Below are 112902 nucleotides of genomic sequence, written 5' to 3' on the forward strand. Positions count from 1 at the left end.
TTGAGTTCTCAAGGATCGGATGCTCCCACGACCCAGCCATCACAGCCAGGCCCGCAGGGCAACTTCTCTATCTTACCGATCTCGTTTCCGTTGTCAAGTCCGAGTTTCTTCGGCCTGACCGTGGGAACGGACCAGCACCTTCATCCTCTTCACTCAGTGAGTGTTTCAGATTCGGGAGGTGTTCGATGCTTGACGGGAGCCGGTCCGAGGACCTCCGCTCAACCGTTTGGGGCGAACAAGTAATAAGTTACGCGGATCCCGGGGATCGGGCAAATCAGGGCTGACCGCCGGGCGTGTCGCCCGAGAACCCGCGTCACGGAGCCGTCCTCGATGGACGGCGAGAGCACACCCTCGATCGCCCGTACGGGCGCGACGTCACGGCGCGGGTGCATTCGGCAGAGAGAGGGACCGGCGTTGCCGCGCACTCTCCCCCGTCGCGGTCCGACCGTCGACTCGAGCAAGCACATGAAGTGAAGAGGCCGGGGAAAGGCAAAGAGCGCCGGAGGAAAGAAGAAAGCCCCCGGTTCTCACCGAGGGCTTTCGTGTTCTGTGGACCTAAGGGGATTCGAACCCCTGACCTCCTCGATGCGAACGAGGCGCGCTACCAACTGCGCCATAGGCCCGTGAACGAGGTCTACGCTATCACGACGAAAGCGTTGCTCGCGTCTGCCACGATCACCCCGCGGCGCGACGCGAGAGCAACTCCCGCACGTGCGCCTCGATCTCCGCATCGTCGACGAAGCCCATCTTCGCGTAGGGCGACGACGCGGCAGGAAGCTGCACCGGTGCTGCCGGCGCCATCTGCTCGGCGCGCTCACGCAGCGCGGCGACTCTGGCTGCCTTGCGGCGTTGCTCCTGCGCCTCGATCTGGGCCTGCGCAGCCTGCGCACGCGATCCCGACACGGACGCCAGCGGCTCTGGGAGCGGACGCGGTGTCCACGTCGCCGGGCCCTGGTCGTGCAGCACGGGTGCGACACGTTCCTTGACGGGTGGCGCCACCTCATGCGTGGCGCGCGCCGCGCGGTTCGCGACCGCCGCCATCCTCTGGAGCGCGATGCCGGCGGGCAGGATCATCGACCCGCCGAGCCACAGCAGCACCGAGGTCCCGACGGCCACGAGCTGCCAGATGCCGAATGCGACCACGGCGAGACCGAGCAGGAGGGAGATCGTCGCGACCATGCGCACCCGGCGGCGGGCGCGAGCTCGACGGATCACCGGGTCGGCCCTGGTCGCTGCGAGTTCCTCGCGAAGAGACTCGAGCTCGGCGGCCTCGCGTTCCGACTGCACCCGCTTGGCGAGCTTCTGCTGTGCCAGCGCCGTACGGGCGTTCAGCTCGACGTGCACCTCGGCCGGAGTCTCACTCGTCTCGGCGAGGATGCGGAGCGCCTGGTTCAGTCGAACGGCGTTGCGTTCCGCGGCGTTGTATTGGAAGCGGCCTCTCCACGAAGGGAGCAGGTAGAGCATCCAGAGGAGCACGGCGACGAGCACGATCACTCCCCCGCTCAGCACCGGCCCGTCCATATCGACAACGGTACGGGTTCAGCGGTGACAGAGCCGTACAGAAGGGCGCGTGTCGCGGCGAGTCCGTCAGGATCGCCCGGCGAGCACCGGCTCAGAGGGCGATTCGGTCGGACGGCGGTACCGTCGCGGCGTCAGGCGGCACCTGACCGCTGAGCCAGCGTGCGAGCACACCCTGAGGGACGTCTTCGCGGGTCAGCGCGAACGCGTAGTGATCACGCCAGTCGCCGTCGATATGGATGTAGCGGCGGCGCAGACCCTCGTAGCGGAATCCGAGCTTCTGAACGATTCGAAGGCTCGCAGCGTTCTCCGGTCGGATGCAGATCTCCATCCGGTGCAGCCCGTACTCCGTGAAGCAGGCATCGGTGGCCAGCGCCACTGCGGTGGGGGTGATGCCCCGGCCCGCGAAACGCTCGCTCACCCAGTACCCGATGGTCGCCGAGCAGAGGGAGCCGCGCGAGACGCCCCACACATTGAGCTGCCCGGCGACCTCGCCGTCGTACTCCATGACGAACGGATAGCCCGATCCGTCACGGTACTGCTGAAGCAGACGACGGATGCTGAGCCTCATGTCGAACGAGACGGAGCCGTACGGGACGGTCGCTTCCCAGGGCTGGAGCCACGATCGGTTCGCGAGCAGCTCATGCTGCAGCGGGCGGGCATCCTTCGCCCGCACGAGTCGCAGCTCGATCGGTCCGTGTCGCATTCCCGTCGCCAGTTCCATGCCGCACCGACCTCCGCAGGATCGCCTAGAGGCGTTCCGCGAACTCCTTGAGCCAGGGCCGCAGCTCGGGGCCGAGGTCCTCCCGATCCGAGGCGAGCTGAACGATGGCCTTGATGTAGTCGACGCGGTCGCCCGTATCGTAACGGCGTCCTCCGAAGATGACACCGACGACGCCGGGTCCGTCGGGATCGGTCGCGAGTTCCTGCAGCGCATCCGTGAGCTGGATCTCGCCGCCCTTGCCCGGCTCGGTGCGCTCGAGGATCTCGAAAACCGACGCGGGAAGAACGTATCGACCGATGATGGCGAGGTTGGACGGAGCGTCTTCCTGCGCAGGCTTCTCGACGAGACCGGTGACCCGGACGGCAGCTTGGCCCTCGATCGGCTCGACCGCCGCGGCGCCATACATGTGGATGTTGGCCGGGTCGACCTCCATCAGCGCGATCACCGCGGCGCCGGAGCGCTCGTGCTCGGCGATCATGTCGGTGAGGAGCGGATCGCGCTCGTCGATGAGATCGTCGCCGAGCAGCACCGCGAACGAACTGTCGCCGACGTGGGTACGTGCACGCAGGACCGCGTGTCCGAGACCCTTCGGCTCGCCCTGCCGGACGAAGTGGATGTCGGCGAGGTCGCTCGACTTCATCACTCGCTCGAGTCGCCCCGTGTCGCCCTTCTCCATGAGCCTCACCTCGAGCTCGGGCACCGAGTCGAAGTGGTTGGAGATCGCGTTCTTGTTGCGGCCGATGATGACGAGGATGTCGTCGATCCCGGCGTCCGCAGCCTCTTCGACGACGTACTGGATCGCCGGCTTGTCGACGACGGGCAGCATCTCTTTCGGCATCGCCTTCGTCGCGGGAAGGAATCGAGTCCCCAGTCCTGCCGCGGGAATGACGGCTTTGATCTTGTGGTCAGCCATCCTCCCAGCCTAGCGGTGAGCGTCGCCGTAGACTCGGAGCCATGTCGAATGACGTCGAACACGCCAAGCGCGCTCTCCGCGCCGAACTGCGCGAAAGACGCCAGCTCCTCTCCGATCCGCAACGCGAGGCCGCGGCCACGGCGATCGGCGAGCGCCTCGACGCCCTGGTCGACGAGCTCGGCGCACAGTCGATCTCGTGCTTCCTGTCGACCACCACCGAGCCGGGCACCCGTGACTTCGTGACGAGGGCGGTGCGCCGCGGCATCCGCGTCCTGTTGCCGGTCACCCGCGCCGACGGTCTCCTGGACTGGGCCGTGGCCACCGACGACGACGAGGTTTCCGAAGGACTCCACGGCCTGCCGGAGCCCACCGGTGAGGTCCTCGGTCCGATCGCCGTCAACGACGTGGACCTGATGATCGTCCCTGCCGCCGCCGTCGATCGCACCGGGATGCGGATGGGCTGGGGACGCGGCTACTTCGACAAGACGATCGGCTCCATGGAGCAGTGCCCGCCCGTCTACGCGGTCATCTATGATTCCGAGGTACTCGACGAACTTCCGCGAGAGGTGCACGATCAGCCAGTGAACGGGATCGTGACGCCGTCGCAGACTCTCACCCTGTCGCCTCGGCGACGCTGACCTGCAAGGACCCTCATGCCCACCTACGCCTATGCCTGCACATCGTGCGGACACAAGTTCGACGCCGTGCAGAGCTTCGCGGATGACGCCCTGACGGTGTGCCCCGAGTGCGGCGGCCAGCTGCGGAAGCAGTACGGCTCGATCGGCGTCACCTTCAACGGGTCCGGTTTCTATCGCACGGACTCGCGTGCCAAATCCGGCGGTTCCGGGGATGCTTCGGCATCATCGAAGACGGAATCGACGACGAGCGCCAAACCGGCGGCTGCGTCGACTCCGGCCTCTTCGTGAGGCCCTGATCTACTGGGGGTTCCCATGCTCAAAGGTTTCAAGGACTTCCTGCTGCGCGGGAACGTGATCGATCTGGCCGTGGCCGTCGTGATCGGCACGGCGTTCACCGCGATCGTGACCGCGGTGGTCAACAGCATCATCAACCCCTTCATCTCACTCTTCCTCAAGGCGGATGCCGCAGGGGAGTTCGGGATCCCCGTTCCGAACATCTACGGCGAGACGGTGACGTTCCCGATCGGTGACCTGATCTCGGCGATCATCAGCTTCCTCGCCGTCGCGGCCGTCGTCTACTTCGTCTTCGTACTCCCGATGAACACCTTCAAGGCGCACGTCGAGGCACGCAAAGGCACGCCGGCCGAAGAGCCCGAGGAGGAGCCGGCCGCAGCGAGCGAGGCCGAGCTGCTGGTGGAGATCCGCGACCTGCTCAAGGCGCAGCGCGGCGCCTGACGCCCTCCACTCAGACACGAGACGCGCGATTCCTCTTCGGAGGGACTGCGCGTCTCTCTTTCCGGCTCGGGCTCGTGAAGAACGATCAGTAGTGCGGCGGCACGTCCTGGATGAGCTGATCGTCGTTCGGGCCTTTCGCGCCGTTCGGCCGGGCACGTGGCGGCGTCGGCTGATCGGTCCCCGTCTCCGGCGCCGGGTCACTTCCGGGCACCGGAGTCAGTCGGGCACGACGCGATCCAGCGACCCGCACCACACGTTGACGCGGAGCATCGGGGTCGACCTGGTCAGTCATTCGGGGTGTCGCGGATATCGAGGGGCTGGGTGTCGTTCTCGGCGCGCGGCACGGTGTCGGAGATGCCCAACACGGCGGCGATGCGCGTCGCGACGGTCGCCGGATCGCTGTAGAGATCGAACGCGTGCACGCGCACGTAGTGCCAGCCGAGGCGACGGAGGACGTGCGGCCGCAGCCGCAGCGTCTCGCGCAGGGACTCACCGCGCGATTCCGGGTCGGGTTCGATCACGACCGCCTTGCCGCCGTGCTGCGCGACCAGCGGAAGCAGTCCGCGGTAGTCGACATCGACGGAGGCGCCGAGCCGCCGCAGTTCCCTGGCCAGGGCGAGAGTGAGCGGGTCAGCCAGATCCTCGAGCCGCGCATCCCTGCCGCGGGCGGCGAGACCACCGAGGATCGACATGAGCGTGGCTGCGCCGTGCTCGAGGCGCCCATCGTCGAAGGAGGACGGGCGGATCGACGAGACGAGGACCATCGATCGGCGGGCTCGGGTCATCCCGACCGTGAGCAGACGCTCGCCGTCTGGTGTGGAGAGATCGCCGAAGTCGCTCAGGACACGGCCGTGCTTGGTGAGTCCGAACCCGAGCGAGAAGATCACGCGGTCGCGACTCTCCGCCACGGATTCCTCGAGGGTGAGGACGGCGAACGGCTCTGCGGTATCACGGCCGACGAAGTCCGCCACGTCGGAACGCCCGGCGAAGGCGGAGGTGACAGCGGCACGCACGCGCTCGGCGTGACGCGCACTGGCGGTGACCACCATGAGGGATTCGGAGGGCCGGTGAACGGCGTGCTCGACCACGAGCGTCACCACACGCGCGACTTCGGCATCGGGGCTCTCGACCGCACCGGACACCGGATCAGGAGTACCCGTCCCGCCCTCGACGTAGTCGACCGTGAGGCTGCCGCGACCGAGATAGGAACCCGCCCACGGCAGGGAGACGATCTCGCCGCCGTAGAACGCATCGTTGATGAGCTCAGCGAGATCCTCGCCACCGGCACGGTAGCTGCGCGTCAGAGTCATCACGGGCAGAAGCTCGGAGAGGCGCTCGAACACCGAGACGTCGTCGAACGACACCTCCGCCTCCCAGGTGTCCTCCGGATCCACGGCGATGTGGAACGGTGTGGGACGCTGCGTGACCGGATCGCCGAACGCGACGACCTGGCGTGCCCGGCAGATCGCCGGTGCAGCCTCAGCCAGATTGATCGCGGCCGCATCGACGAGAAGGACGGTGTCGAACTCGACCGATTCCGGGATCTCCGGCACGAGGTACGGGGAAGAGATCCAGACGGGCGCGAGCACGTCGACGAGGGTCGGCGCGGCGCTGACGACCTGCGCAGTGGTCGCGGCGGGCTGAGTCAGCGCGCGCCGGAGATGCTGCGACTGCTGCGGTTCGTCGACGATCGCGATCCGCCACTGGTTGGCGAGCTGCCAGGCCAGGAGCGGGCCCGCCATCGCGGCGTGTGCCTCGTCCACCAGCCGGAAGTCGCGCTCGAGCCGGTCGACGACGGCGGTGTTCGCACCGAGGAGAGCACGGTTATCCTGCAGCGCGCGCTCGAGGAGCGACTGCCACCAGGCGAACTCGAGCTCCTCCCCCACCTGCGATTCGGCCACGTGCCGCACCGAAAGTTCCGCGAGCAGCGGCTCGAGCCCGAGGAGCGCGAGGCGATCGCGCAGCTGCGCGCGTTCCACGAGGTTCTCGAACACGTCGGACTTGGCGGCGAGCCCGGCAAGAGTGCGGACGAGTCGTGCGACCGGGAGCGACGCCAACGGCTCGCGGCGGCCCAGCGCGGCATCCAGTTCGGCGAGCTCCGCCTCGGCCCGCTGCCAGGCCACGTACACGTCGGCGAGACCGAGCGGGATCTCCGGTGCGACCCCCGCCTCGACGTACCGCTGCCACTGCGTGCGCTGAGTCTGGATCCGCAGCAGCGCTTCATGCATCTCGGTCACGTGGACGCCCGGACGGACATACTCTTTCGCCAGACGCCGCAGCCGCCGCCGGTTCGCTCCGGAGAGACCGGGGGCGTCGCGACGCGAGCCGTGCGCCTGGATGAGCTCGCCCAACGGCCGCTCGAAGACCGTGGGGCTGAAGCGATCGAGTGAATCGCGGATGCCCTGCAGCAGACGCAGATACTCGCCGAGCTCGTCGATCGTCGCAAACGGTCGCATGTGCGTCTGGGCGATCAGTTCGTAGCCGCGCTCGAGAAGAGCGGGGACGCTGTCCGAGTGCAGTCGACCGGCGAGCTCGTGCGCGGCTCTGGCCGCTTCGGTGCTCGTGAAGGTCACGCCGTACCACGGCGAATCATTCGGGCCGAAGCGGAACTCCCCGAGACGCGCGGCCTGAGCGAGGGCTTCTGCAGCCTCGCTGCGATCTGCCGCGAGGCGACGGAGAGCGTCAGTGCCGAGCCGAGCGGTGGTGGACGGCGGCACCGGCAGCGACGCGAGCCTGGTGAGCTGGCGGGTCGCGTCGAGCACCGAGGCATCCACTCCCGCGATGGGAGCCGTGAGAGCCTGGCGGTAGTCGCGCAGGACGGTCCGGAGGCGCACCAGCGCGTCGTCGACCTCACTGACCTTGGGTGGTGTCGCCTTCTCGTTGCGGCCGATCGCCCTGACCAGGTCGCGACGCACGCTGGCCGGCGAGATCGCGAGGCTGTCGAGCCCGATACCCGCGAGCCGATGACGAACGCCGTCGAGTGTCGAACGACGCGCCGAGACCACGAGCACGCGCTTGCCGGCGCGGACGAGTTCGCCGAGCGCGTTGATCACCGTCTGCGTTCCGCCCGTGCCGGGGAGCGTCGCCACCGTGAGCGAGTGTCCGGCGGCGATGCGCGCGAGAACCGCTTCCTGCTCGGCGTCTGCGTCGAGAAGAAGATTGTCCGATGCGGGAGCCCGATCGTCGGGTCCGGTGTGGTGCGGCGTGGCGCGAGGCGCCGTCACACGCTCGCGGTCGCCCACATGGCCGCCCAGCGCATTGAGGAGCACGTGATCGAGGCTTCCGGCGTCGCGGGACATCGCTCCGGAGACGTCGGCGAACGTCGACACCACGAGCCGCGGCTCTACGGAGAAGGTGTCGATCGAGCGGGTCATCACGCGCAGGTTGTCGATGACCGGCTGCGGCTTGAAGATCCCACCGTCGTACGCGAGCGCTGCGAGGGACGCGGCATCGATCGACAGCCCGAAATGATCACGGGCGATGCGGACGAGTTCGGGATTGACTTCGAACGCGCCCTGGAGCTTGAGTTCGAAGTCGGAGTGATGCCGCCGGATCGCCAGCGGCCGCAGCAGCACGGGCGCGGCGAAGCCTGCTCCGCCGATGCGCCACCGGGCGACTCCGACGGCCAGGTGCACGGCCTCGATGCCACGGACGGTGCGCAGTTCGGTGTTCTTCGCGGTGATCCGCTCGGCGGCCAGCCGCGCGGTGCGCAGACCCACCTCGTCGCGGAAGAGGTTCGACAGTAGGGTCGATTTTCCGGTGATGAACTGCGGCAGGCTGCCGGGGTGGGCCTTGGAGATGTCGATGCCCGATTCCGGGCTGTCGCGGAAGCTCACCAGCGGAGAGGGGCCGCCGAGGTCGGCCGCTTCCGCCCTCAGCCGGGTGCGCTCAGCCTCAGCGGCATGGGCGATGTCAACGCCGGTCGTGGGCTCGTGCAGATCGCCGATGGCCACAGCAGCGTCTGCCGCTGTGTTCTCCGCAGTCTTGTCTTCACGTCGCCACACAATGACACCCTAGGCGCGAGACCGGGCGAGCTGGGGTATCCCGGGCGGGTTTCCGCCGAATATCCGCCTCCGAGAGCTGATCCGCACTCCTCCTGCCCTGTGGCGATGACCGTCACGTTCTCCACCCCGCCCGGGAGGCCGGTGCTCCCCGGACGGCGATGCCGGTCAGGATGGTCGCATGACCTTCCGCTATGACTTCGCTCCGACTCCGTTCGGTGATGCCCTCGCGGTGTTCTCGGACGAGGGCATCGTGCGATTCGACCTCTCCGAATCCGAAGACCCGCTCGTTCCCTGGCTCCTCGAGGGCGTCACACGACAGCTGGGCGCCGTTCCGGAGCCCGACCCCGGGGCCGCCGACGAGCTCGCGCATCTTCTGGCCGACTACTTCGACGGTGACCCGGTGCGTTTCGACCAGCACCTCCGGCTCGACTGGCGGCTGGTGGACGGATTCCACCTGAGCGCCCTGCAGACGATCTGCACGATCGAATGGGGCGAGACGATGAGCTACGGAGAGGTGGCCGTCCGTGCCGGACACCCCGGCGCGGCCCGCGCGGTCGGCACTGCGTGTCGGCTCACGCCGTTCTCGATCATCGTGCCGGTGCATCGCGTCGTCCGGTCGGACGGAAGTGTGGGCCAGTACGGCGCGCACCCTGAGCGCAAGAGATACCTGCTCGACCTCGAGGCGGGTTGAGCGAGCGGACGCAGACGTGGACCCGGCGAGTAGGCCGCCGGGTCCACGTCTTGCCCGGGTTCGATCCTCAGGAGGCCGCGGTCAGTGCTCGACCGCCTTCTCCGCGCCGAACCCCGTGAGCGAGCGCACCTCCATCTCGGCGGCGAGCTGCGGAGACTCCTTGCGGGAGCTCGTCACCGTTCCGAGCCAGCCGAGGAGGAAACCCAGCGGGATCGAGACGATCCCCGGATTGTTCAGTGGCCACACGGCGATGTCGATCCCAGGGATCATCGATGTCGGGGTTCCCGAGAACACCGGCGACAGCACGATGAGCAGGATCGCCGACCCGAGCCCGCCGTACATGCTCCACACCGCGCCCCGGGTCGTGAACCGCCGCCAGAAGAGCGAATAGAGAATGGTCGGCAGATTGGCGGAAGCGGCGACGGCGAAAGCGAGAGCGACGAGGAAGGCGATGTTCTGCCCCTGCGCTCCGATGCCGCCGAGGATCGCCAGGATGCCGATCACGACCACAGTGCGACGAGCGACGCGCACGTCGCCGTTCGGATCTGCGGCGACCGGCTCGCCGGCAGCATCCTTGCGCCCCTTCTGGATGACATTGGCGTAGATGTCGTGCGCGAACGATGCCGCGGCCGTGATCGTCAGACCAGCGACCACCGCGAGGATCGTCGCGAAAGCCACGGCGGAGATGAAGCCCAGCAGCACCGGGCCGCCGAGCCGGAGCGCGAGCAGCGGCGCCGCCGAGTTCACGCCGCCCGGAGCGGCCGCGATCACATCCGCACCGACCAGTGCGCCGGCACCGTAGCCGAGCACGAGGGTCAGCAGGTAGAAGCCGCCGATGAGCCAGATCGCCCAGACGACCGAGCGGCGTGCTTCCTTGGCCGTCGGCACGGTGTAGAAGCGCATGAGCACGTGCGGCAGGCCGGCGGTCCCGAGTACGAGCGCCATGCCGAGGGACAGGAAGTCCCACGGGTTCGCGCCGTACTGCAGTCCCGGAGCCAGGATCGCATCGCCCTTGTCGGAATTCGCGACCGCGGCTTCGAGAAGGGTGTTCAGGCTGAAGCCGTTGATCGCGAGCACCCAGATCGTCATGCCGACGGCGCCGCCGATCAGGAGGACGGCCTTGACGATCTGCACCCAGGTGGTGCCCTTCATGCCGCCGATCAGGACGTAGACGATCATCAGCAAGCCGACCACGGCGATCACGATCGACTGCCCGAGCCGTCCGTCGATGCCGAGCAGCAGCGATACCAACCCACCGGCACCGGCCATCTGCGCCAGCAGATAGAAGAAGCACACAGCGAGCGTCGTGATCGCGGCCGCCATTCGCACCGGGCGCTGCTTCAAGCGGAACGACAGCACGTCCGCCATCGTGAACCTCCCGGTGTTGCGCATCAGCTCCGCCACCAGCAGCAGTGCGACGAGCCAGGCGACCAGGAATCCGATCGAATAGAGGAATCCGTCGTAGCCGTTGATCGCGATGGCGCCGCAGATGCCGAGGAAGGACGCCGCGGACAGATAGTCGCCTGCGATGGCGAATCCGTTCTGCGGTCCCGTGAAAGAACGGCCGGCGGCGTAGTAGTCGGCAGCGGTCTTGTTGTTGCGGCTCGCGCGGATGACGATGAAGAGTGTCACCGCGACGAAAGCCAGGAAGATCGAGATGTTGAAGACGGGGTTGATATCGAGAGCGACCGGCTCGACCGCCGCGCGGATTGCGTTCATGCGTGCCCCTGCGCCTTCTCGAGTTCTTCACGGATCTCCGTCGCCAACGGGTCGAGTTTCCGATTCGCGAACGACACGTACGCCATGGTTATGCCGAACGTCGTGACGAACTGTCCGAGACCGAGGAGGAGCCCGATGGTGATATCGCCCCACACACGTTGTCCCATGAAATCGGGCGCGAATGCCGCAAGAAGCACATAGGCGAAATACCACAACAGGAAGAACACGGCGAGCGGAAAGATGAACGATCTCTGCGTCCGTTTCAACCTCTGGAATCGTGGAGACTGCTCGACGGCGATGTAGTCGATCTCACCGTTCGAATCGACGTGCGTCTGATCACTCATGGGGCCTCCTTGCCACATGTCCGGTCCCCGCGCAGCGGAACTGTGCGGATGATAAAGTCGACGCTACGAAACGGGGAACACAGTCGTCACCCCCGGAAGTAGGTAATTGTGAGCGCCCCAGTCCCTCTCGGTTCCGAGTCGGAGCTCGTCGCCCATGCGGTGCGCGAGCTCGCGCGGCGAACGCGATTCCCTGTCGCATTCGGCGGTCTCATCGAAGAGGGCGTCGTGAGCGTGACCAGTATCGTCGGCGCGCGAACCCGATCCCTGGACGGGTTGCGAGTGCGCCCGGAGCGCGGACTCGGCGGGCGGGCGATGATGGAACTGCGCCCACGGATGACGAGCGACTACGGCTCCTCGCAGCAGATCACCCACGACTACGACGTCTTCGTCCTCGGCGAGGGGCTGCGTACGCTCCTTGCCCTCCCGATCGTCGTCCACGGCAGGTCCCGCGGCGTGCTCTACGCCGGCGCATGGGACGAGGAACAGGTCGGGGGTGTCACCACGGCTCCCGCCATGCAGGTGGCCCAGTCCGTCGCCGATGAATTGCGGATCCGCGACGAGGTGCAACGACGGCTGGACACGAGCCAGCTCGGAAGCGAGACCGTGGCTCCCCCGCAGCGCGAGGCGCTCCGGGAGAGCTTCGCCGAGCTGCGCAGCATCGCGGCCTCGGTCGACGACGCGGCGATACGCGCACGGATCGCCGAGGTCGAGCGGCGCCTCGTGGCGCTGGCCGGGGATGCGGCTCCCGCTACGACGGGGCCCGTGCCGACCATCCATCTCTCGCGCCGGGAAACCGACGTGCTCGCCTGCGCCGCGCTGGGATCGACCAACGCGGAGATCGCCGCACAACTCGGGTTGCGCGAAGGCACGGTCAAGGCATACCTCGGCACCGCGATGTCGAAACTCGACGCTTCCACGCGTCATGCGGCCGTCACCCGAGCGCGCCGTGCGGGCCTTCTTCCCTGAGACCTGCGCCGAAGCGGATTATGACTGTGCAATATTCAATTGTTGTCGCATTTCGCTTCTGCAGGTAAAGTCGCACGCATGGCTAGACGAATTGTGCACCAGTTGGTCGACGATATCGACGGCAGCGTCCTGGAAGTCGGAGAAGGCGAGACCGTGCACTTCTCGGTCAACGGCGCCTCCTACGAGATCGACTTGAATGCTGCGCATGCGGAGGAATTGCGAAAGGCTCTCGAGCCGTATATCGCTGCGGGCCGACGCGCCGGCTCCTCCAGCACCGCACGTTCCTCTTCGTCTTCTCGCAAGCGACCGGCACGCAATCCCGAGGTCGCCGCCATCCGGGCATGGGCCAACGAGAACGGCTACACGCTCTCCGAGCGAGGACGCATCCCCGCCCCGATCCTGGATGCGTACAAAGCAGCCCACTGAGTTCGGCCCCTCGTGGGCCGAACTCTCAATCGGACGGCTGCTGTAACCAGGCTTCGTCTCGCAACGTGATCTCTTCCGTCATGTCCTGGAGGAATCGGATCACGACGTCCCGTTCGGCGGGCGAAAGCCGTGCAGCAGCATAGAAACGCTTCGCCTGCTGTCGTCCGACCGTCTCCATCGCCGCGAGCCGCGTCTCCGGCGTGATGCTGATGCGGAGCGCCCTCCGGTCGGTCGGGTGGGGTGAGCGTGTGATGTGCCCGCCCTTCTCCAGCCGATCGAGGAGCTTGGTCGTCGCGGCCGTCGAGACGTCGAGGTGGTGAGCTATACCCCCGGGTGTCGCCACCAGGCTCCGATTCGCACACACGATCAGATAGTGCAGCGCACGCATGTCGGTCTCATTGAGGCGCATGTACCGGCGTGAAGCCTGAGAGAGGGTCTGCTCGGCTTCCCGCAGACCCGCGAGCGACTCCATGAGCCGGGCGATCTGCCGCAACTCCTCAGGCGGAACGCCCGTCCGATCGACCAGCGTGCTCCGCGGATCACTGGCATCGACGTCGTAGATCGCCGCGTGGCTCAGCCCATCCGGCGCGCGGTCGGCAGTGCTCGTATCACCATCGATGGGCGGATTCGTCGCCCTCGCCCCGGTGTGCGGGGTGGTGCCGGGCTCCGTGTCCATGCGATCATGTTACACACACACAGTTTCATGCTAAGTTGACTACTCACCAAGTTAGCTATTTCCAACGCTCGGAAGAGGGAGATGCCATGGACCACGTGACCCTCCTGGCCGAAGATGGGACCGCCATCGGCACACTGCCGAAGAGTGAGGTCCACACGAGCGACACCCCGCTGCATCTCGCCTTCTCGTGCTACGTCTTCGACGCACGAGGACGACTGCTCCTCACCCGCCGTTCGCTCGCGAAGCGGACCTGGCCCGGTGTCTGGACGAACAGCTTCTGCGGCCATCCACGACCCGACGAGAAGATGGGGGATGCGGTTCGGCGACGTGGTCTGGACGAGCTCGGCATCCGACTCTCGGGTGTTCGCCTCGTGCTGCCTGACTACCGTTATCGGGCCATCGACGCGAGTGGAATCGTCGAGAACGAGATCTGCCCGGTGCACGTGGCGATGATCGACGGTGAACCCGCGGCCGATCCCGACGAGGTATCGGAATGGACGTGGGTCGCAGTGCCCGCCCTGATCGAAGCCGTCACACACGCTCCGTTCGTGTTCAGCCCGTGGCTCGTCGAGCAGCTTCCCCTTCTGCGACAGGTCGGCGAGGTCTGAGCAATGAGCGCGACAGCCACGGAGGAAGCACTCGGGACACGGATCGAAGCCGCGCTGCGGCGACGCTTCTCCGCGCACACGGCAGCGGCGGAGAAATACGGCCCCGGGTTCACGGAGCTGTGGACGGTGGCGGCCGAGCACGCACTCGGCGGCAAACTCATCCGGCCGCGACTGCTCGTCGACCTGGCGCAGGCCCTCTCACCGCACCCGCTCTCGGCGGAGGCGAGCGAGTCCGCGATCGATGTCGCGGCCGAGGTCGAGCTGCTGCACTTCGCCTTCCTCCTGCATGACGATGTCATCGACGGAGATCTCATCCGCCGGCGCGGACCGAACCTGATCGGCACTCTCGTCGCGGGTCGGCCGGACGCCCCTGCCGCACCGAAACTGCACTGGGCGCGATCGAGCGCGATCCTCCTCGGCGATCTCCTGTTGGCTTCGGCGGTGCTGGGGTTCGCCCGGGTGGACGTCTCCGTGCACGCACGCGATCGCCTGCTCTCGCTTCTGGAGCAGACCATCCTCGAGACCGTCGCCGGTGAGCATGCCGATGTCGCTCTCAGCGACGGCATGATCACTCCGGATCTACGAACGATCCTCTCGACGAGCGCCTACAAGACGGCGACGTACTCGTTCGTGCTTCCGCTGCGCGCCGCAGCCGTGCTGGCAGGGTCGTCGGCGGCGACCGAGCAGCGACTCACCACGATCGGCCGACACCTCGGCCTCGCGTATCAGCTGCAGGATGATCTGCTCTCCGTGTTCGGCGACCCCGACGAACACGGCAAGGATCCCTTCTCGGACCTGCGGGAAGGCAAGGAGACCGCGATCATCTCATATGCCCGCATGACGAGCCACTGGGAGGGGATCGAACAGCACTTCGGCAGAGCCGATCTCAGCGGCGCGGACGGCTCCCGAGCTCGCGATCGACTGCGCGAGTGCGGCGCCGAGGCATTCGTGCGTGGGCTCGTCCGCGAGCACCTCGAGGCCGCATCGACCGTTCTCCGCGACGCGGAGTCCGAGGGCACACTCCCACCGGCCGCCGGACGGACGATCCGCGCACTGGCCTCCCGCGTCGATGGTCGCGAGCGATGACCACCATCCCCCACGATCCCTCCGACGACGCCGCCCTCCGCCGATTCAGCCGCACGGCGGAGATCGCGACGAGCGACGTGATCCGCACCTACTCGACGTCGTTCGGACTCGCGACCCGACTTCTCGGACGGCGACATCGTCAACATGTGCGCAACATCTACGCGATGGTGCGCATCGCCGACGAGATCGTCGACGGTGTCGCCGCCGAGGCCGGGCTCGACAGCGCGGCGCAGTCGGCAGCTCTCGCCTCCTATGTGGAAGCGACTCACCGCTCGATGCGCAGCGGATACAGCAGCGACCTGATCCTGCACGCCTTCGCGCGGACGGCCCGGGAGTGCGACATCGACGAAGACCTGACCACGCCCTTCTTCGATTCGATGAGTGCCGACATCGACCGTGAGACGGGTTTCGCCGCCTACGACGCCGACGCCCACGCGGCATATGTCTACGGGTCCGCCGAGGTCGTCGGGTTGATGTGCCTTCAGGTATTCCTGCGGGACTCGCCCCGCACACCCGAGGAGCTCGAGACCCTCCGACGCGGTGCGCGACAGCTCGGCGCAGCCTTCCAGAACGTCAACTTCCTGCGCGACCTCGCCGACGACACGGATCGTCTGCACCGCGGTTACCTCGGCGGCACCACGCGTCTGACCGACGCAGACCGGGACGACTGGGTCGACACGATCCTGCGCCAGCTGGCCGACGCCCGTGCGGCGATCCCCCTGCTCCCGAAGGATGCTCGCGCGGCCGTGCGCAGCGCGCTGGCGCTGTTCGCCGCACTGACCCGCCGCGTTGCGAAGACACCGGCCGAGGTCCTGTACCGACGACGGGTGCGGGTGCCCGACCCGATCAAGGCCGTGCTCGCCGCTCGCGCGGTAGCCGTGACCGCGATGGAGCGCGACCGATGAGCCGTGTGGTGGTGATCGGTGCGGGCGTCGCCGGCCTCGCGACCGCGGGACTGCTCGCACGGGACGGGCACGAGGTCGTCGTCCTCGAGAAGAACGACCGCGTCGGCGGGCGGGCCGGAACGATGGAGCGTGACGGCTTCCGATTCGACTCCGGACCGTCGTGGTACCTGATGCCCGAGGTCTTCGACCACTTCTTCGCGATGATGGGCACCACGACCGAGGAGCAGCTCGACCTCACCCGACTGGATCCCGGCTATCGCGTGTTCCGCGAACCGACCGCAGAGGATCCGACGCGCGGCGCGGTGACGGTGCCCGCCGGCAGGCAGGCCGTCACGCGCCTCTTCGAGGATCTGGAACCGGGTTCTGCCCCGGCGCTGGACTCCTACCTGCAGTCGGCACGTCATGCCGGCGAGATGGCGCAGAAGTACTTCCTCTACAACCCTTTCACCCGGACACGGTCGCTCCTGGCGCCGGAGGTCCTTCGAGCGCTACCCCGTCTGTTCACGCTGCTCGGCACCCGGCTGCAGTCCTTCGCGGCTCGTCGTTTCCGGCATCCGGTCGTGCGTCAGATCCTCGGCTACCCGGCGGTGTTCCTCGGCACAGACCCTCGCAGCGCTCCCGCGATGTACCACCTGATGAGCTCCCTCGACCTGGACCAGGGCGTCAGCTACCCACAGGGCGGGTTCTGGCGGGTCATCGAACGGATCGAGGCCCTGGCCGGCGATGCGGGAGCCCGGGTCGTCACGGGTGCCGACGTCACCGGCATCCGCACCGAGGATGGGGACGGCGGAACACGCGTGACCGGCGTCGATTGGGTGGACGGATCGGGTACCTCCCACGTCGAGCTCGCCGATATCGTCGTCTCCGCCGCAGACCTGCACCACACCGAGACCAGGCTGTTGCCGCGATCACTGCAGAGCTATCCCGAGTCGTGGTGGACTCGCCGCACGAGCGGTCCCGGCGGGGTGCTCGTCATGCTCGGGGTAGAAGGCTCCCTGCCCGAACTCCCTCACCACTCGCTGTTCTTCACCGACGACTGGGATGCGAACTTCGACGCGATCTTCGGCCCCACCCCGTCCGTCCCCGCCCCGGCCTCGACCTACGTCTGCCGACCGAGCGCATCCGACCCCGATGTCGCGCCGCCCGGCCACGAGAACCTGTTCATCCTGGTTCCCGTTCCGGCGGATGTCGAGCTCGGGCATGGCGGATCCGATGGGTCGGGGTCCGCGGAGATCGAGCGAGCAGCCGATGCCGCCATCGACCAGGTCGCGACGTGGGCACGCATCCCCGATCTCCGTGAGCGGATCGTCGTGCGCGAGACCAAAGGGCCGGCCGACTTCCGCGACGACTACCGCTCGTGGCGGGGCGGGATGCTCGGGCCGGCGCACATCCTCTCCCAGAGTGCGATGTTCCGTGCTCAGAACGCGTCCAGGCGGGTGCAGGGACTCTTCTACGCCGGTGCCACGACCGCGCCCGGCGTCGGCGTGCCGATGTGCTTGATCAGTGCCGAGATCGTCCTGAAGCGTCTCCGCGGTGATCACTCCCCTGGCCCACTCCCGGAACCGGATGCCCCCACGATCGGGACGGCGGGCTCCTGATGGGCGCGCTGTACCTGACCGCGCTGTTGGTCTCGCTGGGCTGCATGCTGCTTCTGGACTGGCGGTTCCGGCTGTTCTTCTGGCGGGATGCGCTCTCGGCCGCCGTCGTCACGGTGGTCGGCCTCGTCTTCTTCCTCCTGTGGGACGCGGCGGGCATCGTGAACGGCATCTTCCTCCGCGGCGACGCGGCGATCGCGACGGGTCTGGTGCTCGCACCGGAACTGCCCGTGGAGGAACCGGTGTTCCTGCTCTTCCTCATCGTGTGCACGATGGTCATCTACACCGGCTCCGCCCGCCTGCTCGCTCGGAGGCGCGACCGGCTCCGTACGAAGGCCGGTGACGCATGAGTTACATCCACATCGCAGCCTGCTTCCTCCTCGTCGCCGCCGGCGGTGGCATCGTCCTGGCCCTCGCCTCCCGCCGACGCGGACCCGTGCCCGCGGCCGTCCTGCTGACGGTGCTCGTCCTGTTCCTCCTCACGGCCGTTTTCGACACGCTGATGATCGCGAGTGGGCTGTTCCACTACGCACAGGATCCCCTGCTCGGTCTGCACATCGGCCTCGCCCCCATCGAGGACTTCGCGTATCCGCTCGCAGGCGCGCTGCTCCTTCCCGCCCTGTGGACGGCTCTGCGCGCACGGCGGCGAGCGCGCGAAGTCTCGACCGAGAATGACGAGGCCCGCGGATGAACGCCCGATCCGCACGCGAGCGCACCTTCGGACGGGATCTCGCGCAGATCGTGCTCTCCTCGCGGCCGATCAGCTGGATCAACACCGCGTTCCCCTTCGCGGCGGCCTATCTCCTCGCCACACGAGAACTCGACATCACCCTGGTGATCGGGACCCTCTACTTCCTCGTCCCGTACAACCTCGCGATGTACGGGATCAACGACGTCTTCGACTACGCCTCCGATCTGGCGAACCCCCGTAAGGGCGGCATCGAGGGTGCGCTCCTTGCGCCTCGCATCCATCGCGCTACGCTCTGGGCGGCGGCCGCCACGAACATCCCGTTCCTCGTTTACCTCGTGATCGTCGGGAACCCGGCATCCTGGTTCTGGCTCGCCGTCAGCGTGTTCGCCGTAATCGCCTACTCGGCACCGGGGCTGCGTTTCAAGGAGCGGCCGTTCCTCGATTCGATCACCTCGAGCACGCACTTCGTGAGTCCGGCGATCGTTGCTCTCGCCCTGGTCGGCGCACCGGTGACGATCGGCACGATCATCACACTCGGCGCCTTCTTCCTGTGGGGCATGGCAGCCCATGCCTTCGGTGCCGTGCAGGACATCGGCCCCGATCGCGAAGGCGGAATCTCCTCGACAGCCACCGTCATCGGGGCGCGTGCGACGGTTCGGCTCTCCCTCGGGCTCTGGGCGATCGCCGGTGCGGCGATGCTGTTCACCCCCTGGCCCGGCCCGCTCGCCGCCGTCCTCGCTCTGCCTTACGTGGTCAACGCAGCACCGTGGTGGAACGTCGACGATGGCAGCTCCGCGTCGACGAATCGCGCCTGGCGCCGGTTCATCGCCCTCAACTACTTCGCCGGCTTCCTCGCGACGATGATCCTGATCCTCGCGTGGATCTCCTGACTCCTGCCTCCTGCTCCTGACTCCTGCTTCTGAACGACCGTCCTCCCCGAAAGGCACCTGATGTCCCGCCCTGATTCCCCACCGACTCCACCCCTCAGGGAGCGCTCGCGGCAGCACTCCTGGGCGCGGGTCTTCATCCCCGTGGCTCTGATCCTCGTGTGGCTGGTGGGCGCTTCTCTGGGCGGTCCACTGTTCGGCAAGATCGATGAGGTCTCCTCCAACGAGCAGACGACGTACCTCCCCGAATCCGCGCAGGCCACCGAGGTGCAGCAGCTGCTCGGTGAATTCAACGACAGCGACTCGATCCCGGCGATCGCCGTCTTCACGTCCGAGGACGAGCTCACGCAGAGCGAACTCGATGCGATCTCGGATGCGGTGGCCGAGGCCTCGACCGTGGAGGGCGTCGGCGAGGACGTGTCTCCCGCCCTCCCCTCCGATGACGGGCAGGCCGTACAGGCGTTCATCCCGATCGACAGCGACGCCGAGCTGGCCGACACGACGACGGCACTGGGCGACGAGCTGCGCGCCGCCGTCCCGGACGGCATCAGCGTGTACATCACGGGACCCGCGGGGTTCAGCGCCGACCTGGTCGCCGGCTTCGCCGGGATCGATGGGCTGCTCCTCGGCGTCGCACTCCTGGCGGTGCTGGTCATCCTGGTACTCGTCTACCGCTCGTTCCTGCTGCCGCTGGTCGTGCTCTCGACGAGCCTGTTCGCGCTCTGCGTGGCGCTCCTCGTGGTGTGGTGGCTGGCGAAGTTCGAGGTGCTGCTTCTCAGCGGCCAGACGCAGGGAATCCTCTTCATCCTCGTGATCGGCGCCGCCACCGACTACGCCCTGCTCCTCGTCGCACGCTTCCGCGAGGAGCTCCGGGTGGCGCAGGACAAGGGCGTCGCACTCCTGGCGGCGTGGAAGGGCTCGGTCGAACCGATCGCGGCCTCGGGCGGCACCGTGATCGCCGGACTCCTCTGTCTGCTGCTCAGCGACCTGAAGTCGAACAGCACGCTCGGCCCCGTCGCGGCGATCGGCATCGTCTTCGCCATGCTGTCCGCCCTCACCCTGCTTCCCTCCCTGCTTCTGCTGTTCGGTCGCGCCGTGTTCTGGCCGCGACGCCCGCGCTTCGAACCGGAAGTGGTCGCCGCAGAGCACGGCATGCGCACGACGGGACTGTGGGCGCGGCTGGCGGGACTCATCAAGCGGCGCCCACGGGTCATCTGGATCGTGACGACCTTGGTCCTCGTCGCCGGCGCGGCAGGTGTCACACAGCTCGACGCGAACGGGGTGCCGCAATCGGACCTGGTGCTCGGTGCCTCGGAAGCCCGCGACGGTCAGGTGGCTCTGGGCGAGCACTTCCCCGGCGGATCCGGCAGCCCCGTGTACGTGGTCGTCGACGAGGACCGACTGCAGGATGCCGCGGACGTCCTGCTCGCGAACGACGGGATCGATGCGGTCTCCGTCGCCGCCGCGGACTCCCCCAGCGGCACCGCCCCCGTCACCGAGGACGGCATCACGGCCGTCGGCCCGCCGGGCACCCCCGCCCCCGACCCCACGACGGTCGACGGGCAGGTGCTGCTTCAGGGCACGCTGACCGACGCGGCCGACTCGGCCGCCGCTGCCGCCACCGTGAGAGAGGTGCGTTCCGACCTCGGCGACACGAAGGCACTCGTGGGTGGCGTCACCGCGACCTCGATCGACACGAACGATGCCTCCATCCATGACCGCAACCTGATCATCCCCGTGATCCTCCTCGTGATCATGCTGATCCTCATGCTGCTGCTGCGGTCGATCCTCGCGCCGGTGCTGTTGATCCTGACGACGGTCCTGTCGTTCGGAACCGCGATGGGTGTCTCCGCGCTCGTGTTCAACGGAATCTTCGACTTCCCCGGTGCGGACCCCGCCGTTCCGCTCTTCGGGTTCGTGTTCCTCGTGGCACTCGGCATCGACTACAACATCTTCCTGATGACGCGGGTCCGCGAGGAGTCGAAGCAGCACGGCACCCGAGAGGGGATCCTGCGGGGCCTGTCGATCACGGGCGGGGTGATCACGTCAGCGGGTCTCGTGCTCGCGGCGACCTTCGCCGCGCTGTCGGTGATCCCCATCCTGTTCCTGGTGCAGCTGGCCTTCATCGTGGCGTTCGGGGTGCTGCTGGACACGTTCGTCGTCCGTTCGCTGCTCGTCCCCGCGCTGACGTACGACATCGGCAAGGCGATCTGGTGGCCTTCCAAGCTGTGGCGCCGCGGCGAGGACTGATGCGCGAGGGGGCGTGCGGACGGTCGCCTAGACTGGACGCACGCCCTCGTAGCTCAGGGGATAGAGCAGCCCTCTCCTAAAGGGCAGGTCGCAGGTTCGAATCCTGTCGAGGGCACGACGTCGAAGAGGGGCCGCCCGGAGGGTGGCCCCTCTTCGACGTCTCAGGCCCTTCGTCAGCGGGCCCCGCCGGCCAGGATGCTCCACGCGCCGCCCCTGCTCCCACCGTTCCGCGCCTCACCATCCCGCGGCGCGTGGAGGGGCCGGTGGAGGACTCGAAGGCACGCGACGTCACGCCGCCAGTGCCAGGTACCGTTCCCACCGCGGGTCACTGCGCTCGGTTCCGCGCACCGTCCAGGCGGTGCCGTGCGGAGGACGAGGGGTGAATCGCAGCTGCCAGCGCATCTCCTGCGGTGTGCGATCGCTCTTGACGTTGTTGCAGCGTAGACAGCAGGCCACCAGGTTCTCCCAGGAGTCCGCTCCCCCGCGCGAACGCGGCAGTACGTGGTCGATGGTCGAAGCCGCTTTCCCGCAGTAGCCGCATCGATGATTGTCACGACGCAGCACACCGCGGCGGGTGACCGGCACGCGTCTGCTCGTCGGCACCCGGACGTACCGAGCGAGGATGATGACCGCCGGACGTTCATACACGCCGTGGGTGCCCCAGACGGGGTCGTCTTCCACGCGTTCGATCACGGTCGCCTTGTCATTCATCACGAGCACCAGGGCTCGCTTGAACGACACGATCGCGAGCGGCTCGTATCCGGCATTCAGGACCAGTGTGCGCATTCGTCATCCTCTCGATCCGCCGGGACGGCTTCCCGGCACTCTCGACTCACACGAGGTCGCCCAGGTGGCAGAGCGATCGTGGGGACGAAAAAAGGCGCCGTCTAAAGACAGCGCCTTTCGCGCACGGCGACGCCGTGGCTTCCCCGCGGGCTATGCAGAAGGACGTGACGACCGAGGGCATCCATGGTTCGGATGGTCGGTATTCGCTCCATCAGCCTCTCCCACCTGTACGACAACGGGATCAGGCTAACCCATCCGGCTGTATGCGGGGCGAAACGGAGGGTGAATGGAGCGAGGCGTGTCCGGGAATCAGCCGGCGTTGACCGAGAGCCACGACATGGGCTCGACGAGTCCGCCGTTGATCCAGACCTCGAAGTGCAGATGGTTGGCGGTCGAGCGTCCGGTGCTGCCGACATAGCCGATCAGCTGTCCTGCCGCTACCGACTGTCCGACCTGCACTTGGCGCGAACCGTAGATCATGTGACCGTAGGTCGTCTGCACTCGCTGACCGCCCACGACGCTGTCGAGCATGACGGCGACGCCGTAGCCGCCGATGCTCTCGGCGGAAGCGCGGACGACTCCGGCAGCGGCGGCATAGATCGGGGTGCCCGCGGGAGCGAGCATGTCGGCACCGTTGTGCCCGCCGCCGATCGTGCGGCTGACGTTCCAGGAGCCCATCGGGAGCGGGTAGCGGACTTCACCCGAGCCCGGGGAGGTCAGCGCGTAGCCGGCCGTGTTGTATTGGGCAGACGAGGACGCCGTCGATGCCTTTGCGGCAGCGGCCGCGCGAGCCGCAGCGGCCTCTTCTGCCTTCTTCTTCGCGATCTCCTCGGGAGTCGTCGCACTGAAGGAGCCTCGGCTCAAGGGAGCAGCTGTGGCCTGCGAGGCCACCACCAGGGACTGCGCGTCGACCGCGGCCAGCTGCTGCAACGTCGTCGGAGCGGCTTCGCTCGGCTTCGACTGCGCGAACGCAGGAAGAGCGATGCCGGCGACGAGCGCACCGACGGCCCCGAAGATGGCGATGGATCGGAGTGGCTTGACGGCCTTGCGAGCGGTCACCCGCGCACCTGCGCGTCGTGCGCTCACTCGGTCTCCAGATGTCTTCTTCGCGGGCTGTTCGATGTCTGCGGCCAAAACGTGGTCCTCCTGGGCCCTAGCGCTTTCGGGTAGCGCTGGCTCGTCGGCACTCTGCTCTCGTGGCACGAACGTATCTCGGGTACTTTGTGCGTTCCTGCCGTGAAGACGACGAGCCTGAAAGGCGTATCTTCGCGGTCCATCTCCAGCGGGCTTCTTCGCTGGCGACTCGACCGAGGTTACCGGAAGATAACGATCGTGTCACCCCGGGAACCTGACAATCGTCGCAGAGGCCGCATCAGGAGCACTCCACATGCCGCTGCGAGGCACGGAATCCGTGCCGGATCAGGCGGGTTCGCCCACGAGGAAGATGTGCGATGCAAGCTCCACGGGGAGTTCGAGACCGTCTTCCTTGCCGTCCATCTGGATGAGGACATACCCCTCACTGAAGCGGAAGTCGCCGTGCGCACCCGGAACCACACCGGCATCGCGCAGCTGCTCCAGCAGCTCCGGGTCGACCTGCGCGGGCTCGGCGAGGCGACGAACGGTCCCCTCGACGGGCTCACCCGCTGCGTTGAGTCGTTGGACGAGGCCGATGACACCCTCGTCGAAGGTGCGAGCCGGCAGGTCGCCGAGCTGGTCGAGGCCGGGGATCGGGTTGCCGTAGGGCGATTCGGTCGGGTGCCCGAGCAGCTCCACCAGGCGGCGCTCGACCTGCTCGCTCATCACGTGCTCCCACCGGCAGGCCTCTTCGTGCACGTATGCCCAGTCGAGTCCGATGACATCCGACAGCAGACGCTCGGCGAGACGGTGCTTGCGCATCACGTCGACGGCTTTGCGGCGGCCGGCGTCGGTGAGCTCGAGCGTGCGGTCCTCCGAGACGATGACGAGGCCATCGCGCTCCATGCGCCCCACGGTCTGCGAGACCGTCGGGCCGGAGTGACCGAGGCGCTCGGAGATGCGCGCGCGCAGCGGCACGATGTTCTCCTCCTCGAGTTCGAGGATGGTGCGGAGATACATCTCCGTGGTGTCGATCAGATCGGTCATGTGCAGGCCCTCCGGGGTTCTTAGGCAAGCCTACATTCCCGGACCGACATCGGATCCGTCGCCGGTCCGGCGACCCGCCGGGTGCCCTCTAGAATCGACCCATGGCGATCGAGATTCCCGGTGACCTCCTGCCCGCTGACGGCCGCTTCGGCTGCGGCCCCTCGAAGGTGCGCCCCGCGCAGCTCGAGGCGCTGGTCGCATCGGGAGCGTCGATCCTCGGCACCTCGCACCGCCAGGCGCCCGTGAAGAACCTCGTCGGCAGCGTGCGCGAGCAGCTCGCCGCCCTGTTCCGCATCCCCGAGGGATACGAGATCCTGGTGGGCAACGGCGGCTCGACCGCCTTCTGGGACGCCGCGGCCTTCGGCCTCATCGAACGTCGCAGCCAGAACCTCGTCTTCGGCGAGTTCGGCGGCAAGTTCGCCGCCGCAGCCGGTGCCCCCTGGCTCGCGGCACCCGACGTGCGCAAGGCCGAGCCCGGGTCCCTGACCGTCGCCGAGCCCGTGCCGGGTGTCGACGTCTATGCCTGGCCCCACAACGAGACCTCGACCGGCGTCGCCGCTCCCGTCCGCCGCATCGACGCCGACGGCGCGCTGACCGTCATCGATGCGACGAGCGCCGCCGGCGGCATCGACTTCGACGCGGCTCAGGCCGACGTCTACTACTTCGCCCCGCAGAAGAACCTGGGTTCGGACGGCGGCCTGTGGTTCGCGGCGGTTTCACCGGCTGCGATCGAGCGCATCGAGCGCATCGCGGCATCCGGTCGGTACATCCCCGAGTTCCTGAGCCTGAAGAACGCCGTGGACAACTCCCGGCTCAACCAGACGCTCAACACCCCGGCACTGACCACGCTGCACCTGCTCGACAGCCAGCTGCGCTGGATCCTCGACAACGGTGGGCTCGCCTGGGCGGCGGCCCGCACGTCCGAGTCGTCCTCGGTGCTGTACGACTGGGCCGAGGCGTCGTCGATCGCCACGCCCTTCGTGACGGACGCCGCACATCGCTCTCCGGTGGTCGCCACGATCGACTTCGACGACAGCATCGACGCGGCGGCGATCGCGAAGACCCTCCGGGCGAACGGCATCGTCGACACCGAGCCGTATCGCAAGCTCGGACGCAACCAGCTACGCGTCGCGACCTTCGTGTCGATCGACCCGGACGACGTGCGTCAGCTCACCCGTTCGATCGACTTCGTGCTGGAGAACCTGGGCGCCTGAGCGCCCGGACTCACTCCTCTTCGTCGACCTCAGCGGCGTCCGCATCCAGGGCGTCGGCGTCGTCGTCGGATTCGTCGAGCTCATCGATGTCGACCCCGTCGAGATCGCCCGCGTGGAGGATGTCCGCAGCACGGTCATCGTCATCGTCGAGCTCATCGTCGTCATCGTCGTCATCGTCGAGGATGTCGTCGTCGAGAGCATCCTCGTCATCGAGATCGTCGGCATCCTCGGCGCTCTCGTCACCCGCGGCGGCCGCGGCCTCCGCGAGTTCCACCTGATGCGCGCGGTACTCGGCCAGACGTTCGGCCCAGGGCACCCATTCCGGCGCCAGAAGGGCTCCGTCGCCGGGCAGAAGCTCGAGCTCGAGGACCGTCGGATCCTCATCATCGACCTGCGCGACGGTCACCGTCCAGTACCAGCCGGGGTAGCCGGCCAGACGGTTCTCGAACCGCAACGACACAGAGCCGTCCTCTTCGATGAGGTACCCGGCTGCGGGACCGACCGTGGACGCGGGAGTGATCTCGCCCAGGGCTGCCAGGGCGAGATCGTGGGCGCCGACGAGACGCGCGTCGGCGTCAGGCTTCGAGGTCATCAGCGACCTTGCGCAGGACGGCAGCGATCTTGCGGCCGTGTCCGGAGGCGGGGTAGCGCCCGCGGCGCAGGTCTCCGCCGATGCCGTCGAGCAGCTTGACGAGGTCTTCGACGATGATCGCCATGTCATCGGCCGGCTTCCGCTTGGCCTTCGACAGGCTGGGCGGCGCTTCGAGCACACGCACCGACAGAGCCTGGAGACCGCGCTTGCCATCGGCGACGCCGAACTCCACGCGCGCACCGGCCTTCACAGCGGTGCCGGTAGGCATCGCGGAGGCGTGCAGGAAGACGTCCTGGCCGTCATCGCTGGCGATGAAGCCGAAACCCTTGTCTTCGTCGTAGAACCTGACCTTGCCGGTGGGCATGGGAGAACCTCGCTGAGATCGATATGCAGAACAGTGGGCGCGCTCGTGCGCGTCCCCCCAGCCTACCGGTCGCACGGCCCGCGGAACCGATGGGCGCAGTACGAGTAGGCTGGGACGGATGAGCACGCAGAATTCCGAGCCGGAGGTCCCCATCCGTCGGGTGGACCGCTTCCTGACCTTCGGCGCGCTCGGAATCGCCGCTGCCGCTGTGGTGTGTTTCTTCGCCATCATCATCGGCACCTGGGTCGGCATGGATCAAGAGGCTTTCGGCCATGGCGTGTGGCCTCTCATCGCCGCGATCCCCTATTGGGGCCTTCCTCTCGCCTTCGTGATGATCATCACCCTCCTCACGATGAGCTTCATCCGGAAGGGCCGCGCGTCTTCGCGTTCGTGAGGCACCGGCCATGAGCACTCACGCGCGACCGCTGGCGGATTGGCTGTCGGAGGCGAGCGACGATGACCTCCGACGACTGTTCACGGCGCGCCGGGTGCGACCGGACGTCGGCTGGCAGGATTTCTTCGACGCCGCCGAGTCCCTCCTCGACCCCACCTCCCTGTCGAAAGTTCTTCCCTCGCTGACCGCCGCGGAGGCGAAGGCGCTGATCGACGCGGCCTCGGGCGTGGGCGCCGGAGTGCAGCAGGAGAGCTTGACGGCACTGGCCCTGCTCCGGGCGGACGGCGCCCCGTATCCCCCCGTGACCGCAGCGCTCGCGGGGCGCTCGGTTCCGGACCTCCCGGCCGATCAGCCGACCGCCGTCCCCTCCTCCGAGACGGCATCGGCCCACGCCGCAGAACGTGCGTTCACCACGGTCGCCGTGCTCGCGGACCTGCTTCTCGTCGCGAGGGAGAATCCGTTCTCGCTGCTCACCGGCGGAGGCGTGAACGCGGGCGAGAAGCGTCAGCTCGGCGAAGCCGGCGTGCCCGTGGAGATCGTGGACACGCTGGTGTCGATCGCGCTCGAGTCCGGGCTCGCGGTCGCGGCGGACCGCCGACTGCGATCGAGCCAATCCGCAGAAGCCTGGCTGCGCTCCTCGGCGGTCGAACGCTGGAGCGTGCTGGCGACGTCGTTCCGCGACGCCCTGCCGCGCGGCGTCCGTTCTCCCGACGGCGGGTGGACGCCTCCACAGTCGTGGAGCGACGCGCATCCGTGGGATCCGACGTGGCCCGACCGCGCCCGTGTCCTGCACGAGGCAGCGCGGCTGCTCGGGCTGATCGCCGAAGACGGCAGCGAACCGGAATGGGCCGTCGGGCTGCGCACCGGGGGCGATGCCGACGCTCGGGCCCTCGTGCGGCTGCTGCCGGCGGAAGTGGACCGGATCTTCCTGCAGAACGACCTCACGGCGATCGCCCCCGGCCCGCTGGAACCCGCACTCGATGTGCGTCTTCGCACGATCGCCGCCCGCGAGTCAGCGGCCCAGGCATCGTCGTACCGGTTCACCACGGAATCGGTGGCGCACGCGTTCGTCGCCGGCGAGACCGAGCAGTCGATCCTCGAGTTCCTCGGCTCCCTCTCCCTCACAGGCATACCGCAGCCGCTCGGCTACCTGATCGCACAGACCGCTCAACGACACGGCCTCGTCCGCGTGTTCACGGATGAGGAGACCGGTCGCACGCGGATCGAGAGCACGGATTCGCACCTCATCCAGGCGATGGCCGTCGACCAGTCGCTGCGTCCGCTCGCGCTCGCGGTGCACGTCGGGTCGCTCACCACCCGCGTCAGCCGCGAGACGGTGTACTGGGCGCTCACCGACGCGAGGTATCCGGCGACTCTGGTCGGCGCGGACGGTGCTCTCCTGGTGCGCGAACGGCACCCCGCCGCCCCGGCGACGCTGCCCGACCTGGACACCCTGGATCTCACCCCCCTCATCACACGCCTGCGTTCGCACCAGGGCCCGGATGCCGACGCCGCGTGGCTCGACCGGGAGCTCGAGGCGGCGGTGCGCGCGAAATCCGTCCTCCAGGTCACGGTCGGGATGCCGGACGGCTCCACCCGAGAACTCCTCCTCGAAGCCACGGGGATGGGTGGTGGTCGTCTTCGCGGCCGGGACCGTGCGGCCGACGTCGAGCGCACGCTCCCGGTGTCGAGCATCCTCGCAGCGACGATCGTCGCGCCGTAGGCCCAGGGCCTCTCGCGACCGGTAAACTGGACAGCTATGTCTGATGGCCCCCTGATCGTCCAGAGCGATCGCACCGTGCTGCTCGAAGTCGCCCACGCCGACGCCGAGAGCGCCCGCCACGAACTCGCGATCTTCGCCGAGTTGGAACGAGCCCCCGAGCACATCCACACCTACCGGATCACCCGCCTCGGACTGTGGAACGCACGCGCCGCCGGGCACACCGCGGAAGACATGCTGGAGACGCTCGATCGCTGGTCGCGCTTCCCCGTTCCGCCGTCGGTCTCCGTCGATCTGCGCGAGACCGTGAACCGCTACGGCCGGCTGGTCATCGAGCGCGACGACGAGGGAACCCTCATCCTGCGCTCCTCCGACCCCGCCGTGCTCGCCCAGGTCGCGAACAACAAGCGCATTCAGCCCCTCCTGATCGGGCATCCGACTCCCGAGGTCTTCGTGGTGGACGCCTGGGCGCGCGGGCAGATCAAGCAGGAACTGCTGAAGATCGGCTGGCCTGCCGAGGATCTCGCCGGTTACACACCGGGCACTCCGCACGAGATCGACCTCGCCGAGGACGGCTGGCACATCCGCCCCTATCAGCAGGACGCCGTCGACGCCTTCTCGAAGGACGGATCGGGCGTCGTGGTCCTGCCCTGCGGCGCGGGCAAGACGATCGTCGGCGCCGGCGCGATGGCGGCGACCAAGACCACCACGCTGATCCTGGTCACCAACACCGTCTCCGCGCGACAGTGGCGCGACGAACTGTTGAAGCGCACGAGCCTCACTCCCGAAGAGATCGGCGAGTACTCGGGCCAGGCCAAAGAGGTCAAGCCCGTCACGATCGCGACCTATCAGATCCTCACCGCCAAGCGGAAGGGCGAGTACGCTCATCTCGCGCTGCTGGACGCCCTCGACTGGGGCCTCATCGTGTACGACGAGGTCCACCTGCTGCCGGCGCCGGTGTTCAAGCTCACCGCCGATCTCCAGGCCCGCCGCCGTATCGGACTCACCGCGACCCTCGTGCGCGAGGACGGCCGCGAGGGCGACGTGTTCAGCCTCATCGGCCCCAAGCGCTTCGACGCCCCGTGGAAGCAGATCGAGGCGCAGGGCTTCATCTCCCCCGCCGCCTGCTACGAGGTGCGCGTAGACCTCCCGCCGAGCGACCGCCTCGAGTACGCCGCTGCCACCGACGACGAACGGTACCGACTCGCGGCATCCGCTCCGGCCAAGGTCAAGGCGGTGCGCGAGCTGATCGCGAAGCATCAGGGCGAGCGCATCCTCGTGATCGGACAGTACCTCGATCAGCTCGAGTCGCTGTCGGCCGCCCTGGATGCTCCCCAGATCACGGGTGCGACCCCGATCGACGAGCGCGAGGAGCTCTATCGCGCCTTCCGCGAGGGCGAGATCTCGCTCCTCGTCGTGTCGAAGGTCGCGAACTTCTCCATCGACCTGCCGGAGGCCTCGGTCGCCATCCAGGTGTCCGGCTCGTTCGGATCCCGCCAGGAGGAGGCGCAGCGACTCGGTCGACTGCTGCGCCCCAAGCAGTCCGGACACACCGCAAGCTTCTACACCCTCGTCGCGCGCGACACGATCGACCAGGACTATGCGCAGAACCGCCAGCGCTTCCTGGCCGAGCAGGGGTACAGCTACACGATCATGGATTCGGACGCGATCGCAGCCTGAGCCTCCCTCCGGCGGCTGTACCGCTCAGCCGTGCAGCATCGGGTCCAGGCGATGGGTTCCGCTTCCGACGCCGGCGCCCGTCACCCTGCTCGCTGTGCGGACGATGCCGAGCCTGCCCGCCCACCGGTCGGCGAGCAGCGCATAGACGACCATCGCGACCGTCGACGCGAGCAGATCGACGGGCGTTCCCGTGGTGGCGTTGGCATCGACGAGGCTGACGGTGCCGAGCAGGAAGATGAGCGCGTTGTTCACGATGTGCAGGGAGATCGCCGCTTCCAGACCGCCCGTGCGCCAGGTCAGCCACGCGGCGACGATCGCGAACATGCCCACGCTCGCCGCCCCCCAGATGTCGTAGCCGTGCCCGAGCACGAACAGCGGCACCGGGAGCAGGATGGCGAAGGCCGGATGCCGCAACCAGCCACCGACGAGCTGCATCAGATAGCCGCGGAACACATACTCCTCGGCGGCGGCCTGCAGCGGGATGAGCAGCAGCACGAGCAGCACCATGACCCATAGCGCCGGGTGGGAGAAGTCGACGACGATCGCCTCGCCCGTGGCGGCCGCCACGCCGAGCACGACCGCGAAGTAGACGACGAACACGGCGAGTGCCAGCAGCAGGCTCCGGCCGAGCCAACCCATCCGCAGCCGCCCGGTGACAGAGGAAAGCAGGCCGACGCCGCGCCCCTCGACGATGCGCGACGCGAGCAGGAGCGCGGGGATCATCAGAATCAAGGGCAACACCAGTGCGAGGAAGAGCCAGGGGCGATCGAGGTCGAAGTACTGCACCGTCGTGAGGAGAACCTGAATCTCGGCTCCCCAACCCGGCACGAGCAGCGAGGCGACGACGAGCGGCACGATCAGGAGGAGCAGGATCGCCACGTAGAGCGCCACTCCGACGACTCCGGTCACGAGCATCCGCCACCAGCGGTACCTCGGTCGCAGGCGTGCAAGACGGTGGTAGGGGATCTGCTCGGCGGGCGAGGGCACGGCCGGAGCGATGGCGGATGCGGGGGCGGCGGAGGCGTCCTCGTTCGAGCTCATGCTTCCATCCTCTCAACGATGCAGAGGTGCGCGACTCCGCGCCGTTCCGGACAATAGTCAGCAACTGCATGGCCGAAGTCACCATAATGGGGACATGACTGCTCCGCGCATCCTGGTCGTCGACGACGAACCCAACATCCGTGACCTGCTCTCGACGGGTCTCAGCTTCGCCGGATTCCAGGTGAAGACGGTGGCCAACGGCGCCGCCACGATCTCGGCCGTCCTCGAAGAGGAGCCGGACCTGATCATCCTCGACGTCATGCTCCCGGACATGAACGGGTTCAGCGTCACCAAGCGTCTCCGCGGCGCCGGGTTCACCGCGCCGATCCTGTTCCTCACGGCGAAGGACGGCACCGAGGACAAGATCGAGGGCCTCAACGCCGGCGGCGACGACTACGTCACCAAACCCTTCAGCCTCGACGAGATCGTCGCGAGGGCGCAGGCGATCCTGCGGCGCACGATGCAGGCCGACGAGGAGTCGATCATCCGAGCGGGCGAGCTGTCGATGGATCAGGACACGCACGATGTCCACGTCGGCAAGGAGCCGATCGAACTCAGCCCGACCGAGTTCAAGCTGCTGCGCTACCTGATGCTCAACCCGAATCGCGTTCTGTCGAAGGCACAGATCCTCGATCACGTGTGGGAGTACGACTTCAACGGCGATGCCGGGATCGTCGAGAGCTACATCTCGTACCTGCGTCGCAAGATCGACCCGCACACCGAAGAGTCGCTCATCCAGACCAAGCGCGGGTTCGGATACATGCTCAAGGTCGGCAAGTCGGTCTGACGACCGACCCCGACCACCAGCGCCGTCCCACGGCGTACAGAACGCCCGAGGAGGACCGCATGGCGAACAAGCCCGATGCGGTCACCGCCTGGTGGCGCCGCATCAGCCTGCGCGCGAAGGTCACCGGGGTCACGGTGGCGGTGCTCGCTCTCGGTCTTCTCGTCGCGGGTCTCGGAACCGTACCGATCCTCCGCAACGCACTCGTCGCCAACATCGATGCGCAGTTGCCCGCACTGGTGTCCAGCGATCTGGTCGAACGGTACTTCGATGCCACGACGGTCGACGGCGTCACGACCTATACCCCGCGTGAAGAGAAGCCGCGGGACTTCTCCTTCGCGATCTACGACGCGACAGGGGTTCTCCGTGCCACTGCGCGAGGCACATCGGGTCAGGCCCCGCTCTTCCCCTCCGAATACTCACTCGCCAAGGCGACCGCCGATACCGATCAGATTCCGATCGAGATCCCCGGCGCCGACGGCAGCGTCTTCCATGGGGCAGTCGCGGTGGTGGGGTCGGAGGGCGGTGCTCTGCGCATCCAACTGGTCGCCTTGCCGCTCGCACCCGCCGACCGCATCATCAGCCAGTACTTCGGCATCTACATCACGATCGCGCTGATCACGATCCTCATCGCGGCACTCCTCACCCGGGGGCTCGTCACACTCACTTTCCGCAGGCTCGGTCAGGTCGAGGCGACGGCCATGTCCATCGCGGCAGGCGACTTCCGGCAGCGGTTGACCGACCTCGAACCGACCACCGAGGTCGGGCGACTGAACACAGCTATCAACACGATGCTGGATCGCGTCGACGGCTCACTCGCTCAGCGCGACCGCAGCGTTCAGCACATGCGACGATTCATCGGGGACGCGAGCCACGAGCTGCGCACGCCGCTGGTGAGCGTGCGCGGCTATGCGGAGCTGTATCGCATGGGGGCGATCAAGGGCGAGGAGGACACCGCCAGAGCCATGGAGCGCATCGAGAAGGAGGCCATCCGCATGGGTGTCCTGGTGGAGGACCTCCTCGCGCTCGCACGTCTGGACGAAGAGCGCGAGCCCGAGATCGTCGCGCTCGACCTGCGACCGATCGCCCGGGACGCCGCTCTCGATCTGCGCGCCGCAGCACCGGGGCGGACAGTGACGGTGATCGATCGCACGGTCGAGGCGATGTCGCCCATCCAGCTACAGGACACGGCTGCTCCTCAACCGGATCAGCCGGCGACACCGCCCGCACGAGGGCTCTCCCGCACCGCGCTTTCGCGCCTGCGGCGTCGTCCGCGGCAGCCGGATCCGGCACCGGCGATCGACTTCACCGAGATCCCCGACATCCCCGTGCGCACCCCGCCGATCGTTCTGGGCGAAGAGAACAAGGTGCGGCAGGTCGTGACGAACCTGTTGGGGAACGCCCGCCGCTTCTCCCCCGAGGACGGCCCGATCGAGATCGTCGTCGATTCTGACCGGGTGCTCGGCACCGGCAGCATCTCGATCGTGGACCACGGCGAGGGTATCCCCCCGCAGATCCGGGAGCAGATCTTCGAGCGCTTCTGGCGCGCCGACACGTCCCGCGCACGCGAGACCGGCGGTTCCGGCCTCGGGCTCGCGATCGTCGCGTCGATCATGAAGGCGCTGCACGGCGGCGTCGACGTCTCGGAGACTCCGGGAGGTGGAGCGACGTTCACGGTCACGCTCCCTCTCGCGCCTGCCCGCGCCACACCCGAGCACCTTCTCGAGGACACGCAGCCCCTGGAACGGCTCGACCTGTCCTGACGGCTCTGCACGACCCGCCGTGGCTCGTGGTTCTGCACACCCGCTGTGCGCGAGCGGCCTGGGGACGGAGCGGGCAGGGCCAGCCCGCCTAGCGTCGGAACTCCAACAGAAGGAGTTCTCATGTCCGTCTTCACCGTCGACACCGAAGCCGTCCACGCCGCGCACGGAGCGACCAGAGCCACCATCGAACGACTGCAGACCGAGTCGGCCACGCTCATGGCGCAGTTGCGGCAGCTGCAGTCCTCCTGGGTCGGCAGTGCATCCACCGCCTTCCAGGGCTGCGCGGAGCAGTGGCAGGGCGCGCAGCTCCATGTCGAACAGGTGCTCGACTCGATCGGCACCTCGCTCGGGTCGGCAGCCTCTCAGTACGCGGACGCCGACCAGTACTCGGCCAGCCTGTTCCGCTGAACCTCGCCCGACACGAACGCAGAACGCCCCCGGCCGGAGCCGGGGGCGTTCTGTCATGAGGGCTGGATCAGAAGTCCATGCCGCCCGACGGGTCACCCATCGGAGCAGCGGCCTTCTCGGGCTTGTCAGCCACGACGACCTCGGTGGTGAGGAAGAGAGCCGCGATCGAGGCTGCGTTCTGCAGCGCCGAGCGGGTCACCTTCGCCGGGTCGATGATTCCCGCAGCGAACATGTCGACGTACTCACCGGTGGCCGCGTTGAGGCCCTGACCCGAGGGGAGCTCGGAGACCTTGTTCGCGACGACCCCCGGCTCGAGACCGGCGTTCAGCGCGATCTGCTTGAGCGGAGCCTCGATCGCGACGCGAACGATGTTCGCACCGGTCGCCTCGTCGCCCGAGAGCGTCAGGCCGTCGAGAGCCTTCGTGCCCGACTGGATCAGCGCGACGCCACCGCCGGGGACGATGCCCTCTTCGACGGCTGCCTTCGCGTTGCGGACGGCGTCCTCGATGCGGTGCTTGCGCTCCTTGAGCTCGACCTCGGTGGCCGCGCCCGCCTTGATGACGGCGACGCCACCGGCGAGCTTCGCCAGACGCTCCTGCAGCTTCTCACGGTCGTAGTCGCTGTCGGTGTTCTCGATCTCGCGACGGATCTGCGTGACGCGACCCTCGATCTGGTCTGCCTCACCGGCGCCCTCGACGATCGTGGTCTCGTCCTTGGTGACGATGACCTTGCGCGCACGGCCCAGCAGGTCGAGCGTGGCGTTCTCCAGCTTGAGGCCGACCTCCTCGGTGATGACCTGACCACCGGTGAGGATCGCGATGTCCTGCAGCTGCGCCTTGCGGCGGTCGCCGAAGCCGGGAGCCTTGACGGCGACCGACTTGAAGATGCCCTTGAGCTTGTTCAGCACGAGCGTCGCGAGAGCCTCGCCCTCGACGTCCTCGGCGATGATGACGAGCTCCTTGCCGTCCTGGATCACCTTGTCGACGATGGGCAGCAGGTCCTTGATGTTGGAGACCTTCTGGTTCGCGATGAGGATGTACGGGTCTTCGAAGACCGCTTCCTGGCGCTCCGGGTCCGTGACGAAGTACGGGTTCAGGTAGCCCTTGTCGAAGCGCATGCCCTCGGTGAGCTCGAGCTCGGTGCCGAACGTCTGCGACTCCTCGACGGTGACGACGCCTTCCTTGCCGACCTTGTCGATCGCCTCGGCGATGAGCTCGCCGATCGCCGGGTCTGCAGCGGAGATGGATGCCGTGGCGGCGATCTGCTCCTTGGAGTCGATCTCCTTGGCGCTCGAGAGGAGCTCCTCGGTGATCGCGGCGACGGCCTTCTCGATGCCGCGCTTGAGCGAGATGGGGTCGGCGCCGGCTGCGACGTTGCGCAGGCCCTCGCGGACCAGAGCCTGTGCGAGGACCGTGGCGGTGGTGGTGCCGTCACCCGCGACGTCGTCGGTCTTCTTCGCGACCTCCTTGACGAGCTCCGCGCCGATCTTCTCGTACGGGTCGTCCAGCTCGATCTCCTTGGCGATGGAGACACCGTCGTTCGTGATCGTGGGAGCGCCCCACTTCTTCTCGAGGACGACGTTGCGACCGCGCGGGCCGAGGGTCACCTTGACCGCGTCGGCGAGGATGTTGAGGCCGCGCTCGAGGCCGCGGCGGGCCTCCTCATCGAAAGCAATGATCTTTGCCATGAGTTTTTTCGTCCCTCCTGGACGTAGACGTTGGGTTTAGCACTCAGAGTGTGAGAGTGCTAACGCCATTCTGGCACTCGACACCTTCGAGTGCAAGCCGCCGGAGGCGGGGCGCATCCCGACGTCAGGAGGCAGGCGCCTCTTCCGGCGTCTCAGGTGCCGAGGTCGACCGATCGAGGCCGATCACGACGGTGAACTGCGTCTGTCCGTCCTCCGTCTGACCGGAGTAGTAGTCGCTCTGCTGCACGGCTGCACCGCCGAGGAGGTCAGCCAGACCGACGGCTGCCAGTTCGTCCGCGTCTTCGACGTAGAACACGGTCGTGTTGGCGAAATCCTGACTGGAGCTGTCGCCCGCGAAGACGTTGTCAGCAGCCCAGCCGTTGTTGATGAGCGTGTCGCGCATGCGCGTGTCGGCGCCCTCGTCGGGCGTGCCGTTCAGGATCATCACCGAGATGCTGGGGTCGACGATCCCCGTCTCCTCCGGCGTCGGCACAGCGCTCGGCGCCGCGTCGGGGAACAGCGAGACACGGCCCATGACCACCAGCGAGCCGAAGATGCCGGCGATGATGAGCACGAGTGCAGCCACGAACGACCAGAGCAGCACGACCCAGCCGTTCATCCCCGGCGCTTCGGCACGGTGCGCTCCCACCCGTCCGGACGTACGGGGAGCATCATCGAAGCGATCGCGGGTGGGCTTTGACACCCCTCGATGCTAGCGGCACCTTCCTGTCAATCCGTTTCGCCGCCGGGCCGGAGGTGCGCGCGTCGCCGGCGAGCAGTCACCGGAGAGCCTCAGCCGACGAAACCGGGCAGCCGCGCGCTGCGCCGGGTCGCACGCGAATCGCGGAGTCGGCGGAGGCGGCGCACCAGCATCGGATCGTATTCGAGCGCGGATTCGGAATCGATCAGTCGTCCGAGCAGCTGGTAGTAGCGTGCGGCGCTCATCCCGAGCTGGGCGCGGATGATCTCTTCCTTCGCCCCGCTGTGACGCGGCCATGCCGCTTCCAGGGCGAGGATCGCGCGATCGCGCTCCGTGAGATCTCCGAGCATGGCTCCAGGTTAGGACGCATCCGCCGGCAGGCCGGGTCGCCACTCCCACCATCGACCGAGCGGATCCGCGGCCGCGCGGACCCGTCCGTCGAGCGCCACCACGAACCCCCGCCACCGATCCGCATCGACGGGCGGCTCCCAGGCGTCGGTCACCGCGGGCGGATCGATCGTGATCCAGCGGGCGTCCATGCGCGAGATCCTCGCGATCAGCGCCGTCCGCTCCACCCGAGGGATGTGCACCAGCACGCCAGGAGTGGTGATGACGAGGGTCGCCTGCGGGGGTGCCGCCGACGCCAGCGCGGCGAGGTGCGTGCCGGCGTCCCCTTCCATCAGAAGAGGAGGATCACCGGCTGCGATGTCGAGGGCGGCCTCGATGCGCTCCTCGCGCCCCGGCTCCCCCGGCCACACGAGACCGCGCAGCCAACGCCGATCGCGTTCGTCGGCGGCATCGAGCGGCGCCAGGTCGATCCCGGCACGCCACACCACCTCCGGCATTCGGAGCGCGGGAAACGGACCGGTCACCCGGCTCTCGAGCACGACCGTCGAGACGCCGTCCGCCGGGTCGAGGCCTGCGCGGAGCACCCCGTCCTCGTCCACGAAGCGATACGAGTACCGATCGGGGTAGAGACAGAGTCCCGCCGACGCCCCGATCTCGAGAAGCGCGATCGGCCCCTCGATCTCGGAGAGCACCGGCAGAAGTACCGCGAGACGGAGCGGCTCGTTCGTCTGCAAAGACCTGCGCGCGCACTCGACGACGATCTCGTCCGCATTCCGGAGCACGAAAGCACGCCACCGCGCATACGGCTCGAGCGGGACGCCGAGCAGACGGGTCACGGCGAACACGAGCGGCGGCTGGCGCCTCGTCTCCGGGATCCGGAACAGGATGCGCTGCACCTCCTCATCCCCGGCGACCCCCGCCGCCCACTCGGCATACAGCGCGCTCCGCCCCGGAGCCTCGTCACGGGCGAATCGCGCGTAGCGCTCCTGCACGGCATCCGTCATCCGTCCATTCTGACGCGCAGCGCCCGAGGCCTCGTCCGACGAGAGAGAATGGAATCGACTGAGGAGGACACATGTCGTACAGCGTGGACAAGACCGAAGACGAATGGCGCCGCGAGCTCGGCGATGAGCAGTACGCCGTGCTGCGTCAGGCCGCGACCGAGCGCGCCTGGACGGGTGAGCTGCTCGATGAGGAGCGCGCAGGCCTCTACACCTGCGGGGCGTGCAACGCGGAGCTCTTCAAGAGTGGAACCAAATTCGACTCCGGATGCGGCTGGCCGAGCTTCTACGAGTCGATCCGCCCCGACGCGGTCGAACTCATCGAGGACGACAGCCTGGGCATGGTGCGAACGGAGGTGCGTTGCGCCAACTGCGGCTCGCACCTCGGTCATGTTTTTCCCGACGGGTTCGGCACGCCGACCGGAGATCGTTACTGCATGAACTCGATCGCGATGAACTTCACCCCCGACGCCTCGTGAGTGCTCTCGACGCGGTCCGCGCGCGTCAGTCCTGGTCGAAGGTCGACGAGACGGCGCCGAGCCGTGAAGAGCTGCTGACGTTCGTCGCCGCAGCGGGTCGCGTCGCGGATCACTCCTCGCTCCGTCCGTGGCGGCTCATCGAACTGCGCGGAGCGGATCGCGAGATGCTCGGCGCTGCCATCGCCAAAGCTCAGGGAGACGCGACCCCGTCGTCGAAGCCGCTGCGCGCACCGCTGCTGATCGCGGTCGTCGCCAGCTATCGCAAGAGCGAGAAGGTCCCGCGGTGGGAGCAGGAGGCCGTCGCCTCCGGAGTCGCCCACACCCTGAGCCTGCTCCTCGATGAAGCCGGCTGGGGCGTCATCTGGCGCACGGGGCACTACACGCGCGCGAAGGCCGTCGCCAAGGCACACGGCCTCGACAAGAACGAGGAACTCCTCGGCTGGCTGTACGTGGGAGGCAAGCCCGCGGGCAAGAAGCCCGGCCGCCGCAAGGCCGTGGATGCACGCAAGCTGATCACGCGGATGCCGAAGGCCGGGGCGAAGAAGGCGAAGAAGAAGTAACGCGTCAGCGGCGGCGTCTTCGCGGAACGGCGACGATCACGGACGCCACCGCGACGACGACCATGGCGATGACCTGCCAGAGGGCCGGTCCTGCTGCCGGAGGCCAGATCAGGTCGATCACGACCGACGTCACAAGCTGCCCGAGCACGGAGCCCAGCCCCATCAGGAGCACACCGGTGTGCGCGACGATGAACGCGCCGAGCAGGATGTAGGCCGCGCCGAGGAACCCGCCCAGGTACAGCCACGGCTCGACGGGGAGCGCATCGGGCATCCCGCGGAAGGCGATGCTCGTCCCGGCCGCGAGCAGCAGGATGACGGTGCCGGTGATGAAGCTCATCAGAGTCGCGGCGAGCGGCGACTGCACACGCTGCGAAAGGCGACCGTTCGTGGCCGCCTGCCACGCGATTCCGACTCCGGCGGCGAACGGCAGCAGCAGCATCCACAGCGGCGCGGTGGCGAGCACGTCGCCCGACAACGAGATGCCGACCGCGGCGAGCGCGAGAACGCCGCCGGCGACCCGGCCGGGGGTGACCGCGACCACGCCCGCAGGGCCGAACCCGATCCGATCGAGCACGAGTCCGTGCAGGGTCTGGCCCGCGACGACGCCGACGCTGAACAGCGAGACGCCGAGGACCCCGGCGGTCAGCCCCTGGGTGGAGACGGTGAGGGCTCCGCACGCCCCGCCCAGCAGCATCCAGAACGGGATCGTGTGATGTCGCATGCCGCTCCAGAGGCGTCCTACTCCGCGCCGGGCTGAGGGGATGCAGCAGATCACGGCGACCAGTGCGAGCAGGCCTACCGAGAACGAGAGGAGGCCCGCCACGATGCCGTCATCGACGCGCACCCCGAGAACGCCGTTGAGCCGGGCCTGGATCGCCGTCATGACTCCGATCGCGACGGCCCCGCCGAGTGCCAGGGGCGCGGGGAGTCGACGGGTTTCTGGCACCCGTCGACCTTATCGGAGCCCCAGCCCGCCGTGACGTGACGGATGTCGGCGGCCGGGGCTACGCTGACGGCATGTGCGCGAGCTACGGTCTCGATCCCCGGTTCACCGATGCGGAAGTCCTCGCCGCCGCCGACGATGCGGTGCTCGAGGGCCTGCGTGTCTGGGCGGAGGGGAACGCGGGTGAGACCATCCGTCCGACGGGGAAGAACCTCCGCAACCTCAACCCGGTGATCGTGCAGCCCGATGCCGCTCCCACATTGGAACCCGCGTGGTGGGGCTTTCTCGTGAACGGTGAGCCGGCGAAGTTCCCCTCGATCAACACGCGATCCGAGCGCCTGCAGGAGCGCCCGGGCGGAGCGAAGTCGCGGGCCATCGTCCCGGCGACCAGCTGGTACGAGATGCAGAAGCCGTCGCGGCAGTGGAACGAGTTCCTCATCGACGAGGGCACGCTCTTCGGCATGGCCGCGGTCACGCAGCGCGGTCGCACCGCCGACGGCGAGTGGTACACGTGCTATTCGATCGTGATGCGCCCCGCTCCCGACCACCTCGTCGATCTGCACGATCGCATGCCGCTGCTCGTCCCGGCCTCGCTGAGTCACGATTGGCTGACGGCGCCACCGTCGAGGGAGATCATCGACGAGGCGATCCTCGCCTCCGACGAGGTGGCCGCACGGGTCCACGCCCGTCCCCGTTCCTGAGCCGATCCATCCGCCGCGGGGAGGACATCCTGCTCCGGAGGACGGTACCTGGGGAGGACGCGCGGCGGCCCGACGCTCCGTAGCGTTGTCCTCATGATCACAGCAGAAGGCCTCACGAAGAGGTTCGGAGACAAGACGGCCGTCGATGACGTGTCGTTCACCGTCAAGCCGGGCAGCGTCACCGGCTTCCTCGGTCCGAACGGTGCCGGCAAGTCAACCACGATGCGCATGATCGTGGGCCTCGACCGGCCGACGTCCGGACGCGCCGAGATCGCCGGTCGCGAGTACCGCAAGCTTCGCGCGCCGCTCACCGAGGTCGGCGTCCTCCTCGACGCGAAGGCCGTGCACACCGGGCGGACGGCACGCAATCACCTTCGGGCGATGGCAGCGACCCACGGGATCCCCTCCTCCCGCGTCGACGAGGTCATCGACCTCGCGGGCATCGGGTCGGTGGCCCGCAAGCGAGCCGGGAAGTTCTCGCTCGGAATGGGACAGCGCCTCGGCATCGCCTCCGCACTGCTCGGCGACCCCCACACGCTCATCCTCGACGAGCCCGTCAACGGCCTCGACCCCGAGGGCGTCCGCTGGGTGCGTCAGTTCGTCCGGCACGCGGCGTCCGAGGGACGCACGGTGCTCCTGTCGAGCCACCTGATGAGCGAGATGGCGCAGACCGCCGACCATGTCATCGTGATGGGTCGCGGCCGGGTGCTGGCGGATGCTCCGCTGGCCGAACTCGTGCGCTCCTGGACGCAGAACACCGTGCGTGTGCGCACCCCGCGACCCACCGATCTCGCCGCGGTCGTCGGCGGCCCGGGTGTGGAGATCGTGAGCTCGGCTCCCGACCTCCTCGACATCGTGGGTCTCCCCGCCGCCCGCATCGGCGATCTCGCCGCGGACCGCGGCATCCCGCTGCACGAACTCACCCCCACCACCGGATCACTCGAAGACGCCTACCTCGCCCTCACCGGCGACTCCGTCGAGTACCGCACCAAGGAGATCTCATGACCACGACACAGGCACCCGCGCCCGCGCGGCCGCGCGTCGACACCGGTCGCCGGCTGACCTTCGTCCGCGCCCTGCGTGGCGAGTGGATCAAGCTCGCCACCCTCCGCTCGACGTGGTGGTCCATCGGGATCGCCGCGGCCCTCACCATCGGGATCTCCGTGCTGATCGCACAGGCGGTCGACATGCCGGGGTTCGAGCCGATCCAGGCCGTCGTCATGCCGATCCAGTTCACGATGCTGCTCGCCGGCATCATCGGTGCGATCTCCGTGACGGGCGAGTACTCGACCGGGATGATCCGTTCGACGCTCACCGCGAACCCGATCCGCGGATCGGTGCTGGCGGCCAAGTCGACCGTGCTCGCGGTCTTCATGTTCCTGTCTTCCCTGGTGATCTTCGGTCTCGCGGCCGTCGCGGTCTCGCTCATCGTGGCGCCGCGGGATCAGAGCATCGATTGGTCGGACCCGGCCGCGTCGCTCCTGCCCATCGTCGTCTCCTCCCTCGCCATGGCGGTGTTCGCCCTGATCGGAGTCGCCTTCGGGTTCATCCTGCGTTCGGGGGCCGGAGCCATCGCGGCAACCGTCGGCGTCCTGTTCGTCCTGCCGATCGTGGCGAACTTCTTCTCATTCGCCGGCGAGGCGTGGGCATGGGTCATCGACGCATCTGCCTACCTGCCCGTAGCAGCTGCGCAGAGCGCGATCCTGCCGAGCGACGGCGCGACACTCGATGCCCCGGTCGCGTTCCTGACTCTGGCTTGCTGGGTCGCCGGCGGTGCCCTCGTCGCGTGGGGCGTGCTGCGCACCCGCGACGCGTAAAGTCGCCCCTGTGAGCAGAACGCGAAGCCGCAGCGACTCGATCCGAGAGGACGAGGAGCTGCGGCTTCCGCGTGCGCCGGGCCTCTTCCGCCGATACTGGGCCCGTCATCCGGTGTTCGCCGACGTCCTGCTGACGTTGTTCTGCCTGTTCCTCTCGCTCGCCCCGGCGGGTCGGTTCGTCGATGAGTCCGTCCCTGAATCCGCCTACATCGCGCTCAACATCGCCACCGTGGCCATGGTCGTCGTGGCGTGCAGCACACTGCTGTGGCGACGGCGGGCGCCGCTCGTTCCCTTCTTCGCGGCCATGATCCTGGGGACGGCCAGTCTGTTCACCGGGCCGTCCAGTGGCACCATCCTGCTACTCGTGGCCTGTTACGGTCTCGCCGTCTACCGGTCGTCACGCACCGCCTGGACCTCTTACGGAATCGGCGCGGTGTGGTTCCTCCTGCTCAGCGGGCTCCTGATGCTCACCGGCGTGATCGTGATGCAGAACGGACTCGACACCGCGCTCAGCTACATCGTGCTCGGTCTGATCGGCACACTCATCGGCGTCAACGTCGGCGGCCGCAAGCGCTATCTGTCGGCCGTCATCGATCGCTCGCGGCAGCTGCTCGTCGAGCGTGACCAGCAGGCGCAGCTCGCCGCCGCATCCGAACGGGCCCGCATCGCTCGGGAGATGCACGACATCGTCTCCCACTCGCTGACGGTGATCGTGGCGCTTTCCGAGGGTGCCGCCGCGACGCCCGACCGCGAGCAGGCACGCAGAGCGGCGATCCACACGGCCGACACCGCTCGTGCGGCCCTGACCGAGATGCGAGCCATGCTCGGTGTGCTGCGGGACGACGACTCTCCGCTGCCCCTGGCACCCATGAAGCCCGCGCCGCCGCGCGACACGGTCGAGGCGGCGCAGCGCGCCGGATACCCCGCGACGCTCACGGTCGCGGGGCAGGCCGAGGTCTCCCCCGCCGTCGCCCACGCGATCGGGCGGATCGTGCAGGAGGGCGTGACGAACGCGATGCGACATGCCCCGACCGCGTCGGCCATCACTGTGCGGCTGGAGTACACACCGGACTCCGTGACGATCGACATCGTCAACGACGGCGCGACCGGTGGCATCGGGACCGAAGGTTTCGGGTTGCGCGGCCTCGCCGAGCGCGCCGCTCACGTGCAGGGAAGCGTGGAGTCCGCGCCGACCGACGGGGGACGATGGGTTCTGCGCGCTGTGCTGCCGACGAAGGCGGCTGCCCCCGCCCCACAAGACGAATCGACGGAGGACGACGGATGACGGATGCGATCAGGGTGATTCTGGTGGACGACCAGGAGTTGATTCGCGTCGGGTTCCGGATGGTCCTCGAAGCGGAGAGCGACATCGTCGTGGTCGGTGAGGCCGGCGACGGGCGGGCGGCGATCGCGCAGAGCGCCGCACTCGCACCCGACCTGGTGCTCATGGACATCCGCATGCCGGAGCTGGACGGCATCGCTGCCACCGAGACCATCGTGCGGGATCGCCCTCAGACGAAAGTGCTCGTGCTGACCACGTTCGACCTCGACGAATACGCCTTCGGCGCCATCCGTGCCGGTGCCAGCGGCTTCCTCCTCAAGGACGCTCAGCGTCACGAGATGATCTCCGCCGTCCGCGCCGTACACCGTGGCGATGCCGCGCTCTCTCCCCGGATCACGCGGATGCTCCTCGAGCACGTGACCCCGCAGCTCAGCGCCTCGTCCTCCCCGACACCGGATGCCGCGGAGAGCGCGGCGCTGGACTCGCTCACCGAACGCGAGAGAGACGTATTCCTCGCGATCGGACGCGGGCTGACCAACGCCGAGATCGCCCACACCCTCTACGTCGGCGAATCCACCGTGAAGACGCACGTCGGCCGGGTGCTGGCGAAGCTCCACGCGCGCGATCGCATCCACGCCGTGATCCTGGCGCACAGACTCGGCCTCGTCGGAAACGAGACCTGAGGCCTCAGGCGCCGGCGGGGGTCCATTCAGAGACCCGATCGAGCAGCCCCACCTCGTCGGTGGAGAGTTCGAGGCGAGCACCCGCCAGAAGGTCGGGCACCTGCGCGACCGTGCGAGCACTCGCGATCGGCGCGACCACGGTCGGCTGCGCCCGCAACCAGGCGAGTGACGTCGCGGCGATCGACACGCCGTGGGCGTCGGCGATCTGCTCGAGCGCATCGATGACGCGCAGGCCCGCCTCGGTCGCGTACTTCGCGGCGCCCTGCGCACGCGGGGAGTCCTGCCCCGCGACATCGGTCGAGCGGTACTTGCCGGTCAGGAATCCGCTCGCCAACGCGTAGTAGGGCACGAGCCCGAGCTCGAACTCTTCGGCGACCGGGATGATGGTGTCCTCGACCTCATTGCGATGAACGAGGTTGTAGTGGGGCTGAACGGCGACCGGCGCAGCGACGCCCGTGCGACGCGCGATCTCGATCCACTCTCTGATGCGTTCGGCGGAGTAGTTCGACACCGCCACGTGACGCACCAGGCCATCCTCGACGAGCTGTCCGAACGCGGCGACGGTCTCTTCCAGTGGAACGGTGTCATCGTCGAAGTGCGCGTAGTACAGGTCGATCTCATCGGCGCCGAGACGCCGGAGCGAGGCCTCGGCCGCCTTTCGCACATTCGCCCCGGAGAGGCCGCGGAACTGCGGGTGCTGGCTCACCTTCGTCGCGACGACGACACCGGATGGCTTGCGGGATGCGAGCCACTCACCGATTATCGTCTCGCTCTCGCCACCGTCGTTGCCCGGCACCCAGGAGCTGTACGAATCGGCCGTGTCGATGAAGTCCCCGCCCCCGTCGACGAATGCATCGAGCACTGCGAACGACGCATCGCGATCGGCTGTCCAGCCGAACACGTTGCCGCCGAGCGCGAGCGAGAGGACGTCAAGATCACTGGTGCCGATACGAGTCATGACGAAGACAACCGCGGATCGGTCTTCGCGCATTCCCGGATGACGTCACTTTTCGTGGTCGGCAGGGGAGGAATCGATTCTGGGCGTCTCGCCCTCGTCGTAGATCTGGGAGGGCCGCCCGACGAGCCGCGTGTCCGGGGCGTGAGCGACCAGTGGATCTTTGCCGGGGTAGTCGAATCGGGCGAGGACGCACCTCATCGCCTCGAGCCGAGCTCGTTTCTTGTCGTTCGACTTGATGACGATCCAGGGCTCGGTCGGCGTGTCCGTGTGAAAGAACATCGCTTCCTTCGCCGCCGTGTAGTCCGCCCAGCGGTCGATGCTGGCAAGGTCCGTGGGGCTCAGCTTCCACTGCTTGACGGGATCCTCGCTACGGCGCCTGAACCGGCGTCGCTGTTCGGCCTCTCCCACCGAGAACCACAGCTTGATGAGGCGGATGCCCGACCCTACGATCATCCGCTCGAACTGCGGCGCGGTCTGCATGAATTCTTCGTACTCGGCCGATGAGCAGTACCCCATGACCCGTTCGACGCCGGCGCGGTTGTACCAGGAGCGGTCCATCATCACGATCTCGCCGCCCGAAGGCAAGTGCGCGATGTAGCGCTGGAAATACCACTGCGTACGCTCGGCATCCGTCGGCTTGTCGAGCGCGACGACCCGGGCTCCTCGAGGGTTCAAATGCTCCATGAAGCGCTTGATCGCCCCGCCCTTCCCCGCCGCGTCGCGTCCTTCGAACAGGATGAGCAAGCGCTCGGAGGAGTGCTTGATGTGCGACTGGAGCTTCAGGAGCTCGATCTGCAGCAACCGCTTCTCTCGTTCGTACTCCGCCGTGGAGAGCTTCTTCGCGTACGGGTAGTCGTGTTGCCACTCCGGAGTGACCCTCGCCGTATCGGGTGCACTGCTCAAGATCTCGCCCTCTCCCTTGCTGTCTGGGTCCCCGAAACCAAGCAGGCAAGCGCAGGTGGCCGGAGCGGGGAGGCGGCCACCTGCGCGTCTTCTACCTGGCACGATCTATAGGCCCACCAGGAAACCTGCCTGATGTGTAACATATCATCGACTGAGGCGATACATCGGAATGCGTTTTCAGGTTCGCACCTCGGCATCGGCGCGGGCACAGGGATTCGGCCCATCCGCATGGGGCGACTATCGTTCTGGCATGGGCACGATCCAGTACGGCAGCGGTGACGAGATCCACATCGAGGACCGCGCACTCGCGCATCTGAAGGTCGTCATCGCGACGAAGCTCCGACGCAACGAGAGTTTCACTCTGTCGTGGCGGCACCCTGAAGGGCAGCCCATGGGACGGTCGACGATCTGGCTGCACCCGTCGATACCGCTCCGCTTCACCTTCGACGAGCCGGAGGCGCCGCAGCTGAATCCGAAATGGATCCAGGACCTGATGCAGTCCGCGAGTTCCACGGGCGGCATCAGCCTCATCGACGAGGTGCTGGACGCACCCGAGATCGCCGCTGAGAACTGAATCCGCGGATCCCCACTCTCGTGAGGGATTGAAGAGCCGACTACGGGACTCGAACCCGTAACCCCCGTATTACAAGTACGGTGCGCTACCAATTGCGCCAAGTCGGCGGATGCCACCAGCTTAGCGATGGCATCGACCCGGCTTCGACCTACGGGGTCGTGGTGGGCGAAGGCGTCGACGTCGCACGCGAGGCATCGCTCGCGACGCTGAGCACGAACTGCGAGAACTCGGCCGGGTCGTCCAGCGCGCCCACGTAGGCCTCGCCGTTCGCGACGATCATCGGCGCTGCCGTCAGCACCAGATCGTCAGAGCCGGCGAGCGGTCCGTCCAGAGCGCGGGTCGTCGCCTCCTTCGCCCAGCCGACGAAGTCGCCGTCCTCGATGCACGACCGCACGGCCTTGGCGTTGTCGACGCCGACAGCACCGGCGAGGTTCGCGAGGTCCTCGTCGGAGAGGCCGTCGCTGCCGACCTCGGGCTGGTCGTCGAGCAGGTCATGGTTGAACGCGTAGAACTGGGCAGGCGAGTGCGTGGCGACGCAGGCCGCAGCGGCAGCCGAGCGGAGCGAGTACTTGGTTCCGTTGGAGCTGGCGGTGAGCAGGGCGACCGGGTGATAGCTGACCGTGACCGCGTCCTCGCCGATCCAACCGGCGAGCTGTCGGGCGTTTGCACGCTCGAACTCCCCGGCGTCGGGCGACAGGTAGTCGACGTACACGTGGATGTCGACCTTTCCGGACGCCGTCGGCTCCGGCGTCGGGCTGGCCGATTCGCCGGCGTCGGTCGCCTCAGGAGACGGGGTCTCCGGCACCGCGCCGGTTCCCGCGAACGACTCGAGGTCGGTGACGACCACGCCATCCGATTCCATGCCGGTAGGCGTGAGCCGCGGCTTGGTGACCTGGGAGGACACCGCGAGGGTCACCGCCGTGCCGATCGCACCCACCGCGACGAGCGCCACCGCGCCGATGATGATCCGTCGCATGAGACGCGCCCTGGACTGCTGGGCGTGCACTCTCTGAGCCTTCTCCCGTACGGCCTCGCGGGAATTGCGAGGCGTCGGGACGTTCGGCGTTTCGTCGCTCGACATCGTTCCTCTGTGAGTCTCAACGGGGGTCCGGGTTGGCCCCGACCGCCGCCGAGCGACGATCGCCGCTGCGCGCGGCCGAGTTCGATGGTAGTCATTGAGGCTGAGAAATACCCAGGTACCGCCGTTCATGTCATACTGATCCCGACCCAATGAGGGGTCACGGCGGGGTCACCCGCCGCTTCATCACTACGGATCGTCCGGCACGTACCTGCCGGTGAAGGAGAAAAGACAATGGCATCTGTGACTTTCGACGAGGCCACCCGCCTGTACCCCGGCGGAACCCGTCCGGCCGTCGACAAGCTGAACCTCGAGGTCGGTGACGGCGAGTTCCTCGTCCTCGTCGGTCCCTCCGGTTGCGGTAAGTCCACGTCCCTCCGCATGCTGGCCGGCCTCGAAGAGGTCAACGCCGGCCGCATCCTCATCGGCGACCGCGACGTGACCGATGTCCCGCCGAAGGACCGCGACATCGCGATGGTCTTCCAGAACTACGCGCTGTACCCGCACATGACCGTCGCCGAGAACATGGGCTTCGCGCTCAAGATCGCCGGCGTCGGCAAGGAAGAGCGCGCATCCCGAGTTCTCGAAGCCGCCAAGCTCCTCGACCTCGAGCCCTACCTGACTCGCAAGCCGAAGGCCCTCTCGGGTGGTCAGCGTCAGCGCGTCGCCATGGGTCGCGCCATCGTGCGTCAGCCTCAGGTGTTCCTCATGGATGAGCCGCTGTCGAACCTCGACGCCAAGCTCCGCGTGCAGACCCGTACGCAGATCGCTTCGCTGCAGCGTCGCCTCGGCGTCACCACGGTCTACGTCACGCACGACCAGACCGAGGCTCTGACCATGGGCGACCGCATCGCGGTCCTCAAGGACGGTCTGCTCCAGCAGGTCGGTTCCCCGCGCGACCTGTACGAGAAGCCGAACAACGTCTTCGTCGCCGGCTTCATCGGCTCGCCCGCGATGAACCTCTTCGCGGCCGACCTCGCCGACGGCGGCATCCGCTTCGGGTCCGAGGTCGTCCCGCTCGACCGCGACACCGTCGGCCGCGCGAACGGCAGCCAGGTCACGGTCGGCGTGCGCCCTGAGGACATCACGGTCGGACCGGCCGACGGCAAGGGCCTTCCCGTCGTCGTCGACCTCGTCGAGGAGCTCGGCGCCGACGGCTACCTCTACGGCCACACCGAGATCAACGGCAAGCGCAGCGACATCGTCGCCCGCGTCGACGGTCGCAGCCACCCGAACGCCGGCGAGACGGTCACGCTCGCTGCGAACCCGGGCCACGTGCACGCGTTCGACATCGAGTCCGGCGAGCGCCTGAACGACAAGCCGGTCGTCTCCGCCTGATCGGATCCACAGACGCGGCGCAGGCTGACTTCGGTCACCTGCGCCGCGTCTCTTTCTGTCCCACCTCGACCAGGGAGCATCATGCAGGATTCGCTGCGGATCACCGCCAGCAAGATCGATCCGGGGCTGTTGTCCCTCCCCTGGTCCACGACGCTGGCGAAGTGGCCGTCGGAGCACATCGTGTCGCTCCCGAAGGGGCTCTCCCGCCACCTCGTGCGCTTCGCCGACCTCTCCGGCCGGGTCATCGCCGTGAAGGAGACCACGGCGGAGATGGCCCAGCGCGAATACGACATGCTCGGCAATCTCGCCCGCCTCGACGTGCCCTGCGTCGACCGGGTCGCGGTGATCGCCGGGCGTTCGGATGCCGACGGCGAGGCTCTTCCGGCCGCGCTGGTCACCTCTCACCTGCGTTTCTCGATGCCCTATCGCGCGCTCTTCACGCGGGTACTGCGCCCCGACACCGCGACCCGCCTCGTCGATGCCCTGGCCTTGCTGTTGGTGCGGCTGCACAACGTCGGCTTCTATTGGGGCGACGTCTCCCTGTCGAACACGCTGTTCCGCCGCGACGCGGGCGCGTTCGCCGCGTATCTGGTCGATGCGGAGACGGGTGAGCTGCACGAGGAGGGGCTGACCGACGGTCAGCGCGCCTACGATCTCGACCTGGCCCGCACGAACATCGCCGGCGAGATCATGGACCTCGCCGCGGGCGGTCGCCTCGAACACGGTGTGGACGCGGTGGCGATCGCCGACGGCATCGTCTCGTCGTATCGATCGCTGTGGGCCGAGCTCACCGCCCAGGAGTCCTTCTCGGCGGCGGAGACCTGGCGCATCACGGAGCGGGTCGAGCGCCTCAACGCCCTGGGGTTCGACATCGACGAGATGTCCATGTCGACGACCGCGGACGGCACCGTCGTCGAGATCCAGCCGAAGGTGGTGGATGCCGGTCACCACCAGCGCCGCCTGATCCGCCTGACGGGGCTGGACGTCGAGGAGAACCAGGCGCGGCGCCTGCTGAACGACCTCGACGAATTCCGCGCCCGCTCGACGAAGCAGTGGGCGGACGAGGAGATGTACGCGCACGAGTGGCTCACCCGTGTCTTCGAGCCGGTGGTGCGCGCGATCCCATACGAGCTACGAGCCAAGCTGGAGCCCGCCGAGGTCTTCCACCAGGTGCTCGAGCACCGCTGGTACCTCTCGCAGGCGCAGGGGCGCTCGGTGCCGCTCGCCGAAGTGCTGACCAGCTACATCAACGAAGTGCTGCGACACCGGCGTGACGAGGCGACCATCATGGGCCCGCCGACCGAGACGATGAGCCTGCCGGTCGTCACCGGTGCGACTCCGGTGGCCGATGACGATGAGGACATCGACTGGCGCGACCTGGTCTGACACCTCCGCGGGCGCCGAGTGCACGGGTTACTGCCGAGCACACCGCATGCGTGCGTCAGCGAGCCGTGCATTCAGCGATAGCCCGTGCGGTCGCCGAAAGTCGTGGCGTCAGTAGCCGACGGTGAACCGCTCTCGGTGGTGGTTGCCCTGCTCGATCTCGTCCACCACGGCGACCGCGAAATCCGCGCCGGAGATGAACGACTTGCCGTCGGCATCGCGGACGATCACGTCGCCGCCGTCGCGATAGTGCCCGGTGCGCTCGCCTTCGGCCCAGGGACCGAACACCTCAGCGGGGTGGATGAAGAACCAGTCGAGGCCGGCCTCCGTCTCCTCGAGGAGCGCGAGGGAGTCGATGCCGACCTGCGCCTCGTGCTTGTACTCCTCAGGGAAATCCTGGTCGAACAGACGCGGCCCGCCGGGGGCCACCAGGCTGCCACCTGCACCACCGACGACACCGAGACGCGTCTCGGTGCCCGCGACCCGGTCGACGACGTTCGACAGCGCCTCGAGCGCACGATCTTCCATGTCGCCGCGAGGAGAGAGCGCCGACACGACGGCATCCGCCCCGACGAACGCTTCCGCGATCGGATCGAGGTCGAGGGCGGAACCCTGCAGATATGCGGCTCCCGCCACCGGTTCGGTGGGCTCCGATCGGGAGATCGCGATCACTGCATGGCCGCGACTCACCGCCTCCCGGACGATGTGACGACCGGCGTAGCCGGTCCCTCCGAGCACGATGATACGGGCCATGATCTGCCTTTCCTCGGACGGTCTAGTTCTTCGCGGCGCGGAGAGCCGCGACCTGGTAGAGCGCGACCGAGGTCGCGATGCCGGCGTTCAGGGATTCAGCGGCCGCAGAGATCGGGATCGAGACGATCTGATCGCACGTCTCGGAGACCAGACGGGACAGCCCCTTGCCCTCCGAGCCGACCACGATCACGACAGGACGATCAGCCAGCTGGAGCTCGGGGAGCGACACGTCGCCGTCGCCGTCGAGGCCGAGCACGAACACCCCCTGTTTCTTGAACTCCTTGAGCTGCGCGGTGAGGTTGGTGGCCAGCGCGACGGGGGTCCGTGCGACGGCTCCGGCACTCGTCTTCCAGGCGGCGGAGTTGACACCGGCCGAGCGGCGCTGCGGAAGGATGATGCCGTGCCCACCGAACGCCGCGGTGGAGCGGATGATCGCGCCCAGGTTGCGGGGGTCCGTGATGCCGTCGAGCGCCACGAACAGCGGGACCTCGCCCTTGTCGATGACCTGCTCGAGCAGATCCTGTGGGTGGGCGTACTCGTACGGCGGCACCTTGATCGCGACGCCCTGGTGCACGCCGTCGAAGCCGGCCATGCGGTCGAGCTCCGGACGGGTGACCTCCATCACGGGGATCCCGCGATTCGTGGCGATCGCCAGCATCTCCTTCACACGGTCGTCCATCTCGACGCGCTGCGCGATGTAGAACGCCGTCGCCGGGATCTTCGCCCGCAAAGCCTCGAGGACGGAGTTGCGCCCGGTGACATTCTCGGTGTCGTCCCCCGCCTTGGCCTTCGGCGCACGGTTCGCACCGCCGCCGGACCCCGGACGACTGCCGCCGGGGCGTCCCTTGCCGCCCGACGCGGCGTATCGCTCGGCCGCGGCCTTGCGCTTGCCAGCGGGGTGCCACGCGCGGTCCTCCGCCTTCGGGGTCGGCCCGCGGCCCTCGAGCGCCTTGCGCCCGAGTCCGCCGGTGCCCTTGGTGGGGCCCTTCTTCTTGCCGTTGCTCGCGCCGGGGCGCTGTGGCTTAACCATCGATACTCCAATGAGTTCCGGCCGGAGTGTCCTCCAGCGTGATTCCTGCGGCGGCGATCGCGTCTCGAATGCGATCCGCCGCCGCCCAGTCCTTGTCAGCGCGTGCCTGCGCGCGCTGGGTGATCATCGTCTGGACGAGAGCGTCCAGAGTCCGGTGTTCCGCGAGGTCTCCCCCGGCCGACATGAGTTCATCGAATCCGAGGACGCGGACCATCGCATCCACTCCGACGAATGCCGCCCAGGCGTCGTCGTGCGCCCCCTCGTCGATCGCGGTGTTCCCGCGTCGTACGGTCTCGTGCAGCACGGCGATCGCCTGAGGCACGCCGAGGTCGTCGTCCATCGCGAGGGCGAAAGCTTCGGGGACCTCGCCGATCCCCGCCTCGTCCGGCTCCCCGGGGAGGGTGCGGCGGACCCGCGAGATGAAGGTGCCGATACGGCCCAGCGCCGCCTCGGCCTCGGTCCACGACGACTCGCCGAGGTCGAGGCTCGAACGGTAGTGCGCTGCAGCGAGTGCGTAGCGCACCACCAGTGAGTCATGCGCGGCGAGAACATCGGCCGCCAGCGTGAAGTTGCCGAGTGACTTGGACATCTTCTGTCCGTCGACGGTCACGAGCCCGTTGTGCACCCAGTACCGGGCGAAGCCGTCGCCGGCGGCCGTCGACTGCGCGAGCTCGTTCTCATGATGCGGGAAGCGGAGGTCCAGCCCGCCGCCGTGGATGTCGAACTCGGCACCGAGGTACCGCTTCGACATCGCCGAGCACTCGATGTGCCATCCCGGCCGCCCCGCGCCCCACGGCGACACCCATGTCGCATCCGCCGGTTCCTCCGGCTTCGTGCCCTTCCAGAGGGCGAAGTCCTGCGGGTTCCGCTTGCCGCGGGGGTCAGCATCCTCGGCCGCCTCCATGGCGTCGAGGGACTGATGCGTCAGCGAGCCGTACTCGGACCACGAGCGCACGTCGAAGTACACATCTCCGGAGCCGTCGGGAGCCGGATAGGCATGTCCGCGCTCGATCAGCAGCGCGATCAGCTCCTGCATCTGAGGAACGGATGCCGTGGCTCGCGGCTCGTACGTCGGAGGCAGGATTCCGACACCGGCATATGCGGCGGTGAACTCTCTCTCCATTCGGTACGCAAGCGCCCACCACGGCTCGCCGTCCGTCGCGTTGGCGAGCACCTTGTCGTCGATGTCGGTGACGTTGCGCACGAAGGTGACCCGCCCGTACCGGTGCTCGAGCCAGCGACGCAGGAGATCGAAGCTCAGCGCCGCTCTGACGTGCCCGATGTGGGGCCCGGACTGCACGGTGGGTCCGCACACGTACATCGTGATGTTCTCGGGGTCGAGAGGCACGAAGTCGCGCAGCAGCTGTGCGCGGGTGTCGTAGAGGCGGAGGGTCACCGGTCAAGCCTACTCGGGGACTGCTGAGCGCCCGCCCCGCGTGGACGATTCACGGAGGTTGTGACGTTCTGCCGATGGATCGGGGGGTTTCTCAGGCGATCGTCACGTGCTGCGCGCAACGTCGGGCACGACCAGGGCGATCGCGGTCACCGCGATGCCCTCGCCGCGTCCGGAGAAGCCGAGACCGTCGGTCGTCGTGGCCGTGACCGACACCGGAGCATCCAGGACCGCGGACAGGAACGCCTCCGCCTCGTGACGTCGGGGGCTGAAGCGCGGCCGATTCCCCTGCAACTGCACGGACACGTTGCCGATCACGAATCCGGATTCGGCGAGCAGCTCGCGCGTGCGAGCGAGGAAGACGTCGGCATGGGCGCCGGCGTACTCGGGGTGGGACGTGCCGAAGTGCTCGCCGATGTCGCCGAGGCCCGCCGCCCCCAGGAGCGCGTCGACCACCGCGTGAGCGACCGCATCGCCGTCGGAGTGCCCGGAGAGCGGCTGCTCCCCCGGCCACTCGAGGCCGGCGAGCCAGAGGTTCCCGTCGCCACCGAAGGCGTGGACGTCGGTGCCGATGCCGACGCGAGGGATACCCGGGATGTCCACCGACGAGGTCGGGCGTGCCATCGGCGCCGATGCCTCCAGCAGGTGCCGCGCACGTTCCAGGTCACCGGGAGTAGTGATCTTGAACGCGCGGCTGGAACCCTCGATATGCCGGACCCGGTGTCCTGCGGCGGCGAACAGAGCCGCATCGTCGGTGTACTCGATGCCGGCGGTCAGCGCTGCGTCATAGGCTGCTTCGAGCTCTGCACGGGGGAACCCCTGCGGTGTCTGCGCGGCAGCCAGCTCGGAACGGTCCACGGCCGAGACCACCGCGCCCCCCGCCACCTTCTTGAGCGTGTCGACAACGGCCAGCACGGGGATGACGCCCTCCCCCGGGACGACGGCCCGAGCGACCGCATCGATCTGCGCCGGAGGAGTCAGGGCGCGAGCCGCATCGTGCACGAGAACCGTCTTCACATCGCCCCACAGCGCGGCGAGACCTGCAGCGACGGACTGCTGCCTGGTCGCGCCACCGACCACGACACGGCCGAGGTCGCGTCTATCGCCTGCCGCCGCATCCAGCTCCGCCAGTGCGTCACCTTCGTATCCGGCCGGTGCGACGACGATGACCTGGGCGGGTTCCGCGGCGAAGACGCCGTCGAGCGCGTGGCGGAGGATCGAGTGCGCGTCGATTCCGACGAGGGCCTTCGGCGCCCCCGCATCCAGCCGGGTGCCGGAACCGGCGGCGACGACGATGATCGCGGTGTCGGGTACGGGAAGCAGAGTCACCGTCTCACGCTACCGTGTGGCGGGAACGACGAAGGGGCGGATGCCGAAGCATCCGCCCCTTCGCAGAGAACTCAGGAGGCGAGGACCTCATCGAGCAGTGCGCCCGCCTTGTCCTCGTCGGTCTTCTCCGCGAGCGCGAGCTCGGAGATGAGGATCTGACGAGCTTTCGCCAGCATCCGCTTCTCCCCCGCGGACAGGCCGCGGTCCTGGTCGCGGCGCCACAGGTCGCGGACGACCTCGCTCACCTTGATGACGTCTCCGGAGGCGAGCTTCTCGAGGTTCGCCTTGTACCGACGAGACCAGTTGGTGGGCTCTTCGGTGAAGGGTGCACGCAGCACCTCGAAGACATGATCGAGACCTTCTTTTCCGATCACGTCGCGAACGCCGACCAGGTCGACATTCTCAGCAGGAACCTCGATGATGAGATCGCCCTGGGTGACGTTGAGCTTCAGATATTTCTTCGCCTCACCCTTGATGATGCGCTCCTTGACCTCGATGATGGTCGCAGCGCCATGGTGGGGATAGACGACGGTTTCGCCAACCTCAAAAAGCATAAAAACGTGTCCTTTCGGCAACCTCAAGGATACCACAGGGGAGATGCGCTAAGGTTCGCGCCCCCTGGGCCCCGGGGCCGTCACGACTTACCCATAGAATGGATGCGGACATCCCGCCGGACCTCAGGAGGACCCGTGAAATCGCGCCTTGTTGCGTCTGCTGCGCTCAGCGCTCTCGTTCTGCTCGGCGCCACCGGGTGCACATTCATCACTCCTCAGTCCACGAAGACCGAGTACGCGGCCTCCGACGGAGTGAACATCTCCGACGCCGACGGCCCGATCGATGTGCGCAACGCCCTCGTCATCGCCACCGACGACGGCTCGGTCGGCAACTTCATCGCCGGCATCGTCAACCCGACCGATGAGAGCGCCACGCTCACCATCGCCCTCGCGGACAGCGAGCCGTTCACCGTCACCGTTCCGGCGGGTGGGACGGTGAGCCTCGGCGCCGACGAGGAGCCGCTGCGCATCGTCGGCCTCGACACCATGCCCGGCGCGACCGTCGAAATGCACTTCCAGTCGGGCGACTCCACGGGCGTCAAGGCCGAGGTGCCCGTGCTCGACGGCTCGCTCCCCTACTACGCAGACCTGGTCCCCTCGGAGTCGGTACCCACTCCGACCCCGATGCCGACCGACACGGCAGCTCCGGCGCCTGCGGACTGACCCTCCGCACGGAACACGCAAGAGGCCGGCACCCCACGGGGCGCCGGCCTCTTCGGTGTTCAGCCCTCGAAGCGGTATCCGAGACCCCGCACGGTGACGAGCATCACGGGTTCGCTCGGGTTCTCTTCAATGCGGGAGCGGATGCGCTTGATGTGCACGTCGAGCGTCTTCGTGTCACCGAAGTAGTCGCTCCCCCAGACCCGATCGATCAACTGACCGCGCGTGAGCACTCGTCCCGAGTTGCGCATCAGGACCTCGAGCAACTCGAACTCCTTCAGCGGCATGTTGATCTGCTCGCCGGCGACCGAGACGGTGTGCCGGTCGATGTCGAGCGAGACCCTGCCGCCGTCGAGCACACGCTCGTCGAGTTCACTGTCGGCCTGCACCACCCGCCGCAACACGGCGCGCATGCGGGCGAGCAGTTCGCGGGACGAGTAGGGCTTCGTGATGTAGTCGTCCGCCCCGAGCTCGAGTCCCACCACGATGTCGACCTCGGAGTCCTTCGCCGTCAGCATGATGATCGGCACCGCCGAGGTCGAGCGGATCTGCCGGCACACCTCGGTGCCGGGCATCCCGGGCAGCATCAGGTCGAGCAGCACGATGTCGGCGCCCCGCTCCCGGAAAGCCGCGAGCGCGCCGGGGCCGTCCTCCGCGATCTCCACCTCGTACCCCTCACGTCGCAGCAGGTACGCGAGCGGGTCGGCGAGGTCGGGCTCGTCTTCGACGAGAAGGATTCGGGTCATGCTCTCTCTCCGTTTCGAACGCGCGCGGATGCCGCAGCCTTGGCCGCTTTGCGCGCACGCTTCTTCTTGCTCTTCTTGCCCGTGTCGGCGTGCTCGGGGGCATCGATCCGAGGAAGTCGGATCGTGAAGGTGGATCCTCGGCCCGGGCGCGACCACAGCCGCACCTCCCCGCCGTGGCGCTGCGTGGCGTGCTTGACGATGGAGAGCCCGAGTCCGGTGCCTCCCGTACGCCGGGAACGGGCCTCATCGGCCCGGTAGAAACGCTCGAAGATGCGCTCCCGATCGGCCTCGGCGATACCGATGCCCTGGTCGGAGACGGCGATCTCGACCACGCCGTCCTCCGCCCGGACGCCGACTCCCACGCGCGAACCGCGGGGCGAGTAGACGATGGCGTTCGCGATCAGATTACCGACGGCCTCGATCAGGATCTGTGCGTCACCGCGCACCCAGACGCCGCGGTCGCCTCCCCTGGCGAGCTCCACGCCCGCGGAGTCGGCCTGCACGACATGGGCTTCGATGGAGGCGGCGATGACCTCGTCGATCGCGACCGGTCCCACCTTGGTCAGACCGTCTTCGGCCTGGAGCCGGGAGAGGCTCATGATGCGTCCGGTGAGCTGTCCGAGCCGACCCGCCTCCGCCGAGATCCGGGCGGCGAAGATGCGCACCTGCGCCGGGTCATCGGCCGCGGACTCGATCGCTTCGGCGAGGAGGCTCACCGCACCCACCGGTGTCTTCAGTTCGTGGCTCGTGTTCGCGACGAAGTCCCGACGCATCTGATCGAGCCGCTCCTGCTCCGTGACGTCGCGGATGATCAACAGGACCAGGCGGGTGCCGATCGCGCTCGCACGAGCCGAGACGAGTCGCGGATCGAGGCTCAGTCCGCCTCGCGTGATGCGCATCGATTCGGTGGCCGTACCGCCGGCCGTCCTGACCCCGCGCACCAGCTGACGCAGCTCCGGATTGTCGAGCGTCGAGCCGACCTCGATCCCGAACCTGCTCGCAGCGTCCGACGCCGCGAGCACCAGCCCCGACGTGTCGACCACTCCGGCCGCGTCGTCCATGCTGTGCAGCACATCGGTGATGCCGGGAGGGATCGCCAGCGACGTCTCTTCCTGAACCCGGGCCCGCGCCCGATAGGCCCACACCACGAGCAGGGAGAGGCCGACGCCGATCACCAGCCCGATGGCGAGCGAAGACAGCGCGAGCTGCGGCAAGGTCATGTCATAAGCGTAGAGTGCGTTCACCGTCCGTCCGGCGGGTTTCCGCGCCCTGGGGGGAACAGGAGAAGTACTATTCACGTGCTGGGCACCGTTCGTTAACCTTCGAAGCAGACAATCGCTTCGGGCTTGTGCGGGAGCACAGACCTGCTCCTGTGCGGACGACCCGCCTTCTCGCGCTGACTCAGCCGAGATCCGAATGAAAGGTTGCGCCCCAACATGCGCGAAGTCTTCCACCAGTCCCTCGAGGACCTCCAGAATCGCCTCGTCGAGATCGCCGACCTCGTCACGGTCTCCATCGACAAGGCCACCAGGGCTTTCGCCACCAGCGACGTGGCCCTCGCCGAAGAGGTCATCGCGGACGACGCGAAGATCGACGAGCTGGCCGTGGCCCTCGACGAGCAGGCCATCGAGATCCTCGCCCGCCAGCAGCCGGTCGCCCGCGACCTGCGCATCGTCGTCACCGCACTCCGCGTGAGCGCCTCACTCGAGCGCATGGGCGACATGTCCGAGCACATCGCCCAGCTCGCCCGACTCCGCTTCCCCGAGCGGGCCATCCCGAAGGGGCTCAAGGGCACCTTCGTGAAGATGGGCGAGCTCGATGTCGAGGTCGCGCGTACGCTCTCGGAGCTGCTGCGCACCCAGGACCTGCGTTTCGCCGACGCGATCCGCAACGCGGACGACGACGTCGACGAGCTGCACGCCACGGTCTTCGAGAAGGTGCTCAGCGACAACTGGAAGGGTGAGGCCACGGCCACCGTCGACGCGACGCTCGCCAGCCGCTACCACGAGCGCTTCGCCGACCACGCGGTGGCCGTCGCGAAGAAGGTCGTCTACCTCGCCACCGGCGACTGGGCGGTCGAGGAGGAGGACATCCCCCTCGCCGTCGAACAGCAGGAACTCGAGCAGCAGGAGTTCGGGCACGCCTGACCCGCGCCCCGGAAGGACGAAGCCCCCGATACGACCGCATCGGGGGCTTCGTCCTTCCGGAGGCTCTTACTTCTTGCCCTGGGCCGCGACGGCGGCGGCACCGGCAGCAGCAGCCTCCGGGTCGAGGTAGCGACCGGGGCCGGTGGGCACGTTGTTCTCGTCCAGCTCGTAGACCAGCGGGATGCCGGTCGGGATGTTCAGCTCGGCGATGTCGTCGTCGCTGATGCCCTCGAGGTGCTTCACGAGACCCCGGAGCGAGTTGCCGTGCGCCGTGACGAGCACGGTCTTGCCGGCCTCGAGGTCGGGCACGATGGCGCTCTCCCAGTACGGAAGCAGACGGTCGATGACGAGTTTGAGCGACTCGGTGCGCGGCACCTCGCCGTCGATGCCCGCGTAGCGGACGTCGTTCACCTGGCTGAACTCGCTCTCGTCGTCGAGCACGGGCGGCGGCACGTCGAACGAGCGGCGCCAGAGCTGGAACTGCTCGGGACCGAACTCCTCGAGCGTCTGCGCCTTGTCCTTGCCCTGCAGAGCACCGTAGTGGCGCTCGTTGAGCCGCCAGGACCGGGTCACCGGGATCCACAGACGATCGGCGGCGTCGAGCGCGATGTTCGCCGTCTGGATCGCACGGCTCAGCAGCGAGGTGTGCAGCACATCGGGGAGGATGCCGGACTCGGCGAGCAGCTCGCCGCCGCGGCGTGCCTCCTTCTCGCCCTGCGCGTTGAGGCGGACGTCCACCCAACCGGTGAACAGGTTCAGTTCGTTCCATTCGCTCCGGCCGTGGCGGAGCAGGATGAGGGTGCGCGTCGCAGTCATGTCGCCAGTTTATCCGTGGCCGGCGCCGACGCTCGATTCGGATGCTGGGAGGATGGAGACATGGCGTCATCTCCCCTCGGCCGGCCGACCCGCGGCACCACGGGGACGAACCGTCTGCGGCGGAACGACCGCTGGATCGCCGCGAGCGATGCCCTGCGCCGAGCATCCGATCCACTGGTCGTCGATCTGGGCTACGGCGCCAGCGGCGTCACGGCATTCGAACTCGCGACGCGTCTGGTCCGGGTGCGCGACGACGTCGAGGTGCGCGGCCTCGAGATCGATCCGGCGCGCGTGGCCACGGCCGATGCCCAGCTCGCCGAGGTCCGAGCGGGGCGCACACCCTTCGCGGCCGACCTGCCGGTCTCGTTCGCGCGAGGCGGCTTCGAGGTCCCCCTCCCCGGCGGACGACGAGCCGCGGTGATCCGCGCCATGAACGTGCTGCGCCAGTACGACGAAGGGGATGTCCCCGACGCGTGGGGCCGGATGGCGTCACGGTTATCCCCCGGCGGCCTGCTGTTCGAGGGAACCTGCGATGAGATCGGCCGCGTCTCGAGCTGGATCGACGTCGATGCGCACGCCGTGCCGCTGCGCTTCACGATCTCGCTGCGGCTCGCCGACCTCGAGAGGCCGAGCATCGTCGCGGAACGGCTGCCGAAGGCGCTCATCCACCGCAACATCCCGGGGGAACGCATCCACGCACTGCTGGTCGAGCTCGACCGCGAGTGGGAGCGGGCCGCACCCCTGTCGACGTTCGGTGCCACACAGCGTTTCCTCGCCGCGGTGGGAGCTCTTCGCGCGCAGGGGTGGCCGGTGCTCGGCGGACGGACACGCTGGCGGCTGGGTGAGCTCACGCTGCCGTGGGCGGCCGTCGCCCCCTGAGCAAACCGCTGCCGGATGTAGTCATGCGGCATTCCGGTGAGCACACTGTGGCCCCACAGCAACATGTAACGTGTTAGCTGGCGTTCGCATGCGCCGAGGTCGGCAGCACAGTGGCTGCAGAACTCCGAGGACAGGAGATTGAATGGCGATCACCGATCCCCCACGGGAGCACGATCCCGCGGCGGCACAGGAGAACAGGCGTGAGCGCCTCGGAGACGTCGCAACCGCAGTTCAGGACTTCTCGCACGAGCAGAGGGGATATCGCACCGCCCTGAAACCGCGACACCTGCAGATGATCGCGCTCGGGGGCGCGATCGGCACCGGGCTCTTCATGGGTGCTGGGGGACGATTGCACTCCGCAGGGCCCCTGCTCGCAGTGTCGTACCTGGTGTGCGGTGTCTTCGCATTCTTCATCCTCCGCGCTCTGGGTGAGCTCGTGATCCATCGGCCGTCGTCGGGGTCCTTCATCTCGTATGCGCGGGAGTTCTACGGGGAGAAACTGGCGTTCGCGGCAGGCTGGCTCTACCTGCTCAACTGGGGCATGGTGGCGATCGTCGACTCCACGGCCGTCGCGTTGTACGTGCACTACTGGTCGGTCTTCGACGTGCTTCCGCAATGGCTTCTCGCTCTGATCGCGCTCATCGTCGTGGTCGGACTCAACCTCGTCTCCGTGCGACTGTTCGGCGAGATGGAGTTCTGGTTCTCGATCGTGAAGGTCGCAGCGCTCACGCTGTTCCTCGTCCTGGGGATCGTGTTCCTCGCTGCCGGCTGGAAGACGGATCAAGGCGCGACGGGGCTGGCGATGCTCGCCGAACACAACGGCTTCATGCCGGAAGGAGTGCTCCCCGCGGTCATCGTGATGCAGGGAGTCGTGTTCGCGTATGCGTCGATCGAACTTGTGGGCACCGCTGCCGGCGAGACAGAGAACCCCGAGAAGCTCATGCCCCGCGCCGTGAACTCGGTCATCCTCCGCATCGGAGTCTTCTACGTGGGCTCCGTGCTGCTGCTCGCGCTCCTGCTGCCGTACACCGTCTACCAGGCCGGCGAGAGCCCCTTCGTGACGTTCTTCTCACACGTCGGCGGGCCCGAGGTCGGCGCCGTGGCCGGCAGCATCATGAACTTCGTCGTCATCACCGCCGCCGTCTCGGGCCTCAACGCCGGCCTGTACTCCACGGGCCGGGTCTTCCATTCGCTCGCCGCCTCCGGAGCCGCCCCGGCGGTGGCCGGTCGGATGAGCAAGCGTGGCGTTCCCGTCGCCGGCATCGTCTTCACCGGGCTGTTCGCTCTCGGTGGTGTGCTTCTGAACGCGGTCGTACCCGACGATGCCTTCGAGATCGTACTGAACATGTCGGCGCTCGGGATCATCGCCGCGTGGGCGACGATCATCCTCTGCCAGCTCCAGCTGCATCGACTCGCGAAGCAGGGTCGGCTCGAGCGCCCGGCGTTCCGACTGTTCGGCGCGCCCTTCACGTCCTACCTCACGCTCGCCTTCCTCGCGGCGGTCATCGTCCTCATGGCGTTCGACTACCCGACCGGGACCTGGACCGTCGCCAGTCTGGTCGTCATCATCCCCGCACTCATCGCCGGGTGGCTCGTGGCCCGACCGAGGATTCAGCAGCTCGCGGCGCTCCGCGCCACGGAGGCACAGCACGCCGAGTAGAACGCGACGCCCATCGCCTCAGGACGCAGCGGGGGCGTCGCGCGGATCGGGCGCAGACGGACGACGAGACAGCCGGGTAAGGCGCGGGATGTCTGCCGTGGCACCGGCATCCGCCGGCACGATCACCTGTTGGGACGCCGCGATGTCGATGCCGTCAGCACGCACCACGAGATCGCCGACCGGTGCGCGACGGGACAGGATGGCGAGCGCGATCGGCCCGTCTTCGTGGTGCCGCGCCACCGACGTGATGTGGCCGACCTCGTCATCCCCCGCGAACACCGTTGCTCCGGGCTCAGGAAGCACGGCGTCGCTGCCGTCGAGATGGAGCGCGGCCAATCGGCGCGGAGGATGTCCGAGGTTGTGCACCTTGGCGACCGTCTCCTGCCCGCGGTAGCAGCCCTTGTTCAAGTGCACGGCGCTGCGGATCCAGTCGGACTCGTGGGGCAACGAGCGCTCGTCGACCTCGGTGCTCCACCGCGGACGCCAGGCGGCGATGCGCAACGCCTCGGCGGCGAGGAGCCCGGCGAGAGCATCGCGGTCGAGCGATGCGGCGAGCGCATCCGCCGCGTCCGCGCTCAGCATCGCGACCCGCCACGCGTAATCCGCAGCCGGATGCTCGGCGACCTCGGCGTACTGGTGCCCCCCGCTGCTGATCCGCTGCCAGGGGTCGGCCCAGATCAGCGGGCTGCCGTTCGGCGCGAACGCTGCGGCGGATGCCGTCGGGGCCACCGCACCTCCGTCGATGTAGCCGATCGGCGCGAGGTCGGATCGCACGTCGACCGTGGCTTGCGTGCGGAACTTCATGCGGGTCAACCAGCCCGCGAGTGCATCGGCATCGCCGGCGTCGGCAAGGAGCCAAGTGGATGTGCCGTCGTCGAGGACGCCGGCCGCGTGCTCCACGCGCCCCTGCGGGTCGAGCACCAGCAGCTCCGTGCTCTCGCCGGCAGCGAGACGGCCCACCGACTGCGAAGTGATCGAGTCGAGCCAGGTCAGCCGTTCCGGGCCCGAGACCTCGATGATCGTCCGGTCGCCGAGTGGGGCGAGGGCCGCCCCCTCGGCGAGACGCCGCTGCTCGCGGAAGGCATCACCGAAGTGCATGATCCGATCGCCATCGGACACGACACCGTCGAGCTCGCCGAAGCCCGACACGTCAGACCTTGGCCAGCCGGGCCGAGGCGTGCGAACGGAGCGGGGTGCCGAGGGCCGCGACATCCCATGCCCACAGCAGATGACCGTCGACCAGGCCGTACATGCGGGAGGAGGCGGTGTGCACCTTCGCACCGGCACTGCGGACCACGGCATCGGTGCCGATGTCGACGCGCGGTCCGTTGATCTCGCCTATGTAGAGCTCGAGTGCGCCGTCGGAGTGAGCGACCGACACCTCGATCGGGAAGCCGCCGCTGGGTGCGCGCAGCTCCTCGACATCGTCGACCGTGCGTGCGACGGGGGGAGCCAGGGGCGGGAGCAGTGCGGGACCCGGATCCGCCGGCGCGGCCGGGCGAGCGAGCCGCCAGAAACCGGTCTCGGCGAGAAGCGCAGTCGACGGTGCGCCGTCTTCCGCGAGGAAGGTCGCGGTGCCGGAGTAGTTGAGGAACGGGCCGCCGTCGTGGCTGAAGCTGACCCGGTGCGTGAACTCGCCCTGCAGACGCTCATCACCCACCGGATAGTCGATGACGCCCGTGCCCTCCCACACGCCGATCAACCACGCGAGCGGGGCGAGGTCGGCGGGAAGGTCGGTGGGGAGTTCGATCACGATCGCGTCAGCGCTGGCCGCGGAAGAGGTTGCGCAGCACCACTGCCGAGACGAAGACGATAGCGAGGCTCGCGAGGCCCAGCAGGCCGATGAAGAAGATTTCGAGCGCCATGAGGTCCATGTGCTCCACCTTACCGCGCCGGGCCGACGTCAGGACGGGATCAGTGCGGCCAACCCGAAACCGATCGAGATGAGGCCCATCAACAGCAGGGCGCCCGTGACGCTGCTCGCCACCCGGAAGATGAAACCCTGCGTGCGCCCGTACCAGAGCTGCACGGCGAACGAGAGCAGAACGACTCCGCCGAAGCCGACCAGCATCCAGGGCACGCGCCATTCCTCCGGCACGAAGATGCCGATCGCGACGGTGGCGACGAACGCCACCGCCCACACGACCATCACACCGACGAAAGCGTTACGCGGTGCGAGTGCTGGTTCCGTCATGACACCATTGTTGCGCATCGGCTCCCGGTATCATGGCGGCACGGCGTCGATCGCCCGTCGGTGAGGAGTGCGCGTGGCCCTGGTCCTGGTTCTGACCAACGCTCCGCTCTCGGAGCAGGTCCTGCCCGCTCTCGAGTTGCTGAGCCATAAAGCGCGCCAGATTCCGGCGGAAACCGCGCAGCTGGTCAACGCCCCGGAGTATGACGTCGTGATCGTCGACGGTCGTCATGACCTGGTGGCGGCGAAGTCGCTGTGCCGCCTGCTGCGCGCCACCGGACAGGACGCGCCGCTGCTCCTCGTGGTCACCGAGGGAGGGATGAGTGCGCTCTCCGGCGACTGGGGCATCGACGACGTCCTGCTCGTCACCGCCGGCCCTGCCGAGATCGACGCACGACTGCGTCTCGCACTCGCGCGGCGAGATGACGTCGCCGAGCCCGCACGCGTACAGGCTTCCGGAGTCACGATCGATGAGCAGTCGTACTCGGCGAAGCTGCGCGGCAGACCGCTGGACCTCACCTACAAGGAGTTCCAGCTGCTGCACTTCCTCGCGACGCATCCTTCACGCGTCTTCACCCGGGAGCAGCTGCTCAGCGAGGTGTGGGGCTACGACTACTTCGGCGGGACCCGCACCGTCGACGTGCACGTGCGACGGCTCAGGGCGAAGCTCGGCGACCAGGAGCAGATCATCGGCACGGTGCGCAACGTCGGCTATCGCTTCAACGTCAACGAGGACGAGAGCATCGCCGCAGCCGGGTGAGGACGGACGCTGTTCACACGAGCGTCACCCGGCGGTGCTTAGATGTACCCCATGATCGATCCCGCACTCGCCGACGCCGGCCTCGGAGACGCCGAAGACGATGACTTCGACGCCATCGAGTCCCCCGACTCCCAGCTCCCGGACCACCGCTACCTGGATCGCGAGCTGAGCTGGCTCGCTTTCAACCAGCGCGTGCTGGAGCTCGCCGAGGATCCGTCGCTGCCCGAACTCGAACGGGCCAACTTCCTGGCGATCTTCGCCAGCAACCTCGACGAGTTCTTCATGGTGCGCGTGGCGGGCCTCAAGCGGCGCATCATGACCGGGCTCGCGGTGCCGACCAACATCGGCCGCTCCCCCGTCGACGCGCTCGCGGACATCTCCCGCGAGGCGCACGCCCTGCAGCTCCGCCATGCGGACGCGTGGATCTCGCTGGTGCGCCCCGCCCTCGCCGAGTCCGGCGTGGAGATCACCGACTGGTCGGAGCTCACCGACGGCGAGCGCTCCGCGCTGTCCGAGTACTTCCAGGCCCAGGTCTTCCCGGTGCTGATGCCGCTGGCGGTCGACCCGGCGCACCCGTTCCCGTACATCTCCGGCCTCTCGCTGAACCTCGCGATCCGCATCCGCAACGCGCGGACCGGTCGGCAGGAGTTCGCGCGCCTCAAGGTGCCGCCCATGCTCCCCCGCTTCGTGGAGGTACCCGGCGGCGGCGAGATCAAGCGCTTCCTGCGTCTGGAGGAGCTCATCGCGAACCACCTGGGCGACCTGTTCCCGGGCATGGAGGTGCTCGATCACCACGCGTTCCGACTCACGCGCAACGAAGACGTGGAGATCGAGGAAGACGAGAGCGAGAACCTGATCCAGGCGCTCGAGGCTGAGCTGCTCCGTCGCCGGTTCGGTCCGCCGATCCGCCTGGAGATCACCGACGACATGGATGACGTCACGATGGACCTGCTGGTCCGCGAACTCGACATCACCGACCTGGAGGTCTACCGCCTCCCCGGCCCGCTCGATCTGCGCGGCCTCTTCGACCTGTCCCGCATCGACCGACCCGACCTGCGGTATCCGCCGCACCTGCCCACCACGGCCGTGGCCTTCCAGCCCGCGGGATCGAGCAACCGCGCCGACATCTTCAAGGCGATCCGCAAGTCGGACGTGCTCGTGCACCACCCGTACGAGTCGTTCACGACCAGCGTCCAGGCGTTCCTCGAACAGGCCGCCCGTGACCCGCACGTGCTCGCCATCAAGCAGACGCTGTACCGCACATCGGGCGACAGCCCGGTCGTACAGGCGCTGATCGACGCGGCGGAGGCCGGCAAGCAGGTGCTGGCACTCGTCGAGGTGAAAGCCCGATTCGACGAGGCCAACAACATCGTCTGGGCGCGCAAGCTCGAGAAGGCCGGCGTGCACGTGGTCTACGGACTCGTCGGGCTGAAGACGCACTGCAAGCTCGCGCTCGTCATCCGCGAGGAAGACGGCAAGCTCCAGCACTACTCTCACGTCGGCACCGGCAACTACAACCCGAAGACCAGCCGTATCTACGAGGACTTCGGCCTCTTCACCGCAGACGCGCAGGTCGGCAAAGATCTGACCCGACTCTTCAATGAGCTCAGCGGCTATGCCATCGAGAAGAAGTTCAAGAGGCTCCTGGTCGCCCCTCTGCACCTCCGGAAGGGCCTCGTCCGCCAGATCGACGCCGAACGCAAGAACGCCGAAGCGGGCGTGCCCGCGCACATCCGCATCAAGGTCAACTCGATGGTCGATGAGGAGATCATCGACGCGCTGTACCGCGCGAGTGCTGCGGGAGTGAAGGTCGACGTCTGGGTGCGCGGCATCTGCAGCCTGCGTACGGATCTCGACGGCATCAGCGACAACATCACCGTGCGCAGCATCCTCGGCCGCTACCTGGAGCATTCGCGGATCTTCGCGTTCGAGAACGGCGGCGACCCGCAGGTGTACATCGGCAGTGCAGACATGATGCACCGCAACCTCGACCGTCGCGTCGAAGCGCTGGTGCGGGTCACCGACCCCGCCCATCTCAAGGAGCTGCAGACGTTCTTCGACCTGGCGATGGATGCCGGGACGACCTCGTGGCACCTGGGTGCCGGTGGAGTCTGGGAGCGCCACGCCGAGGACGCGGACGGCAAGCCCCTGATCGACCTGCAGGATAAGACCATGGGGTTGATCCAGCGGCGTCGCCGCGCGCGGGCGGTGCGATGATCGGGCGGCAGCTGCAGCTCCCACCCGACACCGCGAACGGGTCGAAGTGGGCGGACAAGGCCGTGTACGCGGCGGGAGCCGTCGTCTGGCGACTCGTCGACGGCAAGCTGCGCATCCTCCTGATCCACCGCACGAAGTACCGCGACGTCACGCTGCCCAAGGGCAAGGTCGACCCCGGAGAGATGCTCGCCGAGACCGCCGTCCGGGAGGTGCACGAAGAGACCGGCATCCGCGTCTCGCTCGGGGTGTCGGTCGGTGTGAGCCGGTATCACCTGGCGTCCCAGAAGCAGAAGGTCGTGCACTACTGGGCAGCGGAAGCGACGGACTCCGCCATCCGGGAGTCGACGTTCGTGCCCAACCGCGAGATCGCCGCGCTGGAGTGGGTCAGTGTGAAGAAGGCGCGCGCGCGGCTGAGCTACCCCGTCGACCTCGAGATCCTCGACTTCTTCGCCAACCTCGTCGACGACGGAGTGCTGCGCACCTTCCCCGTGATCGCGCTGCGGCATGCGAAGGCCACGCCCCGTTCGGAGTGGGACGGATCGGATGCCTCCCGGCCGCTCACCGAGCGCGGTCGAAAGCAGGCGAAGTCGATCGTGGGACCGCTGCGTGCCTTCGGAGTGCGCCGGATCGTGACGAGTGACGCGGTGCGCTGCGTCGAGACGATCACCCCGCTCGCCCGTGCACTCGATCGCAAGCCGGTGAAGACCGACAAGATGAGCCAGGACGCCTGGGAGGACGGCGAGTCCGATCTGCGCTCGGTCGTCGGACGCCGCATCCGCGCCGGCAAGCCGGCCGTGCTGTGCAGCCACGGCCCGGTGCTGCCCGGCCTGCTCTCGGAGATCGCGCTGGCCACCGGCACCATCCACGGGTCGTATCTCAGCAGCGCCGCAGACCTCGAGCCGGCCGCGTTCTCCGTCGTCCACCTCTCCGCCACGAATCCCGGATCGGGGATCATCGCGATCGAGACCCACGTCCCGAAGGTCTGACGCTTCCTTGATTTCTCGCGGGAGCGCCCCAGAGAGTCGCCCGTCGTTCACCTGCCGTTCACCTGCTCGGGAGAGTCTCGTTAACCGTCGCCCCTAGCGTCACTGTGTGCCCTGCACCGGGCCCCACCCATCAAAGATCGAAGGATCCACAGTGAAGATCTCCCGAATCGCACGAATCGGCGCCATCGGCGCCGTGGCCGCTCTCGCCCTCGCCGGCTGCGCCGCGAACGAAGGCGGCACCGGCTCGAGCGAGGCTCCTGCCGAGTCCACGCTCTCCGGCACCATCGACGCCACCGGCGCCTCCTCGCAGGCCGCCGCCCAGGAGGCCTGGGTCGCCGCGTTCCAGACCGCCAACCCCGACGTGACCGTCAACTACGAGCCCACGGGCTCCGGCACCGGTCGTGAGAACTTCCTCGAGGGCGGCAGCAACTTCATCGGCTCCGACCGCGCATTCAACGATGAGGAGATCGCCGCCGGCGGCTTCGGCGCCTGCACCACGGACGACATCGTCGAGGTCCCCCTGTACATCTCGCCCGTCGCCGTCGCCTTCAACCTCGAAGGCGTCGACGCCCTGAACCTGGATGCCGCCACCATCGCGGGCATCTTCGCGGGCACGATCACCAACTGGAACGCGCCGGAGATCGCCGCGCTGAACGACGGCGTCGAGCTCCCCGACCTGGCGATCTCGCCGGTGCACCGCTCCGACCCCTCGGGAACGCAGGAGACCTTCGCGAAGTACATGAGCGCGACGGCACCCGATGTCTGGACCTATGAGGTCTCCGACGAGTGGCCGATCCAGGGCGGGGAGGCCGCACAGGGCACCTCCGGCGTCAAGCAGGCCATCACGGCCGGCAACGGAGCCATCGGGTTCCTCGACGCATCGCAGGCCGATGGCCTCGGCCAGGTCGCCGTGGGCGTCGGCGAGGAATTCGTCCCGTACTCGGCGGAGGCCGCTTCGAGGCTCGTCGAGGGCTCGCCGCTGGCCGAGGGCCGCGGCGAGGCCGACCTCGTCTTCGACGTCGACCCGTCCGCCGCCGCGGACGGCGCCTACCCGATCGCCCTGGTCAGCTACCTCATCGGCTGCGAGCAGTACGAGGACAGCAACGTCGCGGGGCTCGTGAAGGAGTACTTCTCCTACATCGCGAGTGCCGAGGGCCAGGATGCCGCCGCGGAGAACGCCGGCAGCGCCCCGATCTCGGACGGCCTGCGCGAGCAGGTGCTGGCCGCGATCGACCTGATCCAGGTCGGCTGATCCAGCCGATCCACTGACAGCGGTGCCCCCGCGTCCCGACGGGGCGCGGGGGCACCTCCCGGTCAGTATCCGATCCACATCTACCCGGCCCGAAACAGGGAGATCATGAGCACGACCGCGCAGGCGCCCACACCGGCACCGGCCAAAGCGCCGCCCGCACCGATCAAGGCGAAGCAGCGACTCGGAGACCGGGTCTTCTCCGGCACCGCGCTCGGGGCGGGGATCATCATCCTCATCGTCCTCGCGCTCGTCGCGGCCTTCCTCTTCATCCAGAGCCTCCCGGCGTTCCAGCTCGACACCAGCGACAACCACATCCTCAAGGGCGAATCCTTCTGGGTGTACGTGTGGCCGCTGGTCTTCGGCACGCTCTGGGCCTCGTTCATCGCCCTGCTCATCGCCGCTCCGATCGCCATCGGCATCGCCCTGTTCATCTCGCACTACGCGCACCGGAGGCTCGCGGCCTTCCTCGGATACGTCATCGATCTGCTCGCCGCCGTGCCGTCCGTGGTGTTCGGCCTCTGGGGCGGGCTGGTGCTCGCTCCCCTGCTGCAGCCCATCTACGCCTGGCTGAACACGAACGCCTCCTGGGTCCCGTTCTTCGGCGGCCAGGTCTCGTCGACGGGCAAGACGATCCTCACCGCGGCCCTCGTGCTCGCGGTGATGTGCATCCCGATCATGACGGCCATCTGCCGCGAAGTCTTCCTGCAGACACCGAAGCTCCACGAAGAAGCGGCACTCGCCCTCGGCTCCACTCGCTGGGAGATGGTCCGTATGGCGGTTCTCCCCTTCGCCCGCGGTGGCATGGTGTCCGCCGCGATGCTGGCCCTGGGACGAGCACTCGGCGAGACCATGGCCGTGACCATGGTGCTCTCCCCCTCGGCCGTCGTCAGCTTCCTGGTGCTCACCGCCACCAACCCGACGCCGATCCCCGCCAACATCGCCCTGGCCTTCCCCGAAGCGCACGGCACCGGCGTGAACACGCTCATCGCCACCGGCCTCATCCTCTTCGTCGTGACCTTCGCGGTCAATGCGCTGGCGCGCTGGATCGTCGCGCGCCGCGCCGAGTTCTCGGGAGCGAACTGACATGACCACCCTCACCTCCGCTCCCCCCGCCTCGGCCAACGCGGCCTCGCTCACCTCCGGCAAGCTGCCGACGTGGGCGCCGTGGGCCCTGCTCGCGGCATCCTTCGCCATCTCCGCCGCGATCTTCGGGGTCGCCGCCGCCGGTGCCGGATCCAGCCTCGCCGACTTCAACATCGTCGGCACAGCGATCATCGGCATCCTGCTCTACATGGTCATCATCACGGTGATCTCGTCGATCGCGGAGAGCCGTCGCAAAGCGATCGACCGACTGATGACGGCGCTCGTCGCCACCGCCTTCCTGATCGCCCTGCTTCCCCTCGTGTCGCTGCTGTGGACGGTCGTGGCCAACGGCGTCGAACGGTTCGACGCCGAGTTCTTCAGCTACTCGATGCGCAACGTCGTCGGTGAGGGCGGCGGCATCGTGCACGCCATCTGGGGCACGGTGCTCATCACCCTGACCGCCACCGTCATCTCGGTGCCGATCGGTCTGATGACCTCCATCTACCTCGTCGAATACGGCCGCGGCAAGATCGCGAAGGCCATCACGTTCTTCGTCGACGTGATGACCGGCATCCCGTCGATCGTCGCCGGTCTGTTCATCTACGCCGCGTTCGCCCTGATCTTCAAGCCCGGCATCTCGATGGGCTTCATGGGCGCCCTCGCCCTCGCCGTGCTGATGACACCGGTGGTCGTGCGCGGCAGCGAGGAACTGCTGCGGATCGTCCCGAACGAGCTCCGCGAGGCGTCCTACGCCCTGGGCGTTCCGAAGTGGCTGACCATCCTGAAGGTCGTACTGCCGACCTCGATCGCCGGCATCATGACCTCGGTCATGCTCGCGATCTCCCGCGTCATCGGCGAGACCGCGCCGCTGCTGCTCACCGCCGGCTTCACCCAGAGCATGAACCTGAACATCTTCAACGGTCAGATGATGACCCTGCCGGTGTTCGCCTACAACCAGTACATGAATCAGGGCACGAGCCCCGACGCCGCCGTCGCGCGCGCGTGGGCCGCCGCCCTCACCCTCATCCTCATCGTCATGGTCCTGAACCTGCTCGCGCGTCTCATCGCGAAGTGGTTCGCCCCGAAGGTCTCCGGCCGCTGAGCGCCCGACAACTCAGAACAGGAATCCACGTGTCCAAGAGCATCGAAGTCAACGACCTCAACGTCTACTACAGCAACTTCCTCGCCGTGGAGGGCGTCTCCCTCGACATCCAGCCGCGCAGCGTGACCGCCTTCATCGGCCCCTCGGGGTGCGGCAAGTCCACGTTCTTGCGCACCCTGAACCGCATGCACGAGGTCATCCCCGGCGCCCGCGTCGAAGGTGAGGTGCTGCTCGACGGCAAGGACCTCTACGGTCCCGGCGTCGACCCGGTGCTCGTGCGCCGTCAGGTCGGCATGGTGTTCCAGCGGCCGAACCCGTTCCCCACGATGTCGATCAAGGAGAACGTCCTCGCGGGCGTGAAGCTCAACAACACCCGGATGTCGAAGAGCGACCAGGACGCCCTGGTCGAGAAGTCACTCACCGGTGCGAACCTGTGGAATGAGGTCAAGGACCGGCTCGACCGCCCGGGATCCGGCCTGTCCGGCGGGCAGCAGCAGCGTCTGTGCATCGCCCGCGCGATCGCCGTGTCGCCCGAGGTGCTGTTGATGGACGAGCCGTGCTCGGCTCTCGACCCGATCTCGACCTACGCGATCGAAGAGCTGATCGGCGAGCTCAAGAACGAGTTCACGATCGTCATCGTCACGCACAACATGCAGCAGGCGTCCCGCGTGTCCGACAAGACGGCCTTCTTCAACATCGCCGGCACCGGCAAGCCGGGCAAGCTCATCGAGTACGACGACACGACGAGCATCTTCACCACCCCGTCCGTGCAGGCCACCGAGGACTACGTCTCCGGCCGCTTCGGGTGAGTCGAGGCTGACGGAAGAGGGTTCGGGAACTTCGGTTCTCGGACCCTCTCGCGTGTCGGCGACGCCTCGACGCTCAGTCGCGCGGGGAGAGCAGGTAGCGATTCAGGTCGGCGGTGAGGGCGGCGTCGACCGGGAGCGAGACATCGTCGACGGCGGTGATCGCCGCAGCGAGGCGGACGCTCGACACGAGCCACGCGGCATCCGCCTGCGGGAGATCCGTCGCCGGGATGCGGTCGTAGCCGACGTCGAAACCCTGTGCCGCGAGATGGTCGTACACGCTGAGCTGGGTCGTGCCGTGCAGGATGCCGCCGTTCGGGGCGGGGGTGACGAAGCGGTCGCCGAACCGGAGGATCAGCGAAGCCGTCGGCGCCTCCAGCACGAAGCCGTCGCTCGACAGGAAGATCGCGTCGTCCGCCCCGCGCCGGTGCGCCTCACGCAGAGCAGCCATGTTCACGGCGTACGAGAGGGTCTTGGCGCCCAGCAGAAGCCACGGCGCCCGCTCGACCGCGCCCAGGTCGTATCCGCGGTCGAGGGTGACGACGCGCACGCCCGTCTCCCGCACGGCGGAGAAGTCGGCTGCCGGCGCCGCCGTCACCCATGCCGTCGGCGTGGGCCCGTGCTCGACGCCGCGGCTGAGGATGAGCTTGATCACGGATTCGCCCGCACCGAGCTGTGCCGCGGCCCGGTCGATGGCCTGGCGCCACTGCGCGAGGTTCGGCACCGGAAGGTCGCACAGGCGTGCCGAGTGCGCGAGCCGCTCGAGGTGCGGGACGACTTCCTGCGCATGCCCGTCGACCACGCCGATCGACTCGAACACGCCGTCACCGCGCTGCGTGCTCAGCTCTCCCACGCTGAGCGCGGGGGCCGCGGCATCCACCTGCGTGAGCGTGTCGGCGTAGTCGGAGCGCTGCTCCTCGGCGGGCACGGAATCGATGATGAGTGCGAAACGCCCGGTCATGATCCGAGCCTAGAGGGCGGGAATAGCCACCGCCGCATCGCGTTACAATTGAGTGGCCGGGCCGCATAACCCCGGGCTCCATTTTTCGCCGCTACGAGCGGCCTTCCGCCGAGAGGCGTTCTTGCGGCCCGGTCTTTTCTTTGTCCGGGCCCTTTTCTGCAGGACCGGCGGCCCGCCGGAGCGTGTCCGTCAGCTGAGAGCCCCCGTGCGCCACAGCACCGCTGCGGCCGCCAGATCCTGCGCATAGCTGCTGAGTCGCAGCGCTCGGGTGGTCAGTTCGCTGGCTCGCGCCGGTTCGGTGGGCTCGTAGTCGTCCGCCGAGTGGGTCGCCCCCGAAGCCTGCACCCGGCAGAACGCGGCGGCGCGGTCGAGAGCCACCGCGAAGTCCCCGCGGAACGCCCCGCGCAGGATCGTGTCGATCAGCGCGACGAGCTCGTCAGGGCTCGCCGGCACCGGAGCGCCGGCGATCACGACATCGGCCGAGGCCAGCTCCACCCGACCGCGGTCGTAGAGCAGCGCGGCCGTGCGGGCGTCGGCGTGGATCGCGAGCTGCAGCACGTACAGGCGCCACAGCGCGCCGGGAAGCGTGCGGGACGGAGCCTTCGACCACAGCTCCGCGATCTCGTCGATGCCGTGCTCGGAGGTGAATGCCACGAGCCGCTCCGCGCTGGCACCGCTCTCGTCCGCACGGACGCGCGTCAGCAGAGCGGATGCCGTGGCGTGTGCGACCCGCGTCTCTTCGGCGGGATCGTGCGCGCCGACGATGTTGTCGAAGGAGGAGGACGGTCGGCGCACAGGGCGGTGGTGCTGCTCAGGCATCCCTCCAGGGTACGCGCGATCGGCGACGCTCAGGCCGTGGGGATGACGATCACCGGGTCAGACGTCGGTTGCCCCGTCGGCGAGCCGCCGGCCTGTTCGACGGTCACCGCGATCGCATCTCCTGCCTGCATGTCGCCATCGAGCAGGGCTGTCGCCTCACCGCCGTCGACATCGAACACGCCTGCCGAGACGGGGGCGTCACCGCGCACGAACCAGAGTTCGTAGGTCTCGCCCTCCCCGGGATTCGGGAGCCCGTCGGCCACGAGCACGGCCTTGCCGACCGAGCCCGACCAGTGCGCCGTCGCCGTTCCGCCGTCATCGAGCGCGACCGTCGCCTGCTCGGCGTCTCCCGCCGCTTCGATCTCCTGCAGGGCGACCACGCTCGCGGGGCGGTTCAGCTGCTGATTCAGAGCCACTGCGCCGATGCCGACGCCGACGAGGAGGGCGAGGCACGCGGCCAACGCGAACACCGTGCGAGTCCATCGGCGCGGCTTCGGGGATTCGGCGGCGGCCTCCTCCGTCGTGAAGCTCTCCGGTGCTGGAGCGGCCGCACGCGGCTCGTCGCCGTCCGACTCGTTTCTCTGTGGTGTGACGGCGATCTGCGCGAGCAGGGCGGACCGGATGCTCGCGGGCGGATCGACCGTCGCGGCCGTCTCGGCGAGTAGCCCGGCCGCACCGGCATCCGCCTCGACGATGGCCTGCCACTCGGGGTGCGCGGCGCGTGCGTCACGGAAACGGCGCTCGTCGTCTGCCGACAGCGCGTGCAGGGCGGCACCTGCCGCGAGCTCTGCGAACTCTCTCTCGTTCATGCCGTCACCCCCATCGCCGTGCGCAAACGGGTCAGCCCGTCTCGCATCCGTGTCTTGATCGTCCCCAGCGGCGCGCCCACCAGGGCCGCGATCTCGTTCTGACTGTAACCGCCGTAGTAGGCGAGGACGAGTGCCTCGCGCTGCACCTCAGGAAGCCCCGAGAGAGCGTCGACGACCTTCTCGCCTTCGATTCCCAGCTCCACCTGTTCTGCGACGCTGTCGTGTGCCACACCGATGTCCTTGAATCCGGCCCGCACATCGCGGTCGGCGCTCGACTGCGATGCCCGCACCCGGTCGACGGCCCGACGATGTGCGATCGTCATGACCCACGTTCGTCCTTGACCTCTGTTCGGAGCGAAGCGGGAAGCGGATTGCCAGATCTCCAGGAAGACCTCCTGCAGGACCTCCTCGCTCTGCGCCCGGTTCACCAGCACGCGGAGGATCAGCCCGAAGGCGCGGGAGGAGAGGGCGTCGTAGAGGGCCGCGAAGGCAGCCTGGTCACCGTCGGCGACGCGCACGAGGAGGTCGCCGACAGCATCCTGCGTCGCGCCGTCCTCCGGGACGTCCATTCCATCGATGACCATCTCCACAAGCATGCCGCATCTCCTCTCCGTACCCGTGCAGACGTCACCCGAATGTGAAGGAATAGACCTGGATTCCAGGCGGGACGTCGAGCGTGAGGGTGCCTTCGGCGATGTCGGTCTGCTTGAGCAGCTCGTACGAGCGCGGAGTGCCGTCGATCGCGATGGTCTCCGTCGATCCGTCGTCGCGTCGGAGCTCGATGTCTCCCGTCCCGGCGACCACGACCCGCACCTCGGCGGCGTGATACTCGAGGCTGATGCGTCCGTCATCACCCTCCGGCGTCGCGTACTGCGTCTCGATCTTCCAGTCGCCGTCGAGCGCGAAGCTGTCGGCCGGCTGATCCTTCGGGAACGTGTACGCGTTGGTGCCGGAGCGGTAGTCGCCGTCGCCGCCGTAGTTGACGTCCTTCGACGAACCGAGGAATGTCTCCCTCGTCGTCGACCCCACATCGGGTGTGTCATCTTCGACGTCTGTCGCGCCGGGAAGGTCGACGGACGGATCCGCGTCCTTCAACAGCTCGCGGATCATCGACTCGGTCGCGGCGTAGTTGCCCTCTCCGAACGAGATGTGGCGCACGGTTCCCTCTGCATCGATCAGGTAGTGGGCGGGCCAGTAGCGGTTGCGGTAGTTCGTCCACGTCGACAGGTTGTTGTCGAGGGCGACCGGGTATTCGATGCCGAAGTCTCGCGCGCCGGCCGCCACATTGCCCGGGTCCTTCTCGAACGCGTACTCGGGAGAGTGGATGCCGATCACCTGCAGGCCCGCATCGCGGTATGCCTCGTCCCAGGCGACCACGTGCGGGAGCGAACGCTGGCAGTTGATGCACGAGTACGCCCAGAAGTCGATCAGCACCACCTGGCCGCGCAGATCCTTGAGGTCGAGCGCCTCCCCGTTCGGGGTGTTGAGCCATTCCTGGATGCCCTTGATCGACGGCGCCGTTCCGCACGACTCGAGTTCCTCGGCACCGTTGGTGCACTTGTCGAGATCTTTGTTCTCTTCGTTGACGAGTCCGCCGAGATCGAGGGCGTCCTTCACCTGGTCGGAGTCGGCGATCTGCTCCTGGAGCGGAGCCGTGTAGTCGGGCAGCAGACGCTGCAGCGCCTGGGGCACGTTGAACACCAGCCCGACGGCGAGCGCGATCATCGCGATGCCGGCGGCGATGCGCAGCCCGCGCTCCTTCGAGCGGAAGGAGCGGATGCGCTCGACGACGCTGCGGCCGGCGAGGGCGAAGATCAGCAGCGGCACCGCCACGCCGATCGAGAACGACACGGTGAGCAGCACGGTTCCGATGCCGATCTGACCGGTGGAGCCGGCGACGATGATGGCGGCCAGCACGGGGCCTGCGCACGGCACGAACACTGCACCCAGCGCGAGGCCGACGCCGAAGCCGCTCCCCCGGTTCTTCACCTCGCGCTGACCGAACCGCTGGAACGGGCGCTCGAGGATGTGCTGGAACCGCGGCACGATGAGCCCGACGCCGATGATGATCAGCACCGCGATGCCGACCCAGCGGATGATGTCCTGCGGCAGATTCAGCAGCCCGAGCAGCAGTGAGCCGCCGAGCGTGACGAGCGTGAAGCTCAGCACCAGCCCCGCGATCACGAAGTACGGGCGGCTGCGCCTGGCGGGCACCACCTCGTCTTCATACCGCGCGGACTGGGCGCCGCCGGTGAGGAAGATCACGGGCAGCACGGGCAGGATGCACGGCGAGATGCCGGTGATGAGCCCGCCGAGCAGGCCGATGATGATCAGGTCCATGAGGTCCCCACTTCTGTCGGGAGCTGTTCGCTCCGGGGACGACAACGGATTGGATTCGATCGATCTGAGAGATTTCTGAGATTTCTCCCATCCGATCTCGAAGGTGCTCCGAACAGCCCTCGACGCCACGGAGAGGCCGTGGCTCAGTTCTGAAGGAGCTCGACATGTTCAGCACCAAGAAGAAGGTCACCGCAGCCATCACCCTCGGCCTGGCGAGCGCGTTCCTGCTCTCCGCCTGTTCGATGGGCAGCGGCAGCACCACGGAGGAGTCCACCGAGCCCAAGACTCCGGAGACGTCGGAGTCGACGCCGATGGAGGAGATGGACCCGGCCGCGAACCTCGTGGGCCCCGGTTGCGCCGCCTACGCCGAAGCTGTGCCGGAGGGCGCAGGATCGATCCAGGGCATGTCCCAGGACCCGGTCGCCGTCGCCGCATCCAACAACCCGATGCTGACCACACTGGTCGCCGCAGTGAGCGGACAGCTCAACCCCGACGTGAACCTCGTCGACACGCTCAACGGAGACGAGTTCACCGTGTTCGCACCGGTGGATGACGCCTTCGCGAAGATCGACCCGGCCACCATCGAGGCTCTCAAGACCGACAGCGAGACGCTGAGCTCGATCCTGACCTACCACGTGGTCCCCGGCCAGATCGAGCCGGCCGACATCGAGGGCATGCACAAGACGGTCCAGGGTGCCGAGCTCGAAGTCACCGGCAGCGGCGATGACTGGATGGTCAACGACGCCAAGGTCGTCTGTGGTGGAGTGCAGACCGCGAACGCGACCGTGTACCTGATCGACACGGTCCTGATGCCCCCGGCTTCCTAAGCACGGGATGGCCGGGAGGAGGACCCGGCACGACGCCTTCTCGGGGTAGGGGGAGCCACCCGGGAAGGAGAAGGGGCCGCCGGCGACGTTCTGTCGCCGACGGCCCCTCGTCGTGCGCACTAGACTTTGAGCAGGGGCCTCTAGCTCAGTTGGCAGAGCATCGGACTTTTAATCCGCGGGTCGTGGGTTCGAGCCCCACGGGGCCCACCGCAGGGTGAGCGCGGCGGCACCTGTCTCAGGATTCGCCGTCGTGCTCGCCCGCCAGCAGTTCCGCGCGGATGTCGGCCACGCCACTGGGCAGCGTCTCGCCTTCGAGTTCGAACGTCGGGGCTTTCGGGGTACCGCCGATCGCGCACACCGCGACGCTGTCCTGGCCGTCCAGCGTCTTGGGGATGACGACGAACCAGAGGGACTTCTCCGCAAGCCACTCGGTGGTCGCCATGTCGGCGTAGTAGGTCGCGTCCGGTGCCAGGCTGCGCGTCTTCTCGGTGCAGAGCTTCACGAGCTGGGGACCGGAGAATTCCGAGGCGGCCTCCGTCGGGTCCGGGGTCGGCGCGACTGTCTGCGACGGCGTGGGAGTGGGCGAAGCCGTCCCGGATGTCTCGGATGCCGACGGTGACGGGCTCGGAGCCGGCTCAGGGGCGCAGGCCGCGAGCAGAACGAGCATCGGCAGGAGGACGAGAGCAGGACGAACGCGCATGTCTGGATGCTACTGCCGCCGCAGCGGATTCCGAGGGGAGCGCTCCGGAGACGACGGCTTCTCCTGTATCACCGGCTCCTCGCAGTGGCCACCCCCTTCCCACATTCGGGTGTCCCGGGAGAGGGTCTACTCGTCCGCTCCCCGCGGACGACCCTCCACGAAAGGACGACGAACCATGACTCTCACCGGCAACCGAGTGGCATTCCTGGCGACGGACGGATTCGAGGACAGCGAGCTCACCAGCCCCTGGGATGCGGTGACCGCCGAGGGCGCGAGCGCGACGCTGATCGCCCCGGACGGCGCCGCGATCACCGGGAAGAACGGTCACGAGCAGGCCGTGGATCTCCTCGCCTCCGACGCGTCGGCCGACCAATTCGACGCGCTCGTGCTTCCCGGCGGCGTCGTGAACGCCGACCACCTGCGCCTCGACAAGCCGTCGATCGCCCTCGCGCGGTCCTTCTTCGAGCAGCACAAGCCCGTGGGCGTGATCTGCCACGGCGCCTGGATCCTCATCGAGGCCGGTGTCGTGGACGGCCGGACGCTCACCAGCTACCCAAGCCTGACGACAGACCTGCGCAACGCCGGGGCGACCTGGGTCGACGAGGAAGTCGTCGTGGACGAGGGCCTCGTCTCCAGCCGCACGCCCGACGACCTGCCCGCCTTCAACGCGAAGCTCGTCGAAGAGATCGGCGAGGGCAAGCACTCCGGGCAGACCGCCTGAGCAGCGGTGTCAGGCCCGCGCCCGGTGCCGTCGGACGGCCGCGCGGTTCGCACAGCGCACGGAGCAGAAGCGCTGACGGCCGTTGCGGGTCACGTCCGCGACGACGTTCGTGCACGGCGCGGCCTGACACCTGCCGAGCCTGCTCATCCCCCGTGTCACGAGGTGCAGCGAGGTGCCGAGGCTGATGATCGCCCGCAACACGTAGGGCAGTGACGGCACGTCATCGCGGTAGTGCAGGTGCCAGCCCTCCCCGTCGTGGTTAGTGAGCCGCGGGTAGGCGGCCGCGGCCGCGAGCTGGGCGTTCAGCAGCAGAGCCCGGGCATCGGGGTCGGGCTCGTCGACGATCGCGAGCCAGTCGTCGATGACCGTCTTGATCCGCTCATGATCATCGGCCGCCGGCGGGAACGTCTGCGTCATACCCAGCTCGAGGGTGCGCTCCTCGATCCCGGCGCGGTCGGCCGGCCAGTCGTTGGCGAGGGAGGCGGCCAGGAGCACCGCATATTCTCCGTAAGGGTTGAGATGCATAAGACCATTACACCACGCTGGATGCATGACCTCGCAGAACACCCTCCCAATACCCCGCCTCCGGCCCGAGACAGAGACCCACGAGCACGCGTGGCTCGTCGAGTCCCGGCATCCGACCGGTGAGGGCGTCGTCCTCTACGTACGGTGCGGGGGCTGCGGCACCCGCCGCGTCGACCTGCAGTCGCACCCGCACACGCCGCCGACCGCGCTGAGCACGGAGACCGGCGGGGTCCAGGGCTGAGACTCAGGCCTCGACGATCTCCGGCGCCGTCACGCCGTCACGCCGTCAACTCGATGAGTGTGCGCGTCGTCCGGAGGTTGCGGGCGGTGCCGGCCACGCCCAGCGCACGGTCCAGCACTCCCTTCGTGAGCTTCGTGGAGTGCACGCCGCCACTCCCGTAGTCGATCCACAGGTCGTTCCCCACGAGCTCCAGACGCTCCTCCGGCAGGAGTCGTCTCTCCAGCGCCTCGACCGCCCCTGCCGAGGGCGATCCCTCGAGGAACATCGCGTGCACGAACTTCACGTCACCCTCGGGAAAAGGCTGAGCGGACTCCGACGCGACCAACTGCGTGTGCGTTCGGTGGATGACCGGAGTGTCGACCCCGAACTCCTCGTGGATCGCGACGCGCACGGCGGAGCATGCGGCATCCGGGTTCTCCGGAGTCGCGCAGATGATGTTGCCGCTCGCGATGTAGGTGGACACGTCGGCGAGATCGGTATCGGTCGCCAGCATCTCTCGCAACCGTGCCATCGGCACGCTGTTGCGTCCGCTGACGTTCACAGCCCGAAGCAGCAGGACGCTGCGGTTCACGCGTCGGTGCTCTCGACCAGTTCCGCACCTGCGTGCACGAGCTCTGCGAGGGCTGCTTCGCTCGGTTCCGGAGCCACCCCGGCGACGAGGTCGGTCAGAATCCGTACATGGACGCCGTGCGCGATCGCGTCGAGCGCGGACGCCCGGACGCAGTGATCGGTCGCGATGCCGACCACATCGGCACTGAGCACTCCCGCGGCAGTGAGGAGCGCGCCGACGGTCTCACCCGCCTCCGTCTCCCCCTCGAACATCGAGTAAGCGGGTTTGCCCTGCCCTTTGCGGACGTGGTGCGTCACGGCATCCGTCACCAGGAGCGGGTCGTACTCCGCACCGTCGGTACCCGCGACGCAGTGCACCGGCCACGAGTCGACGTAATCGGGCGTGCCGGCGAAGTGTCCGCCGTTGTCTCCCTGCGCGTCATGCCAGTCCCGCGACGCGATGATCACCCCATAGTCGGAGGCATGCGCGGCGAGGAATGTCGTGACGGCAGCGGCCACCGCATCACCGCCCGTCACGGCGAGTGCACCACCCTCCGTGAAATCGTTCTGCACATCGACGATCAGAAGCGCTCTGCTCATGATTCGAGGGTACGCCGCTGGAACGGGAAAGGCCCCGTGATGTTCTTCACATCACGGGGCCTTCGGAGCCGCTTGTCAGAATCGAACTGACGACCTTTTCATTACGAGTGAAATGCTCTGCCGACTGAGCTAAAGCGGCGTGCGACGCGTGAGCGGCGCGATCACCGATATTACCCTGTCTCGTGCCCGGTCGCGAATCGAGCCCGCCTCACTCGCAGCGCAAGCCGTCTTCGGGCACCACATCGTCGAGCAGGAACGCTTCGACGGCGTCGTCCACACAGACGTTGCCCTTGTTGTACCCGGTGTGGCCCTCGCCGACGCGGGTGATCAGGACCCCTTCTTCGAGCTGGTCCGCCAGCGACTCGGACCACTCGTACGGCGTCGCCGGATCGTTCGTCGTGCCGATCACGAGAATGGGTCCTGCACCCTCAGCCGCGATCTCGCCGCGCGTGCCGGTCGGCGGGTAGGGCCAGACCTCGCAGGAGTCCGGTCCGGTCCAGTACGGGGCGATGGTCGGCGCGCCCGCGGCGATCTTGGCCTCGATCGCGGCTTCGGCGGCCGGGTCGTCCTCGACCGGGTAGTCCATGCAGTTGTATGCACGGAAGGCCTCGGTGGAGTTGTCGGTGTAGATTCCGTCATCGCCGCGTTTGTTGTAATAGTCGGCGAGCAGGAACGCCGTGGTCGGGTCTCCCTGCAGCGCCTCATCGAGGGCCTGGGTGAGGATGTCCCAGCTTTCCTGGGCGTAGAGCGCGGCGATGATCCCCGTCAGCAGGGAGTCCGCACCCATCATCCGCCCATCGCCGTTCTCGAGCGGAGTGCGGTCGACGCTCGCCAGCAGCGCCCCGAGATCGGCCATCGCCTCGTCCACTGTGCCGTTGAAGGGGCAGTTCCCCGAGTCGAGACAGTTCTGCATGTAGGCGCGCAGCGCCGACTCGAAGCCCAGAGCCTGAGTCGCCCCGACCTCGAGCCCCGGAACCGCCGGATCGATCGCGCCGTCGAGCACCAGGCGTCCGGCCTTCTCGGGGTAGAGCTTGGCGTAGGTCGCGCCGAGGAAAGTGCCGTAGGAGTAGCCGAGATAGTTGAGCTGCTTGTCGCCCAGCACCGCGCGGATCAGATCCATGTCGCGGGCGGAGTTGACCGTCGTGATGTGCGGCAGGATGCCGTCACTGTTCGCCTCGCATGCCTCGGCGAACGACTTGTGCGCGTCGAGCTGCTCGGCTTCCCACTCCGCCGTACCACGGGCGGCGGACGGGATGCCGTAGAGGTAGTCGTCCATCTCCGGTGCGTCGTAGCAGGTCACCGCGGTCGAGCCCCCGACTCCGCGCGGATCGAAGCCGATCACGTCGTAGTTCTCGATGAGATCGGGCCCGACGGCGAAGTCGAGGCTGCTCTGGACGAGCTCCACACCGCTCGATCCGGGACCGCCCGGGTTCGTGAGCAGGGAGCCGACGGGGGTCCCCTGCGCGCGATGCCGGATCACCGACAGGCTGATGTCACCGGCCCCCGGGTTCTCCCAGTCGAGGGGCGCCGTCACCTCGGTGCAGTCGAAGCCGGGGCCGCAGTCCGTCCACTCCAGCTCCTGCGAATAGAACGGCAGCAGGTCTTCGGCGACCCCGTCGGTGTCGGGGACGATGGTCGACGCCGGCCGCGACGACTGCTCGGGGATCATCGCGTAGAGACAGCCTGAGAGCGCGACGGATGCCGCGGCGAGGCCGGCGATGACCGCGGCGGCGCGACGGAAGCGGGAAGTCGATCGGTTGTTCACGGTTTCCTCCCGCTCGTGATCGTCACGAGCAAGCTCTCCAGTGCGAGCAGCGGAGCGACGTTGCGCTCCAGCGACTGCCGCGTCTCGGCAAGGTGGTCAAGTACGACAAGGGTACGGGCCTCGGACCAGGCCGCGGCGATGCCTTCCAGCTCGGGGCGCAGCTCGCTGTTGATGAGATCGTCGCCGCGGCCGAACTGCAGCATGATCACGTCGCGGAACAGCGACTGCAGGTCGGTGAGCACGCGATCGATGCCGTCACGCAGGCTGCGCGTGGCACGCTTCTTCTGATCGTCTTCGAGCGCCGAGAGCTGCGTGCGCAAAGCCGGCGGCACGGCCTGCCCCTCGGCGATTCCGATCGTGCGCAGGAGCGAAGCCCGCTCCTGCGCGTCGCGCTCTGCCGTGAGAGCCTTCGCGTCTTCGGTCGCGGCCTGGATGATCCGACCCGCCACATCGACCGCATCGCCGACACCGCGGACCCCGATGACCGACCGGAGGGTCTCGTCGCGCCGACGCCGAGCCGCGTCATCGGTGGCGAGACGCTGCGCCATCCCGATGTGGCGCTGCGCATGCCGCGCCGCCTGCTCGGCGACAGCCTCATCGGCCCCCGTGCGCAGGGTGATGAGCCGGGCCACGTCAGCCACATCCGGCTCACGCAGTCGCAGCGAGCGGACCCGGGAGCGGATCGTCGGCAACAGGTCGGCCTCGCTGGGCGCGCACAGGATCCACACCGTCTGCTCGGGCGGCTCCTCGAGTGCTTTCAGCAGCACATTGGAGGTGCGTTCGACCATGCGATCGGCGTCTTCGACGACGATCACGCGATACCGACCAGCGGAGGGTGCGAAGTAGGAGCGCTCCACGAGAGCGCGGGCCTCGGCGATCGTGATGATCACCTTGTCGGTCCGGAGCGCCGTGACATCGGGGTGGGTGCCCGCGAAGACCTGCCGCATCACGGCCTCATCTTCGGGGTGGTCGGCGACCAGCGCGGCCGCGAACGCGTACGCGAGAGTCGAGCGGCCGGATCCGGGCGGGCCGGTGATCAGCCAGGCATGCGAGAGCGCACCCGGATCGGATGCCGCCGCACGGAGCGTGTCGACGGCAGCATCCTGCCCCCACACGTCCGCCCACGGGAAAGGAGGAGGAACGGTGCGGGCCATGCACTCAGCCTAATCGCGACCACCGACGCCGACGGCATGGGTGTCGCTCGCACAGGTCAGCCGAGCAGTGCGCCGACCCGGGCACGGATCTGCTCCGCGATCACCGTCGGCGCTGCGGCGGCGTCGAGGACGAGGAACCTCTCGGGCTCGGCCGCCGCGAGGGCCAGGTACGCGTCGCGGACGCGCCCGTGGAACTCCGCCTGTTCTGCTTCCAGCCGGTCGAACGGCTTGTCGGCGGAGTCGAGGCGGGTGCGGGCCGCAGCGGGGTCGAGGTCGAGCAGCACGGTCAGGTCGGGCAGCGCGCCTTCGGCCGCCCAGAGCGAAAGCTCGCGGATCTCGGTCGCATCGAGCACACGGCCGGCACCCTGGTACGCCACGGACGAGTCGAGGTAGCGATCCTGCAGCACGACATCCCCGCGGTCGAGTGCGGGTCGCACGACCGTCGCCACGTGGTGCGCGCGGTCGGCCGCGTAGAGCAACGCCTCGGCGCGCGGCGCGATGTCACCTCGATGATGCAGCACGATGTCGCGGATGAGCTGCCCGACCTCGGAACCACCGGGTTCGCGCGTGCGCACGACAGTGCGCCCGGTGCCTTCGAGCCACTCCGCGAGCAGATTCGACTGCGTGGTCTTGCCAGAGCCGTCTCCGCCTTCGAGCGTGATCCACACCCCGTGACCTGGAGTCACGAGCTCGCCTTCTCCGCTGCCTTCGCGGCGGCGTTCGCCGCACGGGTGGCTGCAGCCTTCTTCGCCGCAGCCGACCGTGCGGCCGACGTCGCCGCCGTGGTCTTCTTCGCGGGGGCCTTCTTCGCGGTCGTCGACTTGGCCGCCGTCTTGGCTGCGGGCTTCTTGGCGGCGGCCTTCTTGGCCGGCGCCTTCTTGGCGGGCGCCTTCTTGGCCGCACCGCGCTTCGGAGCCGGGCCCTTGGCACGCTTGTCGGCGAGCATCTGCACGGCGATCTCGAATGTGATGTCCTCGACCGTCTGGCCGCGCGGAATCGTCACGTTCGTCTCGCCATCGGTCACGTAGGCACCGAACCTGCCGTCGCGGATGCGGATCGGCTTACCGCTGACGGGGTCGGCCTCGAACTCGGCGAGTGCGCTGGATGCACGACGACCGGCACCGTACTTCGGCTGGGAGTAGATCTCCAGCGCCTGCTCGAGCGTGACGTCGAAGATCTGCGATTCGCTCTCGAGCGACCGCGAGTCGGTGCCCTTCTTCAGGTACGGACCGAAGCGGCCGTTCTGGGCCGTGATCTCGTCTCCCGATTCCGGGTCGACGCCCACGACACGCGGCAGGCTCAGGAGCTGCAGCGCGGTGTCGAGCTCGATCGTGTCGACCGACATCGAGCGGAACAGCGATGCGGTGCGCGGCTTCGGGGCCGCCTCCTTCTTCGCTCCGCGCTTCGGCTTCGGGGCCTCGACGACCTCGCCGGTCGTCTCGTCGACCGCTGCGTCCTCGGACACCGGGTCGTTCTCCTGGACATACGGTCCGAACCGGCCGTCCTTGACGACGACGATCTTGCCGTTCTCCGGGTTCTCCCCGAGCACACGGTCGCCCGCGACGGGAGCGTCGATGAGCTCCTGCGCCTTCTCGGCGGTCAGCTCGTCGGGCGCGAGGTCTTCCGGCACATTGACGATGCGAGGCTTGGCGTCGGGGTTCTCCGGGTCGGCGACCTCGAGGTACGGGCCGTACTTGCCGAAGCGCAGCGTGGCAGTGTCCGTGATGCGGGTGGAGTTGAGGGCGCGCGCGTCGATCTCGCCGAGGTTGTCGACGACCTGGCGGAGGCCGACGTGTGAGTCGGAGCCGAAGTAGAACGACTTGAGCCATTCCACGCGGTTCTGCTCGCCGCGGGCGATCGTGTCGAGGTCGTCCTCGAGCGCAGCGGTGAAGTCGTAGTCGACCAGCTCGGCGAAGTGCTCCTCGAGCAGCCGGACCACGCTGAACGCGAGCCACGTCGGCACGAGTGCCTGTCCGCGCTTGACCGCATAACCGCGGTCGAGAATGGTCTCGGGGATCGAGGCGAAGGTCGAGGGACGGCCGATGCCCTTCTCTTCGAGGACCTTCACGAGCGACGCCTCGGTGTAGCGCGGCTTCGGCGTGGTGCGGTGCCCCTTGGCCTCCGCATCCGACACCGCGAGCTGATCTCCGACGGCGACGGCAGGCAGCGACTGATTCTCGGCGGCATCCGCGTCGCCGCGCTTCTCGTCGCGACCCTCTTCGTACGCCTCCAGGAAGCCCTTGAAGGTGTAGACGGTTCCGGAGGCCGTGAACTCGGCCTTCTTCCCCGCGGCGTCGACGGCGATCGTGACCGTGGTGGTCTCGTACTTCGCGTCGGACATCTGGCTGGCGACCGTGCGCTTCCAGATGAGGTCGTAGAGGCGCTGCTCGTCGCGGTCGAGCTCGGACGAGAGAGAGGCGGGCGTGCGGAAGGTGTCTCCCGAGGGACGGATCGCCTCGTGCGCCTCCTGCGCGTTCTTGCTCTTGGACTTGTACACGCGCGGCTTCAACGGCACCGCGGCGTCGCCGTAGAGGGCCACCGCCTGGCTCCGCGCCGCCTGCACCGCCTGGGTGCTCAGCGACGTGGAGTCGGTACGCATATAAGTGATGTAGCCCTTCTCGTACAGCCGCTGGGCCACGCCCATCGCCTGCTTGGCTCCCATCGAGAGCTTGCGTCCCGCCTCCTGCTGCATCGTGGAGGTGGTGAACGGCGCATAAGGGCTGCGTGTGCCCGGCTTGGCTTCGACCTTGGTGACGCTGCCGGCACCGACGGCGTCGACCGCTTCGGCGAGCGCGGCAGCGGTGGCCTCATCGAGGATGACGACGGCCTTCTTGAGCTTTCCGTCGTCGTCGAAGTCGGTGCCGCGGGCGAGCTGGCCGCCGTCGACACGCACGAGGCGGATCTTGAACGACGTGCCGGTCGCGGCTGCCTGAGCGTCGACGTCCCAGTACTCGGCCGAGGTGAACGCCATGCGCTCACGCTCGCGGTCGACGATGAGGCGGGTCGCGGCGGACTGCACGCGTCCGGCCGAGATGCCGGTCTTGACCTTGTACCAGAGGACAGGCGAGACGTCCCAGCCGTACAGGCGGTCGAGGATGCGGCGGGTCTCCTGCGCGTCGACGAGGTCGTGGTCGAGCTCACGCGTGTTTCCGACTGCCGCTTGGATCGCGTCCTTGGTGATCTCGTGGAACACCATGCGCTTGACGGGGACCTTGGGCTTGAGCGTCTCGAGCAGGTGCCAGGCGATCGCCTCGCCTTCGCGGTCCTCATCAGTGGCGAGCAGGAGCTCGTCGGCGCTCTTCAGTGCGCGCTTGAGTTCAGCGACCGTCTTCGTCTTGCGATCGGAGACGACGTAGTACGGGTCGAACCCGTTGTCGATGTCGATGGAGTACTTCCCGTAGGCCTGCTTGTCGGCAGCCGGGATGTCCTTCTTGTCAGCGAGGTCGCGGATATGGCCGACGGAGCTGAGTACCTCATAGCCGTCGCCGAGGTATCCCTGAATAGACCGCATCTTCGTCGGGGACTCGACGATGACGAGCTTCTTGCCTTCAGCCAAGGGTGCGTCCTTTCTTCGAAGCACACCATACACACCACCGTGTGGGGTCGTTCACAGTGAGTGAGGTCGCACGGCCGTCACTGTCCCTCGGGTGGCCCGGCACGGGCTCGGGAGACGGCTGCGAGTCCAGCGTACGCCGCCTGCACCTCCACGGTCGCCACGAAGCCCTCGAGAGAGCAGCCGGTGAGTGCCGCGCCCGCCGCCTCCGCGACCCGCGCGGCGAGCGCACACGGCTCCGCTGCGGTCGGCACGGCACCGCTCGCGGCATCGGCTGCGGCAAGCGCCGCGGCATCGGCCGCCCCGGCCGCGCGCTGCGCCGTCACCGCCGCTCCGCCGACGGCGGCCAGCCCGAGAGACAGTGCAGCGGCGACCACCAGGACCCCCGCGGCCACCGCCGTGCCGGCCATCAGCGGCCTCCGTCGAGCGCGCAGCTCGACGCCCGGAGGGGCAGCCGCACCAGCGCGCCGATCGAGGCCTCGAAGGTTGCCGTGACGCACACGAGGTCACCCGAGTGCGAAGACGAGATCCCTGCGCCGGGGACGGCCGTGCCCACCACGCGCTGGGCGGCGTCCGCCCCCTCGCCGCGGCCGAGGAGACGGGCCGCATCCGCCGATGCGTCCTGCAGCGCCACCTGGCGCGATGCCGCGCCGAGCGCGCCCGCACCGAGCAGGAGCGCCAGCAGCACGGCGGGCAGCCCGAGAGCGAGTTCTGCGGCGACGGAGCCTCGCTCCCCCGCCCCGGCGCGACCGGCGCCGCTCCTCCGGGGGCGCATCACGACACGGTGAGGGCTCGCCGGACGAGATCGGTCAGGATGCCGCGAACCTCGTCGGATCGCATGATGACGACCAGGAGCCCTGCGAACGCCACGGCGGCCATCGTGGTGATCGCGTATTCGGCCGTGGCCGCGCCGGTGTCGTCGCCGAACAGCGCAGCCGCGCGGCGCCGGTCGAGTCGGGGGATGCGGATCATGATGTACCTCTTTCTCTGTGATGCCTTCGCATCGGTTGGTCGGTCTCAGCGGGTCGCTCGGCACGTCGCTCACAGGGGCAGCGGTGTCGAGGCCAGGACGCTGAGCAGCATCGGCGCCACACCGAGCAGGAGGAACGCAGGCAGGGTGCACACACCGAGCGGGATGAGCAGTCGTGTCGAGAGCTTCGCCGCACGCAGGCGGCCGTGCACCCGCGCGGCATGCCGATCCTGCGCTGCGGACGCTCGAAGGAGCTCCACCGCGGGCACGCCGGCTGCTCGGGACAGCTCGAGCACGGATCGGATGCCCTCCTCGGTCCCCCCGCCGGCCGAGCTCTCGGCGACCAGACGGAGGGCGCGGTCGATGGAGGCGCCTCCGGCGAGCGCGACGGCCACCAGTTCGGCTCGCATCCCGGGCGTGCCCGGCTCGGGCGCAGCGCGGCGGAGCAGCCGCCGCGTCCACAGCCGAGCTGCGAGCACGAGGAGAAGGCCCGTGACCACGCAGGCGGCACCGAGCGGATTGCCGACGATGACGCCGACGGTGTCGAAGCCGAGCGCGAACCCGAGAAGAAGTCCCGCGAGCGGCATCCACAGCAGCAGGCGCGCTGTTCCCGCGGGCTCGGCGAGTGCGATGCGCACATCGTCGGCGGCGGACGCGGCGTCGCGCAGAGATTCGGCGATGATCCGGAGCACCTCGGCAAGCGGAGCACCGACCGTGGTGGCGATCTCCCATGCGGCCGCGAGGTCGACCCAGGCCCCACCCTCGGCCTCGATGGCGTCGAGCAGGGGAACGCCTCCCTCCACCCGCTCGGTCACGGCCAGCGCATGCGGGTCGCCGATGTCAGCGAGGTGCCGCCAGGCGACGACCGGCACCGCTCCCGCCTGCAGCAGGACGGCCAGGGTCTGCACCGAGGTCGCGGCATCGCTCGCCCCCGTCTCACTCGCAGGGGGCGCAGGGCGTCGCCGGATCACCACGGCGTGACCTCCTCGATGTCCAACCGGTCGCCCGCCATCACGAGTCGTCCGGCCTGCCGGATCCGACGGACGCCCCCGGGAGCACGGTCGAGATGCAGCACCACCGTGAACGCACTCACCGCCTGCCGCGCGAGGGCGACTGCATCCAACCCGGCCAGCGCACCGAGGGCCTCGAGCCGGGCCGGCACATCGCGGAGCCCGCTGGCGTGCATCGTGCCGGCGCCGCCGTCGTGTCCGGTGTTGAGCGCGGTGAGCAGCTCTCGGACCTCTTCCCCGCGGCATTCGCCCACCACCAGACGGTCCGGCCGCATCCGCAGTGACTCGCGCACCAGCCGAGCCAGCGTGATCCCTCCCGCTCCCTCGACATTCGCCTGACGCGCCTCGAGGGCGACGTGATGCGGGTGGCGCGGACGGAGCTCTGCGACATCTTCGATCGTGACGATGCGCTCGGTCGCCGGGACCTCGGAGAGCAGCGCGGACAGGAGCGTCGTCTTGCCCGTTCCGGTGCCGCCGGTGATGAGGATGTTGGCCCGTTCGGCCACGAGCCCGAGGAGCCAGGCCTGCTGACGTGCGCCGAAGGAGCCGAGCGCAGCGAGCGCCTCGAGGTCGGCCGCCCGCACCCGAGGGATGCGGATCGAGAGCGCGGTGCCCATCGTGGACACCGGAGCGAGGACGGCATGCACGCGGATGCCGGAATCGAGACGGACGTCGACGCACGGGGCCTGGTCGTCGAGATGGCGCCCGCCGAGACCGACGAGGGCGACGGCGAGGTCGCGGACCTCCCGCTCCGACGCCCGCCATCCGCTCACAGGATCGGCGCCGCTGCCTCGGTCGACGAACAGACCCGCCGGGCCGTTGACGAAGACATCGGTGACGGCGTCGTCGATGTGGGCGATGAGCGGACCGAAGGCGGGGTCGAGGCGCAGCGGCTCGGGAGCGGCATCCATCGCGCCCGTCACCGGTGCCGCGCCACGGGGCTGGATGACGAAGGAATCGGGCATACCGCGAAGGTAGGCGGCCGGGACGGCGCGAGCGATCGGATACGCCAACGCGGCTCAGGCACTGTGCAGAAGACTCGTGGTCGTCGGCCGGTGCAGGAGGCGGAGAGGTCCGGGACGCCGCGAACGGGAGCGCTCCCAACGGAATGGGCGGCATCTCACGGGGGGAATGAGATGCCGCCCACGGCGATGCACGATTGGGGGAATCGGGCATGCCAAGGCCGGAATGAGATTTCGGCTGTCGTCGAGTGTACGCAAGGCAACCGTCCTGACAAAACCGGTGCGACTACCGACTTTCGGCAGTATGCGATGTGTGGCCCCGCGGATAGATTCACCCTGACCGCGCCGTCCACCCCCACGGCCAGGTTCGAACGACCCGAATGCCGCAAAGGAGCGCCTGCCGATGAGCAGCCAGATCGACCACCTTCTCGACGAGACCCGGCGGTTCGCACCGTCGGAGGAATTCGTCGCCCAGACCATCTCATCGCCCGAACTCTACGAGCGCGCCGCTGCCGATCGCGAGGCGTTCTGGGGCGAGCAGTCCCGCGACCTGGTGCACTGGCACAAGCCGTTCACGCAGGTTCTCGACTGGACGAACCCGCCGTTCGCGAAGTGGTTCGACGACGGCGAGCTGAACGTGGCGTACAACTGCCTCGACCGGCACGTCGAAGAGGGCAACGGCGACCGGGTCGCTCTGCACTGGGAGGGTGAGCCCGGGGATTCCCGGCGCATCACTTACGCCGAGCTGACCGCAGAGGTCAAGCGGGTCGCCAACGTCCTCGAAGGGCTCGGCATCGGCCAGGGCGACCGCGTCGCGATCTATCTGCCCATGATCCCCGAGGCGATCGCCTCGATGCTCGCCGTCGCCCGCGTCGGTGCGATCCACTCCGTGGTGTTCGGCGGATTCAGCGCCGACAGCCTCCGCTCACGCATCGACGACGCCGGAGCGAAGCTCGTCATCACCGCTGACGGCGGCTACCGCAAGGGCCGGGTGTCCGCTTTGAAGCCGGCGGTGGATCAGGCGCTCGCCGACCGTGGCGAGGGCGAGCAGCAGACCGTCGAGCACGTCCTGGTCGTCCGGCGCGGCGAGAACGAGGTGGACTGGGTCGAGGGACGCGACCTGTGGTGGCACGACGTGGTTCCCGCGGCGTCCGCCGAGCACACGGCCCAGGCCTTCCCCGCGGAGAACCCGCTGTTCATCCTCTACACGTCGGGCACCACCGGGAAGCCCAAGGGCATCCTGCACACCTCGGGCGGTTACCTCACCCAGGTCGCGTACTCGCACAAGTACGTGTTCGACCTGCATCCGGAGACCGACGTCTTCTGGTGCACGGCCGACATCGGATGGATCACCGGACACAGCTACGTCACCTACGGTCCGCTCGCGAACGGCGCGACCCAGGTGCTCTACGAAGGCACGCCGGACGCCCCGCACCCCGGCCGCTGGTGGGAGATCATCGAGAAGTACAAGGTCTCGATCTTCTACACCGCGCCGACGGCGATCCGTTCGTTCATGAAGATCGGCCGCAGCGTGCCGAAGAAGTTCGACCTGTCGTCGCTGCGACTGCTCGGTTCGGTGGGTGAGCCCATCAACCCCGAGGCGTGGATGTGGTACCGCGAGGTCATCGGTGCCGGCAAGACGCCGATCGTCGACACGTGGTGGCAGACCGAGACCGGAGCGATCATGGTCTCGGCCCTCCCCGGCGTCACCGAGACCAAGCCCGGATCCGCGCAGGTTCCGCTTCCGGGGATCTCGATCGATGTCGTCGACGAGCAGGGTGTCGAGGTCGGCAACGGCAACGGCGGACTCCTCGTGATCACCGAGCCCTGGCCGAGCATGCTGCGCGGCATCTGGGGCGACCCGGAGCGTTACCGCGAGACGTACTGGGAGAAGTTCGAGGACCAGGGTTACTACTTCGCGGGTGATGGAGCCCGACTCGACGAGGACGGCGACCTGTGGCTGCTCGGCCGCGTCGACGACGTCATGAACGTCTCGGGGCACCGTCTCTCCACGGCGGAGATCGAGTCGTCGCTGGTCGCGCACGAGGCGACCGCCGAAGCCGCCGTGGTCGGCGCGTCGGACGAGACGACCGGACAGGCGGTGGTGGCCTTCGTCATCATCAAGGAGAGTTACCTCGCCGAGCATGAGCCCGCGGGCCTCGCCCAGCTGCTGCGCCTGTGGGTCGGAGAGCAGATCGGGGCGATCGCCCGCCCGCGCGACGTGTACATCGTGGGCGAGCTGCCGAAGACCCGCTCCGGCAAGATCATGCGACGTCTCCTGCGTGACGTCGCCGAAGGCCGCGAGGTCGGGGACACGACGACGCTGGCCGACACCGCGGTGATGAGCATCATCTCGGCGCAGGTCAAGTAGGACTCCCCCATAGACGAAGAACGCGCCTTCCCGATCCGGGGAGGCGCGTTCTTCGTGTGCGGCACGGACGTGCCGGATGGCCGAATGCTCAGGCGAGGATGAAGGTCACTTCGACCTCGACCGGGCTGCCGAGGGGAAGCTCCGCCACACCCACGGCCGCACGCGCATGACGCCCGGCGTCGCCGAAGATCTCGCCGAGGACCTCGCTGGCGCCGTTGATGACGCCCGGCTGCCCCGTGAAGTCTGCGGCGGAGGCGACGAAGCCGCCCACGCGGAGCACTCCGCCGATGCGGTCGACGCCGCCCGCGGCATCCGCTGCCGCGGCAAGGGCGTTCAACGCACAGGTGCGCGCATACGCCTTCGCGTCTTCCGCCGAGACCTCGGCGCCGACCTTGCCGAGGGCAGGGAGCGCACCGGAGACGAACGGGAGCTGGCCCGAGGTGTAGACGAGACCGTCGTGCACGACCGCCGGGACGTAGGCGGCGACGGGAGCGGCGACCGCGGGCAGCTCGATGCCGAGTTCGGCGAGGCGGGCGGAGACGCTCATGCCTGGCCTCCCTCGAACTGACGGGCGGCCTGCTCCGCCGCGGCCAGACCGGCGTTGGCGGAGGCATCCGCGTTCACCGGACGCTTCAGGTAGGCGACGAGACCGCCTTCGGGACCCTGCACGACCTGCACGAGCTCCCAGCCCTGCTTGCCCCAGTTGTTGAGGATGGCTGCCGTGTTGTGGATCAGCAGCGGCGTGGTGAGGTACTCCCACGTGGTCATGGCACTCCTGTCGATCGGGGCGCGACACCGTGATTGCGGGCCGGCTCGTCAAAGGTGGTATTCAGGGAACTCCCCTACGATCAAGCGTATGCCCCAAAAGAATCGCACGGTGAGAGGCGTGCTCGGCGGTCTCGTCGGGCTCGTCGGCTTGAGCGCCGTCGCCGGCCTCCTGGTCGCTGCCAGCGTCACGCCCGTCCTCACCATGACCGGTCTCGCCGGCGCCCAGGCACTGACTCTCTTCGACCAGCTCCCCGAGAACCTCAACCCGGGTACACCGATGGAGCAGTCGACGATCTACGCCACGGACCCCGACGGCAAGCCGGTCGAACTGGCCTCTTTCTACGAGCAGAACCGCATCCCGGTCACGTACGAGCAGGTGGCCCCCGTGCTGTACGACGCCATCCTCTCCAGTGAGGACAAGAGCTTCTACAGCCACGGCGGCGTCAACCTCGGCGCGACCGTGAAGGCGCTCGTCGACAACGTGCGCGGCACCTCCAGCCGAGGCGCTTCCACGATCAGCCAGCAGTACGTGAAGAACGTGCTGATCCAGGAGTGCGAGCAAGACGTCAACCGCGCCTCCGAGACCTACACGGACGACCTGCGCAAGTGCTTCGAAGACGCGACCAACGCCAGCGGTAACGAGGGCATCGAACGCAAGCTGCAGGAGATGCGCTACGCGATCCAGGTCGAGAAGGACTTCTCCAAGAACGACATCCTGCTCGGATACCTGAACATCGCGAACTTCGGCGGCACGGTGTACGGCATCGAAGCCGCATCGAAGTACTACTTCAGCACGAGTGCCGCGAAGCTCACGGTCGCGCAGGCGGCGACCTTGGCCGGCATCGTGCAGAACCCCAACACGTACCGCATCGACATGCCGCAGGGCACCACGACGAACGAGGCCGGTGAGGCGCTGAACACCGCCGACAGCGGCTACTCGCTCACAAAGGACCGTCGCCATTACGTGCTGGGCCGCATGCTCGCCGACGGCAAGATCACCCAGGCGCAGTACGACGAGGCGGATGCCTCCGAGATCACACCGACGCTGAAGCAGCCCACGCAGGGCTGTGCGGCGGCCGGCGTCAACGCCTACTTCTGCCAGTATGTGCGGTCGATCGTGCTCGACGACGAAGCATTCGGTAAGACTCCCCAGGACCGCGCCGACCTGCTCCGTCGCGGCGGCCTGAAGATCTACACCTCGCTGGACTACAACATTCAGAATCCGGCCGCACAGGCGATGCGCGACATCGTCCCGGCGAACTACGACAACGACTACTTCGGCGCTGCCGGCGTCTCGATCGAGGTCGGCACCGGTCGCATCCTGTCGATCACGCAGAACACGCAGTTCGACGAGACCACCACCGACGATCTCGGGAAGACCTCGCTCGTCTTCGCCGGCGACCAGAAGCACGGCAACTCCGGCGGTTTCCAGGTCGGCTCGGTGTACAAGCTGTTCACGCTGATCGACTGGCTCGAGAAGGGGCACTCCGTCAACGAGGTGCTCAACGGGCGTGTGCAGACGAACTTGAAGATCCCCGTCTGCGAGAGCCCGCAGACCGCGAACACCAAGGAGATCGGCAACTTCGGCGGCGGCGGCGGCTACACCGCGAGCGTCATGGACTTCACGCGACAGTCACTGAACAGCGGCTACTTCGCGATGGCCTCGAAGCTCGACATCTGCGAGATCAACCAGGTTGCCGATCGGATGGGTGTCACTCTCGCCAGCGGCAAGAAGGTCACCGACGAGAACGTCCCCTACGACGTGCTCGGCCCGAAGAACATCTCCCCCATCGCCATGGCGAACGCCTACGCCACGGTCGCGAGCGGCGGCAAGTACTGCACCCCGCGAGCGATCGACCGCGTGGTCGGCCCCGACGGCGAGGAGCGCGAGCTCCCGGCCGCATCGTGCACCGACGGCGTGATCTCGCCTGAGGTCGCCGCAACCGCCGCTTACGCGCTCAAGGGCGTCATGGACGGCGGAACCGGTCGCGACGCGAATCCCTATGACGGGACCCCGCTGATCGGCAAGACCGGAACGCACGACCGCTGGTCCACCATGATGATCGAGTCCAGCACCGAGGTCGCCACGGCGGTCTGGGCGGGACGCTGGAAGGGGCAGTCGGACATCTACCAGAAGTGGGCAGGGAACTACCAGCTCAACGGGATGCGCTACCCGCTGGCCAAGGCCGCGCAGGCAGCCGCCAACGCGACGTACGGGGGGAAGGACTTCCCGCGTCCGGATGACAAGCTCACCCGACGGGTGATGACCGAGGTCCCGAACGTCGTCGGCATGACCGTCGAAGAGGCGGAGTCGACTCTCAAGAGCCGGGGCTTCGGCGTGTCCGTCGGTGCCGCCGTCGACAGCGACAAGCCCACGAACGTCGTCGTCGCGCAGGACCCGCAGGGACAGACCGCAGGCGGGTCGACCATCACGATCTCGCCCAGCAACGGCCAGGGCACCACCGTTCCCGCCGGCCTGGTCGGTATGTCTCGATCCGATGCGTCGGCAGCGCTCACCGCTGCGGGATTCACGTCGATCGCCATCGACAACTCGTGCAACCCGCCGACCGCGGTGGTGTCCGCCACGGACCCGGCACCAGGCACGGCGACCAGCAAGTCCACCGCCGTCACCGTGACGTGCAAGTGACCGCTCGCGGCGCTGCGCACCCGGCCCTCATCGCGCTCGGCGCGGTGGGGGCCGTCGGTGCCGCCGCAGCGGTCTGGGGCATCGGCATCGAGCGCTACCTGTTCACGGTGCGCGAGGCGACCGCATCCGCGCTCCCTCCCGGTTCGGCCCCCTTGCGTATCCTGCACGTGTCGGACGCGCACATGGCGCCCTGGCAGCACCGCAAGCAGGACTGGCTGGCCTCGCTCGCCGAACTGGAGCCGGACCTCGTCGTCAACACCGGCGACAACCTCGGGCACGCGAACGGCTTGGAAGGCATCCGCCGCGCGTTCGACCCGCTCGCGGGCATCCCCGGGGTGTTCGTGCACGGATCGAACGACGTGACCGCTCCGTCTCCCCGCAACCCTCTGCGCTACTTCCTCGGGCCGTCCAAGAAGCAGCCTGAGCCGGAGCACCTCGACACCGCGGCGATGGACCGGTACTTCACGGACGAGCTCGGGTGGACCGACCTGAACAACGCCGCGGCGCGTCTCACCCTCGCCGGCACAGCGGTCGACCTCTTCGGCGTGAACGACGCCCACCGCGACTGGGACCGCCTCGACGTGCTGCCGGACGCCATCGGCGCGCTCGGTCCGCGTGACGCCGGCACACCGATGCTGGGCGTCACCCACGCGCCCTACCAGCGCGTACTCAACGGATTCATCGACCTCGGCGCCGACGCGATCCTCGGCGGTCACACGCACGGCGGCCAGGTGTGCCTCCCCGGCTACGGCGCCCTCGTGGCCAACTGCGACATCCCCCTCAAGCAGGCCAAGGGACTGAGCACGTGGACGCACGAGGGCCGCACGGTGCCGCTCAATGTCAGCGCCGGGTGCGGACACTCGATCTACGCACCGGTCCGCTTCGCCTGCCGCCCCGAGGCGACGCTGCTCACGCTCACCGCGCGGGACTGATCGCCGGCTCGATTCGGCGCACGGAGCATTTCCCTGTAGACTCGGAGGGTTGCAAACGGGGTGTGGCGCAGCTTGGTAGCGCGCTTCGTTCGGGACGAAGAGGTCGCAGGTTCAAATCCTGTCACCCCGACCAGTGACACCGGAAGGCCGCCCCCACAGGGGCGGCCTTCTCTGTATGGGGAACACGCAGAAGGGGAAGGGAAAGCATGGGATCTCTGCTTCCGCCCCCGCGCCGGTTCACCCGCGTGTGGGCTCTCGCTCTCGGCATCCCGTTCCTCATCGGCCTTGCGGCTCTCACCCTCACACCGTCTCGGGTCGAGCAGGTCATGCCCAATCTCCTCGATCTGACCCTCCACGCCGCGCACCGCCTCGGCTGGGATTCGCTCGACTTCACTCGACTCGAGATCATCGCGAACATCCTGGTGTTCGTGCCCGTCGGCATCCTCGCCTTCGTCCTGCTCCCCCGCCGGGTGTGGCCGCTCGCCCTGCTGGTCGGGCCGCTGCTGTCGCTCGGGATCGAGACCGCGCAGCGCGTGGCGCTCCCGCACCGGGCGGCGACCGTGACCGACGTCGTGGCGAACTCGACCGGCGCGCTCGTCGGCGTCGTGTTCGCCATCCTCTGCACACTGCTGCTTGCTTCACGACCCTCCCAGCGGCCACCTTCTAGGCTGGAGACATCATGACCGCGCCCGCACTCGTCGCCTTCGATCTCGATGACACGCTCGCCCCTTCCAAGGGGCTGATCGACCCGCGCATCGCCGCGCTGCTGCGCAGCCTGCTGCGTTCGGTCGACGTCGCCATCATCTCCGGCGGTAACGAGGCGCAGTTCCGCAGTCAGGTGCTCTCGCGCCTCGGCGATGCGGATGCCGCCGACCTCGCCCGCCTGCACCTGCTGCCGACATGCGGTACGCGCTACCTCCGCCACGACGGGACCGACTTCACACCGGTGTATGCGCACGACCTCAGCGACGAGGACAAGCAGGCCGCGTTGACGGCGCTGCGCGAAGAGGCCGAGCACCTGGGGCTGTGGGAGGCCGAGCCCTGGGGCGAGATCCTCGAGGACCGCGGCTCGCAGATCACTTTCTCCGCACTGGGGCAGCGCGCGCCGCGCGAGGCGAAGCACGACTGGGATCCCACGGGAACCAAGCGCGCGGCTCTTCGTGCCGCGGTCGCCGCCCGCCTTCCCGGACTCGAGGTCCGCTCCGGCGGATCGACATCCATCGACATCACCCAGGCCGGCATCGACAAGGCCTTCGGGATGCGGCAGCTCGCCGAGCACACCGGCATCCCTCTCACCGAGATGCTGTTCTACGGCGACCGCCTCGACGAGGGCGGGAACGACTACCCGGTCCTGGCCATCGGAGTGCCGTCCGTGGCCGTCGACGGCTGGGAAGACACTGCGGACAAGCTCGACGGCCTCCTGCGGACGCTCTGACCTCGGGGGCGTCCTGCGACGTTCTGCCGCCCCCTGGTCCTAACATGGCGTCATGGATGCCCTGCTGATCGTCGTCATCACCGCCGCGGTCGCCAGCGCCGTGTGCTGGATCCTCTCCCTGATCACACGCGACACCTCGTGGGTCGACCGGGCATGGTCGATCGTTCCCGTGGTCTACGTGTGGATCTTCGTGGCCGGCGCCTTCGCGCACGGCGACGGCTCCGTGCGTGTCGTACTCATGGGGGTGCTCGCGACCGCCTGGGGAGCACGCTTGACCTTCAACTTCGCGCGCAAGGGCGGCTACACGGGCGTGGAGGACTACCGGTGGGCGATCCTGCGCGGGCGCATGCGCCCGTGGCAGTTCCAGGTCTTCAACGTGCTGTTCATCATCGGCTACCAGATGACGCTGCTCGTGCTCATCACGCTGCCCGCCCTGGTCGCGGCCGAGCATCCCGCAGCCCTCACCGGGTGGGATGCACTGTTCGTCGCTGCGTTCCTCGGGTTCCTCATCGGCGAGACCGTGGCCGATCAGCAGCAGTGGCGCTTCCACCAGCGCAAGAAAGAGGCAGGGGGCACGCTCGCCCCGGGGTTCCTGACGACGGGGCTGTTCCGCTTCAGCCGCCACCCGAACTTCTTCTTCGAGCAGGCGCAGTGGTGGGCGTTCTACGCGCTCGGGGCGACGGCGGCGGTCGCCGGCGGTGCGGGCTTCGTCGGCGGGGCGCTCAACCCGACCATCGTCGGTCCCGCCCTGCTGACGGTGCTGTTCATCGGGTCGACCATCTTCACGGAGTCGATCACCGCATCCAAGTACCCGGCCTACGCGGAGTACAAGCGCTCGACCTCGATGCTCATCCCGTGGCCGCCGCGTGCGCGCGCCGTGGTCCCGCAGTCCTGAGACGGAGAGGCCACCGCGCGGCCGCCGCGATCAGCGCGTGCGCGCCTCGGCGTTCGCGCGGGCGACCGGCACCAGACGGGTGAGCTGGGTGACGTGACCCGGCTCGAGCTCGGCCAGCGAAGAGACGCCCAGCAGCCGCATCGTGCGTTCGATCTCGCTGCGCAGGATGGCGATCGTGCGGTCGACGCCCTGGCGCCCTCCGGCCATGAGCCCGTAGAGATACGCGCGACCGATGAGCGTGAAGTCGGCGCCGAGAGCGACCGCGGCGACGATGTCGGCGCCGTTCATGATCCCGGTGTCGATCATGACGGTGAAGTCCTCGCCGACAGCCCGCCGGACCTCGGGCAGCAGATGGAACGGGATGGGCGCGCGGTCGAGCTGGCGCCCACCGTGGTTCGACAGGACGATGCCGTCGACGCCCGCATCACGCAGACGCACGGAGTCCTCGACGTTCTGCACGCCCTTGATCACGATCTTGCCGGGCCAGATGTCGCGGATGACGGCAAGGTCGTCGTAGCTGATCGTCGGATCCATCGCCGCATCCAACAGCTCGCCGACTGTGCCGCCGGTGGTGCTGAGCGACGCGAACTCCAGTTTGGGCGTCGTGAGGAAGTCGAACCACCACCAGGGGCGCGGGATCGCGTTGATGATCGTGCCGAGCGTCAGCTGCGGCGGGATGCTGAAGCCGTTGCGCTTGTCGCGCAGACGAGCACCGGCGACGGGGGTGTCCACGGTGAACTGCAGGGTGTCGAAGCCGGCCGCGGCCGCGCGTCGGGTGAGCTCGTAGGAGATCTCGCGATCGCGCATCACATACAGCTGGAACCAGTTGCGCCCGTCCGGATTCGCAGCCTTCACGCCCTCGATCGACGTGGTGCCGAGAGTGGAGAGTGTGAACGGGATGCCGGCGGCAGCGGCCGCACCGGCTCCGGCGACCTCGCCCTCGGTCTGCATCAGGCGCGTGAACCCGGTGGGCGCGATGCCGAACGGCAGGGCCGACGGACCTCCGAGGATCTCGGTGCTCGTGTCGACATCGGGTGCCGGACGCAGGATACCGGGGTGGAACTCGACGTCCTGGAAAGCCTGACGCGCTCGGGTGAGGGAGAGCTCGCCCTCGGCCGCACCGTCCGTGTAGTCGAACGCGGCCTTGGGAGTGCGCCGCTTGGCGATCAGACGCAGATCGTCGATGGTCAGCGCGGCGTCGAGGCGGCGCTTGCGGCCATCGAGCTCGGGCTTCTTGAACTTCATGAGATCGAGCAGTTCGACGGGGTTGGGGAGCTGGCGCTGCACCATGATGTGCCTCTCAGTTCTGGGGATGGATGTCGCGGGTGAGCCCCGCGGACGTGTAGTAGCCGGTGATGTGCGTGCGGACGAGGGTTCGAGCAGCCTCGACATCGGCGGCATCGATCGCGGCGACCAGTGCGTGGTGCTCGGCGCGGAGCCTGGTCGCCATCGCCGCCCAGTCCGGGATCGCCGCGACCCCCGCCTGCACGTAGGACTCGATCGAGGAGCGCAGGCCCCCCATCATCGCGGCGATGACCGTGTTCCCGCTCGCTTCCGCAAGCGAGAGGTGCAACTGGGCGTCGAGGGCGAGGAACTCCCCGGCGGACAGGCCGACGGCATCCATCGCCTCGAGCAGCTCGTGAGCTCGTGCGGTGTCGCGATCGGGCGAAGTGGCCAGGGCGGTGACGACCGCGTCTTCGAGGACGAGGCGGGTGCGCACGACATCATCCAGCGCGAAGCCCTGAGCCGCCACCTGCAGCCGCAGCAGCGCCGACATGCCACCGGTCGGCGTGGCGATGACGATGGCGCCGGACTGCGGACCGGAACCGGTCGCGGTGCGGATGAGTCCCATCACCTCGAGCACGCGGAACGCCTCGCGGACGCTGGACCTGCCGACGCCGAGCTCGGTCGCGAGATCTCGCTCCGACGGCAGACGGTCACCGGGCCCGAGTCGGCCGTCGAGCAGGTCGCGCTCGATGTGCTCGAGTACGAGCTGCCAGGCGCGCGCCGGCTGGTCGCTCATCGATCCTCCTGTGGTCTGACCACAGGTTAGCGCGTGTGGTCAGACCACGCAAACGAGCGCGCTCGATCGCCCCGCTGCACGCGCTGCGGGCCGGGTGCCAGGCGATCAGCCCAGGCGTCCTCCGGACTCCTCGAGATAGCAGGTGCCGCACAGGGACTCGTACGTCGTCAGCTCCGGCGAGGCCGACCCGATGGCCCCCTCGTCGATGGCGACCTGATCGCCGTCGAACACGAAGCGCCCGCCGACGACCCGGCCGTTGAACACGGCCTTCCGCCCGCACCGACAGATCGTCTTGAGCTCCTCCAGCGAGTGCGCGATCGCGAGCAGCCGGGCGGAGCCGGGAAACGCATGCGTGAGGAAGTCGTTGCGGATCCCGTACGCCATCACCGGGATGCCGTCTTCCACCGCGATGCGGAAGAGGTCGTCGACCTGAGTCGGCGTGAGGAACTGCGCCTCATCGATGAGAAGGCAGGCGACATCGGTGGGTCCCGCCGGGAGCAGCTCGTCGTCCGACGAATGCTGCATGCGCGCGCGGTGCTCCGCGAAGAGCGCTCGCGCGTCGTCGTCGGGGCCGATCAGGAAGTCGACCGGACGGGTGACGCCGAGCCGACTCTCGATCTCGGACGCCCCCTTGGTGTCGATCGCGGGCTTCGCCAGCAGCACGTGCTGGCCGCGCTCTTCGTAGTTGTACGCGGCCTGGAGCAGCGAGGTCGACTTGCCCGAATTCATCGCGCCGTAGCGGAAGTAGAGCTTCGCCACGGTCCGGACTCAGACGTTGATGCCGAGGGTGGCGGCGGTCGCCTCGGTGTACTGCTCCGCCAGCGCCGCATCCTTGTTCAGCTTCTCGCCGAACGTGGGGATCAGGGCGCGGAGTTCCGGCTCCCAGTGCGGATACTCGTCCGGGAAGCAGGCCTTGAGCAGCTCGAGCATGATCGGGACAGCGGTCGAAGCTCCCGGAGAAGCACCGAGGAGCCCGGCGATCGATCCGTCTGCCGACGAGACGACCTCCGTGCCGAACTGCAGGATGCCGCCCTTCTTCGGGTCCTTCTTCATGACCTGAGCCCGCTGACCGGCGTCGATGAGAGTCCAGTCCTCGTCCTTGGCCGTCGGCATGAACGTGCGCAGGCTGTCGACCTTCTTGGCGTGGTTCTTCAGCAGCTCACCCACGAGGTACGTGATCAGATCGGGGTTCTTCACCGCGACCTGCAGCATCGGCAGCAGGTTGTGCGGGCGCACCTGCGAGACGATGTCGAGCATCGATCCGTTCTTGAGGAACTTCGGGCTGAACGTCGCGAACGGCCCGAACATGAGCGAGGACTCACCACCGACGACGCGGGTATCGAGGTGCGGAACCGACATCGGCGGAGCGCCGACGGATGCCTGCGAGTAGACCTTCGCCTTGTGCTGCGCGACGACCTTCGGGTTCGTGGTCTTGAGGAACTGGCCGCCGATCGGGAAGACGCCGTAGCCCTTGATCTCAGGAATGCCGGAATTCTGCAGCAGCTTGAGCGCCCAGCCGCCCGCACCGACGAACACGAAGCGTGCCTTGATCTCGTTCGGCGTGCGACCGATGGTCGTGCGGTACTTGACCAGCCAGCCGCCGTCCTTCTGCTTCTTGAGGCTGCGCACCTCGTGGTTCGTGCGCAGCGTGACACCCGACTCGGTCAGGTGGTCGAAGAGCTGGTGCGTCAGGGCTCCGAAGTCGACATCGGTGCCCGCCGGCACGCGCGTCGCGGCGAACGGCTCACCCTTGCGGCGCTGCTGCATGAGCAGCGGCGCCCACTTGTTGATGACGCGGGAGTCCTCGCTGTACTCGATGCCGGCGAACAGCGGCTGCTCCTTCAGCACCTCGTAGCGGGCCTTGAGGTAGGCGACATCCTTCTCGCCGCGGACGAACGTCATGTGCGGAGTCGCGTTGATGAACGTCGACGGCGCGTCGAGCACACCCTTCTCGACCAGCGACGACCAGAACTGACGGCTCTGCTGGAACTGCTCGTTGATCGACACGGCCTTCGCCGGGTCGAGCGGAGCATCGCCCTGCTGCGGCATGTAGTTCAACTCGCACAGGGCGGCGTGCCCCGTGCCGGCGTTGTTCCACGGGTTCGAGCTCTCCTGAGCCACATCGGAGAGTCGCTCGAAGGCGACGATCTTCCACTCCGGCTGCAGCTCATGCAGGAGAGTACCCAGGGTGGCGCTCATGATGCCACCGCCGATCAGGACGACATCGACGTTTTCTGTCACCGAACCAGTCTAGTTCGCGGGCACGGGGTCGCAGACCATGCGTCCGACCCTGCCAGACCGGTTCGACATGGCGGGGATACCGTCAGGCTATGACCAGACGCTCCGCGAGGACCTCGGCGATCTGCACGGCGTTCAGCGCCGCACCCTTGCGCAGGTTGTCGTTGCTGATGAAGAGGACGAGACCCTTGCCCTCAGCTGCCGACTGGTCGGCACGGATGCGGCCGACGAAGCTCGGGTCCTTGCCCGCCGCCTGCAGCGGGGTCGGAACCTCGTCGAGTACGACGCCGGGAGCCGCGCTCAGGACCTCGCGGGCACGCTCGGGCGTGATGTCCCGAGCGAACTCGACGTTGATCGACAGCGAGTGACCGGTGAAGACCGGGACGCGCACGCACGTGCCCGCCACGCGGAGGCCGGGGAGTTCGAGGATCTTGCGGCTCTCGTTGCGGAGCTTCTTCTCCTCGTCGGTCTCGTTGTCGCCGTCGTCGACGAGGTTGCCGGCGAACGGGATCACGTCGAACGCGATCGGTGCGACGTACTTCTCGGGCTCGGGGAAGTCGACCGCCGAGCCGTCGTGCACGAGACGCAGGGTGTCGCCCTGAGCGAGCACGCCCTCGACCTGGCCGAGCAGTTCCTGCGCACCGGCGAGGCCGGAGCCGGAGACCGCCTGGTACGTCGACACGATCAGACGCTCGAGGCCGGCCTCGGCATCCAGCGCCTTCAGCACCGGCATCGCGGCCATCGTGGTGCAGTTCGGGTTCGCGATGATGCCCTTGGGGCGCTCATCGATCGCGTGCGGGTTCACTTCGCTGACGACGAGCGGAACCTCGGGGTCCATACGCCAAGCGCTGGAGTTGTCGACGACCACGGCACCGGCAGCGGCGAAACGCGGCGCGTAGGCACGGCTCGCGGTGGCCCCGGCGGAGAACAGGGCGATGTCGATGCCCGCGGCATCCGCCGTCTCGACGTCTTCGACGATGACCGTCGCCCCACCGAACTCGATCGCGGTGCCGGCGGAACGTGCGGAGGAGAACAGGCGCAGGTCGCGGATCGGGAACGACCGCTCGGCGAGAATCTCGCGCATCACGGTGCCCACCTGGCCGGTGGCGCCGACGATGGCGACGGAGAGTCCTGATTCGGAGATGCGGGTCATGATGTTCCTTGGCGTCGTGCGGTGCGGCGTACGAGGCTTCGGGCGCGGCGTCGGGATGCGGAAGCTGCGCCTGGCGCCGGTGTCAGGGTTTCGGTGAGTCTACCGCGGTCCGAGGCGATGCGGCTTCCACGCTGCACACGCCCGCACAGTCGGCAGGAAAGCGAAGGCGGATGGCAGAGATCAGCGTCCGGTGCCGGCGTGGACCGTGGCGTCGGAATCCCCGTCGAGTCCGTAGGCGGTGTGCACGGTGCGCGCGGCCTCGGTCAGGTCGGTGTCGCGCAGGACCACCGAGATGCGGATCTCGGACGTCGAGATCATCTCGATGTTGATGCCGCCGGCGGAGAGCGCCTCGAACAGCGTCGCGGAAACGCCGGAGTGAGTGCGCATACCCGCACCGACGACGGAGAGCTTGCCGATCTGGTCGTCGTGGATCAGATTCTGGAAGCCCACCTCGGTCTGATCCCCCGCCAGCGCCTTGAGCGCTGCCGCGGCATCCGCCTTGGGGACGGTGAAGGAGATGTCGGTGCGCCCGGTGGCCGAGACATTCTGCACGATCATGTCGACGTTCGCGCCGGACTTGGCCACGATCTTGAAGATCTCGGCGGCCTTGCCGGGGACGTCGGGCACGCCCGCGACCGTGATCTTGGCCTGGCTGAAGTCGGTGGCGACCCCAGCGACGATCGGTTCTTCCATGACTGCTCCCTCGGCTTCGCGAGGGTTCTTCATACCCTCGCCCAGAACGTACGTGCCCTCGGCCGACGAGAACGTCGACCGAGCGTGAATGAGGACCCCGTGACGGCGCGCGTACTCGACGGCGCGGATGTAGAGCACCTTGGCGCCGTTGGCGGCGAGCTCCAGCATCTCCTCGCTCGAGACGTGATCGAGCTTCTGCGCCTTCGGGATCACGCGCGGATCGGCGGTGAAGATGCCGTCCACGTCGCTGTAGATCTCGCACACGTCGGCGTCGAGCGCGGCGGCGAGGGCGACGGCCGTGGTGTCCGACCCCCCGCGACCGAGCGTGGTGATGTCGCGGGTGTCGCGGTTGAAGCCCTGGAATCCGGCGACGATCACGATCGCCCCCTCGTCGAGAGCCTCGCGCAGACGCACGGGAGTGACATCGACGATGCGGGCGGCACCGTGCTGCGAGTCGGTGATCATGCCCGCCTGGCTGCCCGTGAAAGAGCGCGCCTCGAAGCCCATCGAGTGGATCGCCATGGCCAGCAGCGCCATCGAGATGCGCTCTCCGCTGGAGAGGAGCATGTCGAGCTCGCGCGGCGCGGGAATCGGGGCGACCTCGTTGGCGAGCTCGAGGAGCTCGTCGGTGGTGTCGCCCATGGCGCTGACCGCGACCACGACGTCGTGACCGGCACGACGGGTGTCGACGATGCGCTTGGCGACGCGCTTGATGCTCTCTGCGTCGGCGACGGACGAGCCGCCGTACTTCTGCACGATGAGGGCCACGATCACTCCCTGGGATGTCGGGCGGATCCGCCCACGCTCATTCTACGATCGGCGCGTATGCCCCGTTGTGCATGTGTCACGGGGCGCGCGTGGGTCAGAGTGCGGGAGGGAGCGCCTGCGGAGAGGCCGGACGCAGACGGCCACCGGTGGCGGCGAACCAGCAGCCGACGATGATCAGCGGGAACCCGAGCAGCAACCCGGGCGTCAGCGGCTCGGCGAGGACGATCGCCCCGAGGATGATCGCGACCACCGGATTCACGTAGGTGAACAGCGGGGCGCGCACCGGTCCCACCTCGCGGATGAGGGCGAAGAACGCGAGGAACGCTACGGCCGTGCAGATCACGGCGAGCGCGAGGAGCGCGGCGATCGAGGGCAGCGTGGGGACCTCGTGCTGCGTGAGCAGACCGATCGGGAGGTAGAAGATGCCGATCATGAGCAGCGACAGGGTGATGGTGCCCAGCGAAGGGACGTCGTTGAGCTTGCGCGCCACGATGAACGGGGCGATCGCGTAGAGCACCGCCACCAGCAGGACTTCGCCGGCCGCCAGCAGGCTGACCTCGCCACCGAAGAGACCGGGACCGGCGACCACGATCGCGACGCCGATGAAGCCGACGAGCAGGCCGATTCCGCGAGTGGGCCGCAGCACCCCACGGTCGCCGCCGCCGAGAGCGATCAGCGCGGCGAAGAGCGGAACCGTCGCCACCAGCAGACCGGTCATGCCGGAGGGAAGCGTCATCTCGGCATGTCCGAGCAGCAGGAAGGGACCGGCCATCTCGACGGCGCCGAAGGCCAGCACCCACGGCCAGTGCTTCAGCGCAGCCCGAAGCGCGCCGCTGCGGATGGCGAACGGCAGGAGCAGCAGGGCGGCGATGAGAGTGCGCCCGGCGACGATCGCGGGCGGCGAGAACGACTCGACCGCGACGCTGATGAACAGGTACGGCACGCCCCACAGCAGGGCCATGGCCCCGAAGAGAAGCCAGCCACGACGCGAGAAGCCCGCGTTCGGGGTCACAGGATGCGCCGGCCCTCGAAGGCACGACCGAGGGTGACCTCGTCGGCATATTCGAGGTCGCCGCCGACCGGGAGCCCGGAGGCGAGCCGGGACACCGTGATCTGCATCGTCGTGAGCAGCCGACTCAGGTAACTCGCTGTCGCCTCCCCCTCGAGGTTCGGGTTGGTGGCGAGGATGACCTCCTGCACCGTGCCGTCGGCGAGACGTGTCATGAGCTGCGCGATGCGGAGGTCGTCGGGCCCGACGCCGGCGATGGGGCTGATGGCCCCGCCGAGCACGTGGTAGAGCCCGCGGAACTCGCGCGTGCGCTCGATGGCCGCGACGTCTTTGGCGTCTTCGACCACGCAGATCAGCGTCTGGCTGCGGCGCGGGTCGCGGCAGATGGCACACCGCTCCTGCTCGGCGACGTTGCCGCAGATCTCGCAGAACCGCACACGGGTGCGGATCTCGCTGAGGAGTTCCGCGAGACGGGCGACGTCGAACGTCGGCGTCTGCAGGATGTGGAACGTGATCCGCTGGGCGGACTTCGGGCCGATGCCGGGCAGGCGACCGAACTCGTCGATCAGCTCCTGAACGATGCCGTCATACATCAGTTGAACCTCGTCGGGGGCTCGTAGGGCTCTTCACGCAGGAACGTCGCGCCGAGCACCTGGCGGATCACGGCCTCGCCGTAGCGTTGCACTCCCCCGACCGAAGGAGCGCGCTCGATGACGACCGGTGGGGCTGCTGCCGCGCGCTGCGCCTGCGGGGCGGGCTGCTGCTGAGGAGCAGCCCGTGGAGGCACTGGCTCCCGCGGAGCAGGCTGCCGCGAGACCGGCGGCTCGTACGAAGGATCGTAGGGCGGCTCGTCATCGAAGGCCGGAGCCTCATCGTCGCCCGGAAGCGGAGGTTCGTCACGATCGACCGCACCATCGGATGGCGGGACGGGAGCGGATGCCGCTGCCTCGACCTCTTCGGGCTCCTCGTCGACGGGGAGCGGCGAAGACGGCGCGGGCGGGGCGCTCGCCGGCTCTTCCTGCGCGGTGGGGATCGGTGCGACCGCCCATTCGGTCACCGCGGATGCCGACGAGCCACGGACCTGCGAGCGGGAGGAACTCGCTGACGCAGGCTCCGATGCGGCAGCGGAATCGGCGGGCGCCGAGGGACCGGATGCCGCCGACTGGCGTGGAGCACCACCGGCAGGCATCGGTGCAGGAAGGTACTTCACCCGCACCCCGAGCTCGTGCTCGATCGCGGACCGCAGGTGGTCGGAGGGACCGGAACCGGGGGTCGTGCCCTTGAACTTCGCGACGTCGTGCTGGCTCGTGAAGCCCAGCGTCAGCACCTCGGTGTCAGTGACGTAGGCGAGCGGCTGCACGGCCGTGGCCAGCAGCCAGGATGTGCGGCTGATGCCTTCGAGCCGGGTGAGGACAGCGGGCCAGGACGCACGGATGCTGTCGAACGTGACCGGTCCTCGAGGAGCGGGAGGTTCGGTGGCAGCGGGTTCGGTGGCAGACGGTTCGGTGGCAGACGGTTCGGCGGCAGCAGGCTCGGTCGCGGTCTTTTCCTGCGCGGGCGCCTCGGCCCCGGCTGAACTCGGCGCCGCGGGTGTAGCGACGGCAGGCGCAGACGCAGGTGGCGTGTCCGACACCGATGGAGCGGGAGTGGGCACCGAGGCCGCAGGCGCCGAAACAGGCGCCGACGCTGCCGTGGGCCGCGTGGGCGCCGGGGCGCGCTCGGCAATGGGAGCCGCCGGCGCCGCAGCGGCAGCATCCGTCGCACTGGCAAGCACACGCGCCACCATGAGCTCGAGATGCAGGCGCGGGGATGTCGCCCCCGACATGTCGTCGAGGGCTGCGCTCACGACGTCGGCGGTGCGGGACAGGCGCGCGGCACCGAAGACCTCTGCCTGGCCGCGCATGCGCTGCAGGTCGTCTTCGGCGATCCCACGCAGGACGGCCGAAGCGCCGGCACCGACGGCCGCGATGACGATCAGGTCGCGCAGCCGTTCGAGCAGGTCGTCGACGAAGCGCCGCGGGTCTTGACCGGTCTGCACGACACGGTCGATGGCGGGGAACGCGGCGGCGGCGTCTCCGGCGGCGAGCGCGTCGACGATCTCGTCGAGGAGAGCACCGTGCGTGTAGCCGAGCAGAGAGACGGCGCGCGCGTAGCCGACCGTGACGGTCTCGGAACCGGCGGGTGCGTCGGATCCGGCGATGAGCTGGTCGAGCAGCGAGAGCGTGTCTCGCGGAGAGCCGCCGCCCGCGCGGACGACGAGCGGCAGCACGCCCTGCTCGACGATCACGCCCTCTTCGGCGCAGAGCTTCTCGACGTACTCGAGCATCGCTGCGGGCGGCACGAGACGGAACGGGTAGTGGTGTGTGCGGGAGCGGATCGTGCCGAGGACCTTCTCGGGCTCGGTCGTCGCGAAGATGAACTTGACGTGCTCCGGGGGCTCCTCGACGAGCTTGAGCAGCGCGTTGAACCCCTGTGGGGTGACCATGTGCGCCTCGTCGAGGATGAAGATCTTGTACCGGTCGCGGCTGGGCGCGAAGGTCGCCCGCTCGCGCAGGTCACGGGCGTCGTCGACGCCGTTGTGGCTGGCCGCGTCGATCTCGACGACGTCGAGCGATCCCCCGCCGGCGCGCGACAGCTCGACGCAGCTCGGGCAGACGCCGCACGGCACGTCGGTCGGCCCCTCGGCGCAGTTCAGGCAGCGCGCCAGGATGCGCGCCGAGGTCGTCTTGCCGCAGCCGCGAGGGCCGGAGAACAGGTACGCGTGGCCGACCCGATCGCCGCGCAGCGCCGTCATGAGGGGGTCGGTCACCTGGGACTGCCCGATCATCTCGCCGAACGTCTCGGGGCGGTAGCGGCGGTAGAGGGCTGTGGTCACCTCAACAGCCTACGGCGTGCCGCCGACCTTCGGCGGGTCGGCCGATCCACGGCGTCCGGCAGCGTCAATCGGTCGACTCGATCACCGGGATGGCGGTGGTGATGACGGGGACGGATGCCGACATCCGGGTGCCGTCGTCGCGGCGGGCGTCGGCGAACTGCCGCAGCGTCGGACGCCCGGGGATCAGCGGTCCCTGATCCGCCAGCGGCACGACGACCTCGTCCTCCACGGTCGCGAAATACGCGGTGTCCCGCACGCTGAAAGGCACCGGGGGGCCGCTGCGCACCTGCACGCGCAGCTCGTCCTTGGTGACCGAGACGTGCAGCGTGGATCCCTGCCACTGCAGCGGGAACGACAGCGACGGCCAGTCGGCCGGCAGGCGTGGATCGAAGCTCAGGTCGCCGGCATAGTCACGCATGCCGCCGAAACCGCACACCAGCGCCGTCCACACTCCACCGGCGGAGGCCACATGCACGCCGTCGGCCGCGTTGTGGTGCAGGTCGTGCAGGTCGACGAACAGCGACTGCTCGAAATACCTCTGCGCGAGATCCTGGTACCCGACCTCCGCGGCGAGGATCGACTGCACGACCGCCGAGAGCGTCGAGTCGCCCGTGGTCAGCGGATCGTAGTAATCGAAGTCGGCCTTCTTCTCCTCGGGCGAGAAGTGGTTCCCCTGCAGGAACAGCGCCAGCACGACATCCGCCTGCTTGAGCACCTGGAACCGGTAGATCACCAGCGGGTGGAAGTGCAGCAGCAGCGGTCGCTGCTCGGCGGGCGTGTTGGCGAGATCCCAGACCTCGCGCTCGAGGAACAGCGAGTCCTGCGGATGGATGCCGAGGCCCTCGCTGTAGGGGATGTACATCGCCTCCGCCGCGCGGTCCCACGCCTCGGCCTCGCCGACGCCGAGCCCCGTGCGATCGACGAGCTTCACATAGTCCTCGGGGTGGCTCTCCTTGATCTCGCGGACGATCTTCGCCGCGTAGCGGAGGTTGTAGCGCGCCATGACGTTCGTGTAGAGATTGTCGTTGACGACCGTGGTGTACTCGTCGGGCCCCGTGACGCCGTGGATGTGGAAGGTCTCGATCCCGTCGCCGGCATCCGCCTCCTCCACCAGCCGCGAGGCACGCCAGAAGCCGAGAGTCGCCCACAGCCGCGCGGTCTCGATCGCGATGTCGGCGCCCTCGCGCCGGAGGAACTCCTCGTCACCGGTCGCGCGCACGTACTTGCCGAGCGCGAAGCTGATGTCGGCGTTGATGTGGTACTGCGCGGTACCGGCCGCGTAGTACGCGGAGGCCTCCTCGCCGTTGATGGTGCGCCACGGGAAGAGCGCCCCCGCCTCGTTGAGCTGTGCGGCCCGGCGACGCGCAGCCGGGAGCATCTTCACCCGCGCCCGCAGTGCGTTGTATGCCCACCGCGGCGTCGTGTAGGTGAGGAAGGGGAGCACGTAGATCTCGGTGTCCCAGAAGTAGTGTCCGCTGTATCCCGACCCGGAGACGCCCTTCGCGGGGACGCCGGCGCCGTCTGCGCGGGCGGAGGCCTGAGCCAGC

General features: G+C 68.2%; 113 protein-coding genes and 6 tRNA genes (1 of these 119 only partly in view). 54 read left to right on the plus strand and 65 right to left on the minus strand.

Going from position 1 to position 112902, the window contains the following annotated elements; translation table 11 throughout:
* Window positions 1-550 precede the first annotated feature (550 nt).
* The 4 genes from CQ034_RS12495 to galU form a co-directional block, all read right to left on the minus strand.
* Window positions 551-623: transfer RNA gene (locus tag CQ034_RS12495), tRNA-Ala, on the minus strand.
* 52 nt (window positions 624-675) lie between these two features.
* Window positions 676-1521 carry a hypothetical protein gene (locus CQ034_RS12500; protein WP_105711307.1) on the minus strand — a complete coding sequence of 282 codons (846 nt, stop codon included), beginning with the start codon at window positions 1519-1521 and terminating at the stop codon, window positions 676-678.
* Window positions 1522-1612: 91 nt separating this feature from the next.
* Window positions 1613-2224, minus strand: coding sequence for a GNAT family N-acetyltransferase (locus tag CQ034_RS12505; RefSeq protein ID WP_091029250.1), 612 nt, complete (start codon window positions 2222-2224; stop codon window positions 1613-1615).
* Window positions 2225-2267: 43 nt separating this feature from the next.
* Window positions 2268-3155: a UTP--glucose-1-phosphate uridylyltransferase GalU gene (gene galU / locus CQ034_RS12510; protein WP_029262712.1), complete on the minus strand. Its 888-nt coding sequence runs from the start codon at window positions 3153-3155 to the stop codon at window positions 2268-2270.
* Between the two features lie 41 nt (window positions 3156-3196).
* On the opposite strand from galU, the gene CQ034_RS12515 reads away from it, so the two are divergent.
* From CQ034_RS12515 to mscL, 3 genes are read left to right on the plus strand one after another with little or no spacing between them, the layout of a single operon-like run.
* Window positions 3197-3793, plus strand: a complete 597-nt coding sequence (locus CQ034_RS12515; protein ID WP_029262713.1) for a 5-formyltetrahydrofolate cyclo-ligase — start codon at window positions 3197-3199, stop codon at window positions 3791-3793.
* Window positions 3794-3808: 15 nt separating this feature from the next.
* Window positions 3809-4081, plus strand: coding sequence for an FmdB family zinc ribbon protein (locus CQ034_RS12520; protein ID WP_029262714.1), 273 nt, complete (start codon window positions 3809-3811; stop codon window positions 4079-4081).
* 24 nt (window positions 4082-4105) lie between these two features.
* On the plus strand, window positions 4106-4528 hold the full coding sequence (gene mscL / locus CQ034_RS12525) for a large conductance mechanosensitive channel protein MscL (RefSeq protein ID WP_029262715.1): 423 nt from the start codon (window positions 4106-4108) through the stop codon (window positions 4526-4528).
* Between the two features lie 284 nt (window positions 4529-4812).
* Here mscL and CQ034_RS12535 read toward each other — a convergent pair whose 3' ends face one another.
* The gene (locus CQ034_RS12535) at window positions 4813-8481 is read right to left on the minus strand and encodes an ATP-binding protein (protein WP_105711309.1); all 3669 of its coding nucleotides are present in this window, start codon (window positions 8479-8481) and stop codon (window positions 4813-4815) included.
* 229 nt (window positions 8482-8710) lie between these two features.
* On the opposite strand from CQ034_RS12535, the gene CQ034_RS12540 reads away from it, so the two are divergent.
* Window positions 8711-9223 carry a methylated-DNA--[protein]-cysteine S-methyltransferase gene (locus tag CQ034_RS12540; protein WP_105711310.1) on the plus strand — a complete coding sequence of 171 codons (513 nt, stop codon included), beginning with the start codon at window positions 8711-8713 and terminating at the stop codon, window positions 9221-9223.
* Window positions 9224-9304: 81 nt separating this feature from the next.
* Here the strand turns inward: CQ034_RS12540 and CQ034_RS12545 are convergent, their stop codons facing one another.
* Both CQ034_RS12545 and CQ034_RS12550 read right to left on the minus strand, forming a co-directional pair.
* The gene (locus CQ034_RS12545; protein WP_105711311.1) at window positions 9305-10942 is read right to left on the minus strand and encodes a cation acetate symporter; all 1638 of its coding nucleotides are present in this window, start codon (window positions 10940-10942) and stop codon (window positions 9305-9307) included.
* The gene (locus tag CQ034_RS12550) at window positions 10939-11286 is read right to left on the minus strand and encodes a DUF485 domain-containing protein (protein WP_029262720.1); all 348 of its coding nucleotides are present in this window, start codon (window positions 11284-11286) and stop codon (window positions 10939-10941) included. The genes CQ034_RS12545 and CQ034_RS12550 overlap by 4 nt, the downstream gene beginning before the upstream one ends.
* Window positions 11287-11394: 108 nt before the next feature.
* Between CQ034_RS12550 and CQ034_RS12555 the strand changes: the two genes are divergently transcribed.
* Together CQ034_RS12555 and CQ034_RS12560 are read left to right on the plus strand one after the other, a co-directional pair.
* Complete coding sequence (locus CQ034_RS12555) at window positions 11395-12252, plus strand: LuxR C-terminal-related transcriptional regulator (protein WP_091029158.1); 858 nt, start codon at window positions 11395-11397, stop codon at window positions 12250-12252.
* Between the two features lie 78 nt (window positions 12253-12330).
* On the plus strand, window positions 12331-12678 hold the full coding sequence (locus CQ034_RS12560) for an Lsr2 family protein (protein ID WP_029262722.1): 348 nt from the start codon (window positions 12331-12333) through the stop codon (window positions 12676-12678).
* A gap of 25 nt (window positions 12679-12703) precedes the next feature.
* On the opposite strand, the gene CQ034_RS12565 is transcribed toward CQ034_RS12560, so the two are convergent.
* Entirely contained in the window at window positions 12704-13354 is a 651-nt protein-coding gene (locus CQ034_RS12565) for a MarR family winged helix-turn-helix transcriptional regulator (RefSeq protein WP_105711312.1), read from the minus strand.
* Window positions 13355-13440: 86 nt separating this feature from the next.
* On the opposite strand from CQ034_RS12565, the gene idi reads away from it, so the two are divergent.
* From idi to CQ034_RS12610, 9 genes are all read left to right on the plus strand, one after another.
* On the plus strand, window positions 13441-13962 hold the full coding sequence (gene idi / locus CQ034_RS12570; protein WP_105711313.1) for an isopentenyl-diphosphate Delta-isomerase: 522 nt from the start codon (window positions 13441-13443) through the stop codon (window positions 13960-13962).
* Window positions 13963-13965: 3 nt separating this feature from the next.
* Window positions 13966-15048 (plus strand): polyprenyl synthetase family protein, encoded by a 1083-nt coding sequence (locus CQ034_RS12575; RefSeq protein ID WP_105711314.1) that lies wholly within the window; start codon window positions 13966-13968, stop codon window positions 15046-15048.
* Window positions 15045-15953, plus strand: coding sequence for a squalene/phytoene synthase family protein (locus tag CQ034_RS12580; RefSeq protein ID WP_105711315.1), 909 nt, complete (start codon window positions 15045-15047; stop codon window positions 15951-15953). Before CQ034_RS12575 ends, CQ034_RS12580 begins: the two co-directional genes overlap by 4 nt.
* Window positions 15950-17551, plus strand: a complete 1602-nt coding sequence (gene crtI / locus CQ034_RS12585; RefSeq protein WP_105711316.1) for a phytoene desaturase family protein — start codon at window positions 15950-15952, stop codon at window positions 17549-17551. Before CQ034_RS12580 ends, crtI begins: the two co-directional genes overlap by 4 nt.
* On the plus strand, window positions 17551-17898 hold the full coding sequence (locus CQ034_RS12590) for a lycopene cyclase domain-containing protein (RefSeq protein ID WP_105711317.1): 348 nt from the start codon (window positions 17551-17553) through the stop codon (window positions 17896-17898). The genes crtI and CQ034_RS12590 overlap by 1 nt, the downstream gene beginning before the upstream one ends.
* Entirely contained in the window at window positions 17895-18239 is a 345-nt protein-coding gene (locus tag CQ034_RS12595) for a lycopene cyclase domain-containing protein (RefSeq protein ID WP_105711318.1), read from the plus strand. Before CQ034_RS12590 ends, CQ034_RS12595 begins: the two co-directional genes overlap by 4 nt.
* Window positions 18236-19129 carry a prenyltransferase gene (locus CQ034_RS12600; RefSeq protein ID WP_105711319.1) on the plus strand — a complete coding sequence of 298 codons (894 nt, stop codon included), beginning with the start codon at window positions 18236-18238 and terminating at the stop codon, window positions 19127-19129. The genes CQ034_RS12595 and CQ034_RS12600 overlap by 4 nt, the downstream gene beginning before the upstream one ends.
* 60 nt (window positions 19130-19189) lie before the next feature.
* On the plus strand, window positions 19190-21376 hold the full coding sequence (locus CQ034_RS12605) for an MMPL family transporter (protein WP_105711320.1): 2187 nt from the start codon (window positions 19190-19192) through the stop codon (window positions 21374-21376).
* 42 nt (window positions 21377-21418) lie between these two features.
* A tRNA-Arg gene (locus CQ034_RS12610) sits at window positions 21419-21491 on the plus strand.
* Between the two features lie 173 nt (window positions 21492-21664).
* Here CQ034_RS12610 and CQ034_RS12615 read toward each other — a convergent pair.
* The 3 genes from CQ034_RS12615 to CQ034_RS12625 all read right to left on the minus strand — a co-directional run bounded on the left by CQ034_RS12615 (window position 21665) and on the right by CQ034_RS12625 (window position 24283).
* A complete protein-coding gene (locus CQ034_RS12615) occupies window positions 21665-22162 on the minus strand; it encodes an HNH endonuclease (protein ID WP_105711321.1) in 498 nt (165 codons plus the stop codon).
* Window positions 22163-22471: 309 nt separating this feature from the next.
* Window positions 22472-23221 (minus strand): M23 family metallopeptidase, encoded by a 750-nt coding sequence (locus CQ034_RS12620; RefSeq protein WP_036303711.1) that lies wholly within the window; start codon window positions 23219-23221, stop codon window positions 22472-22474.
* A 360-nt stretch (window positions 23222-23581) separates the two neighbouring features.
* Entirely contained in the window at window positions 23582-24283 is a 702-nt protein-coding gene (locus CQ034_RS12625) for a metal-dependent transcriptional regulator (protein WP_029262734.1), read from the minus strand.
* A gap of 101 nt (window positions 24284-24384) precedes the next feature.
* On the opposite strand from CQ034_RS12625, the gene serC reads away from it, so the two are divergent.
* The gene (gene serC, locus CQ034_RS12630; protein ID WP_105711322.1) at window positions 24385-25497 is read left to right on the plus strand and encodes a phosphoserine transaminase; all 1113 of its coding nucleotides are present in this window, start codon (window positions 24385-24387) and stop codon (window positions 25495-25497) included.
* A gap of 10 nt (window positions 25498-25507) precedes the next feature.
* Here the strand turns inward: serC and CQ034_RS12635 are convergent, their stop codons facing one another.
* Both CQ034_RS12635 and CQ034_RS12640 read right to left on the minus strand, forming a co-directional pair.
* A complete protein-coding gene (locus CQ034_RS12635; protein WP_105711323.1) occupies window positions 25508-26089 on the minus strand; it encodes a DUF3027 domain-containing protein in 582 nt (193 codons plus the stop codon).
* Window positions 26073-26453, minus strand: coding sequence for a cold-shock protein (locus CQ034_RS12640; RefSeq protein ID WP_029262737.1), 381 nt, complete (start codon window positions 26451-26453; stop codon window positions 26073-26075). Before CQ034_RS12640 ends, CQ034_RS12635 begins: the two co-directional genes overlap by 17 nt.
* Before the next feature lie 118 nt (window positions 26454-26571).
* Here CQ034_RS12640 and CQ034_RS12645 point away from each other — a divergent pair, with 118 nt between their 5' ends.
* Genes CQ034_RS12645 through CQ034_RS12655 form a run of 3 tightly spaced genes read left to right on the plus strand, consistent with a single transcriptional unit; the run spans window position 26572 to window position 30247 of the window.
* On the plus strand, window positions 26572-26847 hold the full coding sequence (locus CQ034_RS12645) for a multidrug ABC transporter ATPase (protein ID WP_105711324.1): 276 nt from the start codon (window positions 26572-26574) through the stop codon (window positions 26845-26847).
* 10 nt (window positions 26848-26857) lie between these two features.
* A complete protein-coding gene (locus CQ034_RS12650; RefSeq protein WP_105711325.1) occupies window positions 26858-28570 on the plus strand; it encodes a helicase-associated domain-containing protein in 1713 nt (570 codons plus the stop codon).
* Window positions 28571-28606: 36 nt separating this feature from the next.
* Window positions 28607-30247: a DNA repair helicase XPB gene (locus CQ034_RS12655; protein ID WP_029262740.1), complete on the plus strand. Its 1641-nt coding sequence runs from the start codon at window positions 28607-28609 to the stop codon at window positions 30245-30247.
* A gap of 24 nt (window positions 30248-30271) precedes the next feature.
* On the opposite strand, the gene CQ034_RS12660 is transcribed toward CQ034_RS12655, so the two are convergent.
* Window positions 30272-31288 carry a CPBP family intramembrane glutamic endopeptidase gene (locus CQ034_RS12660; protein ID WP_051662630.1) on the minus strand — a complete coding sequence of 339 codons (1017 nt, stop codon included), beginning with the start codon at window positions 31286-31288 and terminating at the stop codon, window positions 30272-30274.
* Window positions 31289-31382: 94 nt separating this feature from the next.
* Between CQ034_RS12660 and CQ034_RS12665 the strand changes: the two genes are divergently transcribed.
* From CQ034_RS12665 to CQ034_RS12675, 3 genes are all read left to right on the plus strand, one after another.
* A complete protein-coding gene (locus tag CQ034_RS12665) occupies window positions 31383-32075 on the plus strand; it encodes a response regulator transcription factor (RefSeq protein ID WP_029262742.1) in 693 nt (230 codons plus the stop codon).
* Between the two features lie 59 nt (window positions 32076-32134).
* Window positions 32135-33835, plus strand: coding sequence for a cell wall metabolism sensor histidine kinase WalK (locus CQ034_RS12670; protein WP_105711326.1), 1701 nt, complete (start codon window positions 32135-32137; stop codon window positions 33833-33835).
* 120 nt (window positions 33836-33955) lie between these two features.
* Window positions 33956-34243, plus strand: coding sequence for a WXG100 family type VII secretion target (locus CQ034_RS12675; RefSeq protein WP_105711327.1), 288 nt, complete (start codon window positions 33956-33958; stop codon window positions 34241-34243).
* A gap of 67 nt (window positions 34244-34310) precedes the next feature.
* Here CQ034_RS12675 and groL read toward each other — a convergent pair whose 3' ends face one another.
* From groL to CQ034_RS12695, 4 genes are all read right to left on the minus strand, one after another.
* Window positions 34311-35930, minus strand: a complete 1620-nt coding sequence (gene groL / locus CQ034_RS12680) for a chaperonin GroEL (protein WP_029262745.1) — start codon at window positions 35928-35930, stop codon at window positions 34311-34313.
* Between the two features lie 124 nt (window positions 35931-36054).
* Window positions 36055-36633, minus strand: a complete 579-nt coding sequence (locus CQ034_RS12685; RefSeq protein WP_029273976.1) for a LytR C-terminal domain-containing protein — start codon at window positions 36631-36633, stop codon at window positions 36055-36057.
* A gap of 89 nt (window positions 36634-36722) precedes the next feature.
* Window positions 36723-36980: a DUF3263 domain-containing protein gene (locus CQ034_RS12690; protein WP_029262747.1), complete on the minus strand. Its 258-nt coding sequence runs from the start codon at window positions 36978-36980 to the stop codon at window positions 36723-36725.
* A 9-nt stretch (window positions 36981-36989) separates the two neighbouring features.
* Window positions 36990-37982, minus strand: coding sequence for a DUF2332 domain-containing protein (locus CQ034_RS12695; RefSeq protein ID WP_105711328.1), 993 nt, complete (start codon window positions 37980-37982; stop codon window positions 36990-36992).
* A 71-nt stretch (window positions 37983-38053) separates the two neighbouring features.
* On the opposite strand from CQ034_RS12695, the gene msrB reads away from it, so the two are divergent.
* Both msrB and CQ034_RS12705 read left to right on the plus strand, forming a co-directional pair.
* A complete protein-coding gene (gene msrB / locus CQ034_RS12700; protein WP_029262749.1) occupies window positions 38054-38458 on the plus strand; it encodes a peptide-methionine (R)-S-oxide reductase MsrB in 405 nt (134 codons plus the stop codon).
* Window positions 38455-39018 carry a nitroreductase family protein gene (locus CQ034_RS12705; RefSeq protein WP_029273975.1) on the plus strand — a complete coding sequence of 188 codons (564 nt, stop codon included), beginning with the start codon at window positions 38455-38457 and terminating at the stop codon, window positions 39016-39018. Before msrB ends, CQ034_RS12705 begins: the two co-directional genes overlap by 4 nt.
* Window positions 39019-39022: 4 nt before the next feature.
* On the opposite strand, the gene CQ034_RS12710 is transcribed toward CQ034_RS12705, so the two are convergent.
* A complete protein-coding gene (locus CQ034_RS12710) occupies window positions 39023-39934 on the minus strand; it encodes a DMT family transporter (RefSeq protein WP_105711391.1) in 912 nt (303 codons plus the stop codon).
* A 101-nt stretch (window positions 39935-40035) separates the two neighbouring features.
* Here CQ034_RS12710 and CQ034_RS12715 point away from each other — a divergent pair, with 101 nt between their 5' ends.
* The 5 genes from CQ034_RS12715 (at window position 40036) to CQ034_RS12735 (ending at window position 44444) form a co-directional block, all read left to right on the plus strand.
* Window positions 40036-40662, plus strand: coding sequence for an SOS response-associated peptidase family protein (locus CQ034_RS12715; RefSeq protein WP_105711329.1), 627 nt, complete (start codon window positions 40036-40038; stop codon window positions 40660-40662).
* A gap of 93 nt (window positions 40663-40755) precedes the next feature.
* Window positions 40756-41667: an ABC transporter ATP-binding protein gene (locus CQ034_RS12720; protein ID WP_029262753.1), complete on the plus strand. Its 912-nt coding sequence runs from the start codon at window positions 40756-40758 to the stop codon at window positions 41665-41667.
* On the plus strand, window positions 41664-42479 hold the full coding sequence (locus tag CQ034_RS12725; protein ID WP_105711330.1) for an ABC transporter permease: 816 nt from the start codon (window positions 41664-41666) through the stop codon (window positions 42477-42479). The genes CQ034_RS12720 and CQ034_RS12725 overlap by 4 nt, the downstream gene beginning before the upstream one ends.
* A 10-nt stretch (window positions 42480-42489) precedes the next feature.
* Window positions 42490-43764: a sensor histidine kinase gene (locus CQ034_RS12730; protein WP_105711331.1), complete on the plus strand. Its 1275-nt coding sequence runs from the start codon at window positions 42490-42492 to the stop codon at window positions 43762-43764.
* A complete protein-coding gene (locus CQ034_RS12735) occupies window positions 43761-44444 on the plus strand; it encodes a response regulator transcription factor (protein ID WP_105711332.1) in 684 nt (227 codons plus the stop codon). Before CQ034_RS12730 ends, CQ034_RS12735 begins: the two co-directional genes overlap by 4 nt.
* A gap of 4 nt (window positions 44445-44448) precedes the next feature.
* On the opposite strand, the gene CQ034_RS12740 is transcribed toward CQ034_RS12735, so the two are convergent.
* Window positions 44449-45402 carry an aldo/keto reductase gene (locus CQ034_RS12740; RefSeq protein ID WP_105711393.1) on the minus strand — a complete coding sequence of 318 codons (954 nt, stop codon included), beginning with the start codon at window positions 45400-45402 and terminating at the stop codon, window positions 44449-44451.
* Between the two features lie 45 nt (window positions 45403-45447).
* Window positions 45448-46350 carry a polyphosphate kinase 2 gene (gene ppk2, locus CQ034_RS12745; protein WP_105711392.1) on the minus strand — a complete coding sequence of 301 codons (903 nt, stop codon included), beginning with the start codon at window positions 46348-46350 and terminating at the stop codon, window positions 45448-45450.
* A gap of 205 nt (window positions 46351-46555) precedes the next feature.
* On the opposite strand from ppk2, the gene CQ034_RS12750 reads away from it, so the two are divergent.
* Complete coding sequence (locus tag CQ034_RS12750; protein WP_105711333.1) at window positions 46556-46879, plus strand: hypothetical protein; 324 nt, start codon at window positions 46556-46558, stop codon at window positions 46877-46879.
* A gap of 34 nt (window positions 46880-46913) precedes the next feature.
* Here the strand turns inward: CQ034_RS12750 and CQ034_RS12755 are convergent.
* Window positions 46914-46986 (minus strand) — tRNA-Thr (locus CQ034_RS12755).
* A 41-nt stretch (window positions 46987-47027) separates the two neighbouring features.
* On the minus strand, window positions 47028-47960 hold the full coding sequence (locus CQ034_RS12760; protein WP_105711334.1) for a thioredoxin domain-containing protein: 933 nt from the start codon (window positions 47958-47960) through the stop codon (window positions 47028-47030).
* A 231-nt stretch (window positions 47961-48191) separates the two neighbouring features.
* Between CQ034_RS12760 and CQ034_RS12765 the strand changes: the two genes are divergently transcribed.
* Together CQ034_RS12765 and CQ034_RS12770 are read left to right on the plus strand one after the other, a co-directional pair.
* Window positions 48192-49295: an ABC transporter ATP-binding protein gene (locus CQ034_RS12765; RefSeq protein WP_029262761.1), complete on the plus strand. Its 1104-nt coding sequence runs from the start codon at window positions 48192-48194 to the stop codon at window positions 49293-49295.
* A gap of 81 nt (window positions 49296-49376) precedes the next feature.
* Entirely contained in the window at window positions 49377-50681 is a 1305-nt protein-coding gene (locus tag CQ034_RS12770) for a DUF4032 domain-containing protein (protein ID WP_105711335.1), read from the plus strand.
* 108 nt (window positions 50682-50789) lie between these two features.
* Here CQ034_RS12770 and CQ034_RS12775 read toward each other — a convergent pair whose 3' ends face one another.
* The 5 genes from CQ034_RS12775 to CQ034_RS12795 all read right to left on the minus strand — a co-directional run bounded on the left by CQ034_RS12775 (window position 50790) and on the right by CQ034_RS12795 (window position 55737).
* Complete coding sequence (locus CQ034_RS12775) at window positions 50790-51431, minus strand: NAD(P)-dependent oxidoreductase (protein WP_105711336.1); 642 nt, start codon at window positions 51429-51431, stop codon at window positions 50790-50792.
* 22 nt (window positions 51432-51453) lie between these two features.
* Window positions 51454-52461 carry a 23S rRNA (guanosine(2251)-2'-O)-methyltransferase RlmB gene (gene rlmB / locus CQ034_RS12780; RefSeq protein ID WP_105711337.1) on the minus strand — a complete coding sequence of 336 codons (1008 nt, stop codon included), beginning with the start codon at window positions 52459-52461 and terminating at the stop codon, window positions 51454-51456.
* Window positions 52454-53857 carry a cysteine--tRNA ligase gene (gene cysS, locus CQ034_RS12785; RefSeq protein ID WP_105711338.1) on the minus strand — a complete coding sequence of 468 codons (1404 nt, stop codon included), beginning with the start codon at window positions 53855-53857 and terminating at the stop codon, window positions 52454-52456. Before cysS ends, rlmB begins: the two co-directional genes overlap by 8 nt.
* Before the next feature lie 102 nt (window positions 53858-53959).
* Entirely contained in the window at window positions 53960-55183 is a 1224-nt protein-coding gene (gene ispD / locus CQ034_RS12790; protein ID WP_105711339.1) for a 2-C-methyl-D-erythritol 4-phosphate cytidylyltransferase, read from the minus strand.
* Between the two features lie 71 nt (window positions 55184-55254).
* Window positions 55255-55737, minus strand: coding sequence for a CarD family transcriptional regulator (locus CQ034_RS12795; RefSeq protein WP_017201416.1), 483 nt, complete (start codon window positions 55735-55737; stop codon window positions 55255-55257).
* Between the two features lie 135 nt (window positions 55738-55872).
* Here CQ034_RS12795 and CQ034_RS12800 point away from each other — a divergent pair, with 135 nt between their 5' ends.
* Window positions 55873-56400, plus strand: a complete 528-nt coding sequence (locus tag CQ034_RS12800) for a hypothetical protein (RefSeq protein ID WP_029262767.1) — start codon at window positions 55873-55875, stop codon at window positions 56398-56400.
* Between the two features lie 59 nt (window positions 56401-56459).
* Here the strand turns inward: CQ034_RS12800 and CQ034_RS12805 are convergent, their stop codons facing one another.
* On the minus strand, window positions 56460-57143 hold the full coding sequence (locus CQ034_RS12805) for a response regulator transcription factor (RefSeq protein WP_029262768.1): 684 nt from the start codon (window positions 57141-57143) through the stop codon (window positions 56460-56462).
* Window positions 57140-58363 carry a cell wall metabolism sensor histidine kinase WalK gene (locus CQ034_RS12810; protein ID WP_105711394.1) on the minus strand — a complete coding sequence of 408 codons (1224 nt, stop codon included), beginning with the start codon at window positions 58361-58363 and terminating at the stop codon, window positions 57140-57142. The genes CQ034_RS12805 and CQ034_RS12810 overlap by 4 nt, the downstream gene beginning before the upstream one ends.
* Window positions 58364-58579: 216 nt before the next feature.
* Here CQ034_RS12810 and phoU point away from each other — a divergent pair, with 216 nt between their 5' ends.
* Window positions 58580-59290 carry a phosphate signaling complex protein PhoU gene (gene phoU, locus CQ034_RS12815; RefSeq protein ID WP_029262770.1) on the plus strand — a complete coding sequence of 237 codons (711 nt, stop codon included), beginning with the start codon at window positions 58580-58582 and terminating at the stop codon, window positions 59288-59290.
* Between the two features lie 66 nt (window positions 59291-59356).
* Here the strand turns inward: phoU and CQ034_RS12820 are convergent, their stop codons facing one another.
* Entirely contained in the window at window positions 59357-60106 is a 750-nt protein-coding gene (locus CQ034_RS12820; protein ID WP_021199094.1) for a phosphoglyceromutase, read from the minus strand.
* Between the two features lie 60 nt (window positions 60107-60166).
* On the opposite strand from CQ034_RS12820, the gene CQ034_RS12825 reads away from it, so the two are divergent.
* Window positions 60167-60985, plus strand: coding sequence for a class I SAM-dependent methyltransferase (locus tag CQ034_RS12825; protein WP_105711340.1), 819 nt, complete (start codon window positions 60167-60169; stop codon window positions 60983-60985).
* A gap of 142 nt (window positions 60986-61127) precedes the next feature.
* Window positions 61128-62645, plus strand: coding sequence for an amino acid permease (locus CQ034_RS12830; protein WP_105711341.1), 1518 nt, complete (start codon window positions 61128-61130; stop codon window positions 62643-62645).
* Between the two features lie 18 nt (window positions 62646-62663).
* Here CQ034_RS12830 and CQ034_RS12835 read toward each other — a convergent pair whose 3' ends face one another.
* The 3 genes from CQ034_RS12835 to CQ034_RS12845 all read right to left on the minus strand — a co-directional run bounded on the left by CQ034_RS12835 (window position 62664) and on the right by CQ034_RS12845 (window position 64839).
* Window positions 62664-63794: a folate-binding protein YgfZ gene (locus tag CQ034_RS12835; RefSeq protein ID WP_029262773.1), complete on the minus strand. Its 1131-nt coding sequence runs from the start codon at window positions 63792-63794 to the stop codon at window positions 62664-62666.
* Window position 63795: 1 nt separating this feature from the next.
* Window positions 63796-64398 carry an FABP family protein gene (locus CQ034_RS12840; protein ID WP_029262774.1) on the minus strand — a complete coding sequence of 201 codons (603 nt, stop codon included), beginning with the start codon at window positions 64396-64398 and terminating at the stop codon, window positions 63796-63798.
* Window positions 64399-64548: 150 nt separating this feature from the next.
* Window positions 64549-64839 carry a hypothetical protein gene (locus CQ034_RS12845; protein WP_105711395.1) on the minus strand — a complete coding sequence of 97 codons (291 nt, stop codon included), beginning with the start codon at window positions 64837-64839 and terminating at the stop codon, window positions 64549-64551.
* A 73-nt stretch (window positions 64840-64912) separates the two neighbouring features.
* Here CQ034_RS12845 and CQ034_RS12850 point away from each other — a divergent pair, with 73 nt between their 5' ends.
* The 7 genes from CQ034_RS12850 to pstB all read left to right on the plus strand — a co-directional run bounded on the left by CQ034_RS12850 (window position 64913) and on the right by pstB (window position 73045).
* Window positions 64913-65596, plus strand: coding sequence for a response regulator transcription factor (locus CQ034_RS12850; RefSeq protein ID WP_029262776.1), 684 nt, complete (start codon window positions 64913-64915; stop codon window positions 65594-65596).
* Between the two features lie 51 nt (window positions 65597-65647).
* Window positions 65648-67813 (plus strand): RNA degradosome polyphosphate kinase, encoded by a 2166-nt coding sequence (locus tag CQ034_RS12855; RefSeq protein WP_029262777.1) that lies wholly within the window; start codon window positions 65648-65650, stop codon window positions 67811-67813.
* Complete coding sequence (locus CQ034_RS12860; protein ID WP_258134198.1) at window positions 67810-68799, plus strand: NUDIX hydrolase; 990 nt, start codon at window positions 67810-67812, stop codon at window positions 68797-68799. The genes CQ034_RS12855 and CQ034_RS12860 overlap by 4 nt, the downstream gene beginning before the upstream one ends.
* Window positions 68800-68950: 151 nt before the next feature.
* Window positions 68951-70051, plus strand: a complete 1101-nt coding sequence (locus tag CQ034_RS12865) for a phosphate ABC transporter substrate-binding protein PstS (protein WP_105711343.1) — start codon at window positions 68951-68953, stop codon at window positions 70049-70051.
* A gap of 105 nt (window positions 70052-70156) precedes the next feature.
* Window positions 70157-71134 (plus strand): phosphate ABC transporter permease subunit PstC, encoded by a 978-nt coding sequence (gene pstC, locus CQ034_RS12870; protein ID WP_051662330.1) that lies wholly within the window; start codon window positions 70157-70159, stop codon window positions 71132-71134.
* Window position 71135: 1 nt separating this feature from the next.
* On the plus strand, window positions 71136-72236 hold the full coding sequence (pstA, locus tag CQ034_RS12875; RefSeq protein ID WP_105711344.1) for a phosphate ABC transporter permease PstA: 1101 nt from the start codon (window positions 71136-71138) through the stop codon (window positions 72234-72236).
* 29 nt (window positions 72237-72265) lie between these two features.
* Window positions 72266-73045 carry a phosphate ABC transporter ATP-binding protein PstB gene (gene pstB / locus CQ034_RS12880; protein ID WP_029262782.1) on the plus strand — a complete coding sequence of 260 codons (780 nt, stop codon included), beginning with the start codon at window positions 72266-72268 and terminating at the stop codon, window positions 73043-73045.
* 73 nt (window positions 73046-73118) lie between these two features.
* Here the strand turns inward: pstB and CQ034_RS12885 are convergent, their stop codons facing one another.
* The 5 genes from CQ034_RS12885 to CQ034_RS12905 all read right to left on the minus strand — a co-directional run bounded on the left by CQ034_RS12885 (window position 73119) and on the right by CQ034_RS12905 (window position 77971).
* Window positions 73119-74003 carry an aminodeoxychorismate lyase gene (locus CQ034_RS12885; RefSeq protein WP_105711345.1) on the minus strand — a complete coding sequence of 295 codons (885 nt, stop codon included), beginning with the start codon at window positions 74001-74003 and terminating at the stop codon, window positions 73119-73121.
* Window positions 74004-74192: 189 nt separating this feature from the next.
* Complete coding sequence (locus CQ034_RS12890; RefSeq protein ID WP_029262784.1) at window positions 74193-74822, minus strand: hypothetical protein; 630 nt, start codon at window positions 74820-74822, stop codon at window positions 74193-74195.
* A gap of 29 nt (window positions 74823-74851) precedes the next feature.
* Entirely contained in the window at window positions 74852-75631 is a 780-nt protein-coding gene (locus CQ034_RS12895; RefSeq protein WP_105711346.1) for an anti-sigma factor domain-containing protein, read from the minus strand.
* A complete protein-coding gene (gene sigK / locus CQ034_RS12900) occupies window positions 75628-76227 on the minus strand; it encodes an ECF RNA polymerase sigma factor SigK (protein WP_029262786.1) in 600 nt (199 codons plus the stop codon). Before sigK ends, CQ034_RS12895 begins: the two co-directional genes overlap by 4 nt.
* Window positions 76228-76258: 31 nt before the next feature.
* On the minus strand, window positions 76259-77971 hold the full coding sequence (locus CQ034_RS12905) for a cytochrome c biogenesis protein DipZ (RefSeq protein WP_105711347.1): 1713 nt from the start codon (window positions 77969-77971) through the stop codon (window positions 76259-76261).
* Between the two features lie 164 nt (window positions 77972-78135).
* Here CQ034_RS12905 and CQ034_RS12910 point away from each other — a divergent pair, with 164 nt between their 5' ends.
* Complete coding sequence (locus CQ034_RS12910; protein ID WP_029262788.1) at window positions 78136-78798, plus strand: fasciclin domain-containing protein; 663 nt, start codon at window positions 78136-78138, stop codon at window positions 78796-78798.
* Between the two features lie 134 nt (window positions 78799-78932).
* A tRNA-Lys gene (locus tag CQ034_RS12915) sits at window positions 78933-79005 on the plus strand.
* A 28-nt stretch (window positions 79006-79033) separates the two neighbouring features.
* On the opposite strand, the gene CQ034_RS12920 is transcribed toward CQ034_RS12915, so the two are convergent.
* On the minus strand, window positions 79034-79498 hold the full coding sequence (locus tag CQ034_RS12920; protein ID WP_105711348.1) for a hypothetical protein: 465 nt from the start codon (window positions 79496-79498) through the stop codon (window positions 79034-79036).
* A 175-nt stretch (window positions 79499-79673) separates the two neighbouring features.
* On the opposite strand from CQ034_RS12920, the gene CQ034_RS12925 reads away from it, so the two are divergent.
* Window positions 79674-80219, plus strand: a complete 546-nt coding sequence (locus tag CQ034_RS12925) for a type 1 glutamine amidotransferase domain-containing protein (protein ID WP_105711349.1) — start codon at window positions 79674-79676, stop codon at window positions 80217-80219.
* A gap of 9 nt (window positions 80220-80228) precedes the next feature.
* On the opposite strand, the gene CQ034_RS12930 is transcribed toward CQ034_RS12925, so the two are convergent.
* Window positions 80229-80744, minus strand: a complete 516-nt coding sequence (locus tag CQ034_RS12930; RefSeq protein WP_029262791.1) for a CGNR zinc finger domain-containing protein — start codon at window positions 80742-80744, stop codon at window positions 80229-80231.
* Window positions 80745-80769: 25 nt separating this feature from the next.
* Between CQ034_RS12930 and CQ034_RS12935 the strand changes: the two genes are divergently transcribed.
* Window positions 80770-80985 (plus strand): hypothetical protein, encoded by a 216-nt coding sequence (locus tag CQ034_RS12935; RefSeq protein WP_105711350.1) that lies wholly within the window; start codon window positions 80770-80772, stop codon window positions 80983-80985.
* Window positions 80986-81022: 37 nt separating this feature from the next.
* On the opposite strand, the gene CQ034_RS12940 is transcribed toward CQ034_RS12935, so the two are convergent.
* From CQ034_RS12940 to CQ034_RS12995, 12 genes are all read right to left on the minus strand, one after another.
* A complete protein-coding gene (locus tag CQ034_RS12940) occupies window positions 81023-81556 on the minus strand; it encodes a DUF1697 domain-containing protein (protein WP_105711351.1) in 534 nt (177 codons plus the stop codon).
* Window positions 81553-82134: an isochorismatase family protein gene (locus tag CQ034_RS12945; RefSeq protein WP_105711352.1), complete on the minus strand. Its 582-nt coding sequence runs from the start codon at window positions 82132-82134 to the stop codon at window positions 81553-81555. The genes CQ034_RS12940 and CQ034_RS12945 overlap by 4 nt, the downstream gene beginning before the upstream one ends.
* A 66-nt stretch (window positions 82135-82200) precedes the next feature.
* A tRNA-Thr gene (locus tag CQ034_RS12950) sits at window positions 82201-82273 on the minus strand.
* A gap of 69 nt (window positions 82274-82342) precedes the next feature.
* Window positions 82343-83899, minus strand: coding sequence for an alpha/beta hydrolase (locus tag CQ034_RS12955; RefSeq protein ID WP_105711353.1), 1557 nt, complete (start codon window positions 83897-83899; stop codon window positions 82343-82345).
* Window positions 83896-85053, minus strand: coding sequence for a DNA polymerase III subunit delta' (locus CQ034_RS12960; RefSeq protein WP_105711354.1), 1158 nt, complete (start codon window positions 85051-85053; stop codon window positions 83896-83898). The genes CQ034_RS12955 and CQ034_RS12960 overlap by 4 nt, the downstream gene beginning before the upstream one ends.
* 56 nt (window positions 85054-85109) lie before the next feature.
* Window positions 85110-85739: a dTMP kinase gene (tmk, locus tag CQ034_RS12965; protein ID WP_105711355.1), complete on the minus strand. Its 630-nt coding sequence runs from the start codon at window positions 85737-85739 to the stop codon at window positions 85110-85112.
* On the minus strand, window positions 85736-88609 hold the full coding sequence (topA, locus tag CQ034_RS12970; RefSeq protein WP_105711356.1) for a type I DNA topoisomerase: 2874 nt from the start codon (window positions 88607-88609) through the stop codon (window positions 85736-85738). The genes tmk and topA overlap by 4 nt, the downstream gene beginning before the upstream one ends.
* Window positions 88610-88686: 77 nt before the next feature.
* Complete coding sequence (locus CQ034_RS12975) at window positions 88687-89016, minus strand: helicase (RefSeq protein WP_105711357.1); 330 nt, start codon at window positions 89014-89016, stop codon at window positions 88687-88689.
* Window positions 89016-89381 (minus strand): TadE family type IV pilus minor pilin, encoded by a 366-nt coding sequence (locus CQ034_RS12980; protein WP_258134199.1) that lies wholly within the window; start codon window positions 89379-89381, stop codon window positions 89016-89018. Before CQ034_RS12980 ends, CQ034_RS12975 begins: the two co-directional genes overlap by 1 nt.
* On the minus strand, window positions 89381-89578 hold the full coding sequence (locus CQ034_RS12985) for a DUF4244 domain-containing protein (protein ID WP_029261056.1): 198 nt from the start codon (window positions 89576-89578) through the stop codon (window positions 89381-89383). Before CQ034_RS12985 ends, CQ034_RS12980 begins: the two co-directional genes overlap by 1 nt.
* Before the next feature lie 69 nt (window positions 89579-89647).
* Window positions 89648-90550, minus strand: coding sequence for a type II secretion system F family protein (locus CQ034_RS12990; protein WP_181156313.1), 903 nt, complete (start codon window positions 90548-90550; stop codon window positions 89648-89650).
* Window positions 90544-91551 (minus strand): TadA family conjugal transfer-associated ATPase, encoded by a 1008-nt coding sequence (locus tag CQ034_RS12995; RefSeq protein WP_181156314.1) that lies wholly within the window; start codon window positions 91549-91551, stop codon window positions 90544-90546. Before CQ034_RS12995 ends, CQ034_RS12990 begins: the two co-directional genes overlap by 7 nt.
* Before the next feature lie 400 nt (window positions 91552-91951).
* On the opposite strand from CQ034_RS12995, the gene acs reads away from it, so the two are divergent.
* Window positions 91952-93919: an acetate--CoA ligase gene (gene acs, locus CQ034_RS13000; protein ID WP_029261053.1), complete on the plus strand. Its 1968-nt coding sequence runs from the start codon at window positions 91952-91954 to the stop codon at window positions 93917-93919.
* Between the two features lie 88 nt (window positions 93920-94007).
* Here the strand turns inward: acs and CQ034_RS13005 are convergent, their stop codons facing one another.
* Together CQ034_RS13005 and CQ034_RS13010 are read right to left on the minus strand one after the other, a co-directional pair.
* On the minus strand, window positions 94008-94466 hold the full coding sequence (locus CQ034_RS13005) for a RidA family protein (RefSeq protein WP_029261052.1): 459 nt from the start codon (window positions 94464-94466) through the stop codon (window positions 94008-94010).
* Window positions 94463-94687 carry a hypothetical protein gene (locus tag CQ034_RS13010; RefSeq protein WP_029261050.1) on the minus strand — a complete coding sequence of 75 codons (225 nt, stop codon included), beginning with the start codon at window positions 94685-94687 and terminating at the stop codon, window positions 94463-94465. Before CQ034_RS13010 ends, CQ034_RS13005 begins: the two co-directional genes overlap by 4 nt.
* Before the next feature lie 88 nt (window positions 94688-94775).
* Here CQ034_RS13010 and CQ034_RS13015 point away from each other — a divergent pair, with 88 nt between their 5' ends.
* The 6 genes from CQ034_RS13015 to CQ034_RS13040 all read left to right on the plus strand — a co-directional run bounded on the left by CQ034_RS13015 (window position 94776) and on the right by CQ034_RS13040 (window position 100596).
* Entirely contained in the window at window positions 94776-97334 is a 2559-nt protein-coding gene (locus tag CQ034_RS13015) for a penicillin-binding protein (RefSeq protein ID WP_105711358.1), read from the plus strand.
* Window positions 97331-98266, plus strand: coding sequence for a metallophosphoesterase (locus CQ034_RS13020; RefSeq protein ID WP_105711359.1), 936 nt, complete (start codon window positions 97331-97333; stop codon window positions 98264-98266). Before CQ034_RS13015 ends, CQ034_RS13020 begins: the two co-directional genes overlap by 4 nt.
* Before the next feature lie 56 nt (window positions 98267-98322).
* Window positions 98323-98399: transfer RNA gene (locus CQ034_RS13025), tRNA-Pro, on the plus strand.
* Between the two features lie 73 nt (window positions 98400-98472).
* Window positions 98473-98949: a VanZ family protein gene (locus tag CQ034_RS13030; RefSeq protein ID WP_105711360.1), complete on the plus strand. Its 477-nt coding sequence runs from the start codon at window positions 98473-98475 to the stop codon at window positions 98947-98949.
* Entirely contained in the window at window positions 98946-99701 is a 756-nt protein-coding gene (locus tag CQ034_RS13035; protein ID WP_105711361.1) for an HAD-IIB family hydrolase, read from the plus strand. Before CQ034_RS13030 ends, CQ034_RS13035 begins: the two co-directional genes overlap by 4 nt.
* Window positions 99702-99753: 52 nt before the next feature.
* A complete protein-coding gene (locus tag CQ034_RS13040; RefSeq protein ID WP_105711362.1) occupies window positions 99754-100596 on the plus strand; it encodes a DUF1295 domain-containing protein in 843 nt (280 codons plus the stop codon).
* A 30-nt stretch (window positions 100597-100626) separates the two neighbouring features.
* Here CQ034_RS13040 and CQ034_RS13045 read toward each other — a convergent pair whose 3' ends face one another.
* The 10 genes from CQ034_RS13045 to CQ034_RS13090 form a co-directional block, all read right to left on the minus strand.
* A complete protein-coding gene (locus tag CQ034_RS13045) occupies window positions 100627-101886 on the minus strand; it encodes an alpha-hydroxy acid oxidase (RefSeq protein WP_105711363.1) in 1260 nt (419 codons plus the stop codon).
* 10 nt (window positions 101887-101896) lie between these two features.
* Window positions 101897-102619 (minus strand): FadR/GntR family transcriptional regulator, encoded by a 723-nt coding sequence (locus tag CQ034_RS13050; RefSeq protein ID WP_105711364.1) that lies wholly within the window; start codon window positions 102617-102619, stop codon window positions 101897-101899.
* Window positions 102620-102724: 105 nt separating this feature from the next.
* Entirely contained in the window at window positions 102725-103378 is a 654-nt protein-coding gene (locus tag CQ034_RS13055; RefSeq protein WP_029261042.1) for a thymidine kinase, read from the minus strand.
* A 9-nt stretch (window positions 103379-103387) separates the two neighbouring features.
* On the minus strand, window positions 103388-104860 hold the full coding sequence (locus tag CQ034_RS13060) for a malate:quinone oxidoreductase (protein WP_105711365.1): 1473 nt from the start codon (window positions 104858-104860) through the stop codon (window positions 103388-103390).
* A gap of 82 nt (window positions 104861-104942) precedes the next feature.
* On the minus strand, window positions 104943-106010 hold the full coding sequence (locus CQ034_RS13065; RefSeq protein ID WP_029261040.1) for an aspartate-semialdehyde dehydrogenase: 1068 nt from the start codon (window positions 106008-106010) through the stop codon (window positions 104943-104945).
* Window positions 106011-106190: 180 nt separating this feature from the next.
* Complete coding sequence (locus CQ034_RS13070) at window positions 106191-107471, minus strand: aspartate kinase (RefSeq protein WP_029261039.1); 1281 nt, start codon at window positions 107469-107471, stop codon at window positions 106191-106193.
* 94 nt (window positions 107472-107565) lie between these two features.
* Complete coding sequence (locus CQ034_RS13075) at window positions 107566-108483, minus strand: DMT family transporter (RefSeq protein ID WP_105711366.1); 918 nt, start codon at window positions 108481-108483, stop codon at window positions 107566-107568.
* Entirely contained in the window at window positions 108480-109073 is a 594-nt protein-coding gene (gene recR / locus CQ034_RS13080; protein ID WP_029261037.1) for a recombination mediator RecR, read from the minus strand. Before recR ends, CQ034_RS13075 begins: the two co-directional genes overlap by 4 nt.
* Complete coding sequence (locus CQ034_RS13085) at window positions 109073-111355, minus strand: DNA polymerase III subunit gamma and tau (RefSeq protein WP_105711367.1); 2283 nt, start codon at window positions 111353-111355, stop codon at window positions 109073-109075. The genes recR and CQ034_RS13085 overlap by 1 nt, the downstream gene beginning before the upstream one ends.
* Window positions 111356-111419: 64 nt before the next feature.
* On the minus strand, window positions 111420-112902 hold the 3' portion of the coding sequence (locus CQ034_RS13090) for a glycoside hydrolase family 65 protein (RefSeq protein ID WP_029261035.1). 1025 nt of this gene lie beyond the right edge of the window; 1483 of the gene's 2508 nt are visible here — the last part of the coding sequence; the start codon falls outside the window, past its right edge — the gene reads right to left on this strand; it ends in the stop codon at window positions 111420-111422.

This window comes from Microbacterium sp. MYb45, from assembly GCF_002979655.1.
Taxonomy (GTDB): Bacteria; Actinomycetota; Actinomycetes; order Actinomycetales; family Microbacteriaceae; genus Microbacterium.

Coding starts and splice junctions, on each gene's coding strand:
- CQ034_RS12920 (WP_105711348.1), bottom strand. CDS start 79,498: ATGCGCGTTCGTCCTGCTCTCGTCCTCCTGCCGATGCTCGTTCTGCTC.
- CQ034_RS12945 (WP_105711352.1), bottom strand. CDS start 82,134: ATGAGCAGAGCGCTTCTGATCGTCGATGTGCAGAACGATTTCACGGAG.
- recR (WP_029261037.1), bottom strand. CDS start 109,073: ATGTATGACGGCATCGTTCAGGAGCTGATCGACGAGTTCGGTCGCCTG.
- CQ034_RS12645 (WP_105711324.1), top strand. CDS start 26,572: ATGAGCACGCAGAATTCCGAGCCGGAGGTCCCCATCCGTCGGGTGGAC.
- CQ034_RS12635 (WP_105711323.1), bottom strand. CDS start 26,089: ATGACCTCGAAGCCTGACGCCGACGCGCGTCTCGTCGGCGCCCACGAT.
- CQ034_RS12775 (WP_105711336.1), bottom strand. CDS start 51,431: ATGGCCCGTATCATCGTGCTCGGAGGGACCGGCTACGCCGGTCGTCAC.
- CQ034_RS13015 (WP_105711358.1), top strand. CDS start 94,776: ATGCCCCAAAAGAATCGCACGGTGAGAGGCGTGCTCGGCGGTCTCGTC.
- CQ034_RS12545 (WP_105711311.1), bottom strand. CDS start 10,942: ATGAACGCAATCCGCGCGGCGGTCGAGCCGGTCGCTCTCGATATCAAC.
- CQ034_RS13040 (WP_105711362.1), top strand. CDS start 99,754: ATGGATGCCCTGCTGATCGTCGTCATCACCGCCGCGGTCGCCAGCGCC.
- galU (WP_029262712.1), bottom strand. CDS start 3,155: ATGGCTGACCACAAGATCAAAGCCGTCATTCCCGCGGCAGGACTGGGG.
- CQ034_RS13035 (WP_105711361.1), top strand. CDS start 98,946: ATGACCGCGCCCGCACTCGTCGCCTTCGATCTCGATGACACGCTCGCC.
- serC (WP_105711322.1), top strand. CDS start 24,385: ATGGCGATCGAGATTCCCGGTGACCTCCTGCCCGCTGACGGCCGCTTC.
- mscL (WP_029262715.1), top strand. CDS start 4,106: ATGCTCAAAGGTTTCAAGGACTTCCTGCTGCGCGGGAACGTGATCGAT.
- CQ034_RS12625 (WP_029262734.1), bottom strand. CDS start 24,283: ATGACCGATCTGATCGACACCACGGAGATGTATCTCCGCACCATCCTC.
- CQ034_RS12770 (WP_105711335.1), top strand. CDS start 49,377: ATGCAGGATTCGCTGCGGATCACCGCCAGCAAGATCGATCCGGGGCTG.
- crtI (WP_105711316.1), top strand. CDS start 15,950: ATGAGCCGTGTGGTGGTGATCGGTGCGGGCGTCGCCGGCCTCGCGACC.
- CQ034_RS12735 (WP_105711332.1), top strand. CDS start 43,761: ATGACGGATGCGATCAGGGTGATTCTGGTGGACGACCAGGAGTTGATT.
- CQ034_RS13050 (WP_105711364.1), bottom strand. CDS start 102,619: ATGAGCGACCAGCCGGCGCGCGCCTGGCAGCTCGTACTCGAGCACATC.
- pstC (WP_051662330.1), top strand. CDS start 70,157: ATGAGCACGACCGCGCAGGCGCCCACACCGGCACCGGCCAAAGCGCCG.
- CQ034_RS12980 (WP_258134199.1), bottom strand. CDS start 89,381: ATGCGCCCCCGGAGGAGCGGCGCCGGTCGCGCCGGGGCGGGGGAGCGA.
- CQ034_RS12660 (WP_051662630.1), bottom strand. CDS start 31,288: ATGAGCTCGAACGAGGACGCCTCCGCCGCCCCCGCATCCGCCATCGCT.
- CQ034_RS12925 (WP_105711349.1), top strand. CDS start 79,674: ATGACTCTCACCGGCAACCGAGTGGCATTCCTGGCGACGGACGGATTC.
- CQ034_RS12720 (WP_029262753.1), top strand. CDS start 40,756: ATGATCACAGCAGAAGGCCTCACGAAGAGGTTCGGAGACAAGACGGCC.
- CQ034_RS12675 (WP_105711327.1), top strand. CDS start 33,956: ATGTCCGTCTTCACCGTCGACACCGAAGCCGTCCACGCCGCGCACGGA.
- CQ034_RS12760 (WP_105711334.1), bottom strand. CDS start 47,960: ATGTCGAGCGACGAAACGCCGAACGTCCCGACGCCTCGCAATTCCCGC.
- pstA (WP_105711344.1), top strand. CDS start 71,136: ATGACCACCCTCACCTCCGCTCCCCCCGCCTCGGCCAACGCGGCCTCG.
- CQ034_RS12550 (WP_029262720.1), bottom strand. CDS start 11,286: ATGAGTGATCAGACGCACGTCGATTCGAACGGTGAGATCGACTACATC.
- CQ034_RS12905 (WP_105711347.1), bottom strand. CDS start 77,971: ATGGACCTGATCATCATCGGCCTGCTCGGCGGGCTCATCACCGGCATC.
- phoU (WP_029262770.1), top strand. CDS start 58,580: ATGCGCGAAGTCTTCCACCAGTCCCTCGAGGACCTCCAGAATCGCCTC.
- CQ034_RS12740 (WP_105711393.1), bottom strand. CDS start 45,402: ATGACTCGTATCGGCACCAGTGATCTTGACGTCCTCTCGCTCGCGCTC.
- CQ034_RS12930 (WP_029262791.1), bottom strand. CDS start 80,744: ATGCATCTCAACCCTTACGGAGAATATGCGGTGCTCCTGGCCGCCTCC.
- CQ034_RS12615 (WP_105711321.1), bottom strand. CDS start 22,162: ATGCGCACACTGGTCCTGAATGCCGGATACGAGCCGCTCGCGATCGTG.
- CQ034_RS12885 (WP_105711345.1), bottom strand. CDS start 74,003: ATGACCGGGCGTTTCGCACTCATCATCGATTCCGTGCCCGCCGAGGAG.
- CQ034_RS12975 (WP_105711357.1), bottom strand. CDS start 89,016: ATGGCCGGCACGGCGGTGGCCGCGGGGGTCCTGGTGGTCGCCGCTGCA.
- CQ034_RS12595 (WP_105711318.1), top strand. CDS start 17,895: ATGAGTTACATCCACATCGCAGCCTGCTTCCTCCTCGTCGCCGCCGGC.
- CQ034_RS12715 (WP_105711329.1), top strand. CDS start 40,036: ATGTGCGCGAGCTACGGTCTCGATCCCCGGTTCACCGATGCGGAAGTC.
- CQ034_RS12565 (WP_105711312.1), bottom strand. CDS start 13,354: ATGGACACGGAGCCCGGCACCACCCCGCACACCGGGGCGAGGGCGACG.
- CQ034_RS12665 (WP_029262742.1), top strand. CDS start 31,383: ATGACTGCTCCGCGCATCCTGGTCGTCGACGACGAACCCAACATCCGT.
- acs (WP_029261053.1), top strand. CDS start 91,952: ATGAGCAGCCAGATCGACCACCTTCTCGACGAGACCCGGCGGTTCGCA.
- CQ034_RS12505 (WP_091029250.1), bottom strand. CDS start 2,224: ATGCGACACGGACCGATCGAGCTGCGACTCGTGCGGGCGAAGGATGCC.
- CQ034_RS12560 (WP_029262722.1), top strand. CDS start 12,331: ATGGCTAGACGAATTGTGCACCAGTTGGTCGACGATATCGACGGCAGC.
- CQ034_RS12910 (WP_029262788.1), top strand. CDS start 78,136: ATGTTCAGCACCAAGAAGAAGGTCACCGCAGCCATCACCCTCGGCCTG.
- CQ034_RS12795 (WP_017201416.1), bottom strand. CDS start 55,737: ATGCTTTTTGAGGTTGGCGAAACCGTCGTCTATCCCCACCATGGCGCT.
- CQ034_RS13010 (WP_029261050.1), bottom strand. CDS start 94,687: ATGACCACGTGGGAGTACCTCACCACGCCGCTGCTGATCCACAACACG.
- CQ034_RS12960 (WP_105711354.1), bottom strand. CDS start 85,053: ATGGCCCGCACCGTTCCTCCTCCTTTCCCGTGGGCGGACGTGTGGGGG.
- CQ034_RS12500 (WP_105711307.1), bottom strand. CDS start 1,521: ATGGACGGGCCGGTGCTGAGCGGGGGAGTGATCGTGCTCGTCGCCGTG.
- CQ034_RS12540 (WP_105711310.1), top strand. CDS start 8,711: ATGACCTTCCGCTATGACTTCGCTCCGACTCCGTTCGGTGATGCCCTC.
- CQ034_RS12640 (WP_029262737.1), bottom strand. CDS start 26,453: ATGCCCACCGGCAAGGTCAGGTTCTACGACGAAGACAAGGGTTTCGGC.
- CQ034_RS12985 (WP_029261056.1), bottom strand. CDS start 89,578: ATGATCCGCATCCCCCGACTCGACCGGCGCCGCGCGGCTGCGCTGTTC.
- CQ034_RS12820 (WP_021199094.1), bottom strand. CDS start 60,106: ATGACTGCGACGCGCACCCTCATCCTGCTCCGCCACGGCCGGAGCGAA.
- CQ034_RS12765 (WP_029262761.1), top strand. CDS start 48,192: ATGGCATCTGTGACTTTCGACGAGGCCACCCGCCTGTACCCCGGCGGA.
- CQ034_RS12810 (WP_105711394.1), bottom strand. CDS start 58,363: ATGACCTTGCCGCAGCTCGCGCTGTCTTCGCTCGCCATCGGGCTGGTG.
- CQ034_RS12605 (WP_105711320.1), top strand. CDS start 19,190: ATGTCCCGCCCTGATTCCCCACCGACTCCACCCCTCAGGGAGCGCTCG.
- CQ034_RS12845 (WP_105711395.1), bottom strand. CDS start 64,839: ATGACGGAACCAGCACTCGCACCGCGTAACGCTTTCGTCGGTGTGATG.
- CQ034_RS12830 (WP_105711341.1), top strand. CDS start 61,128: ATGGCGATCACCGATCCCCCACGGGAGCACGATCCCGCGGCGGCACAG.
- CQ034_RS12725 (WP_105711330.1), top strand. CDS start 41,664: ATGACCACGACACAGGCACCCGCGCCCGCGCGGCCGCGCGTCGACACC.
- CQ034_RS12600 (WP_105711319.1), top strand. CDS start 18,236: ATGAACGCCCGATCCGCACGCGAGCGCACCTTCGGACGGGATCTCGCG.
- CQ034_RS12890 (WP_029262784.1), bottom strand. CDS start 74,822: ATGCCTGAGCAGCACCACCGCCCTGTGCGCCGACCGTCCTCCTCCTTC.
- CQ034_RS12690 (WP_029262747.1), bottom strand. CDS start 36,980: ATGCTCGGAGATCTCACGGAGCGCGATCGCGCGATCCTCGCCCTGGAA.
- CQ034_RS12855 (WP_029262777.1), top strand. CDS start 65,648: ATGATCGATCCCGCACTCGCCGACGCCGGCCTCGGAGACGCCGAAGAC.
- CQ034_RS12695 (WP_105711328.1), bottom strand. CDS start 37,982: ATGACGGATGCCGTGCAGGAGCGCTACGCGCGATTCGCCCGTGACGAG.
- sigK (WP_029262786.1), bottom strand. CDS start 76,227: ATGCTTGTGGAGATGGTCATCGATGGAATGGACGTCCCGGAGGACGGC.
- CQ034_RS12590 (WP_105711317.1), top strand. CDS start 17,551: ATGGGCGCGCTGTACCTGACCGCGCTGTTGGTCTCGCTGGGCTGCATG.
- CQ034_RS13065 (WP_029261040.1), bottom strand. CDS start 106,010: ATGACCCGCATCTCCGAATCAGGACTCTCCGTCGCCATCGTCGGCGCC.
- CQ034_RS12860 (WP_258134198.1), top strand. CDS start 67,810: ATGATCGGGCGGCAGCTGCAGCTCCCACCCGACACCGCGAACGGGTCG.
- CQ034_RS12515 (WP_029262713.1), top strand. CDS start 3,197: ATGTCGAATGACGTCGAACACGCCAAGCGCGCTCTCCGCGCCGAACTG.
- CQ034_RS12670 (WP_105711326.1), top strand. CDS start 32,135: ATGGCGAACAAGCCCGATGCGGTCACCGCCTGGTGGCGCCGCATCAGC.
- CQ034_RS13030 (WP_105711360.1), top strand. CDS start 98,473: ATGGGATCTCTGCTTCCGCCCCCGCGCCGGTTCACCCGCGTGTGGGCT.
- groL (WP_029262745.1), bottom strand. CDS start 35,930: ATGGCAAAGATCATTGCTTTCGATGAGGAGGCCCGCCGCGGCCTCGAG.
- CQ034_RS12575 (WP_105711314.1), top strand. CDS start 13,966: ATGAGCGCGACAGCCACGGAGGAAGCACTCGGGACACGGATCGAAGCC.
- CQ034_RS12750 (WP_105711333.1), top strand. CDS start 46,556: ATGGGCACGATCCAGTACGGCAGCGGTGACGAGATCCACATCGAGGAC.
- CQ034_RS12650 (WP_105711325.1), top strand. CDS start 26,858: ATGAGCACTCACGCGCGACCGCTGGCGGATTGGCTGTCGGAGGCGAGC.
- CQ034_RS12825 (WP_105711340.1), top strand. CDS start 60,167: ATGGCGTCATCTCCCCTCGGCCGGCCGACCCGCGGCACCACGGGGACG.
- CQ034_RS12995 (WP_181156314.1), bottom strand. CDS start 91,551: ATGCCCGATTCCTTCGTCATCCAGCCCCGTGGCGCGGCACCGGTGACG.
- CQ034_RS12655 (WP_029262740.1), top strand. CDS start 28,607: ATGTCTGATGGCCCCCTGATCGTCCAGAGCGATCGCACCGTGCTGCTC.
- CQ034_RS12935 (WP_105711350.1), top strand. CDS start 80,770: ATGACCTCGCAGAACACCCTCCCAATACCCCGCCTCCGGCCCGAGACA.
- CQ034_RS12895 (WP_105711346.1), bottom strand. CDS start 75,631: ATGAACGAGAGAGAGTTCGCAGAGCTCGCGGCAGGTGCCGCCCTGCAC.
- CQ034_RS13045 (WP_105711363.1), bottom strand. CDS start 101,886: ATGGTGCAGCGCCAGCTCCCCAACCCCGTCGAACTGCTCGATCTCATG.
- msrB (WP_029262749.1), top strand. CDS start 38,054: ATGTCGTACAGCGTGGACAAGACCGAAGACGAATGGCGCCGCGAGCTC.
- CQ034_RS12520 (WP_029262714.1), top strand. CDS start 3,809: ATGCCCACCTACGCCTATGCCTGCACATCGTGCGGACACAAGTTCGAC.
- rlmB (WP_105711337.1), bottom strand. CDS start 52,461: ATGGTTAAGCCACAGCGCCCCGGCGCGAGCAACGGCAAGAAGAAGGGC.
- CQ034_RS12580 (WP_105711315.1), top strand. CDS start 15,045: ATGACCACCATCCCCCACGATCCCTCCGACGACGCCGCCCTCCGCCGA.
- CQ034_RS12805 (WP_029262768.1), bottom strand. CDS start 57,143: ATGACCCGAATCCTTCTCGTCGAAGACGAGCCCGACCTCGCCGACCCG.
- idi (WP_105711313.1), top strand. CDS start 13,441: ATGGACCACGTGACCCTCCTGGCCGAAGATGGGACCGCCATCGGCACA.
- CQ034_RS13005 (WP_029261052.1), bottom strand. CDS start 94,466: ATGAGCGTCTCCGCCCGCCTCGCCGAACTCGGCATCGAGCTGCCCGCG.